The following is an 88,150-nucleotide window of genomic DNA, read 5'->3' as shown; positions in this document are numbered from 1 at the left end:
GAAAAAAGATTCAAATAAACAAGTAAAACAAGCTTTAGCTGAAGGGTCAGTCGAAGCACTTGAAGCACGTATTCAACAGCTTGAAATGGAAAATGAGTACTTAAAAAAGTTAAATGCCTTAGTTCAAAACAAGGAAAAATCACAAAACAAGACAAAGCGCAAGTAGTCTATGAATTAAGGCATAAATATTCGGTGAAGGCACTTGTGGAGCTAGCTACTATTCCTCGAAGCACGTATTATGATTTAGTAAAGAAAATGAATCGTCCAGATGTAGATGCCGATTTGAAAGCTGAGATTAAAGCGATTTATGAGGAAAATGAAGGTCGTTATGGTTATACCGTCGCATTCGTGATGAATTAACGAATCGTGGCCAGAAAGTGAACCACAAGAAGGTTCAACGCATTATGAAAGAGCTTGGGTTAAAGTGTGTTGTGCGTATGAAGAAATATAAATCCTATAAAGGAAAAGTCGGTAGAATTGCACCTAATATTTTAGAGCGTAATTTTCATACAGATGCACCGAATCAAAAGTGGGTAACAGACATTACAGAGTTTAAATTGTTTGGAGAAAAACTGTATGTATCACCTGTATTAGATTTGTATAATGGTGAAATTATTACCTATACAATTGGTTCTAGACCGACGTATTCGCTTGTTTCAGACATGTTAGAGAAAGCATTGGAACGTTTACCTGAAACCCACCAGCTACTGATGCATTCGGATCAAGGATGGCATTATCAAATGAGACAGTACGTCCGGACACTTGAATCAAGGGGGATCGTACAGAGTATGTCTCGAAAAGGAAACTGTTACGACAACGCAGTAATAGAAAATTTCTTTGGGATTATGAAGTCGGAGTTCCTCTACATAAAAGAATTTGAAAATGTAGAGCACTTTAAAATAGAATTAGAAAAATATATAGATTATTATAATACGAAACGGATTAAGGCAAAATTAAAAATGAGCCCGGTACAATACCGGACTCACTTTTATCAAGCTGCCTAATGAAATAACTGTGTCTAACTTTTAGGGGTCACTTCAGAGTGATGCTCTACTTTTTCACATCACTGATCAAACCAATTCCAAACCTCAATATCTCCAAGAGTCGCATAACGTACGTGAGGTGAGTTTTGTAATTTTAACAATTCTTTCGACGGCCCAGTAATGACAATGCCATATACTTTTACGCCGTTATCTTTTACATACTCATAACGTTTATCTAAGTTCAGCTCTTTTTCAGAAGTTTGAGTAGTTTTACTTACAGTTTCTTTATGTGTAGAAAGAATACGCATCATTTCGATTACTTCATCTTCTTTTGTCTTTGGTCGTTTTGCTTCATTATCAGGGAGATTTATATGTTCTGAAAATCCGATAACCTCTCCGCCATGTAGGATGAAATCTTCTTCATCTATTCTTTCTTGCCCTGTGTCTAAAGCGTACCATATAGGAGTGGGCGGCATTTCTTGTGCTTCAAATGTGCTATATAGAATGGATGCTAATTCTTGTAAAGTGTAAGGTTTGTCAAAAGATATCGCTACTTCTGCAACGGTGCCCTCATGTATCTTTCCGAGTGTACTCCAAACTTTTTTAGAGATTTCTTTCAAATGATCATCTTGCTTTATTTTTGGGTGAACAAAGGAAAGTTTGTTGGAATAGGGTTTATTTGCCCATGATTGATTTGTGTCAGTTACAGATGATAAGAAGCTACGCGTTGTTACTGTACCAATTGGCATTTCTTTTTTACCGACCGTTTTAACTAAATTCATTTCAATTTCTGTACGGAAAAAGGGTTTAATCTTTGTACTGCCTCCAGTGGAACGACTATTTGGAATTGTTGCTTCTAGTGCGAGTGCTGGAATCTCATTTACTTCAACTAATTTTTTTATATTATAGAAGTAAAAAGAAGATGAGAAATGACCAACAAAATAGATTGCAATACAAACGGCAAGGACAAAGCTAACGGTTTGCCAACGTTGTTTCCATTTTATTTTCCAAAACGGAACTTTCAGGTTTTGTGGTGGTAGTTTTTTCTTTATTGTTTCACTTTTTGAAAGCAATTGATCTAAGTAAGCCTCGCATTCTTCACATGTCTCAATATGACTTTCTAACAGTTTCTGTTCATCATGCGTGAGCGTTCCGTTTGCGTACTTCTCCCATAGTTTTTTAAATTCTGTACAACCCATCCGTATCACTCCTTTATGCTTTTCATTTCTTTTCGACCACGGTGTAATTCAATTTTCACTTTCGCTTGTGAGAGACCGGTCATCTCTGCTATTTCTTTATATGAGAATCCGTAGTAATCTCGTAGTAACAGAACATTTCGTCTTTTAAGCGGAAGAGAAGATAAACCTTCTAACCAACTAGCAATCTCATGTTTTATGAAATAAGAGTGCTCTGTACTTGGCACGTTTGGTAAATGGAATTCTGTAATTGTCGTCGTTTTATATCTTTTTTCTTTTCGATACCAATCGATAAAGGCGTTGTAGGCAATTGTAAATAACCACGGTCTAATTTCTTCGCCTTTGTAATAGTCAATATGGACGAGCATGCGGTAAAAGGTTTCTTGCATGAGATCTTCAGCAAAATGGGAATCTCCGGTTAGGGAGAGAAGATAGCGAAATAAATCTTGCATATGTTCTGAATAAATTTCTTCTAATGATTGTTTACGTTTCACTACATTTCCCTCCCTTCACACATAACAACGAAAAACATATAAAAAAGTTACAATTTTTTATGGAATTATAGTAAAAAACGTCAAGAATTGGATAAGATTCTCTTTTATCATAATACATATAAGGCGGGTGAACAGAGATGGAAAGCTATGAAACACAAATTCAAAGGTCCATTGATTATATCGAGGAAGATGTAATGGAAAAACAGACGCTGCGTAAGTTAGCTCGCATTGCAGGTTTTTCTGAGTCGCATTTTCATCGTGTATTCCAGGCGTTAGTAGGTGATACGGTAATGGAGTATGTTCGGAAGAGGAGGTTAGCCCGGGCAGCTTATCAACTTTCTCATACGGATGAAAAAATTATTGATATCGCATTTGAACATGGCTTTCAATCTCACGAAACGTTCACGAGAGCCTTTAAAAAATTGTTTCAAATGACACCGAGTGAATATCGAAAGCAGGAAATAGAAACACCGATGTATTACAGCGTGAATGTAAAGCAAAGAAAATTAAATCCGTATTTAGGAGGCATACAAATGGAATATCGTATTGTAAATAAACCGGAATTTTTAGTGGCGGGTTATGAACTGAAGACGACAAGTAAAGAAGGGAAGAACCATCAAGACATTCCAGCATTTTGGCAAGAATATTTACAAAAAGATCTTGGAACGACAATTCCGAATCGTAAAGATACGAGCCAATGGGTAGAGCTTGGATTATGTACTGATTTTAATTTAGAAACAGGGGACTTCACTTATATTATCGGAATGGAAGTCACAGACTTTGAAAATGTACCAAATGAAATTGCAAAGCGTACGTTCCCAGCAGCAACATATGCGGTATTTACAACGCCGAAAGTTCCTCATGAAGAAATGGTATCGTCTATTCACCAAACGTGGAATGCAGTATTCTCAGAGTGGTTCCCGCATTCAGGATACGAACATTGCGGCGTTACAGAGTTTGAATTATACGATGAGCGTTGTCACGAAGATAAAAGTGAGTTCGCTCAAGTAGAGCTTTGGATACCGGTGAAGAAGAAGTAATAGAGTAAGGGCGAATCATTGGGAGGTGGTTCGCTTTTTTATTTCGTGAAATTTCAATTGGTCTGGAATCGTTGTTTTTCAGGAGCTTTGCATATAAGATGGGGTGCTATAGTTGTTGATTTTTGTCGGTAAGTCGATATATTTAGAAAATCGCTGATATATTTTGATTTGCGCCGATATATTTAGAAAATCGCTGATATATTTTGATTTGCGCCGATATATTTGAAAAATCGCCGATATATTCGCAAAATCGCCGATATAATTTCATATACTGCTAAAACAACTCAGAAAGATGGTCTATATCATTTCATATACCGCTAAACTCTCCCGAAAAAGAAAAGACGCCACATAGCGCCTTTTCTACGAACGAAACGGAAACACAAGTATAATCGTCGTTCCTTTTCCTAGTTCACTATCAATAGAAATCGCTCCGTTATGAGCATGAACGAGTTGCTTTGTAATAGCGAGACCAAGTCCAGTTCCAATGTTGCTTTCTTCTGTATTTGTTCCTCTGTAATATCGCTCAAATAGAAGCTCTTTCGTTTTATCATCCATTCCTTTTCCGTTATCTGAAATAGAGAGTGTGAATGAAGTAGCATTTTGTGAAAGCTTTACAATTACATTAGTCGTTTCATTATTATGTTTTACAGCGTTTACGAGTAAGTTTTCAATAATACGCTGGAACCATTTTTCTTCAATGAAATATTGAATTTTATTTGAGCTTGGTACGAATTCAATATTTTGATTTTGAAGTGTCGGATTATTAATGAATTGTAATAATACTTTTTGGACGAATTGATTCATTTCAATGTTTACATGCTGTGCAGGGAGACTATTATTTTTTAATTGATACGTTAAGCTTAAGTCATCAATTAGTGTGGTCATATATTGAGATTTTTCTTTCATAACGCTGCCGAATTGCTGAATGTCACGATCAGTCCAGTTATACTGTTTTGATTCTAGTAATAATGCGTAGCCGTATATAGAACTTAGTGGTGTTTTTAAATCGTGCGTTAGACCAGTAATCCATTCTTCACGTGTTTGCTGCAGTACTTGCCTCATCGCATCATTTTTTTTGAGTGTAATAGAAAGGTGCTCTAGTGAATTTGTAACATCACTAAATAAGCGGAATGACCATTTTTCTTTACCAGATTTCCTGAACCTGATAGGTTTTCCTTTTTTACTAACAGGCTCTTCGTACTTTCCACCAGCTATGTTTTTAAGCCAGCGCATCGCATGTAATAACGGTTTTCCAAATTTATTACCGTACCAAATAGAAAGAATGACTAAATAAACAAATACGATAAGAAGGATTAATCCGCATCCGATTAGAAACTTTTTAGCAAATACATCGTCTATTTCATCATCAGGGTAGTAGTACTCATTTTTGGCAGTTATAACGAGAAGATGATTGCTATTTGTGTCATAAAAGCTAGACGTGTTTTCCTTATGATTCCACGGCTCTTTTTCGCTAAGAGCGGCTTGTATAACAGAAAACGTTTTTTTCTTTCCGTTTGGATAGGAGAATACTTCTTCGCCAACGCTATTAAAGATTTGAAGTGTTGCTTTTTCTTTAGAAAGTAACTGTTTTTCTTCTTCTGTTAATGTGAACGAATCTGTAGATACAGAAGGGTGCGTTTTCCGGATTGTTTTTAGTAATGCATTGCTTTTTAACATACCACCGTAAATAACAAGTACGTTTTTTTCTTCTAATTCAATTTCCCAATATGTAAATGTATAAGGACTTTCTATGTGATTCTGTATATACGAGAATAAAGATGTTTTCGTATAAGATGTCGGTACGTCACTAGGTGTATTAAAGTGATAGAGAACTTTTCCGTTTTCCTCTACAACTTGAATCCAATCATTTTTCTCTTTAATTAAGTCTTTTACTTCAGCTTTTAACGAAATATCGCCATCTTCTGAAGAAATGTATCTTGCAATCATAAAATTTTCAGCATCTGGAATGTTCGGTTCGTATGAAGTACTCGTAACAAGAAAAATTAAATACGTGAATGCAGCTACTACAGCAATTAGTAATGTAACTAAAACAAATACGTGTTGCATGATAAACTGGATAATAAGTCGTTTATTAAAGTTCATATCGTCACCCTACTTTGTAATGAACTTATAGCCAAGTCCGCGAACGGTTTTTATATATTCTGGTTTACTTGGGTCTTGTTCGATTTTTTCACGTAGTTTTCGAATGTGGACCATAACGGTATTGTCATCGCCATTGTAGGCAGGTGCTCCCCAAACTTTCTCGTATATTTCTTCTTTTGAAAATACGTAGTTCGGATTCTCGCAAAAGAAGAGTAATAGCTGAAATAGCTGGGCGGAACATTCGACAACACGCCCATTTACTGTAAGCTCTGCGGAATATCGATCAATTTCAAATCTACCAAATGAACTGGATTGTGCTTTTTGTTCGTGTGGCATAACTTGCTTCATATGTCTTCGGAGTTGTGCTTTCATACGAGCTACCACTTCAAGTGGATTAAATGGCTTCGTAATATAATCATCTGCACCGTGTGAAAATCCAGATATTTTATCTAAATCAGATGTTTTAGCTGTGAGGAAGAAGATAGGACAATCTGTTTTTTGACGAATGATTGGACAAATATCAAAACCAGATTGTCCAGGAAGCATGACATCTAAAATAATTAAATCGTAATCGTTTTGCTGAGTGAGAGATAAAGCTATTTCAGCGGATGTTGCAGTTGTAATATGAGAAAAACCTTCTTTTTCAAGAATGGTAGTTAGTAATTGTAAAATTGCTGTTTCATCATCAACGAGCAAAATATTTGCTTCATACATAAAAATCCCTCCTAATTTCCTCGAATATCATATCATCTTTCTGTAACTTATGGAATTTTTAAGGAAATTTTAAGGTTTTCTTTCTCAAAAAATTAAGAATCAAATGATATGATAAAAGTAACATAGGGGAGGAGATGAGTGTGAATCCGTTTCAAACGATGCGAGCTAGATATTTTTTAATTGTATTTGCACTATTAACTGTAGTTGCAAGAGCCAGTAATGAATTGATAGAAAATACATTTCATATGCAAAATTCTACTTTTATAAATATTCTTATATTCTATATTTTGCCGATTACGTGGATTTATTTTGAGTATAAAAAACACCGTGTTGCATTTTCATTATTTATTAATAGAAATGAAACATTTAACCTGGTGCAAGTTTTATACATTACGATCATGTTATGCGTGTTTAGTTATGGATATCTTATTTTGTACATGTATAGCTTTGCATGGATTACACCGACATTTATTATGAACGCATTACGCGAACCGATTATGGATAGCACTGGAGGATACGTTTATCAAGTTATTATGGTCGTATTCATCGCACCAATTATTGGGGAATTTGTTTTTCGCGGATTTTTACTGCAACGCTTCGCAGCAAAATGGGGAACGAGTATAGCGATCATTGCTGTAGCAATATTGTTTGCATTGTTACATGTTGATTTCCTAGGTGCAATTGTATTTAGCGTTGTACTATCAATCGTATATATTCGTACGAATAGTTTACTCATGCCAATCGCTATTCACATGTTAAACAATGCATTTGTAATCGGTGCTTCTTTTTTAATAAATAAAGAAGAGATAATGAGTTTTACAGATTTCTCAAATTATACGACGTTCTTTCCAGGACTTATTATTTTTATAACAGGATTAAACTTAGTACTCATCTTTTTATTTGTTAACCGCAAATATTGGAGTAAAGAAATGCCCGCTATATATGTAGAGCAGGAAAAAAGCTTTTCAGACGTAGTGGGGAGTAAATGAGATGAAGAAGACGATTGAAAAAATATTGAAAGAATATTGAAAGACATTATAGATGCTACGTCTATTACAGATATGTGTGATAAAAGCGTTTGTCATTGGCTGCAACCTGTAGTAGATACGATTGTGTTTCCGGAGTATTACTTATTTTCTAGTACTCATGTAAAAGAAAATATTATTTCTCTTCTCATTGTGTTAGGAATTTTACTACTATTTGGTCTAATTGTAGAAGAAATGATGAAGCGCATCTTCAGAAAAAATGAAGAGAAGTATATGTGGGTTCATAACGTATTCGAGAAAGTAATAGTGGCTTTCCTTTTGTTTTATAGTATGAAAACAATCATTTACTTTATAGCTTTGAAACATCATTCATTCTAAATTTGAAAGGGATGTATAAAATTATATGAATGAAACAATATCATCAAATAAGTTTTTTTATTTGATTGTGCTTAGTATAGTGCTAATAACGACAGTCAACGTTATTCTTCGCTGGGAGGAAGCTTATTTCTTTATGTATTTAGCGCTTCATTTGTTAGGAATTCTCTGTATCAGTGGCGGTGTAGTTGCTGAAAAAAAGAGTGAAGAAAGCGTTAATTATATGTGCGTGACCGGTCTTATTTTACTTTTAGCTGTACAAGGGATTATGAAATATAGTTCTTTTTCTCTGCAAGATTTTAGCTTATTAATGGATGTACTTCCTTAAGGAGGCACGTTATGTTATCTAAGAAGCAAATAGGATATGTACTAGTTTTAATTGGATTTTTTACGCTTATTGTAACGACTTTATTTTTTCAAGACTATGAATATATACGCTATATAAAAGGCGCTGGTTTAATATGCTGGGTTGTAAGTACGTTTCTTATCCCAGAGTATGAACCGAAGAAAGCGTCTAAAGGTAGGTAAAACTCTTCTATTTGTAGAAGAGTTTTTTTATGTAAATAAAAGGATCTCGAGCAATTCGCGTAATAAGCTTGTTCTAATTTAGCACGTACGAACTTACAATAATAATAGACAGGCAGCATAGAGGAGGGAATAGCGTGAGGAAGGTTATCGGGTGGTCGCTTTTTTTGTACGTTGGGTTTGCGTTATTTATATATTGGTATTTATTTGGATGGAATCATGAACTAATTCCTGACATGTACAAAGGAACGAGTGCAGATCCAGAAACGTTTATGAATGCAAGAGAGCTTACGCTAAGCCAAGATTATTCGCGCGTGAAAAATTTACTGTATTTTTTAGCGACGCCTCTTGAATGGATTATTTTATTATTTGTACTTGTGCTCGGTATTTCAAAAAAGTTTGAGAAATGGTCGAAGGAAACGACGAAAATAAGTGTCCTGCAAGTTGCGATTTATTTCTTTTATTTATCACTACTTACAACAGTTCTTGCCCTGCCGATGCAATGGATTAGCCGAAAAGTTTCTGTTGATTACGGTATTTCCACGCAAAGTACACAAAGCTGGATAAAAGATCATGTTATCGGTTTTTGGGAGAGCTATGCGACGATGTTAATTGTAGTTACGGTTCTTCTATGGCTTATTCGCAAATTCCCGAAGAGATGGTGGTTAGCAGGGTGGGCACTCTCTGTTCCGTTTACAATCTTTTTAACATTTATACAGCCTGTCGTGATTGATCCACTTTATAACGACTTCTCGACGCTGAAAAATAAAGAATTAGAAACGAAAATTTTAGCGATAGCAGACAAAGCCGATATTCCAGCAAAACACGTATATGAAGTAAATATGTCGGAAAAAACGAATGCGTTAAATGCATATGTAACAGGAATTGGCCCTAACGCTCGTATTGTAATGTGGGATACGACGCTTAAGCAATTAAAAGATAAAGAGATTTTATTTATAATGGCCCATGAAATGGGGCATTATGTTATGAAACATATATATTGGGGCGTTGCGAGTTATATGTTGCTATCGTTTATAGGGATGTACCTCATTAGTCGTATTATCAATATGTGTATTCGAAAATGGGGGGATACGCTGCAAATGTCAAAAGCAGCATGTTTCTCAATTTTACCTTTATTTTTCTTAATTTCTTCTGTCCTCTCTTTTGCATCACAGCCAGCAACAAACTATGTTTCTCGTATAGAAGAACGAGCGGCAGATCAATACGCTCTAGATATGACGAAGGACGGGAAATCTGGTGTAAAAACGTTTCAATATTTATCAAAAACGAGCTTAAGCCAAGTAAATCCGCCTGCGTTAGTAAAGTTTTTCTTATATACACACCCACCAATTTTTGAAAGAATTCATACGTTTGAACAATATGAAAAGGAAAAGAAGCGGTAGTATACTGCTTCTTTTTTTATGCGTTATTCGAGTTTTGGAAAATTATAGTGTATAATATATGGAATATTCAGTGAAATGTTTAGGAGGTTAATATTTTGTTTCATTCAAAATCAATGCCGGCTATAAAAATGATCCTTTCGATGTCTATTTTCGGATCAATTGGATTTTTCTCTGTTCAAACAGGTTTACCGTCTTTTGAATTAGTATTCGTTCGTTGTATTTGTGCGACTATATTTTTAGCATTATGTTGGCTCGTAACAGGACAATATAAAAGTGAGCAATGGAATAAAAAAGAAGTCATGCAAATATTAGCATGCGGTGTATTTCTCGTTTTTAACTGGGTATTTCTATTTAAAGCATTTGAAGTTATGTCGATTACAATTGCGATTTCAGTTTATCATCTAGCACCCATTATCGTATTAATGATTGGTAGTATTGTATTTAAAGAGAGACTTACAATGTTTGCTGTTTTGTCCATTGTCATTTGTTTTATCGGTACAGTGTTAGTGGCTGGAGTAGATGGAAGTCTATCACTTGAAAAACTGATGTCATCTGGCATGGTATGGGCACTACTTGCGGCACTATTTTATGCTTTTACCACTTTATTAGGAAAAGGAATTCAGCATACGAGCGCATATGCGATGACATTTTTACAAACATTTTTAGGTATATTTTTATTGCTACCATTCGTAGACTTTGGCAAGTTTCAAGGGTTAACAGAGATGAATTGGATGATGATTACAGCGACAGGTCTTATACATACGGGATTTGTATATTACTTATTTTTTGACAGTTTAAGAGATTTATCGACGAGATTAATTTCTGTATTAGTGTTCTTAGATCCTGCGGTTGCAATACTATTAGATACAGTCTTTACCGGGTTTAGACCGACTAGTATGCAAATAGTAGGAATTGTTCTTATATTTGTAGGAATGGCATTTACTTTTCGAAAAACAAAGGGTGAAAAAATAGTAGTAGAAGAAAAATTATATTCTTAATTGTAAATAATTAGTTCGAAATAAATTTATAATTTTCAGATTTATTGTATAATATAATTTGCAGGGAAATAAAGGAAAAGGTAGATGAGAGAGATGAAAAAGCTAGTAAAGATAGCGACATCGTTAACACTAATGGGAGGAATATTTGTAGGTGCAAATGGTGTGTCTGCAAATACAGAGATTATCCAAAAATCTAGTCCTAATATTATGATAAAGTTTGATGATGTAACAACAGATCATTGGGCATATGATGAAATTACAAATTTAGTACATCATCGCATTATGTATGGCTATGGAAATGGTAAGTTTGGGACGGAAGATCATATAACACGTGAACAAGCGGCAGCAGTATTGTACCGCGCACTTCATGTAAAAAGAAGTGCGACTATTGGAAATCCATATGGAGATATTAGTGCGAAATCAACCATGTTCCCTTACGAAATTTTACGCTTAACAAAGATTGGCATTTTTAAAGGAGACGAAAATGGGAATTTCCGTCCGAAAGATACATTGACTCGTGCAGAATTAGCACAAATTTTAACGAAAGCATATGAGTTGAAAACAAAGAGTCCACATACATTTACAGATATACCAGAAAATCATTGGGCAAGGGATGCAATTAGCGCATTGCAGTCTAATAAAGTAGCGGTAGGAACAGGAGATGGCAAGTTCCAGCCTGAAATGCTCGTTACACGTGGGCAATTTGCAAAGTTTTTACAACGATCAATTGATAATTCTCCAGGGAAAATGGAATAGATAAAGAGAAAGCTCATAATTTGTGGAAGAGGTATCTTTCGCTCATTATGAGCTTTTGTTAATAGAGAGGCTACTATTGTCGTATGTTGTAGTTAAGTCGATATAATTGCATTTTTTGTCTAGAAAATGAACTCTTAAAACGTGAAGGATTTCTTTTGAAAAAAGTAGAATATTTATATTATAGAAACACCTTTACATGAATACAGGCAAGAAAATTAGTTTGCGTACAATTCGGTATAAAAATTGAAATTGAGAGCGAATTGGCTTTCCTTTAGTAGTGATTTTCACAATAATAGATTTTTTAAATGTAATATATTGCATAAATGGTGCAAAGGCAACATATGTAATATTGGAAAGGATTTCAGTCTATTATTTTCCGTTTTTTAAAATGGAGGTAAAGGGGAGAGGGCAATGAAGAAGAACATGTTACGTATAATGGCAACGATGACTATTATGGGCGGCTTGTTTGTAAGTATGAATGTTCCTAACGTAAAAGCAGAAGAATATCCAGAAATGATTGTGTTTGATGATGTTCCAGTAAACTACTGGGCATATGACGATATAATGGATGTAGTATACAATAAAGTAATGTTAGGGTATGGAAATGGTAAGTTTGGTGTAGGTGATAATGTAACGAGAGAACAAGTAGCAGCAGTGCTGTATCGTACGTTGAATTTGAAAAGGGAAGGACCTTTAAAAAATCCATACAAAGATATTTCTGAGAGAGCAACAATGTTTTTAGATGAAATTTTAGTATTAACAGAGCATGGTATTTTTAAAGGTGATGAAAAAGGAAACTTTAGACCAACTGCACCAGTAACACGCGCAGAAATGGCACAAATTCTTACGAAAGCATTTACATTTGAGGTGAAGAAGAACCATACATTTAAAGATGTACCAAATAATCATTGGGCAAAAAATGCGATTAGTGCACTGCAGTCTAATCATGTCATAGTAGGAACAGGGAATGGGAAATTTGAACCGAATAAAGTTGTAACACGTGAGCAATATGCAACGTTTTTAAATAAAGCTGTTTTTTATTTTCCAGTAAAAGATGAGAATTATGAATAAAAGTTAAAATATAAGGATGTTTAAATTATATTAATATAATTTATATCAAGAAAAAAGTGTGGGAATTCCACACTTTTTTCTTATTTAAAATTATTTGTAATTATATTGATTTTCTATTCGTAATTTAATTTTTCGATTTTAGTGGATAAGAAGAGATTGAATAAAGTGACTTTTTATTGTTTAAATATACGTTTTAGTAACTTTATTTTTAATAAAGTGTAAATAAAAGTATATGAAATATAGTTCATAAATTAGACAAAAATCACATGGAAATTATATTGTTACGCTTCCATTAATTCTTTATATTAGAAAAAAATATGTTTTTAGGGAGAGAATACTGTGAAGAAAAAGTTTTTAAAAGTAGCAACAGCTTTAACAATTATGGGTGGAGTGGCATTTAGTGCTGAAGGGACAACAGCAAAAGCTGAATTAGCTGCAAAGCCGCAACACGCAAGTCAGGCATTCTTTAAAGATGTACCAGCAGGACATTGGTCTTATGAAGCAATTCAAACTTTAGCAGAACAAGAAATTATGCTTGGTTATGGAAATGGTGTGTTCGGTTTTGGACATAATGTAACACGTGAACAAGTAGCTGCTTTAATTTATCGCACAATGGATTTCAGTGAAGTATTCGAGGAAGGCGATATTCTTGAAAATCCATATAAAGATATTAATGAAAGATCAACAATGTTCTTAGAAGAAATTTTAGTATTAACAGAATTAGGTATCTTTAATGGTGATGGAACTGGAAACTTTAGACCGAAAGATACATTAACACGTGCAGAAATGGCACAAGTGCTTACAGTAGCATATGAGTTAGAAGTAAAAGAAACAAAAGGATTTAAAGATGTACCAAAAGGACATTGGGCAGAAAATGCGATTAATGCAGTAGGTTCAAATGGTATTTCGGTAGGAGATGGAAAGGGTAACTTTGCTCCAAACATGAAAGTAACACGTGAACAATATGCGCAATTCTTATTTAAAACAATTTTTGAATAAATAATAGAACAAGAAGCTGGTATTGTATAACACCGGCTTCTTTTTTATGTGTAATACCGGTGGAAGAATACAGTTTTACAAAAAAACGATTAAATTTTCAAAAAAAACTTCCTTTTCTGAAGATTTGTTATATAATATAAAACATAAAATCAAATCTGTTATAAAACAGTTTAAAAAGGGGATGCTAATATGTCGACGCAAACTTCACGGGTTACATTGCCCGGAGAAATGTTGCCAGCGTACAACGAAATATTGACACCTGAGGCGCTTAGTTTTTTGAAGGAACTACATGGAAATTTCAATGAGCGCCGCATAGAACTTTTACAAAAGCGTGCGGAGAAACAAAAGAGAATTGATGCAGGGGAGTTTCCAAAGTTTTTAGAAGAAACGAAGCACATACGTGAAGCTGATTGGACAATTGCTAAATTGCCAAAAGATTTAGAGGATCGCCGCGTAGAGATTACTGGCCCAGTAGATAGAAAGATGGTTATTAACGCTTTAAATTCAGGAGCACATCTTTTTATGGCGGATTTTGAAGATTCGAATTCACCAACTTGGGAAAATGCGATTGAAGGTCAAATAAACTTACGAGATGCAGTAAAGGGAACGATTTCACATAAAAATGAAAACGGAAAAGAATATCGTTTAAATAGTAAAACAGCAGTATTAATTGTGCGTCCAAGAGGATGGCATTTAGAAGAAAAACATATGCAAGTTGACGGAAAGAATATGTCTGGTAGCTTAGTAGATTTTGGACTTTATTTTTTCCATAATGCGAAAGCTCTTTTAGCAAAAGGAAGCGGTCCATACTTTTACTTACCGAAAATGGAAAGCCATTTAGAAGCAAGGTTATGGAATGATGTTTTCGTATTTGCTCAAAAATATATCGGTATTCCAAACGGAACGATCAAAGCCACGGTGTTACTGGAAACGATACATGCTTCGTTTGAAATGGATGAAATTTTGTATGAGCTTAAAGATCATTCTGCTGGATTAAATTGCGGAAGATGGGATTATATTTTTAGTTTTCTAAAGGGTTTCCGTAATCATAATGAATTTTTACTTCCAGATAGAGCGCAAGTCACGATGACGGCGCCGTTTATGCGCGCGTATTCTTTGAAAGTCATTCAAACGTGTCACCGTCGTAATGCACCAGCTATTGGAGGAATGGCAGCACAAATTCCAATTAAAAACAACCCAAAAGCGAATGAAGCAGCTTTTGAAAAAGTACGTGCGGATAAGGAGCGCGAAGCTTTAGACGGTCATGACGGGACTTGGGTTGCCCACCCGGGACTTGTACCAGTCGCGATGGAAGTATTTAATCACATTATGAAAACGCCGAATCAAATTTTTAGAAAACGTGAAGAAATACATGTTACAGAAAAGGATTTATTAGAAGTACCAGTGGGAACGATTACAGAAGAGGGTCTTCGTATGAATATTAGCGTAGGTATTCAATATATCGCATCTTGGTTAAGCGGACGGGGAGCAGCACCAATTTATAACTTAATGGAAGATGCGGCAACAGCGGAAATTTCTAGGGCACAAGTATGGCAATGGATTCGCCATGAAGGTGGAAAATTAAATGATGGCCGTAATATTACACTTGAATTAATGGAAGAGCTAAAAGAAGAAGAGTTAGCAAAAATAGAAAGAGAGATTGGTAAAGAAGCCTTTAAGAAAGGGAGATTCCAAGAGGCGACAACGTTATTTACAAATCTCGTTCGGAATGATGAATTCGTACCATTTTTAACATTACCGGGTTATGAAATTTTATAAAAAGTGAAAAGGGGATGGAACAAATGAAAAACGAAAGAATCGAGAAATTACAAGAGAGCTGGGAGTTAGATACGCGCTGGAAAGGGATCACACGTCCATATTCGGCAGAAGATGTAATTCGCTTGCGCGGGTCAATTGATATTGAACATACGTTAGCGCGCCGCGGTGCTGAAAAGCTGTGGGCATCGCTTCATACGGAAGATTACATTCATGCACTTGGCGCATTAACAGGAAACCAAGCGATGCAGCAAGTAAAAGCTGGGTTAAAAGCAATTTATTTAAGTGGATGGCAAGTAGCAGCAGATGCAAACCTTTCTGGACATATGTATCCAGACCAAAGTTTATATCCAGCAAACAGCGTACCTGCTGTCGTAAAACGAATTAATCAAACGCTTCAACGTGCGGATCAAATTCAGCATATGGAAGGAAGCGGTGATACAGATTATTTCGTACCAATTGTAGCAGATGCAGAAGCTGGATTTGGCGGACAATTAAACGTATTTGAATTGATGAAAGGTATGATTGAAGCAGGTGCATCTGGCGTGCACTTTGAAGATCAATTATCTTCAGAGAAAAAATGCGGTCATTTAGGCGGAAAAGTATTACTACCAACGCAAACAGCGGTACGTAATTTAATTTCGGCACGCCTTGCTGCAGATGTAATGGGAGTACCGACAATTATCGTTGCAAGAACTGATGCGGATGCAGCTGATTTAATTACGAGCGATATTGATCCGGTTGATAAGGCGTTTATTACAGGAGAAAGGACACCAGAAGGATTTTACCGTACGAAAGCAGGTCTTGACCAAGCGATTGCACGTGGTTTAGCATACGCTCCTTATGCAGACCTCGTTTGGTGTGAAACATCTGAACCAAATTTAGAAGATGCAAAACGATTTGCGGACGCAATTCATAAAGAGCATCCAGGGAAATTGCTTGCATACAATTGTTCCCCTTCATTTAACTGGAAACAAAAACTAGATGAGAAAACAATTGCGAGCTTCCAAAAAGAAATCGCATCTTACGGTTATAAGTTCCAGTTTGTAACACTTGCTGGATTCCACTCATTAAACTACGGCATGTTCGAATTAGCACGCGGCTATAAAGAGCGCGGCATGGCAGCGTACTCTGAACTACAACAAGCAGAATTCGCAGCAGAAAAACACGGCTACTCTGCAACTCGCCATCAACGAGAAGTAGGAACAGGTTACTTTGATGAAGTAGCACAAGTGATTACAGGTGGTACTTCATCAACGACAGCATTAAAAGGATCTACAGAAGAAGCACAATTTACGAAATAAAAGGAAGGGGCACCTTTTTGAAGGGTGCCCCTTATTATTTTTCGCACGATTCGAGAGTAAATAAAAATATATCGACGATTTTTTCGATATATCTATCATAACTTAAAATATATCAACGATTTTTCAAATATATCGACGATTCGACAAAGGATATCGACTTACCGACAAAAAAAGACAATATAATCAAATCCACTCAGCTCCATGATCACGAATAAACTTCATATCTTTTTCATAATGCTCTAAATGTCCTTCATCAATCATTCTTTGGAAATTTACGTCGCCTTCGTTTGCTTTTCTTTTCATATAAATGTTGTCAGATTACATTTTAACACGTAGAAAAAGGAATAAAGTGGCATTCGAAAGATTTGTTTATTTTTATTCAAATAAGATATTGATAATTGCATACGTGATTTAATTTGTCAGTTATTTTCAAAAAAGATTGTACATTTTATTTTAATGTGCTATGATAATATCAGTTGAATAGTTAAATTAAGCAATCCATATATTATCAAGTGCTGAAAACGAACGAGAAAAAGTATGTGAGAACTAGTTTATGTTTCGTATTTGATAATGTGTGGATTCTTTTTTTAGATAGGAAAACTAAAAATTTAAAAAAATGTATTTTCTTAGGAGGAAATAATTATGGCAGTAACAGGACAAGTAAAATGGTTTAACAACGAAAAAGGCTTCGGTTTCATCGAAGTTCCAGGCGAAAACGACGTATTCGTACACTTCTCTGCAATCGAAACTGAAGGTTTCAAATCTTTAGAAGAAGGTCAAAAAGTTAGCTTCGAAATCGAAGAAGGTAACCGTGGACCTCAAGCTAAAAACGTAATCAAACTATAATTTTATAGTTGATGATGGAAAAAAGGGTGGCTAATGCCATCCTTTTTTTAGGTTGTGGAGAAAGTTTCCCCAGAGCCTGTTTTTTATATCTAAATCTCTTTTTCTATGTTACAACGGGTGAAAAATTATCTGGAATGCGTATTAGTTTCTGTAGAAGAATTAGTTCAGCAAGAGCATTTGCTGCGTATGATAGTAAATAACTATAAATTTGTATTCTCTGTTGAAATAGGGAAAACTTTTCCAGATAGACCTTGAGTATCATCTTTTTTGTTAGCATTGTTGTTAGAATTTTGTTCGTCTTGAGATGATGTTTCTAACATTTCTTCTTGCTCCTTACTAGGGGTATTCAGAGCATCTGATGGGACGCTATTAATCTGTTGGCTTAATAGATTTTTTTTCTCCATATTATACAGCTCCTTTTTGGAATTAGATAAAAAACGAATGTAATCATAAATAATCACTTACATATTTTGTGTTTTGAAGTGGAATTATATACAAAACTTATATTGCAGATTTAACGAGTTAAAAAGTTGCTAGTGATTTATAAAGGTGAAGTTCTTAATAAAAATGGGTAACACGTACAAGTACTTTTTAACGTAGTGGATAATTTTTTATATGTAATAATATTAGAAAATAAAGGGGATACAGGGACACTCGGAAGAAAATATGAAAAAGAGTAAAAGGCTTTCCAAAATAGAAAGCCTTTTACTCTTCTTTTTCAACTTTTTTCTTCGCGCTTTTCTTACATTCAGAGCATTTCGATTTACGAAAAGGCTTTGCAAAAAATAATAGAATGAAAAATAAAGCGAATATAATGCTAGCTGAGTTGTTCACGATCACAATGCTGCTATTTTTCATGTGAATCGTTGGTTGCATTTCTTTTTCTTTCATAGTGGACCTCCATATATTGGATTTTTATTTTAATTATAGCAAAGTTAATTGTCTTAATGATGCGGAATGAGGAAGTAGTTGTAAATATTTATAGGTAGTATAAATAGATTTTGTATAGGTTTATTATTATAAAAATAATATATTTTTATTTTATAATTTAAAAGGTATTTGACAAATAATAAAGTATTGTAAAAAAGCGGAATCTGTAAGCCATTTCCTTTTCATAGATGCTAAAATTATACATGCAGCTGCTAATATAAATAGAAAAAAGGAGATAGTGGAATATGGAAAGTAAAGTAGAACGCTACGTCGAAAACTATGTTGTAAATAAAAATACAATGGCCTTACTTCCTGTAATTCTCAGTGAAAAGAAAATTGTTACGCGAGTTGTTGAAGTGCAAGACTCTTTTTTCGTATTTCAAAAACCTCTAGATATTATAGAAAGAAGTTGTCGCAAGCATGGTTCTAGTTTTTTAGGCAGAAAAGAAGGAACGAAAGAGTTAACTCACATTACACATAAAGCACCAATTGCAATTAGTCCGACCGATCAACTTTATTTTTTCCCTACCTATTCGTATTCTAGAAAAGAGTGCGCGTGGTTATCTCATTTTTATATTGAAAGCAATAAAGAATTAAAAGATGGAAACCTTATTATCCGATTTATAAATGGCTTTGCTGTGAAGTTAGAGATATCGAAAACTAGTTTTGAAAATCAACAAAATCGTACTGCGAAATTGCGAACGGAGTATGAAGATCGTAGAAAAAAACAAGGGAATCCTTGCTTTAAAGAGGTTGATCAAAGGGATGAATCAACATTAAGACCAGCTTATGAGAGAGTGTATGTTGTTAGAGAAGAGGATGTATGAGAGGAAAAGGATGAGGTGACTCATCCTTTTTGATTTCATTATATATACAGTTTACGCTGTAAGATTTATAAACAAAATGAGAGAATGTAAAAGCTTTTGTTCTCGAAGGGTTCAAGATAATATATAATTACAATATAATGGGAAAATTATACATATTCACTATAGTGTGAACATACAGTATATTTTTTCATCCTGTATAAAAAGGAGATGGTATGTTGAAAAGGAACCTGTTATTTTGGGCGCAATATATTCTTGCTTTGCCTATATTTTTTCTTACATTTGTGTTTACTAGTTTCACTGGTAGTCAGTTGATGATAGGCGCTGATAAACGATATTTTGTTTTCACACCTCAAAATACGACAGATTATAGTCAAATTAGTGAAATTGATAAATTGCTATTTGCTTTTTCAATTCAACCGTTTGTCACTATAGTATGTTTTCTGTCAATCGTGTATGTACTGACACTTATTGTCTTTCAAATTATTGAATGTAAGAAGAAAAGAAAGATATTACATAGCCTGCAATATATGATTCTTATACCAATTTTTCTTTATTTGTGGTTAGGAACGATGGAATTTTCCGCAGTTAATTTAACGTGGATAGATAACTGGAAAGATTATCTTATCTTCACTCCTGCAACTATAACGAATGAAGAAGATATATATATGATTGATAAATTTTTATACAAATTTCGAATGGTACCTATTCGGAGTACATTATTAATACTATCTTTCTTACATATGTTAATACTTATCGTGATTGACAGTGTACGCTTGCTAAAAAAATTGCTTGTAAGAACTAGCCATTAGAGGATTGTTTGAGGGTAAAATAATCATCCGTCGCTACCTATATGAAAAAGACTAATTATTACTTTTTGCATTTTCTTCTTTCTCATAAAATGTAACCATTAAGCTATAATCGGCGCGTGTTATTTAAAATAACTTCACGTCCTGTCGAATATTGATAGATTATCATAGCATAATAATGAAGGAATTCTCATGAAAGATATGGAAACTTAATAATTACATCTCCATATGTCGTATCTACCATTTCCTCTTTCATATAGGCAATGATACAGTAGAGGTAGTACTTAGAGTAAAGGGGTAAAGTGTAGAATGGATTTTCAGACGATCAAAGAGTATTTTTCACCAGAAAATATGGATCATATTGTTGAAAGCTATAAAGCGTTCGGACCACTTCTTGGTATTGGGTTACCGATGATAGAGGCGTTAATTCCAGCATTGCCACTTATCGTATTTGTACTGGCGAATGCTGTTGCATTTGGATTTTGGCTCGGTTTTCTTTATTCTTGGCTTGGATCAGTAATGGGTGCCTTACTTGTCTTTTTCATAATCCGCCATTTTGGCCGAAGTCGTTTCTTTTCTTTTGTAAATAAGCATGAGAAAGTACGAAAGGCAATGGGGTGGATTGAAAGGAAAGGGTTCGCACCGATTTTCGTCATATTTTGTTTTCCGTTTACACCATCTGCGCTTATAAATGTTGTTGCTGGTCTATCTCGCATTAGTGTAAAACAGTTTGGCCTTGCGCTCGCGTTCGGAAAGCTTGTGATGATTTTTATTTTAACGTATATCGGTCATGATTTAATGTCATTTATTCATAATCCGGTGAAATCAGTCATTGTAGCAATTGGTATTTTTATTTTATGGTATGTCGGTAAGAAAATCGAAGTAAAGTTAGAACTACATTAAGAATAGTCTTCTTTGTAAAGGAAAGCTTCATTATTAAAGGATAAGGGGAGAAGCGGATGAAGAAAACTTTGAAAAAAGAAGGCATAGAGTGGATACGAACAATTTTAATTGGTGTATTATTAGCTGTATTTTTTCGAACGTTTTTCTTTTCAACGTACGTTGTAGAGGGGAAATCAATGATGCCGACATTGCAAGATGGCAATATGCTCGTTGTAAATAAGGTGAGTTATCAAGTGGGGGACTTGAATAGGTTTGATGTTGTTGTATTTCATGCGAACAAAAAAGAGGACTACGTAAAACGAATTATCGGTTTACCTGGGGATCATATTGAATATAAGCATGATAAACTATATATAAACGGACAATTCGTGGATGAACCTTATCTAGAGAAATATAAGAAAGAGATAAATGGACGACAACTAACAGGTGACTTTACGCTAGAAGAGTTAACGAAGGAAAAAACGGTGCCACCTGGATATATTTTTGTAGTAGGTGATAACCGCCTCGGGAGCTGGGATAGTAGACATTTTGGTTTTGTAAAAGCTAATACAGTTGTCGGTAAAGTTGATTTACGATATTGGCCAATTCAAGAGGTGCAAACGAATTTTTCAAAAGGTTGATATAATAGGTAGAAGTATAGAAAAAGACAAACTACTCCGTTTGTCTTTTTTCGTGTCCTATAATACAATTATAGTAGCAAACTAACGTTCGTTATGTAAGTGAAAGGTGGGGTTACATGTCACTTCGATTTGTGATTGGTAGAGCGGGAAGTGGAAAAAGTACACTTTGTTTACACGAAGTGCAAGAAGAGTTAAAGCAGCGTCCAAGAGGGGAAACAATATTATATCTTGTGCCAGAACAGATGACATTCCAAACGCAGCAGGCGTTAATTGGTAGTGAGGATGTTAGAGGTTCTATTCGGGCACAAGTTTTTAGTTTTTCACGATTAGCGTGGAAAGTATTGCAAGAAGTTGGCGGAGCGAGTCGTCTTCACATTGATGAAGCGGGCGTACATATGTTACTTCGTAAAATTGTAGAGTCTCGTAAAGATGGATTATCGGTATTCCAAAAAGCAGCGGAGCAAAATGGTTTCTTTGAACATCTTGGCAGTATGATTGCGGAGTTTAAACGATATAACGTGACGCCATCAAACGTATATGAAATGTGGCAACAATTAGATGCACATAGTAGCAGTGCTGAACAAAAGCTATTAGCGAATAAAGTGTATGACTTACAGTTATTATATGATGATTTTGAACGTGCTTTAATCGGAAAGTACTTAGATTCAGAAGACTATCTGCAATTGCTAGTGGAAAAGCTTCCGCAGTCTGAATATGTAAAGGGAGCTGAAATTTATATAGATGGCTTCCATTCGTTTTCACCGCAAGAACTAGAAATTGTAAGACAGCTTATGATTTGCGGTGCGAGAGTGACAATTACATTAACGATAGATGAAAAAACGTTAGCGCAGCCAGTAAATGAACTAGATTTATTTTATGAAACGATGTTAACGTATGAAAAAATAAAACAAGTAGCGCGTGAAGAGAAAATAGAAATTGAAAAAACGATTCCGCTTATGGAACAACCGCGTTTTCATTCTCCAGCATTAGCGCATTTAGAAGCTCATTATGAAGCGCGTCCGAATGAGAAATTTAACGGGGAAGCAAGTGTAACGATTCATACAGCCGCGAATTTACGAGCTGAAGTAGAGGGCGTTGCTCGTGAAATTCGTAGACTTGTGGCAGATGAAAACTATCGTTACCGAGATATTGCGGTTCTTCTTCGTAACGGGGAAAGTTATTACGATGTAATGCGGACTCTATTTACAGATTATAATATCCCGCACTTTATCGATGAAAAACGCCCGATGTCACACCATCCGTTAGTAGAATGCATTCGTTCTGCACTCGAGATTATTAGCGGGAATTGGCGTTATGATGCAGTGTTTCGCTGCGTGAAAACAGAGCTTTTATATCCACTAGACGTAAGAAAAGAAACGATGCGCGAAGAGATGGATGAGTTTGAAAACTACTGTTTAGCGTACGGTGTACAAGGAAAGAGATGGACTTCTGAAGATCCATGGATGTATCGTCGCTATCGTTCTCTTGACGATACGGACGGGATGATTACAGACAGTGAACGTGAAATGGAAGGGAAAATAAACAGGCTGCGTGACGTTGTAAGAACGCCAGTTATTCGTATGCAAAAAAGACTGAAGCGCGCGGGAACGGTTATGCAAATGTGCGAAGCTGTTTACTTATTTTTAGAAGAGCTTGACGTTCCGAAAAAATTAGAAGCATTACGTATTCGTGCAGAAGAGAGCGGAGATTTCTTATTTGCGACAGATCATGAACAAGTATGGGAAGAAGTAATGAGTCTTCTTGATACGTTCGTTGAGATGCTTGGCGAAGAAAAAATGTCACTTTCTATGTTCACAGACGTTATGTCGACAGGTCTTGAGGCGCTTCAATTCGCAAACATTCCGCCGTCATTAGACCAAGTGTTAATTGCGAATATTGATCGTTCTAGATTATCAAATGTGAAAGCAACATTTGTCATTGGCGTGAATGAAGGTGTGATTCCAGCAGCACCTATGGATGAAGGTATGCTTTCTGATGAGGAAAGAGATGTTCTTAGCGCTGCAGGTATTGAACTCGCACCAACGACGAGACAAACTTTATTAGAAGAACAGTTCGTTATGTACCAAATGGTAACGAGAGCAACTGAAAAATTGTATATTTCGTGTCCGCTTGCAGATGAAGAAGGAAAGACGTTACTTGCATCTAGCTTTATTAAGAAAATAAAAAGAATGTTCCCTGATGTGAAAGATACATTTATTACGAATGATGTAAATGATTTATCACGTTCGGAACAAATTTCATACGTAGCAACGCCAGAAGTAACATTGTCATATGTTATGCAGCAACTTCAAACGTGGAAGCGATATGGATTTGAAGGCAACTTAGACTTTTGGTGGGATGTATATAATTTCTACGTTACTTCAGATGAATGGAAGCAAAAAAGTAGCCGCGTATTATCAAGCTTATTCTACCGAAATCGTGCGCAAAAGCTAAGTACAGCTGTAAGTAGAGATTTATACGGAGATAAAATAAAAGGAAGCGTTTCTCGTATGGAATTATTTAACCGTTGTGCGTACGCTCATTTTGCGCAGCACGGTTTATCGTTAAGAGAGCGTGATATTTTCAAACTGGATGCGCCAGATATCGGAGAGCTCTTCCATGCAGCGCTGAAGAGAATTGCAGATAGGCTATTACGTGAAAATCGTACTTGGGCGGATTTATCAATAAAAGAGTGTGAGCATCTTTCTGCTGTAGTAATAGAAGAGATTGCACCGTTATTACAAAGACAAATTTTATTAAGTTCAAACCGTCACTTCTATTTAAAACAAAAACTACAACAAATCATTTTCCGTACGTCAATCATTCTTCGTGAACATGCGAAGTCTAGCGGTTTCGTACCAGTTGATCTAGAAGTGCCATTTGGTATGGGCGGTACAGGATCACTTCCGCCAATGGAATTCTCCTTACCTAATGGTGTGAAGATGGAAGTAGTTGGCCGTATTGACCGTGTTGATAAGGCAGAAGATGAAAAGGGAACATTCCTACGTATTATTGACTATAAATCAAGCTCAAAAGCGTTAGACTTAACGGAAGTGTATTACGGATTAGCACTTCAAATGTTAACGTATTTAGATGTTGTTACTTCAAATGCGCATACGTGGATGAAAAAAGGCGGCACGGCATCACCAGCGGGTGTATTGTATTTCCACATTCATAACCCAATTGTGGAGGTAAAAGGTGACGCATCTGAAGCAGAAATTGAAAAGGAAATTTTAAAGAAATTCAAAATGAAAGGTCTCGTACTAGGAGATGCTGACGTTGTTCGTTTAATGGATAACAAACTTTCAACAGGAAGCTCTGATATTATTTCTGCTGGTCTGAAAAAAGACGGTAGTTTTAGTGCGCGTTCAAGTATTGCCAGTGAACAAGAGTTTAACGTCCTGCAAAAATACGTACACCATACGTTTGAAAATATCGGGAAAGACATTACAGAAGGCGTTATTGATATTGCTCCTTACAAAAAGGGGAATAAAGCGGCATGTACGTTCTGTAACTTCAAATCTGTTTGTCAGTTTGATGAATCACTTGAAGATAACCAATTCCGTACGCTAAAAGATATGAAAGATAGCGAAGCGATGGAGAAAATTAGAGAGGAGGTTGGCGGAGAATGATAGAAAATTGGCCTAAAAAACCAGAAGGTAGTCAGTGGACAGATGACCAGTGGAAAGCGGTTGTAGCGAACGGACGTGATATTTTAGTCGCGGCAGCAGCAGGATCAGGGAAAACAGCAGTATTAGTTGAACGTATTATTAAAAAGATTATTAATGAAGAAAACCCAGTCGATGTCGACCGCCTGCTCGTTGTAACATTTACGAATGCAGCGGCGCAAGAGATGAAAAACAGAATTGGGGAAGCGTTAGAAAAAGTATTAATTGATGAGCCGGGCTCTCAGCACATTAGAAAGCAGCTGAGCTTATTAAATAAAGCTTCCATTTCAACGATCCATTCATTTTGTTTACAAGTTATTAGAGGATACTATTACATGCTTGATGTTGATCCTCGTTTCCGCATTGCCAATCAAACAGAAAATGAACTATTAAAAGAAGAAGTGTTAGATGACATATTAGAAGAAGAGTATGGGATAGAAGATAATACGATATTCTTTGAACTCGTTGATCGTTATACGAGTGACCGCAGTGACGATGATTTACAACGTATGATTTTAGCGCTTCATACAGAATCAAGAGCGCATCCAAATCCGGAAAAATGGCTCGATAAATTAGTAGAAGCATATGACGTCGAAGGAAAGACAATTGAAGATTTAGTGTACGCTTCTTACTTATTAGAAGATGTGAAATTTCAACTTGAAACAGCGGAACAGCATATTCGTAAAGCGACAGAGCTCGCAATGCTTCCTGACGGTCCAGCGCCTCGCGTTGAAACGCTGCAAGCAGATTTAGTTTTACTTGGAACGTTATCATCAGCTGCTCGTGAATCGTGGACAAGCGTGTATGAAGCGATGCAAAACGTATCGTGGCAAACGTTAAAGCGTATTAAGAAAAGTGATTACAACGAGGATGTTGTAAAACAAGTAGACTCTCTTCGTAATAAAGCGAAAGATGAAGTGAAAAAATTACAAGAAGAGCTATTTAGCCGTAAGCCTGAAAGTTTCTTACGAGATTTTCAAGATATGCATCCTGTATTAGAAAAGCTTGTTCAGCTCGTAAAAGTATTTACAGAACGTTTCCAAACGATGAAGCGAGATAAAGGAATGGTCGATTTCACAGATTTAGAGCATTTCTGTTTACAAATTTTAAGTGAACAAAGTGAAAATGGTGAAATGAAGCCATCAGCAGTAGCGCTTCAATATCGCAATAAATTTGCTGAAGTATTAGTCGATGAATATCAAGATACGAACTTCGTACAAGAATCGATTATTAAATTCGTAACGAAAGATTCTGAGAGTGAAGGAAACTTGTTCATGGTTGGTGACGTGAAGCAGTCAATTTATCGTTTCCGACTAGCAGAACCAGGATTATTCTTAGGGAAGTATAAACGTTTCACGCAAGAAGGATTAGGCGGCGGAATGAAGATTGACTTAGCGAAAAACTTCCGTAGTCGTCATGAAGTGTTAGCAGGTACAAACTTTATTTTCAAACAAATTATGGGCGAAGAAGTTGGGGAAATCGATTACGATGCTGACGCTGAATTAAAGCTAGGTGCTAGTTATCCAGAAGGTGAAGATGTAGCAGCTGAACTATTGTGCATTCAGCAAACAGAAGAAGAAGTAATAGACGGTGAAGAAGGTGCGGAAGTAGAAAAAGCACAGCTTGAAGCACGTCTTATGGCGCAGCGCATTAAAGCGATGGTTGATTCAGGTTATGAAGTGTATGATCGTAAAACGGATAGTATGCGTCCTGTACAATACCGCGACTTCGTTATTTTACTTCGCTCCATGCCGTGGGCACCGCAAATTATGGAAGAGTTAAAATTGCAAGGAATTCCAGTATACGCTGATCTTGCGACTGGTTACTTTGAAGCGACAGAAGTAAATATTATGATGAACGTATTCCGCGTTATTGATAATCCGATGCAAGATATTCCGCTTGCAGCAGTACTTCGTTCCCCAATCGTTGGATTAAATGATGAAGAACTTGCAACGCTTCGTGCTCATGGGAAGAAAGGATCGTTTTATGAAGTAATGAGCTCATTCTTAAAAGGGGCACCGCTTGAAGAAGAAAAAGAACTACATGATAAATTAGAGTGGTTCTATAACTTATTACAAGGATGGCGTGAATTTGCGCGCCAACAGTCTCTTTCTGATTTAATTTGGAAAGTGTACGGTGAGACAGGTTATTATGACTTTGTCGGTGGTTTACCAGCTGGAAAGCAAAGGCAAGCAAACTTGCGTGTACTATATGACCGCGCAAGACAATATGAAGCAACATCGTTTAGAGGACTATTCCGCTTCTTACGCTTTATTGAGCGTATTTTAGAACGCGGTGATGATATGGGTACGGCGAGAGCTTTAGGTGAACAAGAAGATGTCGTTCGCATTATGACAATTCATAAAAGTAAAGGACTTGAGTTTCCAGTCGTATTTGTCGCTGGACTTGGTCGTCGCTTTAATACACAAGACTTAATGAAGCGTTTCTTACTGCATAAAGACTTCGGTTTTGGTTCGCAATTTATCGATCCTCGTAAACGAATTAAATATACGACATTATCACAACTTGCAATTAAGCGTAAAATGAAAATGGAATTAATTGCGGAAGAAATGCGCGTCTTATACGTAGCGTTAACACGTGCAAAAGAGAAGTTAATTTTAATTGGAACGGTTAAGGATGCAACTAAGGAAATGGAAAAATGGCTGGATGCGAGAGAGCATAGTGAATGGTTATTACCAGATCATATACGTGCCGGAGCGTCTTGCTACTTAGACTGGATTGCACCTTCCTTATATAGGCACCGTGATAGTGAAATACTTCTTGAATTAGGACAAGGAAGTGTTCCAGATGAAATTTATGGGTATGACACTAGCTGGAAAGTAGAAGTTGTTGACGGTAACACGTTACTCGCGCCAGAACCGGTTCAAGAAGAGAAACAAGAATTGTTAGAAGCACTTCGTGAGAAAAAGGCCGTTCCCCTGCAAAGTGAACGGAAAGAAGAGGTGTACGATAGATTAATGTGGAAGTACGGATATGAGGAAGCGACATCTCATCGTGCGAAGCAATCTGTTACAGAAATAAAGAGAAATTATCAATCTGAAGAAGGTAGCGATAATGCCTTTATTAAAAAATTACGTGCACCAATTAGGACACGTCCTCGTTTTATGGAGAAAAAGGGATTAACATATGCAGAGCGCGGAACAGCAGTACATGCCGTTATGCAGCATGTTGATTTGAAGAAGCCGATTACGATTGAAGTTCTTCAAGAGCAAATTGCTGGAATGGTAAATAAGGAATTATTAACATTTGAACAAGCAGAAGAAATAGCGATTGAAAAAGTAATTTCATTCTTTGATAGTGACCTAGGTAAAAGGGTATTAGCGGCGAAAAGTGTTGAGCGTGAAGTACCATTTACGATGATGCTTGCAGCAGAAGAAGCATATCAAGATTGGCAAGGGAAGAGCGGGGAATCCATTCTTGTCCAAGGGGTTATCGACTGCATGATTGAAGAGGAAGATGGCATTACGTTAATCGACTTCAAAACGGATACGATTGAAGGGAAATTCCCAGGTGGATTCGAACAAGCGAAACCAATTTTAGAAGAGCGATATAAAGTCCAGCTTTCGTTATATGCAAAAGCGCTTGAGAAAAGCTTACAACACCCTGTGAAAGAGAAATGTTTATACTTCTTTGATGGTAATCATGTTATAAAAGTTGAGGAATAGAGGGGCTTGCAAATGGTAACGGAAAAAACGTTAAGAACGTGTGAAAAAGGACATGAGTACTATAAAAGTAGCGATTGTCCAACTTGCCCAACCTGTGAGAAAGAGAGAACGCCAAAAGAAGGGTTTCTTTCCCTTCTTTCAGCGCCAGCAAGAAGGGCGCTAGAGCATCATGGAATTCACACTGTAGAAGAACTCTCAAAGTATAGTGAGAAAGAAGTTTTAAAACTGCATGGTATGGGACCTGCGTCGATGCCGAAGCTTAGAAAGGCTTTGGAGGAACAAGGATTATCATTTAAATAAAAAGAGTGCTATGCTCTTCTAGAAGAAATAGAAAAGAGTCCATCACGTTAGATGGACTCTTTTACTATCTACCTATAAAGAGTAATTACAGGGCAACTGTTTGATTAAGCTGTTCCAATCTGGTCTTGATCCGCCACATCAGAATCAAACGTATTTGTTGCACTAACACCGTTAAAAGTATTTACGACAAATCCAACATTGGAAGCTCCGGATCCATTATAAGCTTTCGTATTTTCTTTCGGAGACACGTTATAAAAATCCCCTAAATTAAAAGAACCATTACTGTTTTGAACGACGAGATTTCCAACAACAGAAGGCATACCATCCACCTACTTTACTAAGCTTTTTAATTACTATATGAATTATTGAGCGGAAGGTTCATCCGTAATATATTGACGGATTTGCATAATACGAGAGTTATTAAAAACATAATCAACATTTCCGATTTGAAAGCAACCAGAATTTAAAAGTGTTCGCAATTCAACATTATTTACTTCAATAAAAGGACATTCATTTACAATGTTTAAATTTACATCTGTCGTTCGTTTTGGGATTGTGATGTGTTCATCTGTAAAGATTTCAAATGCGTCTAAGCGACCTTCGTCTTTTATATAACAAGGAAATTCCCGGTGAACGGCAAGAGCTCTACTTTTTAATTCCATTTGATTTGCATCCCCAACTTGAAATACGGCAGCGATCCCTAACGAAACAATAGAAACATTTTGGACAATAGACACGTGATGTAACATAATTTCTCAGTCTCCTTAACCTGGAGTAGGAGGGACATCTGTTACTAATGGCACAAATGGACCCTCTGTAACAGTTTCAAACGGCGTATCAAGAATAGAAGATAGAATGAGGAAATTTGCATCCCCAATTAAAAAGAGTGCGGACGACGATACACCGTTCATTTTAATCTGTCCGACTTTGAACTCGCGGTTTACAACGTTAAGGTTCATACATACTTACTCCTTTCGGAAATTGCCCGGTATGTGTTGAATAAAAGAGAGGAAGGCTTTGTCGATATCGTGTTTCATAGCTTGAATAATGATATCTCGTAAATAATCTGGATCTGTTGAAATCCCTTCATGTGATTGTGCTTGTGATAAATAATAAGGAAGTCTATGCTCCATCTGTTTTTTTATGTCATCAACCATCATTTGTCGATACATTTCATCGAGTGGCGTTCTCTCTTCCTGTTCAAAATGGAGAATTCGATTATATGCTTCTTCATCTAAGTAGCGATGCATTTCCTGAAGAATGCCTTGGTAAAAATCTGGATTTGTGTCAGTTTCAGGATTGACCTTCAAAGTTTCCGTATCAACTTGAAAATCCTCAATTTGCTGTCCTTTTGTTGAAAAGGGATTTAATCCAATATTTAAAGTGCCATTTAAATTTTCTACTTTTAATTGATCGAATTTATATTCCACTTTTCCTATAGAAGAGGAGGGGCGACTTTTTAATTCATTAAGCTCTTCTTGTAATTGACGAACTTGATCTTCTAAGTTAAGAATGGTCGCTTGTTGTGCTTGAAGAGCTTGTTGAAGTTGGTGTAAGTAAGTATATATATCTTGATTCATTTGTGAAACCTCCTTTTCAATAGGGAGGGTAAATATATTCCTACTATATATTTATGACAAGGATGTCTTAAGAAGAACTAGTTGATGGTTTGATAGAAATAATTTGTCCTTTCGCCTGTAATGGGCGAAGGGGCTCTGTAAATCCGCCAGTATTTGAGAATTTAGATAGTGCTTTAATACTTCCAGCAGTACCAATTTGGAATACAGAAGAGGTTGTAATGCTATCAATTTTAATACTGTTAATGATGATGCTTTGGTTTACATAAAAATTCAATACAATCGCCCCCTTTAAGTTGAACCAATTATCGCTTGATCAACGACATCTGAATCATTGACAGTCGTTGCGCTTTGATAATTGTAGACAGAAACGTTATCTCCAACATTAAAAGAGCCGGCCCCAGCGAAAGCGCGTGAATAACTAATAGGCCTAATCGCAAATACATCTCCAATATGAAAAATACCACTTGATCCAATATTAACGATACGAATATGTCCGACCATAGCTGGCATACAAAACACCTTTCGTTTTTAAAATTTTCTTTTCTACTATTGTATGGGCGTTTTTAATAAAATGTGTGTTTTTTTGAAATAAAAGAAACACACACGTTATTGCGTGTGTGTATCGAGTGTTTGATTAGGGTGAAAATCCGTATGTACATGCCAAATTGCATTTAAGAGCCTGTCCAGTTCTTGGCTACAATCCACTGTTTTTTGAGAAGTCATTCCGTAGCGTTCAGCAAAATAAATCATTTTTTCACGTTTTTTTTCAATCGCTTGCTCAAACATTGAAATCGGCTCCATCTCTAAATGAAATTTTTAGTATATATGTAGTACATATTATACAAAAAAAACATAAAAAAGAAATGCATTCGCTAAAAAAAGTAAAATTTCTACATTTTATGCCAAATGATAAAGGAGTAACGAATCGGATATGAGAAGAATATTGTAAAAATTAGCGTGTATGAGAAGGTTTTTTTCTTACAGATGCGAATACAATTAAAAGGTATGAGTTTTAGGATGGAGAGTGGAAATGTTGCGTTTGGTAACGGCGAAAAAAGAAGAAAAGGTATTTGTAGGTATTGTGGATGAAGAGGAAGAACAGGTATTGCACTTAAGAGAAGCGCAAAGGCAAAAGGGAGAAAAGGTTACAATCCCTATTACAATGTTAGAATGTATTGAAAGAGGAACCGAATGTGTTGAAAAAATGTGTGAAATTGTCAATTGGGCGAAGGAAAATGAAGGAACGGCGTATTACCCGTTAACTGAGGTGAAAATATTAGCACCAATTCCAAGGCCAAGAAAGAATATTCTTTGCGTTGGAAAAAATTATCGTGAGCATGCGATGGAAATGGGCGGCGTAGAGTCAATTCCAGAAAATATAATGATCTTTACGAAAGCACCAACGACAGTGATTGGAATGGATGAAAAAATTAATAGTCATCCCCACGCAACAAATGAATTAGACTATGAAGGAGAACTAGCTATCGTCATTGGTAAGCGAGGGAAACAAATAAAAAAAGAAAAAGCGCTTGAGCATGTTTTTGGTTATACCATTATAAATGATATAACTGCTCGCGATATTCAAAGGAAGCATAAGCAATTTTTCCTTGGAAAAAGTTTCGATACATTTTGTCCGATGGGACCGTATTTAATTCATAAATCGATGGTTAGTGCGCCAAATGCGTTACACATTGAAACGGTAGTAAATGGAGAAGTAAGACAAACTTCAAATACAAATAAAATGATTTTTTCAATAGAAGAAATCATTTCAACGATAAGTAAAGGAATGACATTAGAACCAGGAGATATTATCGCAACAGGAACCCCGGCTGGTGTTGGAAAAGGTTTCACACCACCGAAGTTTTTGCATGCCGGTGATGAAGTAGTTATTACAGTAGAAGGAATTGGTACTTTGCGAAATGTAGTGAAGTGAAGAAAAGAGCTATCTTATTAATAGATAGCTCTTTTCTATGGTCTTGGGTGATAGAGGTAATCGATAACGGAAAAAGTGTAAAGACCAATGACTGCAAGTGTACAAATGCCAAATAGTATAACCGTAAGTGCGCTTTTTTCGCGTCCAAAACCAATGATAGTAAGAATAACAGTAGTCCAAAATGATGCTTTCAGTAGTGTGAATGTAGTGGGAGTTGAGTAGTGACTAAGCGATGTTACGGAAAGTAGGAAGCCAAAGAATGTAACTAAAAGAAAAGTTGTAGCTAAATAGTTAATATGTTTGCCGTATCTTAATAACATATCGCACCTCCTTTATGAATTTAAAATACAGAAAATTACAATTTTATTTTAGTATAAATCAATATAAAATGAAAGAGGTTGTCCCAACATGTAGGACAACCTCTCTATTATTACGATAATACAGCTTTAATTTTTTGGAATGCCCACTCTAAATCTTCTTCAGAGATTACTAGAGGTGGTGCGATACGAATTACGTTTTCGTGTGTTTCTTTACATAACAGTCCAGCTGCTTTTAGTTGTTCACAGTAAGGGCGAGCTGGCTCGTTTAATTCGATACCGATAAATAAACCTTTACCGCGAACTTCAGTAATCATTGGGTTATCAATTTCTTTTAATTGTCCAACTAATTTTTCACCTAATTGAAGAGAACGCTCTGTTAATTTTTCTTCTTCTAACACTTCAAGAGCTGCGATAGAAACAGCGCATGCAAGTGGATTACCACCGAATGTAGAACCGTGAGAACCTGGCTCAAATACCCCTAAAATGTCGCGGTTTGCTGCAACGCAAGAGATTGGGAATACGCCGCCGCCAAGCGCTTTACCAAGTATGTACATGTCAGGAGTTACACCGTCCCAGTCACAAGCAAATACTTTACCAGTACGGCCTAAGCCAGTTTGGATTTCATCTGCTACGAATAAAACGTTTTCTTTTTTACATACTTCAAGAGCTTCTTTTAAGAAACCAGCTGGGGGGATGTTAATCCCTGCTTCACCTTGGATTGGCTCTAAAATGAATGCAGCTGTGTTTGGTGTAATAGCAGCTTTTAACGCTTCTAAATCACCGTAAGGAATTACAACGATGCCAGGAAGCATCGGACCGAATCCGCGCTTGTACTCTTCGTTTGAAGACATAGAAACAGCACCCATCGTACGTCCGTGGAAGTTATCTTCACAAACGATAATTTCAGCACGGTTTGCTTCTACTTTCTTCACATCATAAGCCCAGCGGCGAGCTGTTTTAATTGCAGTTTCAACAGCTTCTGCACCTGTATTCATTGGAAGTACCATTTCTTTATTAGTTAGTTTCGCAACTTTTTCGTACCAAGGACCTAATTGATCGCTATGGAAAGCACGAGAAGTTAACGTAACACGATTAGCTTGGTCAATTAAAGCGTTAATAATTTTTGGGTGACGATGACCTTGGTTTACTGCCGAATATGCACTTAATAAGTCCATATAGCGGTTTCCTTCAGGATCTTCTACCCAAACGCCTTCTGCTTTAGAAATAACGATTGGAAGTGGGTGATAGTTATTTGCCCCGTATGTGTCTGTAAGTTCGATAATATCCTTAGTTTGAATCATGATTGTTCCCCCTTTTGTTATTACAAGAAGTTTGTAAATACTCTAAATATTATATCATTTAAATGTAAAAAAGCGAAACATTTCCTGAAAATAAATGAACATGTTATCATATAGAATGAAAAAGTGTGAAAAGAGGAGGTAAGGGATACGATGGTACATATGCATATTACAGCATGGGCGTTAGGTTTAATTTTATTCTTTGTTGCGTATTCACTTTATTCAGCAGGAAGAAAAGGGAAAGGTGTACATATGGGGCTTCGTCTTATGTACATTATCATTATTGTGACAGGTTTCATGTTGTACATGGGTATTATGAAGACTGCAACAAGTAACATGCACATGTGGTATGGTTTAAAAATGCTAGCTGGTATTTTAGTTATCGCTGGAATGGAAATGGTTCTTGTGAAAATGAGCAAGAACAAGGCAACGAGGGCATTCTGGGGATTATTTATTATCGCGCTTGTAGCGGTATTTTACCTTGGACTGAAATTACCGATTGGTTGGCAAGTATTCTAATAAAGAAAATAAAACCACCTTATAATCTCAAATGTTTGGGAGATAAGGTGGTTTTTTATTTTATGTTGCATCGATATGCAACTCTTCTCCGTTTACTTTCGTAAAGCGAAACATATTTTTATTTGACGTAGCGTGACGAACGAAATGGTGCTGCAGTGAACAAATCATTTCTTCGTTATCGAATAAAAGAATATTTACTCCTTCACATGTTTCCTCTTTCGGTAAGAAGGATAAATAATTATGACAATACATGCAATCATATAAAGAGTAATGAAGTGATTGCAATGATTCTGTTAATAAGGTAAAAACAGAATCAGGTAACTCCTCAAGCCATTCCTTATAGCTAAGAAGTAATTTTTTTCGAATTCGTATCATTTCCCCGTTTTGCAGGTGATGCTGTTCGTCGGCGATTTGTAATACATCTTGTTCATAGAAACGCGCTGGTAGCCAGTTGTTGTTATATAAAATCTCAAAGCCATCTTCGGCAATCTCTTCTAATAAAAATGCTTCCTCATTTTCGTCATCAAAGAATATCCATTCATTGTTTATATATTCTACATTACCGACTGTATGAGCGCGGGGCTGGTTATATAAAATATGTTTACGTTGTATCATACACGATTTCTCCTTTATGAAAAGTAGTTATCTCTGTTATAGACAGTTCGTGCATTCTTTATAACTAGACACATCCGGACATAGGTGGGCATACAATAAAACACGTTTTACTGAGTGAAAATGCTATTCCATATGTGGATAGTAGGTTATCGTCAAGTTTGTCATTTTTTTGATCCGCACTTTTAGAGTGGGGTTACTGTACGTTCAAGAAAAGAAATAAGATGGAAGGATGATTTATATGTGCGGGATTACAGGATGGGTGGATTATAAACGCTCATTAGAAGGAGAACGGGACGTCGTTACGAAGATGGCTGAGACGTTAGCGAAGCGTGGTCCAGATGATAATAAAGTTTGGATTAAAGGCAATGTTGCATTTGGACATAAACGGTTAATCGTTGTTGATCCTGAAGGCGGGAAACAACCGATGACTTGTTTAAAAGGTGAAACGAATTATGCAATTTGCTATAACGGTGAACTGTATAATACGGAAGATATTCGAAAGGAACTATTAAGAAGAGGATATACGTTCAAAGGTCACTCTGATACGGAAGTATTGTTAGCTTCTTATATCGAATGGAAAGAAGAATGTGTCGATCATTTAAACGGTATATATGCGTTTGCTGTATGGGATGAACAGAAAGAACAAGTGTTTATTGCGCGCGATCGATTAGGGGTAAAACCACTATTTTATAAATATGACAGTGGGCGATTACTATTTGGCTCAGAGTTAAAAGCGATATTGGCGCATCCAGATGTGAAGGCGGAAGTGACGTTAGAAGGATTATCTGAAATATTTGGCCTTGGACCATCTAGAACGCCTGGTCACGGTATATATGCTGGTATAAAAGAATTACGTCCAGGTCATGCGATGACATTTTCGAAGAACGGTTTATGTATATGGAGATATTGGAATGTAGAAAGTAAAAAGCATGAAGATTCCTTTGAAGAAACAGTAGAAAAAACACGCTTTTTATTACAAGATTCGATTACAAGGCAGCTCGTTTCTGATGTACCATTATGCACTTTTTTATCAGGCGGTGTAGATTCAAGCGCTATAACAGCAATTGCTGCGAAAGAATACGAAAGATCGGGAAAAGGGCAATTACACACGTATTCGATTGATTACGAAGATAATGACAAATACTTTAAAGCAAATGCGTTTCAGCCAAATTCAGATGCACCATTTATTCATTTGATGACTGAAACGTTTCAAACAATCCATCATCGCTGCGTCATTTCAAATGAACAATTAGCGCAGTATTTAACAGAAGCAGTGCTCGTTCGCGATTTACCTGGTATGGCAGATATCGATTCGTCATTATTATGGTTTTGTCGTGAGATTAAACAAGATTTTGTCGTCGGTTTATCTGGGGAATGTGCAGATGAAATATTTGGTGGTTATCCGTGGTTTTATAGAGAAGATGATTTACAATCGAGCGCATTTCCGTGGATGCGTTCTACAGAAGCGCGTGAACAATTGCTAAAGAAAGAATGGAGAAATAAATTAAATTTACAACAATATGTACAGCAGCGCTATGAAGAGTCCATTCAAGAAGTTCCTATTTTAGATGGGGAAAGTCCGCTAGAAGCGAAAAGACGCCAATTATTTTATTTAAATATGGTATGGTTTATGACAACATTATTAGACAGAAAAGACCGTATGAGTATGGGGGCGAGCTTAGAAGTACGCGTTCCATTTGCAGATCATCGTCTTGTCGAATATGCGTGGAATATTCCTTGGGAAATGAAAATGTATAAAAACCGCGAAAAAGGTCTATTGCGTAAAGCGTTAGAAGGATTACTTCCAAATGAAATCTTATATAGAAAGAAGAGCCCGTATCCGAAAACACATAATCCGCACTATACGAAAGCAGTGACAGTATGGCTACAAGATTTATTAACAGATAAAGGCTCGATTTTACACGAGCTATTTGATAAAGAACAGCTGAGCGGATTAATTGAGTCAGGCGGCAGTGCATTCCAAACGCCATGGTATGGTCAATTAATGACTGGGCCACAACTTTTAGCTCATTTAGCACAAATTCACGTTTGGTTTAAAGAATATGGAGTAAATATTAAAGAATAGGAGAAAAGCGACTTACTTTATAAGTAAGTCGCTTTTTATTAAATAAATTGTCATATAAAATTCAAAATCATATTAGAAAAAATACTTATTTAGAATAATTATCTTTACGTACTTATTATTAGTTGTTATAATTGGAAACAAATGTTCTTGAAAAAGATTCTCATTTATAAAATTGAGGTGTTATATAGATGAAAAAGAAAAAAATAGGTTTACTCGTAATGGCGTATGGAACGCCGGATTCATTAGATGAAGTAGAGGCATATTATACACATATTCGTCATGGGCGTAAGCCATCAGAAGAAGCACTCCAAGATTTAATTGGACGCTATAAAGCGATTGGTGGAATTTCACCGCTTGCAAAAATTACGAAAGAGCAAGCGCATAAATTAACAGACTCAATGAATAATATGTTTACAGAGTATGAATTTAATTGTTACTTAGGCTTAAAACATACTGCTCCGTTTATAGAAGATGCAGTAGAAGAGATGAAGCGCGATGGAATTGAGCAAGCAATTAGTATCGTATTAGCGCCGCATTATTCTACCTTTAGCATTAAGGCATATAACGAGCGTGCAATTCGTCTCTCGGAGGAAATAGGTGGTCCTGTTATTGAGCCGATTGACCAATGGTACGATGAACCGAAATTTATTTCGTATTGGGCAGATCAAATAAAAGAAACATTTACAAAGATTGAAGATAAAGAGAAAGCAGTTGTAATTTTTTCAGCGCATAGTTTACCAGAGAAAATTATTGCAGCGGGTGATCCTTATGTGAAGCAATTGCAGCATACGGCGGATTTAATCGCAGCAGCTGCAAACATTCAAAATTATACAATAGGTTGGCAAAGTGCCGGAAATACATCTGATCCATGGATTGGACCGGATGTACAAGATTTAACGAGAGATTTATTTGAAGAGCATAGATATAAATCTTTCATATATTGCCCAGTTGGTTTTGTGGCAGAGCATTTAGAAGTTTTATATGACAACGATTACGAGTGTAAAGTTGTGACGGATGAATTAAATGCTGCGTATTTTAGACCAAATATGCCGAATGCACAATCTACATTTATTGATTGTTTAGCTACAATTGTTTCCAGAAAAATGAAAGAAATAGTTGACAAAGAACTAATTTTGAATAATAATTAATTTATAATAATTTTAAATAAATAATAATTACTATGAAAGAAAGAGGAGGATCCCCCTAGATGAATCCAAATAATCGCTTAACAACAAACCAAGGTGCTCCGGTCGGAGATAACCAAAATTCTCGTACAGCTGGTCGCCGTGGACCGGTATTATTAGAAGACTATCATTTAGTAGAAAAATTGGCTCACTTTGATCGTGAACGTATTCCAGAGCGTGTTGTGCACGCACGTGGTGCAGGTGCTCACGGTGTATTCGTTACGAAAAATAGCATGAAGCAATATACGAAAGCAGCATTTTTACAAAATGAAGGAACTGAAACGCCTGTATTTGTTCGTTTTTCAACGGTTATTCATGGTCAAGGTTCTCCTGAAACAGCACGTGATCCACGCGGTTTCGCTGTTAAATTTTATACAGAAGAAGGAAATTACGATATTGTAGGTAACCATTTACCAGTCTTCTTCATTCGTGATGCAATTAAATTCCCTGATATGGTGCATTCTTTAAAACCTGCACCTGATACAAATATTCAAACACCAGATCGTTACTGGGATTTCATGACGTTAAGTCCAGAATCTACACATATGATGACATGGGTATTTTCTGATTACGGTACACCAGCAAGCTATCGTGAAATGGAAGGTTTCGGTGTACATTCATTCAAATGGATTAATGCAGAAGGTAAAATCGTCTACATTAAATATCATTGGAAGCCACAGCAAGGTGTACGTAACTTAAGTGCAAAAGAAGTGCAAGAAGTACAAGGAAAAGACTTCAACCATGCAACTCGTGACTTATTCGATGCAATCGAAAAAGGAAATTACCCGAAATGGGATTTACACGTACAAGTGATGCAACTAGATGAAATGGATTCTTTAGACTTTGATCCACTGGACCCAACGAAAGTATGGCCAGAAGATCGTTTCCCGTTAATGGAAGTAGGGACAATGACGTTAAATCGTAACCCGAAAAACTTCTTTGCGGAAGTAGAACAAGTGGCGTTCTCTCCAAGTGCAACTGTAAATGGTATTGAACCATCTGAAGATAAATTATTACAAGGTCGTTTATTCTCTTATCCAGATACACAGCGTTATCGCCTTGGTGCAAACTACTTACAAATTCCTGTAAACTGCCCATATGCAGCTGTTCATAACCAACAACGTGATGGTGCGATGCAAATCAATCAAAACCCATCTACAATTAACTATGAACCGAGCCGTCATGCTGAAAATCCAGTTGAAGACCCAGCTTACCGCGATTCAACTATGAAAGTAGAAGGCTATGTATCTCGTGAGAAAATTGACAAACCAAATGATTTCAAACAAGCGGGTGAGCGTTACCGTTCATTCTCTAAAGAAGAGCAAGACAACTTAATTGCAAACTTAACAAATGACTTAAAAGACGTAAATGAACGTACGAAATTATTAGCTATTTGTAACTTCTTCCGTGCAGATCAAGAGTACGGTATGCGTTTAGCGCAAGCATTAAACGTTGATATTACGCAATATGTAGGAAATGCTCCGAAATAAATTGGAAAAGACGACTGTTATGAAACGGTCGTCTTTTTTGTTTATGTAAAGTTACACGCGGGTATTCTTCAGTTTCATTATGTCGGAATTTGTTGGTAAATCGATATATCGTGTCGAAACGTCGATATATTGAAATAATCGCTGATATATTTGAAAAATCGTCGATATATCCGAAGAATCGTTGATATATTTACAGGAATACTAGCTGGGGTATGCAGTGCCGATAAATGCAAAAAGAGATGCAATCTACTATCAATAGATTGCATCTCTTTTTTAGTTCACTCGCTCAGTATATTCATAAGCTTTCTCTCCATGCATTGAAATATCAAGTCCCATATATTCCTCGTGCTCATCTACCCGGACAGGGAGGAAGAAGTTAATTGCTTTAATAATCGCGTACGTCATTATAATTGTGAACGCATATGTTGCGCCGATTGCTACAAGTTGTTTCAACAGCAGCGCGGCGTTCCCGTAAAATAATCCGTTAGCGCCATCGCCGTTTACTGCAGTAGTTGCAAATAGTCCTGTCGCAATGCCGCCCCAAGTTCCGCCGATGCCGTGACATCCAAATGCATCGAGTGTATCGTCGTATCCGAATTTTGTTTTTAAGAAAAAGACCGCTCCGAAGCATAATACGCCGCCAATTGCTCCGATAAGAAGAGCTGAGAAAGGTGTAACGAACCCGCAAGCTGGTGTAATAGCGACTAGACCGGAAACAACGCCGCAAGCAGCTCCCATCGCGGTCGGTTTTGATTGGAAGAACCACTCTGAAAGCATCCAAGTTAATGCGGAGGCAGCGGCAGCTATATTTGTATTAATAAATGCAGTTAAAGCTACATCATTTAAAGATAATGCGCTTCCGACGTTAAAACCGAACCAGCCGAACCATAGCAGCCCAGCGCCTAACATCGTAAATGGTAAATGATGAGGAGACGAACCGTTTATGTTTTTGCGTTTTCCAAGGAAAATAGCTAATACGAGGCCAGCCACGCCAGATGTAATATGAACGACATTACCGCCAGCGAAGTCTAATGCGCCAAGTTCTCTTAGCCATCCACCAACGCCCCATACCCAATGAGCGACAGGATTGTAAACGATTGTTGTCCATAGAAGGATGAAAATAAGGAAAGCTGAAAATCGCATTCTTTCGGCAAATGCTCCTGAAATTAGAGCGGGGGTTAGAATAGCAAACATGAGTTGAAACATCATAAATAAATTGTGAGGAATAGTAGATGAGTAGTCTGGATTTGGTGCGTAGCTAACTCCGTTTAAACCGAACCAATCGAATGTGCCGATAAGTCCGTGCCAATCTGGTCCGAATGATAAAGAATAACCAATTACAATCCATTGAATCGAAACGATAGCCATTGCGCTATAACTATGCATTGTCGTACTGAGTACGTTTTTACTGCGAACCATACCTCCATAAAAAAGTGCTAATCCTGGTGTCATTAACATGACCATTACTGTCGCTACAAACATAAAAACCGTATCTCCTGTATTCATTCTCTCTCCTCCTGTAATGTTAGAAAAAATAACATCGATTTGTTATGTTTCATATCATATTCGAAATAAAAAGAAAAATCAACTAAAAATTCAGAAAATTTTATGTGTATGTTAGAAAACCTAACATGTATTAATTTGATAAGAATGAAATCAACGTATGCGATTCGTTTGGATAATTGGTATAATATTCTTACAATTAAAATACATGGGGGATGCGTGTGGGGAAAATACATACTAGGAAACTATTCATTTGTTTTTGTTTAGCTGTCGTTTTGTTTGTACCAATACATACATTTGCAGACGAAAAAAGAGAGTGGCGAGACGAAGTTATATATTCCATTATGATTGATCGTTTTAATAATGGGGAACCGAAAAATGACAAACAGTTAGAAGTTGGCAATTTAGAAGGATATCAGGGCGGAGATATAAGAGGTATTATAAAAAGAATGGATTACATAAAAAAAATGGGATTTACTACTGTTATGCTTTCGCCGCTTTTTGAAAGTGTAAAATACGATGGGTTAGACGTGCGCAATTTTCAGAAGGTAAATGAACATTTCGGAACAGAAAATGATGTGAAAGAACTTTTGCAAGAAGCTCATGCAAAAGGAATGAAAGTTGTATTTCAATTTCCACTTGGTGAAAACGAACAACAAGTAATCGATTCGATGAAATGGTGGATCAAAGAAGTTGATTTAGATGCAAGTTATGTAATACATAGTGAAAAAAAATCACCTGCTTTTTGGGATGATGTGCAAAAAGATATGCAAGTGATAAAGAAAGATTTTCGAGTTATGACAAAAGAAGATAGTGAATACAACGAAAAAATAGTAGATGCGTTTTCCAAAGCGGACGTATCGGTGAAACCTTTATATGATGTAAGTAAAAAAGACGGAGCAGCCGCTACATTTTTAGATAATCAAGATACAAAAAGATTTGCTCGTATTGCAAAAGAGAATATGAATTATCCACCATCTCGTTTGAAACTAGCTCTTACATATTTATTAACAACACCAGGTATTCCGAATTTTTATTACGGAACTGAAATTGCATTGGATGGAGGAGGTACGCCAGATAATAGACGATTAATGGACTTCAAATCAGATGAAAAGTTTATGCAACATATAACGAAACTCGGTGAGCTTAGACAAGCGAGGCCATCTTTACGCCGCGGTACGTTTGAGCTTCTATACGATAAAGATGGAATGAGTGTACTAAAGAGAAAGTATAAAGATGAAGTGACAGTAGTAGCGATTAATAATACGAAAGAAACACAAAAAGTTGCTTTACCTGCAAGTGCGATTGGTGAAAAACAAGAGCTAAGGGGATTGTTAGAAGATGAAATTATAAGAGAAGAAAACGGAAAATTTTATCTCGTTTTAAAGCGTGAGGAATCGAATGTGTATAAAGTTAACGGGGAAACAGGTGTGAATTGGCTATTTATTTCTTTAATCGTCGGTGTGAACGTATTGTTTATTGCTTTTTTAATTGTGGTTAAAAAGAGGCGGAAATAAGGGGATATTCTCTTTTGTGTTCAATTAAAAGTGCGTGATGAGGTGAGATGTTTAAGTCTTCTTATCGTATTCGTAATTCTGTATTTTGGGGATAACAGTGACGATGGGGAATTTGTTTGGTGGGACAGGCTAAGGAGAAAACTTTCTCTCTAGTCTGTTTTTCTTTGAAGTAAGACTCTCACCTCGAAATGCAACTGAGCAAAGAAGTAAAAAAAAATCGATAGAAGAAACAATAATTGAAAATATACTAATTTTACATTACATTAAAGGGTGAAAAGTATTTTGTTACTCATTGAGGGCTATATTTGAGGAGGAAAAATGGAATTTTACGATTTGGGTATTACCATTAAAGAACTTAGAATGAAAAAGAATATATCACAATCTGAATTGTGTCATGGAATATGTTCGCAAAGTCAAATTAGCAAAATAGAAAAAGGTATGATTTATCCATCTAGCATATTGTTATATCAATTATCTGAAAGACTTGGTATTGATCCAAATCATATTTTCGCACTAACTCAAAACAAAAAACTAAAATATGTAGAAAATGTAAAATGTGTAATGAGAGATTGTACAAAACAAAAACAATATAATGAACTTTATGAAATAGTGAAACAAGAGAAAACCGAAAATAATTTCCAGTTAAAAGAAGATAAACAATTTCTAATATGGCATGAAGCGATTGCTATATTTTATGTGAATAAATCAATAAAAACTGCTTTAAATCTTTTAAATAATGCACTAAAACTAACTGTAACGAATGGTGATTTTTTATCGGAAAGAGAAATAGATATTATGCAGTCGATGGCTATATTTCATTGGGCAAATAAAGAATATGAAAAGAGTATTACTATATTAAGAAGATGTTTAACTAATTTTAATAAGTTAGATTTCCCTAGAGATAAAGAGGTTAAATTAAAAATCATTTTTAATTTAGGGAAAATGTTAGGTCATGCAAATCAACATGAAGAGGCAATAAAATACAATGATATGGGTATTAAATTAGCTATTAATCTAAATACTTTATATTTATTAGGCGAATTATACTATGGGAAAGCTTGGAACATGCTACAGCTGAAACAATGTAATGAAGAAGATGTAGCTGATAATATGAAAAAAGCATTATTTATCTTTGAACTAACAGAAAAAGAAGATCTGATAAAAATAGTTAAAGAAAAATATTTTGAACAACAAAATAAAAAAATCACTCATAATTTCTGATGAACATCTTATTATTCTCTATAAAAAAAGCACCTTATGGTGTCTTTTTTATGACTTATATCATCGATTATTACAGTTCGTAGGTTTCTTATACCAAGCTTTGTTGATGTATTTACAATTCGCAGGTGTTGAAGTTTTAGATGTATCCCCAGGTGTAGTTATATTATTAGAACACCCTGCAATATATAGACAGAATGTAGTTAATAAAAAACATAGTATTAATTTCTTCAAATAACCACTTCTAACTCTTTTTAATTAACATTTTTCATAAAATAAATTCCTTACTAATTTTACATTACAGGAAAGGGTGGAAAATATTCTTATACTCATAATTTGTTACATTTGATTGGGGAGGGAGGTTTTTGTTCGGATTTTTAAAAGGGTCTTCTTCATTTATGCATAAAATTTATCCGATTTCCCGTAAGCTTAGACTTTTACAAGCTAAAAAGAAAAACATCCTCTACATAGAGGATGTTTTTCTTTTTAGCGGTAGTTAATAAATTGTACGTCAATTGGTAAATCAGCGCTACGAACTGCTGCGATAACTGCTTGTAAGTCATCACGGCTTTTCGCTGTAACACGTACTTGATCATCTTGTACTTGTGTTTTTACTTTTAATTTCATTTCTTTAATGATGTTGTTAATTTTTTTCGCGTTATCTTTATCGATACCTTGTTGAAGTGTTGCACGTTGGCGAACAGTGTTACCAGCTGCCGCTTCAACTTTTCCGTAATCTAAGTTCTTAATTGGAACGTTACGTTTTACGAGTTTAGAAATAAGAACGTCTTTTACTTGCTCTAATTTGAACTCGTCGTCAGAAGTTAAAACAAGTACTTCTTTTTCAAGTTTAATATCACTTTTACTTCCTTTAAAGTCATATCGATTTTGGATTTCTTTTAATGCAGTGTTAATTGCGTTTGTTACTTCAGGTAATTCTACTTTCGAAACGATGTCAAAAGAACTATCTTTTGCCATAGTTAGCACCTCCAAATAAATTTCTAATCTTGTTATGTACTGTACATACTAAAGTATAGCTGAAAACGAGTCTAGACTTAAGTGTTTTCGTACTTATATTCATGTAACCTTATTTTATTATAGTGAATTTTGGGCAGTTGGACAAATACAGGAAAAATCATGTTATAATTAACTTTTGTTTGGAATGATAAAAAAGATAATTTTATATATATAGAAGGGAATTAAAAAATATGTATTTACAAATAGGATCGATTGAACAGGTAACTGTTTTACGCGAAACGGAAATTGGATATATGGTTGGAAATGAAGAAGAAGAAATTTTCCTACATAAAAATGAAGTAGCTGGAGAAATTGAAGAAGGCGATACGATTGACGTATTCTTATACCTTGACCACCAAAATCGTATTTCGGCAACAATGAAGGAGCCAATTATTACAACATATGATTGGAACTGGGTAAAGGTTGTAGAAGTTATTCCGAGTTTAGGTGTGTTTGTTGATATTGGTGTATCAAAAGATATACTAATTCCAGCTGATGAATTCCCAATTTATATGCCAGTATGGCCAGAAGTTGGAGACGAATTATATTGTACGTTAAAATTAACGAATCGTGATCGTTTAATTGCTCTTCCGGCAAGAGATAGTGATATGCAAGAAATCGTTGTAGAGGCGACGCCATCTATGCGTAATAAAAATGTAAATGGGCGTGTGTATCGTTCACTTCAAGTTGGTTCATTCGTATTAACAGATGAGCATTTCCGTGCATTTTTACATCATACAGAAAGAAAAGAACAAGTTCGCATCGGTCAGCGCGTAACAGGACGTATTATTGATGTAAAAGATGACGGCACAATTAACATTTCACTTCTTCCTCGTAAAGAAGAAGGAATGGAAGATGATGCTGCAGTGATTTATGCATATATGGAAGAACGAGGCGGAGCAATGCCGTTTTGGGATAAGAGCTACCCAGAAGACATTAAAGAACGTTTCAATATGAGTAAAGCTGCATTTAAACGTGCACTTGGTAAGTTGATGAAAGAAGAAAAGGTTTACCAAGAAGAAGGTTGGACTTACTTTAAGAAATAAAGTGGATGGAAAAGAACTACCTTTTCTCTAAGTTTATTAGAGGAAAGATAGTTCTTTTTGCGTTCAGTATAAAATGAAGGAAGGAATAGAGAATTATGGGGAGAGGGAAATTTAAAAGAATATAGAAAGGATAGATGAAATCTATAAATAACGTTATAAGTATAGAATTAAGGAGGTATGAAGGTGCAATACAATGTGTTAGAACAATTAATAAAGAGCCTCTCAGCATTATCCCCTGAAAAAGAACGCGAAATAGTAGCAGTTGATTTACATGATATATATGAGAGCGCTGAAAGGTTTGAAAAAATACTTGAAAATATTATGGACTCGCAACACTCTAAAGAAGACTTAATAGATGCGCTGATTGAAGTGGAGATAGAATTAGATCACATCAATTGGCATTATAAAAGCTTGAAGAAAAAGTTGAAAATATTGATGAAAGATTAAAAAACACAACCTTATCTGAAAAAATAAGGTTGTGTTTTTTAATTTCCTTGCGGGGAAACAATAGTAAATGTATCTTCCAACTCACTATCATTTATTTTAATATTTGCTTTTTTTAATTCATTTTGCAATAGTTTTTTGCCGAATATAGGGTCAGAGATACGTTCTTCTTCTAAGTTTTTGCGAATAGAGTCTTTCACTTCATCATAGGGCTTTAATTCTTTTTTATCAGTTAATTTAATAATATGATAACCGTTTGGTGATGTAACGGGATTGCTAATTTGTCCGACCTTTAGTTTATAGGCAGCAGTTTCAAATTCAGGTGCCATTCTACCTGAATTGAAATATCCGAGGTCTCCGCCTTTTTCTTTTGATAGTAGGTCTTGCGATTCTTGTTTTGCTAGTTCTTCAAATGAAGCACCAGCATCTAATTTTTTCTTTATTTCTTTCGCTTCATTTTCGTCACTTACTAAAATATGGCTTGCTTTAATTTCTGGTTTATAGTGGTCTTTCACGTCTTTTTCTGTAATACTTTTCTTAATCGCTTCATTCATAGCAAGTTTGAACTTAATTTGATTTTTGAAATCAGCTTCATCTTTTAAACCATTGTTTTTCAATACGTTTTTAAATTGGTCTCCGTATTGATTTTTTGCTTTTTGTAATTCTTTATCTACATCATCGTCAGATACTTTATATTTTTTCGTGATAACGTCTTGCGCCATCATTTCGTACAGCATGTCTTTTCCGTAACGATCTTTCAACTGTTTTTCGAAGTCGCTCTTCGTAATGGTTGAGTCGGTTGCTGTAGCGACTGTATCTGAGTCGTTTTTTTGTCCACAAGCAGATAGCATTAATATACTTAGTAGTGCAGTAATAATGAAAATGTGTTTTCCTCTCATGCTAACACCTCATCCGAATATGTTATCGCTATTGTAGAATATAGAAGTGAACATGAAGTGAATTTTTAATGTTTTTTCCTGTGAAATGTAAAAAAAGTACATCAACAATATTGTTGATGTACGATGGGATCAAAGGTGATCGGTCTTTTTGGAATAAGCACGCTTACCTTGCTCTATATTCTTTTGTTCTTGCTCATTTTTTTGCGCGCGTTTTGCATTATTATCGCGTGCTTTTTTGTCGTTATCACTCGTATGTGGCATATGTATCAACTCCATTTCTAAACGTTGTACGTTTATCATTTCCTTTTTCGTAAAGACTATGTATAGCAGTGTATTCATGAATAATGAGGGTGGATTGGAAATGGATTTGAAGTTGAATTATGCCGAACTTATAAAGAAGTTAATCGTTGTAATCATCGCAGGTTTGTTAAATGCGATTGGAATGAATTTATTTTTAACACCAGCGAAAGTGTACGCGAGTGGCTTTGCTGGATTGTCTCAATTGCTATCACAAATATTAGGTGATTTTTTATCTATTCACATATCAACCGGGGTATTATTTAGCTTGTTTAACATTCCAGTCGTTATTTTAGCATGGAAAAAGGTTGGAAAGGCCTTTACTTTCTTTAGTTTTCTTTGCGTTATCTTTATGACTATGTTTTTAGAAATTATTCCAGTTAGAGCAGTTTCAAACGACATCATATTAAATGCGATTTTTGGTGGGCTTATTTCAGCAATCGGGGTAGGGATTGCGTTGAAGTGGGGGGCTTCTACAGGTGGTTTAGATATAATCGCCATGATTTTATCAAAGATTAAAGACAAGCCTGTCGGTACGTATTTTTTCTTCTTTAATGCACTGATCATTATCGCTGCCGGCTATGTGTATGGATGGGAAAAAGCATTATATACTTTAGTGACTTTGTATGTGTCAACGCGAATCATCGATGCAATTCATACGCGTCATGTGAAGATTACGGCATTAATCGTTACGAAGAATGGGGCGGATGTACGAAAGGCGATTTACTCACGCTTAGTGAGGGGGATTACAACTATACCAGCAACTGGTGCTTATACGAATGAAAATAAGGAAATGTTAATGATTGTTATTACCCGTTACGAACTGTACGAATTGGAGAGGGTTATTAAACAAGTGGACCCAGGTGCATTTACAAACGTACTGCAAACAGTTGGGGTGTTCGGATTGTTTCGAAAAGATTAAAGAGGACCAAAGCTGGTCCTCTTTTTTAATGTGCATTCGTAATGTTTTGCAACTGCTCTTGCATTTCACGTAGCTGAACTTTTTCAGCAGTTGAAGAATTTGCGTAAGCGGATTGCAAAGCATTTTTTGCTCTATATACGAGATCTTGTTGCTCGACGCCGCTTGAACAAGATACAGCATTTGCAACAGCATCTCTAGCTTGTTGAAATAGTAAGTTCCCCATTTAGACCCCTCCAAAAGAAGAGTTACTTCTCGCTTTTTCTGCCTCAGCTAATGTACCTCGGTACGGGAATCTTGCATCATGCTTCATAACAGCATCGGCTCCTTGTTGGATAAAACGTTTTGATTTGTTCTTTTTACCCATTCGAAAAACCCCCTTTATTTAGCTGAAAACAATCGACGCGCTAACTTGTGCGTCTAATGATAGTATGAGCGTTTGGCGAGAAACTATAAGCAGGGAATTTTTAGATTACAACCCAAGAACCTCTTCTAAATATAGTGCAATACCATCTTCTTCGTTCGTTAGCGTCGTATGGTTTGCGAGTGATTTTAATTCAGGGATGGCATTTCCCATTGCGATGCCGTGACCAGCAAATTCAATCATTTCAAAGTCGTTATCTTCATCACCGAAAGCGATGATTCGCTCTTGTGGAATGTTATAATGACTAGAAATTTTTTGTAGTCCAACAGCTTTATTTAATCCGCTTTTTACAATTTCAATAATCGGCCAAGGTGCGCCCCACTTTCTATGGTCGATTACTTCAGCGTGCATATCAGTTAAATGTTGACGAATTGCACTGGAATGCTCGTCATGTGCGTCAATTAATAAGCAAGTTGGATGATCATTTAAAATATTTAATAAGTCTCCTGTAAAAATGTTTGGAGAACCGAATTCGAAAATATGTTTTTTATCTTCATCAATTTCACGTACATACACATCGTCCATTACTTCAGCGTATATGTTTTTTACGCCAAAATCAAAGCAAGCCCGGACAATTTCTTGCGCTGTTGCTAGCTCAAGAGGAGAGTGATGTGTGCCCCACTTTGAATCAAGAGGGTGATGTACGTAAGCGCCATTAAAGTTTACGATTGGTGTATTTAGACCAAGTTCTTTATAGTAATCATAACTAGCGCGGAATGGACGTCCTGTTGAGATAACAACAATATGTCCTTGTTCCTTTGCTTTTGCAATTGTATGTTTCGTTCGAGTGGAAATTATTTTGTTGTCTGTTAATAAAGTGCCGTCTAAGTCTAGTGCGATTAAATGTTGTTTGTTCATAATTTCACCTCTTATAATATTTTTTTGTTTTTATCTGTATTTCCGTTTTTAATCTGCAGAAATAAGAGGTTAGACTGGGTGAGACCACCAAAGATGGAAAGTTCACTATATATCCATCTTACGTCGCAAAGTGCTGCGGTGTCTACTATTTCTCGTTGGAAATTAAGAAAAGTCAACATCTTTTTAGAAAGTTCAAACAATGTTTCTTTCATTATGGACAAATTGTGAAAAGGGTTACATTTCTCGTATGATGAGGCTTATAATGAACATGTAATCTTCTCGTATATGTTTGACTCTCCTTTGAAACTGGCCTATAGTAGGTTGGTTTCTTTTTTTTCTACAAATAGGAAAGAAATCCCTGCTTTAAGCTTGTGTCATTCATGTATATGTACAAGAACGAAATGTAGTACTTGTTTCCTAAACATGACAGAAAAGCTTTCTTTTAAAATGGATATACTAATGAGGCAAAGACGTCATGGAAGGAGAATGGAAATGGGACAAAATCGCAGGTTTCGTTCGGGACAAAAAGCCCCGAATGATGGCATTTACGTAGAAATTGGTGAAACGGGAAGTATGGTAAAAGACCCGCAAATGGTGAAACTAACTGCTGGTGAAAAGTTTCCAGATAACACAAATCATAACCGCCAGTGGACATATAAAAGAAAACCGTAACAGAAGCCGCAATCATTATTGCGGCTTTTTTGTCGTTACACATTTTAATTTCATTTACCGTATATTTTTCAGTTGTATCATGCATGCTCCTTTTTTCTTTTTCAAATAATAAGTTTGAAAATACATAAGCAAAATTATTGTATAAAAAAGTCAGTTGGCGTATAATCAAATCAAAGGTCAAAGAAAGTCAAACATTTGGGGGACTGTAAAGATGGACTTAAATCAAATGACAACAAAAACACAAGAGGCGATTATGAGTGCCCAATCTTTAGCGGTATCTCATCATCATCAAGAGGTAGATACTGTTCATCTCTTGTTTACATTATTAGAAGAGCAAGATGGGTTAGCAGTACGTATTTTTCAAAAAATGAATGTCGATATAGAAGCGTTAAAACAAGGCGCAGAAAATTTAATTAAGAAAAAGCCTTCCGTAACGGGAAGCGGTGCAGAAGCGGGTAAATTATATATAACAGGTGCCCTGCAACAACTACTTGTAAGAGCAGGAAAAGAAGCAGAGAAATTGCAAGATGATTACATTTCAATTGAACATGTATTGCTTGCTTTTACTGAAGAAAAAGGCGATATAAATCAATTATTTACAAGATTTCATATTACGAAAGATAACTTATTACAGTCTTTAATGACAGTTCGGGGGAATCAAAGAGTGACTAGTCAAAATCCAGAAGCAACTTATGAAGCGTTAGAAAAATATGGTCGTGATTTAGTAGCGGAAGTAAGAGCGGGGAAAATTGACCCTGTTATCGGCCGCGATAGTGAAATTCGCCGCGTAATCCGCATTCTTTCACGTAAAACGAAAAACAACCCAGTTTTAATTGGTGAACCAGGTGTTGGTAAAACAGCAATTGTTGAAGGGTTAGCACAGCGTATTGTGAAAAAGGATGTACCTGAAGGATTAAAAGATAGAACAATCTTTGCATTAGATATGAGTGCGCTTGTAGCTGGAGCGAAATTCCGCGGTGAATTTGAAGAGCGTCTCCAAGCTGTATTAAATGAAATTAAAAAGAGTGAAGGACGCATTTTATTATTCATTGATGAACTTCATACAATTGTCGGCGCTGGTAAAACAGAGGGCGCAATGGATGCAGGAAATATGTTGAAACCGATGCTTGCGCGTGGTGAACTGCATTGTATCGGGGCGACGACACTAGATGAATATCGCAAATATATTGAGAAAGATCCAGCTCTAGAAAGACGTTTCCAACAAGTATTAGCAGAAGAACCAACCGTTGAAGATACAATTTCCATTTTACGTGGTTTAAAAGAGCGTTTTGAAATTTATCATGGTGTAAATATTCATGACCGCGCGATTGTAGCAGCATCAGTTTTATCAGATCGATATATTTCGGACCGTTTCTTACCGGATAAAGCAATTGATCTTGTCGATGAGGCTTGTGCAACAATTCGTACAGAAATCGATTCTATGCCGACAGAATTAGATGAAGTAACGCGCCGCATTATGCAGCTGGAAATTGAAGAAGCGGCTCTTGGAAAAGAAAAGGACTTTGGTAGCCAAGAACGTCTAAAAACGTTGCAACGTGAATTATCGGATTTAAAAGAAGTGGCAAGTGGTATGAGAGCGAAATGGGAGAAAGAAAAAGAAGATATTCACAAAGTTCGTGACTTACGTGAACATTTAGAGCGTCTGCGCCGTGAATTAGAAGAAGCAGAAGGTAATTACGACTTAAATAGAGCAGCGGAACTTCGCCACGGAAAAATTCCTGCAATTGAAAAAGAGTTAAAAGAAGCAGAAGAAATGGGCGCGAATAATAAACAAGAAAATCGTTTATTACGTGAGGAAGTAAGTGAAGAAGAAATTGCTGATATTGTTTCACGCTGGACTGGTATTCCTGTCGCAAAACTCGTTGAAGGTGAACGTGAGAAATTATTACGATTAGAGCAAATTTTATCAGAGCGTGTTATCGGACAAGAAGAAGCGGTAAGCCTAGTATCAGACGCAGTTCTTCGCGCTCGTGCTGGTATTAAAGACCCGAACCGTCCAATTGGTTCCTTCATCTTCTTAGGACCGACTGGCGTTGGTAAAACAGAACTTGCAAAAACGTTAGCACAGTCTTTATTCGATAGTGAAGAGCAAATGATTCGTATTGATATGTCTGAGTACATGGAGAAACACGCTGTGTCACGCTTAATTGGTGCACCTCCTGGATATGTTGGATATGAAGAGGGTGGTCAATTAACAGAAGCAGTAAGACGTAAACCATATTCTGTTATTTTGTTAGACGAAATCGAAAAAGCACATCCAGAAGTATTCAATATTTTATTACAAATGTTAGATGACGGACGCATTACAGATTCCCAAGGACGTACAGTAGACTTTAAAAACACAGTTATTATTATGACATCAAATATTGGATCTGCTCATTTATTAGATGGATTAGAAGAAGATGGCTCCATTAAAGAAGAATCAAGAGAACTTGTCATGGGGCAATTAAGAGGACACTTCCGACCAGAGTTTTTAAATCGTGTCGACGAAATTATTTTATTCAAACCTCTTACAACGAATGAAATTAAAGGCATTGTTGATAAAATTGTAAAAGAATTACAAGGCCGCTTAGCTGACCGTCATATTACGGTACAATTAACAGACGCAGCGAAAGAGTTTGTTGTCGAAGCTGGCTTCGATCCGATGTATGGAGCTCGTCCGTTAAAACGATATGTACAGCGTCAAGTTGAGACGAAATTAGCGAGAGAATTAATTGCAGGTACGATTACTGACAATAGTCATGTAGTGGTTGATGTAGAAAATAACGAATTAGTTGTGCATGTGAAGTAAAATAAAAAAGAGTTCGGATAAAATCCGGACTCTTTTTTTAGTGTTGTTCTACTGGCTCGTTTGGAATTGCAGCTGAAATTGCTAGTACTAATACCGCAAGAACAACTGAGAAAATAGACGCTTGGTTAAAATCGTATGTACCGCCAGTCATAGAGCCGATTACGTAGCTCATCATATGTACAAGCAAGAACGACCAAATTAATGCCCAAATGAAACGCATATTTTACACCTCTATTCGTTCAATCTGTCCTTATTGTAACACAATTGAAAAAAGAATATAGAAAAATATTTGTAGATTTTTCAACGCAAATTTGCATTCCGTTCATACATTATAAAAGAGTACTTTTATACGTTTAGAAAATAAGGCGGGGGAAAAATGAGTATTACGGAACGTTTTTTTTACTTAGAAAAAGAACCATGTGTCATTTATTTACCGGAGAAGCCAAATGGATTTTCTGTCATGCTTCTAGGTGATTACAACTACTTTATTGAGAATGGTACAAGTTTATGGACACAGCATGCGGGTAGATCTTATTTTTTACATGGCCTTATTGAGGAAGGCTATACGGTCTTTTCTTCTAATTTATACGGAAGACATTGGGGAAACGATCAATCTGTTCGTCTAGCAAAACGCCTATATGACGTTGTTCTGAGAAAAGAGACATTGAATGCGAAAATGCACATTATGGCAGATGGTATGGGGGCACTTGTAGCACTTGAAATGATGAACAAATACCCTGAATGTATACGCTCTGTCATTATGTTAAATCCGTGTTTAGATTTACCAGAATATGTCGAGTTTGAGAAAGAGCATAAGTTTTTTTACAAGAGACTCGTGAAGGAATTATGTTTAGCGTATGATTCCAAAGAAGAAGAATTAGAATCCAAAATAAATAAGAAATCATTTACGCTTCTTCCGTCTTGTGTACCTGTTAAAGTTTTCGTATCAACACAAGAAAAAAGAGGAAGAAAACAGTTGTTACGTAAATATGAGAAAATGAGGCAATTCAATCAATGTGATACTTCTGTCTTATTCCATCTGCAAGATGTGAAATATAAAATGGTTAGGCAAACGACTGATTTCTTTAAAAAATATGAAGAAGAATTGTGAAGCTCCCATATACATAAATGAGGAGCTATTTGTTTCAAGGAGAAAGGGTTGGTGGTATGGAACGCGTGCTAATTATAGGTGCACTTACGTTTGTAGGTTATCACCTTGTGAATAAAATGATTGCAGAAGAAGTAGAAGTATATGGCCTTGATTTTGATGAATTCGATAGTATGACAAAAATTAATGAAGAGAAGTTATTGTTAATTGGGCGAAATGCGTTATTTACGTATTATTCGATAAGAGATGAAGACGGATGGAGATCCGTAGAGGAAGAGAAATTTGATGCCGTTTACTTTTGTCTGTATGAGCCTAACCAACAAAGTGGCTTTCGAAATGAAAGAGTTATATTACAGTATTTAAAGCGAATGATAAGACTGTGTGAAGAACATAAAGTGAAGTTAAATCTAATTTCTTCTATTGAAGTAGGAAACGTAGATGAGTCCGAAAATAAACGTCTATTTGCGAAAGTGGAAGAAGGATTGAAAAAAGGAGAGGTACAATATAGTGTATTTCGAGTTCCTACATTATATGGGCCATGGCAACCATCTTTTATGATGTATCATCAGCTCATTTTATCAGAACTGGGTGAGAAAGAGTGCCATTATACGAGTGAGGAAAACGCCAGTGATCTACTGTACGTTGAAGATGTATGTGAATACTTATGGGAAAATGGAATGAACGAGGAGTATCTCGGTATATATAATTTACTTAGTGGTAAAAAATCATTATGGAAAAAAGGTATGAACCTTTTACGTGCAGAGGATAAAGTGAAAAAAGAGAATGTGGAAGAAAGAGATGGAACTGTAGAGGTTATTTCGATAAAAAGAAATACTCCGTTAGAATACGGTTTAAATAAACAATTGGCACATATGAAAAAATATAAAGAGTTATACGAAGGATAGCGAGCGTGTTACACTATGTATGTGAAAGTTTTAATGGAGAGGAAGAACATAATATGAATGAGAAAAGCATGCAATTTTTACAAATCGCAATGAAGCATTTACCAGAAGCAAAGGCCATTTTAGATGATAATGGAATTGCGCTTGATATGGAGAAAGCTCAACCAGTATTAGAGTTATTGATGAAAGTTATGAGCGAAGCATATGAGCTTGGGAAAGCAGATCAAGAATAAAAAGAATAAAAAGCATCTTTTGAGATGGAAGAGAGGCCCGAACCGTGGATAGAAGCGGTCAGGGCCTTTTTTTATTCTCGCCTGGGGGAAAACCAGATATATGAAGAGGCTAAAGGAAAAGTAGTGAGGAAAACTCTCTAGTTTAGAAGGAAAGCAGATCAAGAATAAAAATTTAGATGGAAGGGAGGCCTGAACTGTAAGTAGAAACGGTTCGGGCCTTTTTATATTTCGAAAGAACAGGGAAAGGTATGTTTCCGTTCCTTTTCATAAACAATAAGGTGAATAATGCGTTCGCTTTATGTTTTAGCAGAAATATATTCTAGACAAAAATACATTTATGTTTTAAAATTAGTACCAAGTCATAATAATTGATATAAAACGGAGGGCTGCGATGTGAACGTGGGCATTTTAGGGATCGGAAGATATGTGCCGGAAAAAGTAGTCACAAATCACGATTTAGAGAAAATAATGGATACATCCGATGAATGGATTCGTACGAGAACAGGGATTGCGGAAAGACGCATTGCCGATGATACAATAGATACTTCATATATGGCCGTAGAGGCTTCTAAAAAAGCGCTTGAAGATGCAGGGGTTAGCGGAGAGGATATCGATCTTATTTTAGTAGCAACAGTAACGCCGGATCGTGCTTTTCCAGCAGTGGCTTGTGTCATTCAAGAAGCAATTGGCGCAAAACATGCAGCTGCAATGGATTTAAGTGCAGCGTGTGCTGGTTTTATGTACGGAATGATTACAGCGCAGCAATTTATTCAAACGGGAACTTATAAAAATATACTAGTAGTTGGTAGTGATAAACTATCTAAAATTGTAGATTGGAACGATCGAAATACAGCAGTACTATTTGGAGACGGAGCCGGTGCGATCGTAATGGGAGCTGTTTCAGAAGGTAAAGGCGTTCTATCTTTCGAATTAGGAGCGGACGGAAGTGGCGGTAAGCATCTTTATCAAGATGAGTATGTTATGATGAATGGCAGAGAAGTCTTTAAATTTGCTGTTCGTCAACTTGGGGATTCTTGTCTTCGCGTTCTAGATAAAGCTGGTCTTACGAAAGAAGATGTGGATTTCTTAGTACCGCATCAAGCGAATATTCGTATTATGGAATCTGCAAGAGAGAGATTAAATTTACCACAAGAAAAAATGAGTATGACAATTGAGAAGTTCGGTAATACATCAGCTTCTTCCATTCCGATTGCAATGGTAGAGGAATTGCAAAACGGACGTATTCAAGATGGTGATTTAATTATACTTGTTGGTTTTGGCGGCGGATTAACATGGGGAGCAGTCGCTCTTCGTTGGGGTAAATAAGGACTGAGAGAAAAAAGGAGTGTATTTTGTATGGAAAAAAAGAGGGTCGTAATTACAGGACTAGGAGCTGTTACACCGGTCGGTACAGATGTTGAAACAGCGTGGGAAAACATTAAAAAGGGTGTATCTGGAATCGGACGACTTACAAGAATTGATCCGGAACTATTTCCAGCAAAAGTAGCAGCAGAAATTAACGACTTTGAAGTCGAGAAATATATTGATAAAAAAGAAGCGCGTCGTATGGATCGCTTTACACAATATGCAGTAGCAGCAGCGAAAATGGCAGTTGCAGATGCAAAGCTTGAGATTACAGAAGAAAATGGACCTCGAATTGGTGTATGGATTGGTTCTGGTATTGGTGGTATGGAAACATACGAAGAACAATTTAAGATTTTTACTGAGAAAGGCCCGCGCCGCGTGAGCCCATTCTTCGTACCGATGATGATTCCAGATATGGCAGCAGGCCAAGTATCAATCGCAACAGGAGCAAAAGGAATTAACACTTGTTCTGTAACGGCTTGTGCATCTGGTGCAAACTCAATTGGTGATGCGTTTAAAGCAATTCAGCGTGGTGATGCTGATGCAATGATTACGGGCGGAGCAGAGGCGCCGTTAACAAGTATGGCATTCGCAGGATTTAGCTCAGCGAAAGCATTAACATTCAATGAAGATCCAGCAACAGCTTGCCGTCCATTCGATAAAAACCGTAGTGGTTTCGTAATGGGTGAAGGTTCAGGTATTTTAATTCTTGAAGAATTAGAGCACGCATTAGCTCGTGGTGCTCACATTTATGCGGAAATCGCTGGTTACGGTGCAACTGGTGATGCATTCCATATTACAATGCCAGCTCCTGGCGGTGAAGGCGGCGTGCGCGCAATGCGTCAAGCTTTAGCGGATGCAGGTCTACAGCCAGAAGATATTGATTATATTAATGCGCATGGTACAAGTACGGATGCGAATGAAAAGTATGAAACGATGGCAATTAAAGAAACGTTCGGTGAGCATGCGTATAAAGTAGCAATCAGCTCAACGAAATCAATGACAGGTCACTTATTAGGGGCAGCTGGTGCTGTTGAAGCAATCTTCTCTATTAAATCAATTACAGACGGAGTAATTCCTCCAACAATTAACTATGAAACACCAGATCCAGAATGTGACTTAGATTACGTACCGAATAATGCGAGACATCAAGAAGTAAACGCGGTGTTAAGTAATTCATTAGGATTCGGTGGTCATAACGCAGTATTAGTATTTAAATCGTATAAATAATAGATAAAATAAGGAGTTTTTTCGCAATATATTGCGAAAAAACTCCTTATTTATTTTTACGTCTTTTTCTCCTTTTGCATATACATAAGAAAAAGGAGGGATAAAGATGGGGATTGTTGAAACTGCTGAGTGGTTACATCTATATTATGGACGGCCAGAAAAGCTGTGTGAGAAGTTTACGAAGTATATCCCGCTGCCAAAAGAAAGGTTGTATCGCTTTTTAATTTCTAAAGGTATGTATCGCCCTGTTATGCGAGGAGAACGAGAAATTAAAGAGTTAGAGAAAAAGGAAGTTTGGAAAGAGTTACGTGCGGAGTATGAGAAACTGAAAAATTGGTTAAAAGGTCCAGATGTCCCTGTCTTTATTCTATTATCAGATTCCTATAATCGAACTATACAAGAAGAGTATAACGGCAGGGCTGGATTATCTATGCGTCACGTTATTTTCTTATTCGTATGTGGGCGGAATTCGGTGGAAGAATTAAAAGTGCTATTGGCGCATGAATATCATCATATATGCAGGTTGCATCAAATTGAGACGAAAGAAACGGAATATACATTACTTGATACGATGATTATGGAAGGGTTAGCTGAGCAAGCGGTAACGGAAAGATATTCAGAAAAAAACAATGCACCGTGGACGACGTATCTTTCAAAAGAAGAGGCTATATATTATTGGAAAAACGTTGTACATGAAAGAATAAGTATAAAGCGAGGAACAAGGGAGCACGACATCTTATTAAATGGTTTTCACTCTTATCCGAAGATGCTTGGCTATGCGCTTGGATTTCATATTGTCAAAGATTGTGTAACTTTGGAAGGAGAAGATACACTTTCTTTATTACCTATAGATGCAAAAGAAATATTGAATAAAGCAAATACATTTCATATATAAAAAACAGGAGCTCTCTTTCCTGTTTTTTTTAGTATTAATAGAAGAAAAAATAATAATTAGAATATATTTCCTTAGGTGGAATAAAGTTAAGAAAAATTGAACATAATGATGGATACAAACAGTAGTGAAGTGAGGGGTAGTGAATGTTATATCTACATGATGTATGGGTAAATTGGTTTGAAGGTGAAGAGAATGGGTATAACGTTTGTCATTTTTACGAATGGCGGAAAGATGATACGATTGAGCTATTAGATCAAGTGCCATTATTAAAAGTAGATTCCACATTATATCATTACATCGAGAACGAATTGTTAGAGCTTCCGCAAAAAATGTTGGAAGACGTACATCATAAGGCTTATATTCGTAAAAATCATGAACGTTTGCAGCAAGAGTATTGCTTTGTAGTTACAGATGGAAAAGGAATTATTGCGATCGACACAATTGGTTACAACGTACCGATTCGAAAAAGTAGACTTATACCGCGCCAAGAGCAGATGGTATATGAGATGGTAGAAAACGTACAAGCAGAAAAGTATGAGTTCCAAGTAGAAGAAATGGAAAAAGAACATCATATTTTATCACCATCGCCTTTCATTATGAATGGCTTAACTCGTAAAGAAAGACAGCTTAAACAATTATTATTTATGGCGTTAGATCAATTACATACAACGAAAAACACAGCAGAAATTCGCTATTGGTTCACAGAGTGGGATCCATCAGCATACGGAATGGTTCAGCATATGGAATTTGAAGATATTTGGGCTAAGCTGTATGATGAAGCGAAATCAGGTTGGTCTGAGAAGCACGAACAATTATGCGAGCGTCTCGTAAAAGGACAGCCATTTTTTGAAAAGTTATGGGAAATGGAAAACGAGCAAAAGGTAAATTAAAAAAACCGCCGATTGGCGGTTTTTTTAATTTTTTACTAAATATTAATTAATAATATTATCCTCGTTACGAAGATTTTTGAGAGAATCTTTATTATTAGAATTCTTTTTAGGTTTTCTGCTTAGTCCCATTGCGTTTTCTACTTTGCGTAGTTGTTTGAATGCGACGCGGTTTGCTTTTGCGGCACCTTTGTCTAGAATTTCGTCTAGTTCTGGTGAGTTGATTAGTTCGTTATATTTGTCTTGGATTGGACGAATCGCTTCTACGACTACTTGTGCTAGGTCGCCTTTGAAGTCGCCATATCCTTTTCCTTCGTACATTGCTTCGATTTCTTCAACTGTTTTTTCAGAGAATGAAGAGTAAATTGTTAATAAGTTAGAGATGCCAGGTTTGTTTTCTTTATCGAATTTCACGATACCTTCAGAGTCAGTTACAGCACTCTTAATTTTCTTTTCAATTGTTTTTGGTTCATCAAGCATGCTGATCATTGATTTTGGATTCGGATCAGATTTACTCATTTTTTTCGTAGGCTCTGTTAGTGACATAACGCGAGCTCCTACTTTTGGAATGCGAATTTCAGGAATTGTGAATACTTCACGGAAGCGTTTGTTGAAACGCTCTGCTAGGTCACGTGTTAATTCCATATGTTGCTTTTGGTCATCACCAACAGGCACGATTTCAGTGTTGTAAAGTAAAATATCAGCAGCCATTAATGGTGGGTACGTTAGTAATCCAGCTGGAACTGAATCTCTACCTGATGCTTTATCTTTATATTGCGTCATACGCTCTAATTCTCCAACGTAAGCAACTGATTGCATAATCCATCCTAGTTGAGCGTGTGCCGGTACTTCTGACTGTACAAATAACGTAGCTTTTTCAGGATCGATACCGCATGCTACATAAAGTGCAGCAAGACTGCGGATGTTTTTACGAAGCCCGACGGGATCTTGAGGCACTGTAATCGCATGTTGATTTACAATACAGAAATAACAGTCGTGTTCATTTTGAAGCTCTGTAAATTGCTTCATAGCTCCTAAATAGTTTCCAAGTGTGATCGTTCCACTCGGCTGAATACCAGAAAAGATAACTGACATAAGTAATTCCTCCTAAATTTGAATGCGTGATAGAGAAGGCAAACAAAAAAGCCCATTCATCCCAAAAAACTATAGGGACGAATGGACCGCGGTACCACCCTAATTATTTCACTACTGTGAAATCTCTCTAATCCATAATAACGTTTGGATATAACGCCAAAGCCTACTACTTTCGGTTCGGTTTGGAGCTCAAAAGCCCATTCCATACTGTACAATTACTTGTTCACACCAGCCACAAGCTCTCTGAAATTGCCTCAATATGTACTCTTCTTTATCATCGCATACATATAAATTTATTTATTGTTACCTGAGCTCTTTAAATATGAAAGAACTAAAGTTTTATAACAAAATGTTTTGCTGATTATTATATCATATGGGATAGTGTTTGCAAACTACATCAAAATAGTAAAGCTAATGAAGGTCGAGAACAACCCAAGAACGATACCGGTAATGCAAATTGGATACGTCCATTTGAATGAATATGTTTTATAAATACGTTCTTTCTTATCGACAGGTTCCTCTACTTCTTCAATTAAAGAGTCAATTTTTTTGTTCGTACCAAAGACTCTTTGGAAGGCGTAAATTGTTACGTTAAAAAATCCATTTTGAAATATGAATAAAAAACCGCCTATAAGAATAAAAAATAGTGCAATATAAAACGAGATGTTGACAAAATTCAACAAAAAATGCGATGAAACGAGGAATGCGCCAATACTAGAAGCGATTATCGCTATGAAAATTAGTATACAAGTATGAAAAAAAACTTTATTCAAAATGTTCCCCTCCGTCAAAATATTACTAGAATTATTATACTATAAAAGCTATAATATGTACTAGGATTAATTTTTTGAAAATTATACGCAATTAAAGGTCTGATTTCAAGATGATGGTAGCAATGTTAACGTATCCCTTTACAAAAAAATAAAAAAATAAACATTTTATTAAAAATTTTAACAAAAAAACAAAAAACTATATTCACAATTGTTATATTATATGTATAATGAAAATTGTAGAAACTTGGAGATTATTCTTTCAATTCTACTTTTTTACAAGTGAGGGTACAGGAAGTGCAATTAGGGGAGGCAACACAACATGAAGAAAAAGATACCGTTATTACTTGCATCGACGTTGACTGTCAGTATGTTAGGAGCTTGTAGTTACCAAAAAGAGGATAATAAAGCAGGCGCGAAAGAAAAATCCTCAAACAAGCAAGTGTTAAATCTAACTGAGACAGCTGAAATCCCAACTATGGATACGACGTTATCAACAGATGCAACATCTTCTAACATCATGAATAACACAATGGAAGGGTTATATCGTCTGGGGAAAGATGATAAACTTGTTCCGGGTGTCGCTAAATCTTATGAGAAATCAGAGGATGGCAAAAAGTATGTGTTTAAGTTACGTGAAGATGCGAAATGGTCTAATGGTGAACCTGTAACAGCGAAGGACTTCGTTTATTCTTGGCGAAGAGCTGTAGATTCAAACACGGGTGCCAAGTTTGCTTACATACTATTTGATGTTAAAAATGCGGAGAAAGTTAACAAAAAAGAGTTACCAGTTGAAGAACTTGGTGTAAAGGCAATTGATGATCATACACTTGAAGTGGAATTAGATAACCCTGTTCCTTATTTTGTAAGTTTAACAGTTTATCCAACATTGTATCCTTTGAATGAGAAGTTTGTAACAGAACAAGGAGCAAAATTCGGATTAGAATCCAATACGACACTTTATAATGGTCCATTCGTATTAAATGAATGGAAGCATGAACAAAGTTTCCAACTTAAGAAGAATCCAACGTATTGGGAAAATAAAGAAGTAAAACTTGAGGAAATAAACTTCAATATTGTTAAGGATCGTTCAACTGCTATAAATTTATATGAAACGAAAGCAATTGATCGTGTAGTCTTAACATCAGAGTTTGTAGATAAATACAAATCAGATGCTGACTTTAAAACGATTAAGAGACCATCTACACAATTTATTCGCTTAAATGAAAAGAATAAATTTTTAGCAAATAAAAATATCCGAAAAGCAATTGCAATGTCCTTTGAACGTGAAAACATCGGAAAAGTGATCTTAAACGATGGTTCAGAGGGTATATATGGTTTTGTTCCGAAAGGCTTAGCAAAAGGTCCGAATGGAAAAGACTTCCGTGAAGAAAACGGAAAGCTTATAAAAGAGGATATGAAAGAAGCACAAAAATACTGGGAAGCTGGTAAAAAAGAACTTGGTGTAGACAAAGTAGAGTTAGAGCTATTAAACTTTGATACTGATGATGCTAAAAAAATCGGAGAGTATTTAAAAGGCCAATTTGAAAAGAACTTACCAGGTTTAACAGTTCCAACAAAAATGCAGCCATTTGCACAAAAATTAAAACTTGAAGCAAGTGGAGATTATGCAATGTCATATGCGGGATGGAGTCCGGATTATATGGACCCAATGTCATTCCTTGAAATGTATACGACAGGTAATGCGCAAAACAAAGTACATTACGCAAACCCAGCGTATGATGATTTAATTAAAAAGGCAAAAACAGAAGTTGATGTACAAGCTCGCTGGGATGCATTATTACAAGCGGAAAAACAACTGCTTGAAGATGCGGCGATTGCTCCAGTATATCAACCTGGAAAAGCATATTTACAACGTGGCTCAATTACTGGCCTATTAGAACATAAATATGGCGGGGAATTTAGCTATAAGTGGGTTGAACTAAAAAACTAAAAATGGTTTCCATCATGAATAAGGGTATATGCCTATGATGGGCATATGCTCTTATTTTAAAAAAATAAAAGTAAGAATATTTTAAACTGTCTTATTGCTTTTGAGAAAAACGGGGAGGTGCTTGACTATGGGACGTTATGTATTAAAACGTTTCGTGTACATGGCTTTGACATTATTTTTAATTACTACACTGACTTTCTTTTTAATGAAATTACTTCCGGGTTCTCCGCTTAAAAACCAGGAGAAGCTATCACCGGCACAAAAAGAAATCATTCTTGAAAAATATGGTTTAAATGATCCAGTACCAGTTCAATATGCACGTTACTTAGGTAACTTAGCAAAAGGTGATTTAGGGGTATCATTCCAATATGATAACCGTCCAGTAACAGACATGATTGTGGATCGCATTGGACCATCAGCACAACTTGGTATGCAAGCGATTATATTAGGAACATTTATCGGTTTAATTTTAGGAATCATTGCGGCACTTCGTAACAATACGTGGGTCGATTATGGGGCGACAATTATTTCCGTACTTGGGATGTCGGTACCATCATTCGTATTCGCCGCATTACTACAATATTTCGTAGGGGTAAAACTTGGTTGGTTCCCAGTAGCATTCTGGAAAGGACCGGAGTTTACAGTAATGCCTACAATTGCCTTATCGATGGCAGTTATCGCAACAATCGCACGTTTCGCTCGTGCAGAGTTAATTGAAGTTATGCAAGCTGACTATATTTTAACAGCGAAAGCGAAAGGAATTAGCCAAGGCGTTATCATTATCAAACACGCACTTCGTAACGCATTAATTCCAGTTGTAACAATTTTAGGACCAATGGTTGCAGGATTAATTACAGGTACATTAGTTATTGAGCAAATTTATGCTGTACCAGGACTAGGGGAACAGTTCGTTAAATCTATTACAGTGAATGACTATACAATTATTATGGGAACTACAATTTTCTATAGTGCGATCTTTATCTTAGTTATCTTCATTGTCGATATTTTATACGGAATTATTGATCCTCGTATTCGTTTAGCGGGAGGGAAAAAATGATGAAAGATGTACAAAAATTATCTCCAGATTTATTTCAACAAGCCAATCAAAATAATGTTGATAATGAAGTCATTGCCCGTCCAAGCTTAACGTTTTGGCAAGATGTAAGAAGACGATTGTTCCAACATAAAGGAGCAATGTTTGGTTTCATTTTATTAGCGCTTATTATATTACTAGCAATTTTCGGACCGATGGTAAGTAAGCACTCGTATAAAGAGCAAGATTTAGGTCGTTCGAAATTACCACCGAAAATTCCTGTTATTGAAAATGTTCATTGGTTACCATTTGACGGTACAGATCAATATGGTGTTGACCAATATGAAAAACGTGATATTAAAGAGTATTTCTGGTTCGGTACGGATGATCTTGGCCGCGATTTATGGACAAGAACATGGGAAGGTACACGCGTATCATTATATATCGCTCTTTTAGCAGCAGCAATTGACTTAGTAATTGGGGTTGCATATGGAGGTATTTCAGCGTTCTATGGCGGTAGAGTAGATAATATTATGCAACGTATCATGGAGATTATTAACGGTATTCCATACTTAATCATCGTTATTTTAATGGTAATCATTATGGGATCTGGTATATGGTCAATTACACTCGCAATGGCAATTACAGGTTGGATAGGAATGTCGCGTATCGTTCGTGGACAAATCCTAAAATTAAAAAACCAAGAATATGTATTAGCATCTCGCACATTAGGTGCAACAAATACACAATTAATTGTGAAACATTTAATTCCAAACGTAATGGGACCTATCATCGTAATGACAATGTTTACAATTCCATCAGCGGTGTTTGGTGAAGCGTTCTTAAGTTTCATCGGTTTAGGAATTCAGCCACCATTTGCGTCACTTGGTTCTCTTGTAAATGATGGTTATAAATCAATTCAAACGTATCCACACATGATGTTCATCCCTGCGGTTGTCATCAGTATGTTAATTCTAGCATTCAACTTAATGGCAGACGGATTGCGCGATGCGTTAGATCCAAAAATGCGTAAGTAAACGAGGAGGGAGAAGTAAAAATGAAAACATTGTTAGAGGTAAAAGATTTACAAGTCTCCTTTGATACACATGCAGGTGAAGTACAAGCAGTGCGCGGAGTTACTTTTGATTTGAAAAAAGGGGAAACATTAGCGATTGTAGGAGAGTCTGGTTCTGGGAAATCAGTTACTTCTAAGGCGCTAATGGGGTTAATCCCAAATCCTCCAGGCCGTATTAAAAATGGAGAGATTGTATTTGACGGTCGTGATTTAACGAAATTAACGGAAAAAGAAATGCAACAAGTGCGCGGTAAAGATATCGCGATGATTTTCCAAGATCCAATGACATCATTAAACCCAACGATGACAATTGGAAATCAAATTATGGAAGGCCTTATTAAACACCAAGGGATGAGTAAAGCAGACGCACGTAAAGTTGCGTTGGAATTAATCGACCTTGTAGGTATTCCAAATCCAGAAGCTCGGTTAAAACAATATCCGCACCAATTCTCTGGTGGTATGAGACAGCGTGTAGTTATTGCGATGGCGTTAGCTTGTAACCCGAAATTATTGATTGCCGATGAGCCGACAACAGCGCTAGACGTTACAATTCAGGCGCAAATTTTAGAGCTTATGAAGGACATTCAGCAAAAAACAGAAGCAGCAATCATTTTCATTACGCATGACTTAGGTGTAGTGGCAAACGTTGCGGACCGCGTAGCAGTTATGTACGCTGGTAAAGTTGTTGAAATCGGAACTGTAGATGAAATTTTCTACAATCCAAAACATCCATATACTTGGGGCTTAATCGCATCTATGCCAAGTTTAGATGGCTCAGAGGAAGAGTTATACGCAATTCCTGGAACGCCTCCAGATTTATTGAAGCCGCCAAAGGGAGATGCTTTTGCACCACGTAACCCACAGGCATTAAAAATTGATTTTGAAATGGACCCACCTTTATTTAAAGTAAGTGATACACACTATGCGGCAACTTGGTTACTTCATGAGCAAGCTCCAGAAGTAAAACCGCCGGCAGTCGTTGAAAAACGCATTCTTCAAATGAAAGCAGGTGAACAGCATGACTAAACAACGTGAGAAATTAATTGAAGTAAAAAATGTAAAGCAGCACTTCGACGTGAGTGGTGGTGTTGTCAAAGCGGTTAATGATATTTCATTTGATATTTATCGCGGAGAAACATTTGGTCTTGTAGGAGAATCAGGTTGTGGTAAATCAACAACTGGAAGAACGATTATTCGTTTATATGATGCAACTGCTGGTGAAGTATTGTTCGACGGTGAAAATGTACATGGTAAAAAATCACGTGCAGAGCTGAAGAAATTCAACCGTAAAATGCAAATGATTTTCCAAGATCCATATGCATCATTAAACCCTCGTATGACAGTAGGGGATATTATTGCAGAAGGTATTGATATTCACGGATTAGCGAAAAACAAAAAAGAGCGTATGGACCGTGTTCATGAATTATTAAACACAGTTGGTTTAAATAAAGAGCACGCAAACCGTTTCCCTCATGAATTCTCAGGTGGACAACGTCAACGTATCGGTATCGCTCGTGCACTTGCTGTAGAACCTGAATTTATCATTGCCGATGAGCCAATCTCAGCACTTGACGTATCAATCCAGGCGCAAGTTGTAAACTTACTGAAAAAGTTACAAAAAGAAAAAGGTTTAACATACTTATTCATTGCCCACGATTTATCAATGGTAAAATACATTAGTGACCGCATCGGCGTAATGTATCGTGGTCAAATCGTTGAATTAACAACAAGTGATGAGTTATATGCGAATCCAATTCATCCATATACGAAATCACTATTATCAGCAATTCCGCTTCCAGATCCAGATTATGAGCGCAATCGTAAACGTATTGTATATGATCCATCTCAGCATAATTATGGTAGTGAAGAACCAACAATGCGTGAAATTCGCCCAGGACATTTTGTACTATGTTCTGAAGCGGAGTATAAGAAATATAAAGAGATTTATCAATAATAAAAAATCCATTCTTCTATCACAGAAGAATGGATTTTTTTACTATATAAAAGAGTTGTCAATATTTCTCGGTAAGTCGATATATGTAAAGAATCACAGATATAAGTTTCCTTTACTAAAGACTACACCTTAATTAAACGAGTATTATTGCACCTGAACAGAAACAATCTCCTCTTGTTCTTCAGGTTTAACAAGTGCATAACGCTCCCACGCTCTACTTTTCCAGCGGAAGAACATAATAATGGCACGTGTCCATTCATCAATAGCTATTGCTAGCCAAATACCAACGAGTCCCATATCTAAATGGAAGGCGAAAAAGTAACCGAGTGGCAAACTCATTAACACCATAGAGAATGCGCCGATTAAAACTGGGTATTTTGCATCACCAGCTGCACGAAGTGAATTGATGATGACGATATTCATCGTACGCCCTGTTTCAAGTAGTACACTTAGTAAAAGAACGCTTGCACCTAACGCAATAATGTGCGGATTATCTGTAAATAGTCCCATTAATTGTGTGCGGAATGTAATAACGAGAGCAACCATACATAAAGTGACACCAATCGCCCACTTTACACTTTTCCATACACGTTCATACGCTGCATCTTTTTCACCACCGCCAACGAGCCGTCCGATAATAATTGCAGTTCCCATACCGATTGCAATAGCGAATAAATAAGTGAACATAGAAATGTTCGTAGCGTATTGTCTAGCAGCTAACGATTCCGTTCCTAAATATGTTGCATAGTATAAGAAGACAATTTGGCAAGCTTGATACATAACCTGCTCAAACGCAGATGGAATTCCGATTTTTAAAATTTTCCCGATATATTCTTTTGATAAGGTGAAGTAGTATTGTAATTTTACACGGTACTCCATAACGCGGTATAGTAACCAGAAGAAAACGATAAGCGCTATAAGTCGGCTGACAGCAGAAGAAATGGCAGCCCCTTGTACACCAAGCTCTGGAAAACCAAATTTCCCGAAAATGAGTACGTAGTTTCCAGCGATATGAATAATATTCATTCCAAGTGAAATAAACATCGCTTGCTTTGTGAAGCCATGTACGCGGATAATTGCAGCTAATGAATTAATAATAGCTTGAAGGAAAATAGCTCCTCCGACGATGGATAAATAGCTCTGTGCATACATAAGTACATCGTCTTGTAAGTTCATCGCCATCATCATATGTTTTGAAAATAAAAGAAAACCAGCGCTTATTACGAGTCCGACCACTAAATTTAATGTGACGGCTAAAGCTGATATTTTAGATGCTTCCATAAAACGTTTGGAACCAAGGTATTGAGATACGACGATCGCTGCGCCGTTCCCGATGACTTCTAGTATCAAAATAGCGATATGGAGATATTGATTTGCTGCACCAACCCCAGATACAGCATCGTCTGATAATGCACTTAACATGAAAGTATCAGCGATCCCCATTAACATAAATAGAAAAACTTCTAGAAAAATAGGCCATGTTAATAAGAATAAACTTAATTTCTCAGTAGGCCCGTTTTTTGCCTGAATTGCTGTCATGTCCGTCCCCTCTTTACCGATATCTATTTTTAGCAAAGTGTATCGTAACATACTTTCTTAACCTTTGCACTCATTTTAACCTACATATCTTTATTATGAAGGGGGCGCTATTTTATGATAAAAAGAGAAGAATAATTATGCGGAAAGTATTATAAAATATAAAATTCATTTTTATCTAATAATTTAGAAAAATATAAAAATAATTATTTTTAACACTTTAGCAAGGAAAATTGGCAATATGAAACGTTTACAAAGGCTTATTTTTAACAGAAAATTTTAATAAAATAGAAATATAAATATACAAAAAATATATTTGTGTGTATAATATGAATTATTAGAACATATATATATTTCATTTTGTTTGAAAATGAAAGGGCTAACATTTTTGTGGAGGGTGGAAATATGAAAAAAAAGATGCCAGTTTTTGTAGTATCAACAGTAGCAATGAGCATGATGTTAGGGGCATGTAGCTACCAAAAAGATGAGCCGCAAGCGAACGCAAAAGGGGATAGCGGGAAAAGCGGTGCGAAGCAAGTTATTAATCTAACGGAAGTGTCTGAAATTCCGACAATGGATACGACACTTGCCTCGGATGCTGCTTCTTCAAAAGTTATGAATAATACAATGGAAGGGCTATATCGACTTGGGAAAGGCGATAAGTTAGTTCCAGGTGTAGCGAAATCTCATACGAAATCTGAAGATGGTAAAAAATATACATTTAAATTGCGTGAAGACGCTAAATGGTCGAATGGTGATCCTGTAACAGCAAAAGATTTTGTATATGCATGGCAAAGAGCTGTTAACCCTGATACGGCAGCGAAATCAGGATATATTATGCTTGATGTGAAAAATGCAGAGAAAATTAATAAAAGGGAGCTATCACCGGATCAATTAGGTGTAAAAGCGATAGATGATTATACATTTGAAGTTGAATTGGATAATCCAGTTCCATATTTTCTTGATTTAACGGTGTACCCACTATTTTTCCCATTAAATGAGAAGTATATGAAAGAACAGGGAGAAAAATTTGGTTTAGAAGCAAATACAACTTTGTATAACGGTCCATTTGTATTAAATGAATGGAAACATGAACAAAGTTTCCAATTAAAGAAAAACCCAAGCTATTGGGATCAAAAAGAAGTAAAATTAGAAGAAGTTAATTTTAATGTTGTAAAAGATACAGGAGCAGCTGTTAATTTGTATAATACGAGTGCGATTGACAGAGTCGGTTTATCAGCTGAGTTAGTTGATAAGTATAAAGGACAACAAGACTTTAAAACAATTAATGATCCAACTGTATTCTTCTTACGTTTTAATCAAAAAAATCCAGCTTTAGCTAACAAAAATATTCGTAAGGCTATTTCTAGTGCATACGATCGAGATGGTATTGGTGAGGTTATTTTAAACAACGGTTCTAAGGGAGCTTACGGTTTAGTACCATCTGATTTTGTTAAGGGACCAGATAAGCAAGATTTCAGAAAAGAAAATGGGAAACTTTCGAAAGTCGATGTGAAGGAAGCTAAAAAATTCTGGGAAGCTGGAAAGAAAGAATTAGGTAAAGATAAAATAGAAATAGAATTTTTAAACTTTGATAATGAAGAATCTAAGAAAATTGGTGAGTATGTAAAGGGAGAATTAGAAAAGAATTTACCAGGTCTAACAGTAACAATTAAGATGCAACCATTTGCCCAAAAATTAAAACTTGAAGATAGTGGACAGTTTGATATTTCATTTACTGGATGGGGACCTGATTTCCCTGATGCAATCACATTCCTTGATATGTTTATAACAGATGGTTCACAAAATAAAATGGGTTATTCTAATGCTGAGTATGATAGCCTTATTAAAAAGGCAAAGCAAGAAGGTTCAGATGTAAAAGGACGTTGGAATGACCTGTTAAAAGCGGAAAAAATCTTATTTGAGGATGCAGCAATTGCGCCGGTATTCCAACGCGGCAGATCTATATTAGAAAGAGAAACTATTAAAGATGTTTATATCCACAAATATGGCGGTGAATTAAGCTTTAAGTGGGCATCAGTAGGAAAATAAAAAAAGCAGGCTAACCACCTGCTTTTTTTAATACGTACGTTTCTTATAAATACCTTTCCCACCAACTTGGTTCCAGCCGGATTGTACATCCAAACTTTTATTAACAAACTTCATCTTTTCTTTTCCGCCAAAGAGTTTTTCACCAATACTATTTGTAATGACGCCAATCAATGCTGTTATTCCGATGATGAGGGCAGCAACAGTGACAAAATCAATAAAAAAAGCAATCATTTGCAAATTCCCCCTTTGCCTGTCTGTATTTTTATTGTATGAGATAAAAGATGAAAAAGAAAGAAATGTCAGAAAAATTTTGATTTATTTTAGAAATCGTATGGACATGAATGAGAATGTTTGTTAAAATGAGAACAAACGTTCTTTTGATTCTCACTTGTATAGTCTTACATTTCTTAATTGATTTATCAAAAAAAGGTAAGAAAACGTTCTCTTTTTCATAGGAAAGATTATGAGAGAATAACTATAAATCATATGAAAAATCTATGAAAAGCAAGCGTTAAGAGGGTTGAAGATTATTGTTAAAGAACAGCTGAAGTAAGTGTGATTATGTTACATAGCAGTGAAATGCACGGAAGAGTTTTCTCAATTAGAAGGAAATTTACTGTATATTTCTTGCAAAATCTATTGTATAATGATTATAGAAGTTACTTATTAAAAGTAATTGTTGTTTACTAAAAGTTGTTGCTTACATGAAAAGCAATTTTTGCACTTTGTTTTAAGACAAGGTATCGCGAAAAATTGCTGAATTTAGAAATTTAAACTGTAATTAGTACAGAATTTGTACTCTTTAAGGAGAGTGAGCTTTGTATGGTAACATTATATAGTTCTCCAAGCTGTACGTCTTGTAGAAAGGCGAAATTATGGCTAGAGGAAAATCATATTCCTTATACAGAACGTAATATTTTCTCAGATCCATTAACGATTGAGGAAATTAAAGAGATTTTACGTATGACAGAAAGCGGAACGGATGAGATTATTTCTACTCGTTCGAAAGTTTTCCAAGAATTAAATGTAAACTTAGAGTCTTTACCACTTCAAGATTTATATAAGATGATTCGTGACTATCCAGGGATTTTACGTCGTCCAATTATGATTGACGAGAAACGCCTTCAAGTAGGTTACAATGAAGACGAAATCCGCCGTTTCTTACCACGTACAGTAAGAACGTTCCAATTACGTGAAGCACAGCGTCTTGTAAATTAATTATAATAATATGAAAACCTTCTACCTATTATATAGTAGAAGGTTTTTTTTAATGTTTCAAATTTCGTAATCGAACTCGTTGAACGATAAAGCCGATGCATAAGATGGTGAAAATAAATAAGTAAGGAATGCCTGCAGTGAAACTTGGGTTGTTATGAAAAAAGGTTGCAAGTCTGTCTTCATGTGTGACCATTTTTCCTGCTGTATAAGCGAGAATTGCTGCCCCGCAATAAATGAGGAGTGGAAAGCGTTCCATAAGTATTAAAATGAGTTTGCTGCCCCAAATAATAATCGGGATAGAAATGAGTAAACCGATTATTACGAGTAAAAATCTTCCGTGAGCTGCCCCTGCAATGGCGATAACGTTGTCAAATCCCATAACAAGGTCCGCGAATACAATTGTACGCACAGCTTGAAATAAAGTTGTTTTTCCTTGAATAGAAGAAAGATCGTTGCTATTATCAGTTAGTAAATTTACTGCAATGAATGTAAGTAAAATGCCCCCGATAAGCTGCAGAAATGGAATGTCGAGCAAATAGACAGCTAGTATAGTAAGGATAATTCTTAGTACGATTGCTAAAAGAGTACCGATCAAAATAGCTTTATTTCGTTTCGATTCAGGTAAATTTCGGCTAGCTAGTGCGATGACAATTGCGTTGTCACCACCTAATACAACATCGATACCGACAATCATTAGTACAGATGTTAAAAACTCTAAGTCCATTCGTCTGCCTCCATTTATGATGTTTTAATAAGCGAACTATATGTATGTGGTGAAAAGGACTAAAGCATCTTCTCTAATAAAAGTTTCACTTTATTACAGTGTACGGGGGAAGGTGGAAATGTATGTCCAAATTTTTTATAAGTGAGGCATCGCGACAATGATATATTTGTGTATACCATTGAATGAAGATAGGTATATAACTATTTTTGTAAAATAAATCGATTTTATTTCCATTCTGGAGAATCTTATCATAAAATGAGAGTACAAGAATCTATTGATTTGTCATATGAGTGGGGAATCCCTTCATAACAATTCTAAGCAGGAAGGGAGAGTTGTATTTTGGATATTGAAAGAATTAATGATCATACGATGAAATTTTTTATTACGTACATTGATATAGAGGACAGAGGCTTTAATCGTGAGGAAATTTGGTATGACCGCGAAAGAAGCGAAGAGCTCTTTTGGGAAATGATGGACGAAGCTCGTGATCATGACGATTTCTTTATTGATGGGCCGTTATGGATTCAAGTGCAAGCAGTCGATAAAGGGATTGAAGTACTTGTAACGAAAGCAGAACTTTCAAAGGATGGACAAAAGCTAGAACTACCAATAGGTGTAGATAAAATTATAGACATTCCTCTAGATGAAGGTATTGAATCATTATTCCAGCAAGAATTAGTGGAAGAGGTAGAGGAACAAGCAGGTACAAACTTTAACGAAGATGGTACGTTTGGCTTTTTAATTAAGTTTAATGATTTTGAAGATGTCATTTCATTAAGTCATCGTCTTATCTTTGAAGATATAAAAGATGAGCTGTATTCATTTGAGGACCGCTATTATGTATATGTGGAGTTCGATGAAGTGCTACATGATGAAGAAGAAATTGATCGCATTTTAAGCATTGTTTTAGAATACGGGGAAGAATCAACTTTAACAATTCATCGTGTAAGTGAGTATGGGAAACAAATTGTGAAAGAGCATGCGCTTGAAACAATTCGCAATAATTTTCCTGCTAAAACGTAGGCCGATTTCTGTAGTATGAAATCGGCTTTTTATATGAAGAATAGGAAAGCTTTCTTAGTAAGGAGGTAAGAGATGAAAAATACGTTAAAGTTGATTTTCTTTGTTTTACTATTGTTCGCATTATTTGTGTCATTACGTATGTTTATTGATGTAGCGTTTTATTCGGATGTAATTGGGATAAAAGATGTTTCGATTTTAGGTATTATTAGTATTTTATTTACGGTATCTGCATTTTTAATTGGTTGCGTTATTTTCTTAGAGAACCGTCATCCGTCAAAAACACTTACATGGCTCATTGTGTTAGGGATTTTTCCGGTATTTGGATTCTTCGCTTATTTATTATTCGGGCAGAACTTTCGGAGGAAGAGAATGTTCCAAAAGAAGGCGTTGCTCGATGAACAAGCGTTTTTACAATATAAGGGGCATGAAGATTACGAAGAACGGATTTTGCGCAATCATAAGCATCAAGAGCTGTTATTTCGTTTAGCGGATCGCTTAGGCGCTTTAAATATTTCATTTCAAACTGAAACGAGAACATTAACAAATGGAGATGAAACGTTTCAGGCTATTTTAGATGGATTAAAACGAGCGAAACATCACATTCATATGGAATATTACATTGTGCGTGATGATAAACTTGGAACAGAAATTAAAGATATTTTAATACAAAAATCAAAAGAAGGCGTAGTCGTTCGTTTTTTATATGATGCGGTTGGAAGTTTTAAATTATCAAAATCATATATTGAAGAATTAAACGACGCAGGTGTCGAAATGATTCCGTTCTTCCCTGTACGTTTTCCGATTTTAAACGATAAGATTAATTATCGAAATCACCGAAAAATCGTTATTATTGATGGGAATGAAGGATTTGTAGGTGGATTAAATATTGGTGATGAATATTTAGGAAAGGATAAGTACTTCGGCTTTTGGCGAGACACGCATTTATATTTGCGTGGGGAAGCTGTGCAAAGTTTGCAGCTTATTTTCCTTCAAGATTGGTTTTATATGACTGGTGAGGCTGTGCTAGCCCCTGAATATTTACAAGCGAAAGCAGTTGAGGGGGAGCATTGGGGCGGCGTGCAGCTCGTTGCAGGTGGGCCGGATAATAAATGGGAAACAATTAAACATTTATATTTTGCCATGATTGCTTCTGCGCGGAAATCTATTTGGATTGCAACGCCGTATTTCATTCCGGATGATGATATTTTATCCGCATTAAAAGTAGCGGCACTTGCTGGTATTGATGTTCGGTTGTTAATGCCGAGTAAGCCTGATAAGCGAACTGTCTTTTACGCATCGAGATCGTACTTCCCAGAGCTTTTAGATGCAGGGGTAAAGATATATGAATACGAAAAAGGTTTTCTCCATAGTAAAGTTGTCATTGTCGATTCTGATTTAGCTTCAATTGGGACAGCAAATATGGATATGAGAAGTTTTCATTTGAACTTTGAAGTAAATGCCTTTTTATATGATACAGATAGCATTCGAAAACTTGTTCAAGACTTTAAAGACGATTTAGAAGAATCAAGTGAAATTCATGTCGATCGTTTTCATAAAAGGCGTCTTCATAGACGAATCGTTGAATCAACGTACCGGTTATTATCGCCTTTATTATAAAAAGAGATGTCCAAAATTGGGACATCTCTTTTTTAAAAGGAATTTGTAATAAATTGTAGAATATAAGGAGCTGAAAGGGTGTGATTCCAATATTTATCGCAAAAAGAGAAAACGGAGAAAAAATTCATTTACTCGATCATCATGATGAAGAGCTTTTACACCATATGCGTAAAAGGGAAAGTTTCTTTTGCATAGCTTGCGGGAAGGAAGTACTAATGAGATTAGGAAAACAAAAAAGGTGGCATTTTGCTCATAAGAAAGTAGATTCATGTTTAGCCTTTTATGAAGCAGAATCTACATATCATATGTACGGTAAAGAATTGTTATATCGGTGGTTCAAACGTCAAAATGTTCATGTAGAGATAGAGCATTATCTACCAGAGATTCAGCAACGACCAGATATTTTTATAGAGAGAGCAGGGAGAAAAATTGCGATTGAATATCAATGTGCCAATCTTTCTATAGAGCAGCTCTGCAAACGAACCTATTCGTATTGGAAAGCTGGTATACAAGTCATTTGGATTATTGGTGGAAATCAATTGAAAAAGCACTCTGCATACTGGATGAAATTCTCCTCAATTATGGCTTTCTCCTTACAATCTTATCCTCAGCCACTTCTTATTTTCTTCTGTTCGAAACAAAAATCATTTATGAAATGCACGTTTATTACATCATTTTCTACAAGCATTGCTTTTTCACATATTATATATTTACCAATTGAAACGACTACTTTTGAAATGCTCTTTTCTCCTGTTCCTTTCCAAAGGGAAGTATTAAACCGAGAATGGAAGAAGCGAAAGGATTATTTTCGTCAAAACGCTTTGCCCATCTTGAATTATAATGATAAGTCACTATTACGCCTCTTATATCAATGTAAATGTATCCCAGCAAATTTCCCTTCTGAAATTGGTGTGCCACTCCCGTCCTCATTTGCTTTTCAAACAAATTCATTTATATGGCAAGCTTTTTTATATATGAAGTGTATAGGTGAGCTTGCGGTAGGGGATTGTATTTCCCTCAAGTACGTGTGTAGTTATATAAAAAAGTATACGAAAAGGCGTATGCTCCCGTACTTTTCACAGCATATATGGAAAGTGGCAGTTACTGAATATATGACATTTTTATGTTATGCAGGTGTCTTGCAGAGAGTAGGGGCTTATAAGTACCGGAAAATACGGGGGATATCCATGTTAAAAACAGAGGAGGAAGTTATGAAATATGATGAAAGGAGTTTAGCGTATGCCTTATCTTTATTTGAGGCAAAGTACAACATGAGAGAAGGAAAAGCGGATATAATAAAGACTGATCGTGAAGGAATTACATAAGAAAAATCGAATTGTATGTAAGTAGAGATATTTAAAGGAGGGCTTAAAGCATGTCTGAACAAAACACAGCAAAAACATTACCGGATCGTAACGAAATTGAAGAATCAAGTACGTGGCGATTAGAAGATATTTTCCAAACAGATGCAGAATGGGAACAAGAATTCCAAGCTATTAAAGAGCTATTACCGAAGTTAACTGAATTTAAAGGGAAACTTGGTGACTCTGCGAACAATTTACTTGAAGCATTGCAATATGAAGATGAAATTTCAATGCGATTAGGTAAGTTATATACATATGCACATATGCGTTACGATCAAGATACAACAAACTCTGTGTATCAAGCGTTAAATGACCGCGCGACAAATTTATATTCACAAGTATCTAGTAGCACAGCATATATTGTGCCTGAAATTTTATCGATTTCAGAAGATACATTGCAAACATTCTTGAAAGAAAATAGAGACTTAAGTGTATATGAACATGCGTTAGAAGAAATTACGCGTCAACGCCCTCACGTATTATCTGAAGCGGAAGAGGCTTTATTAGCAGAAGCATCTGAAGTAATGAGTGCGTCAAGTAATACATTTGGTATGTTGAATAATGCGGATTTGAAATTCCCATCTATTAAAGGTGAGGATGGAGAAGAAGTAGAAATTACACATGGCCGTTACATTCAGTTTTTAGAAAGTGATGATCGTCGTGTGCGTGAAGATGCATTCAAAGCTGTATATGAAACGTACGGGAAATATAAGAACACATTTGCAAGTACGTTAAGCGGAGCTGTGAAGCGTAATAACTTTAATGCACGCGTTCGTAAATATGACTCTGCACGTCAAGCAGCATTAAGTAATAATAATATTCCTGAAGCGGTGTATGATCAACTTGTTCAATCTGTAAATGACAATTTACACTTGCTACATCGTTACATTGATATTCGTAAGCGAGCACTAGGGCTTGATGAGCTTCATATGTATGATTTATATACACCACTTGTACCAGAAGTGAAAATGAATGTGAAGTATGAAGAAGCGCAAGACATGTTATTAAAGTCTTTACATGTACTTGGTGATGAGTATGTTGATATTTTGAAAGAAGCATATGAAAATCGCTGGGTAGATGTGTATGAGAATAAAGGAAAACGAAGCGGAGCATATTCATCTGGTGCCTATGGAACAAATCCTTATATTTTAATGAACTGGCATGATAATGTAAATAATTTATTTACACTTGCTCATGAATTTGGCCATTCTGTCCATAGTTACTACACAAGAAAAACGCAGCCGCACGTATACGGGGATTATTCAATCTTTGTTGCGGAAGTAGCATCAACTTGTAATGAGGCGCTTCTAAACGATTATTTATTAAAAACGACAGAAGATAAGAAAGAGCGTCTATACTTATTAAATCATTATTTAGAAGGATTCCGTGGTACTGTATTCCGTCAAACGATGTTCGCAGAGTTTGAGCATATTATTCATAAGAAAGTACAAGAGGGGCATGCGGTAACACCAGACATGCTAACGGAGATCTACTATGATTTAAATAAGAAATATTTCGGTGATGCTTTAGTAATTGATGAAGAAATTGGTTTAGAGTGGTCTCGTATTCCGCACTTCTACTACAATTATTACGTATACCAATACGCAACAGGATTTAGTGCAGCAACGGCTCTATCTAAACAAATTTTAGAAGAAGGGCAACCAGCAGTAGAACGTTACATTAATGAGTTCTTAAAAGCAGGAAGCTCAGATTACCCAATTGAAGTGCTGAAAAAAGCTGGAGTAGATATGGCATCTCCAGAACCGGTAAAAGAAGCATTGCAAGTATTTGAAGAGAAATTAAATGAATTAGAAGCATTATTATTTGAAGAGAGGTAATAGAAAAGACGAGGAATTTGCCTCGTCTTTTTCTTAATGTCATTTTGTCGATATTTGTCGAGAAAATAAATCGAATTGTCTTCTTTTTTCTAAACTAGAAGGCAGTTTTACAGTTCATTAAAACCCTTTAAATCGTTTTTTATGGTTGAAATAAGAGAGAGCGATGACAATGACTCCAAATAAAAGAGGAAAGGCAATCATTTTAGGAAAAGCTTGTAGTAGGGAGAGGATGTACAAGAAAAAAGAAACAATGATAGCTAGAATGATAAGTAAAATATACGTTTTTTTCATACAAAACACCTCCAAAATAGCTTTTTTATAGCTTATTCAAAAATGAAAACGTTTAGAATGTGACAAAAGTGTGAAATTCGACAAAAGGGGTTGTCATCTGACGTCGAATCTTGTAATATAATAAGCGTGAACGAATTCACATACAAACATATACCCCTTTGTTTGAACGTGAAAATTTCTCCCATCCCCTTTAATATTTTTATAAGCCGTAAAGAAAAAGACCTGGTGTTTACACCAGGTCTTTTTCTTTTGCTATCCATTTCCAATAACGCTCACATTTTACGTCAATCATTTGTACTTTTCGTTTCAGTTGTAATTTTTTTAGTTCACGTTCAATTTCTTGCTTCGAGCAGTCATATATAAATGCTACTTCTTTTGAAGAGATAAATTGTGTCGCTTCCAGTAATACTTCTAAAGGTGGTAATGGCTCTGGCTCGATTTCACATTTTACAAGTTCTTTCAATAATTGTACGTAGACGTCGTAGGAATACGTTCCAGCGATTTTAATACCTTCTTCATCTGAATTTGCATGAAAGAATACGAGAGAAGGTATTTCTGTAATATGCATCTCATTTGTGAATTTTAAGTCACATTGGAAAGCCTTTTTTGCGCTAGCGGAATATAGGTCTTTTTTGAATTCTTCTACATCAATATTGCTATCTTTTGCGCATGCAAGTAATAATTCGCAGTCAGGATTTGATACATTTTCAAGGAAAATGTATTCTTGGAGTTTTCGCAAAAACTTCGAACCTGCTTTTCGGCCCTGCAACTCCGCTGCTTTAATTGCCATCGAAACTAAATATGGTGTTGACGATGCTTCTTGCATATGTACCTTTCCATCACATGAAAAACCTTGTAAACTTGTTGTCTTTTCCCACACAAATCGAATATTAGCAGGTTTATTCCATTTGTGTGAGGAAGCGTTCGTTCCGTCCACTTTTCCTGTTACGATATGACGAATAGAGAAGTATTTCCCGTATTCAAGCCATAGTTTAATAATAAAGGGCTCAATTTCCCAGCAATCTTTACAAAGTGGATCAATAAATAAATATGCTTCTACAGACTTATGCTCACATGCGGAAGGAGATGGCATATTGATATGCTTTGCTTCCTGTTTATCCATTATATTTCACCTGTTTCGTCTGGAGTATTAACCATATGCTGAGCAGTTAATGCTAAACGTTCAAAAACGAACTCTCTTATATGACCGTGCACTCCTGTGTCATCCATTGCTTGCTCCATGCACGATAGCCAAGCCTCTGCTCGTTTTGGAGTAATCTCAAACGGGAGATGGCGTGCTCTTAACATAGGATGACCATGTTCTTCCGTGTACAAATTAGGACCACCTAAATATTGTGTTAAAAATTGCTTCTGCTTCCTAGCTGTTTCTGTTAAATCATCCGGGAAGATGGGAGATAGGTCAGGGTGTTTACTGACATAGGAATAAAATGTGTCTACTAATATTGCAATGCATTGTTCACCGCCAATTGCTTCAAATGGTGTCATCGGTTGCTTGCTCATCCTTTTAAACTCCTTTTTCCATGAAATGTATATCTATTGTAGCAATGGAATGTTAGGGAGGGCAAATAAACCGCCTTCATAACGTTCTTTGCTTATTCTACAGATGTAAAAGAATCTTTTCTTTTTCAAAAAGTGAGATGTATCCACTAGTAGAACGTATTCACTAGTGGAATTTTCACTTTAGCGTGCTTTGTTTTGTTTGGCAAGGAAAAAGCGTTTTACTTTATTATTTGTATGACGGATTGGTATGTCGTGTTGCTTTAACAAATGAATAAAGGCAGCTTTGCCTGCTTCTTCATCTTGCACTTCAAATTCAATTTCATAATCATCGTGATTGTAATAGAAACTATGATCAAAGACAAGCGTTCCGCCTTCAAATAGTGTTTCGGCTCTTTCAGTTGTTAAACTACCCATATAAGTTAAAGCAGAAACAGGAATTTGTAATGTGTGTAGTTGATCTACTACAGCGCCTTGAATAATTGTATTTGTTTCCATCATCAATCTTGCTTCATCTGCTGTTATAACTTGATGCGTTTCTAACAAGCCGACTTCTGCAGGTTGTTTTAATGTTAATGTATAAGTTTCTCCTTTATGACGAATACGAAGTGCAGAGCCAGCTTCTTTTAATGAGAAGCTCGGTGTTTCAAAGTAGTGATTCACCTGTTTCGTAAATCCTTCAATAGAGAATGATTTACATAATGTATTGAATTCTTCTTCTGTAACAATATTTTTAAATTCAATTTCAATTTCTTGTGTCATTGTATGCGCGCTCCTTTTGAAAAATAATTCTTTACACATTATCGCTTTTTCACAAATTTGGTTCAATGTTTTATTTGTTTGCGTCCATGTTATGATACAATAATACTGTTAAGTAAGACAGGAAGTTGAGATGGAGGAGTTAGAGCATGCAAAATAAAATCCAAGTTAAGAGCGTAGAAAAGAGAGAGAATGCTCTTATTTTTTGTGCGGAAAATAGTGAAATAGAGGTAAAGGAGTTAAGTGCGCGTAATCACGTACTTGTAGACTCAGATAATTTATCATTTTTATATATTTTAGAAAACGAATCATCTTTCATTTATGTAAGCATTCCGCATACATGCTGGGAAGCAATGCATGAAGCGATGAATAACGACGTGGTTATGTTCGTTCGCGTGAATGACATTGAAATGGAATTAGAAGGTTTAAAAGAAGAAGTAGAATATTTAGTTGAAAATATTGAAGGTAATGCAAATTACGGAGAAGAACTAGTAACTGCTGTAGAAAAAGTATTTCTATAAGCAAATGGATTGATTTTGGTGGTGGTTGAAATGAATCGAAATTGGGAAGAATTTTTAGCACCTTACCACCAAGCGGTGGCAGAGCTGAAAGTGAAACTAAAAGGAATGCGTACTCAATTTGCAATGTTAACAGAGCATTCTCCAATTGAGTTTGTAACAGGAAGGGTAAAGTCGGTTGCAAGTATTATTGATAAAGCGGAGAAGAGAAATGTACCGTTAGACAGGCTAAGAGAAGATATGCAAGATATCGCGGGCCTTCGAATGATGTGTCAATTTGTTGATGAGATTAAGCCTGTTGTAGAATATCTTCGAAAACGAAATGACTTTGAAATCGTGGAAGAACGTGATTACGTCACGCAGAAGAAAGATAGCGGTTATCGTTCTTATCACGTTGTCATTAGTTACCCAGTTCAAACGATTCAAGGTGAACAAAAAGTATTGGTAGAAATCCAAATACGTACGCTAGCAATGAACTTTTGGGCAACAATTGAGCATTCTTTAAATTATAAATATAGTGGACGTTTTCCTGAAGATATTAAAATACGCTTGCAACGTGCAGCGGAAGCAGCATTTTTATTAGATGAAGAAATGTCTTCTATCCGTCTTGAAATTCAAGAAGCGCAGAAAGCTTTTTCAAGAAAGCAAGAAACGAAAGATTCCGAATCATAAACTAAAGGGTGTTGGGCGATGAAATTTACAATTATGTCAAAGGGAGATCAATCATCAGATGCACTGGCAAGCACGATGAAAGAATACTTGCTAGATTTTGGATTTATAATGGATGAAAAGGAACCCGATATTGTAATTTCTGTTGGGGGAGATGGAACGCTTTTATATGCGTTTCATCGTTATTATAATCGATTGGATGAAACAGCATTTGTTGGTGTACATACAGGGCATTTAGGTTTCTATGCAGATTGGTTACCGACAGAAGTAGAGAAATTAGTAATTGCAATTGCTAAAACACCATTCCAAGTGGTGGAATATCCGCTTTTAGAAGTGATTATTCGCTATGTGAATGGGAGTAAAGAGTCGCAGTATTTAGCGATGAATGAAGCAACTGTAAAAAGTGCAGAAGGTACATTAGTAACAGAAGTGGAAATACGCGGAGAGTACTTTGAAACGTTCCGCGGGGATGGCCTTTGTATTTCTACTCCTTCGGGAAGTACTGCGTATAATAAGGCGCTTGGCGGAGCAATTATTCACCCTTCTATTGAAGCGATTCAAATTGCGGAAATGGCATCTATTAATAACCGGGTGTTTCGTACGGTAGGTTCGCCGCTCGTATTGCCGAAACATCATACATGCGTGCTGAAGCCGACTGCAGGAATGAACTTACAAATTACGGTGGACCATTTAACGATGGTTCATCAAGATGTGAAATCAATTCAGTATCGCGTGGCAAATGAGAAAGTACGATTCGTTCGTTTCCGTCCATTTCCGTTCTGGAAACGAGTTCGTGACTCGTTTGTTGCAGATAAATAGAAAGGGTTTATATATTTGAACAGATTTACATTGAAATGGGATATAGACTCGGCTGAGGAAGGAACTTTAGTTAGAGAATTTTTAAAAACAAAAGGAATCTCCAAAGCCGCATTAACGGATATAAAGTTTCATGGCGGATCTATAGAAGTAAATGGTCAACATGCGAGCGTTCGTCATCAGTTGCAAGCTGGTGAAGAATTACGTGTCTTTTTTCCAGTAGAGGAAAGAAGTGAAGGGATGATTGCTGAAGATATTCCTTTATGTATCGTATATGAAGATGATGCAGTTCTTGTCATAAACAAAGAGGCAAACATGTCAACGATCCCGTCTAGAGAACATCCGGCAGGAAGTGTTGCGAATGCGCTCTTATCTCATTATGATAAGCGACATCTTACAAGTACGGTGCACATCGTAACGAGGTTAGATCGTGATACTTCAGGGCTTATGCTTATTGCAAAAAATCGTTTCGTACATCATCTTTTATCGAAACAGCATCAACAAAAAGCTGTGAAAAGAACGTATGAAGCGATTGTTCACGGTGAGATGGTAGAAAGAGAAGGAACGATTGACGCACCGATTGGACGAAAATCGGATAGCATTATTGAGCGAACCGTTTGTGAGGAGGGGCAAAGAGCCATTACTCATTTTAGAGTGATCGATAGCGTCAATCATAAGACGCACGTATCACTTGAGCTCGATACAGGGAGAACGCATCAAATTCGTGTGCATATGGCGTACATAGGACATCCGTTACTTGGCGATAATTTATATGGTGGAAAAAGAGATGAAATGAAACGACAAGCGCTTCACAGTACATCCTTGACGTTTTATCATCCTATTTTAGAGAAAGAAATGTCTTTCACTACACCGATTCCAAGCGATATGCAAGCGATATTAAGACATATTTAAAAAGGGAACAAAATTCTTATGTAATGAAGAGTTTTGTTCCCTTTTTCTTAGCGGAATAATATTAAAATTTGATTGTCGCCCGTGCGCTTTATAACGAAAAAGCCACTTTCAGATTTTGTAGCAATGCCATCGTTATTTGGACGACAATATCCATGCGTTTCGCAAGTACCATCATCACGTACTAACATTTGTCCAATTAATCCGACAGGAAGCCACTCGTTACGGTCTTTTCTTGCTATATATTTGCAAGCTGGATCCCATTCTGTATTTAAAAGAGGTTGTATGTCTTGCGATTCCGTACGTACATATTGACGTTTTCCGAAGCTATCTGTTTTATAGCGTTTTTGCCAACTTAAAGCACCGCTATTTCCTATAAGAGCGGGGGTGGCACTAGATATTCCTAAGATGAATGAATCGTTTGAAGTAGCGATTCGAATTTTTTCTTCGCTACTAAATGTAACGAAATAACCTACATCAATAAAAGTATTGTCTACTGTTTCAAACATTTGCGCAAAATCGGTTCCGCTTGCATTGTAAGAAGCGCCCTCAATGTACATTTCTCCATTATGAGCAAGCCACTTTGCACCGATATTATGATCGGTTTCATTTGTGCCGTTTGCAATAAACCAAGAATAAGATTCATCTGCTGTGCCGAAGCGCCCCATAATATGGCTACCTGCAAAATGAGCTGTTGATGTATGATTACCTTCCGCATGAGAAGAGAATCCGTTAGCGATAGTCGCGGTTCCTTCTGCATGTGCTGCTTCGCCTAAAGCGATTGTATGTTTACCTTCCGCATGAGAATAGGAGCCACCTGCTGTCGTTTCACTCCCTTCACTATGGGAACTATGTCCAGTTGCTGTCGTTTTTGATCCTTCTGCATGAGAGAAAGAACCTTTTGCATGTGTCAGAAGTCCTTCTGCATGTGAAGCTGTACCCTCTGCATGAGAGTGAAGACCCTCTGCATATGCATACCGCCCATCTTTTTTTACTTTTTTATTTTCAGATGTAGGGGTCTGAATGATAATCGTTTTTTCTGTTTGTATATCACCTGATGGTACTAATGCTTCTTTAATTTTTTTTACTTGATTTATAATAGCAGCTGGAATTTCTGCTTCCGCTTTTTTATTTATTGCTACAGGGCTGTTTTCTTCTATATTCTTCTCTACTTGCTCAGAAGGCACAATCTGTTCAATATGAGTAGAGAGAGGTTTATTTTTTTGCTGCATCTTTGCTTTTCTATTATCAATTATGCGGCTCATTACAGCATTCTGTAATGAGACATATTTTGGTCTATCTTTGTTTTTTGTGGAAGCCTCTTGTTCTTCCAGTTCTTCTACAGCTGCAGCTCGAATGCTGCACCAGTTGTTAATTCCGTACATGGGCAGATAAAAAGGCGGGCATTTTCTTTTTTGTTTAGAAGATTTTTTCTTCATTCTGTCACCTCCTGCGACAGTATATGCCGTGTCATTAAAAAAAGATGCACTTTATTGCATCTTTTTTTAATGACTTTACCCAATTTTTATCTCACTTTAATGGGCGGGCTGCCCATTAAAGTGGGATTGGTGAGGGCTGATTAAAGTTTCACTTTATATGAGAGACGCCTAAAAGATACGGTAATCCTTACATATGAGTTATGAAATTGGGCGGAATTTCTCAGGGACAAAAGGCAGGGAGGAAGGAACGGAAACAATCTCCATTTCAGGATAACGTAGTCCAGTTAGTTTGCCACCAAATACAGCACCAGTGTCAATATTGACTGTATGATTTACAAAGCGAGGTTCTTTTACGGGTGTATGTCCATATACAACCCAAGATGTTCCTTTATACTCCTTCGCCCAGTCGCGACGGACAGGTGAACCGTCAGCATGTTTTTCTCCTGTAATATCGCCGTATAATACAAAGGTTTGTACTTTTTTATCTTTTCTTCCTATGTAATCTTGCCGAATGCCGGCGTGACACACAATTAACCTTTTTTCATCGAGTACATGATATAAAGGGGATTGCTCGTAAAGTGTGATGAATTTTTCTTTTATCATGTTTTGTTGATGAGAAGGTAGTGTTTCATATTCGGCAACAGTTGTTTCGAGTCCATGAGCGATTGTCACATTACGTCCAAGGAAAAATCGGTATAGTTTATTGCAGTGATTTCCCGGAGCGTAATACGCTACTTTTTTATTTATGACAAGTTCCCATACAATTTCAATCATACGTAATGAATGAGGACCGCGATCTGTGATATCGCCAACAAAAGCAAGCTTGCGTTGATCAGGGTGAATCGGTAAGTCACTATTCCAGTTATATCCGAGTTTTTTCGTTAAATCTTGAAATTCTTGGAAGCATCCATGAATATCCCCTATAATGTCATATTTCATATTTAAACCTCCATCATATTTTTCATTAGTATATCTAAAAAAGGATAGAGATAAAAATATACCGTTTTTGTGCTTCAGTTGAACATAAAGATTTTCGTTCTTGAGCGGACGTTTAAAACAAATCCAATCGCTATCATGTATGTGAGTAAGGAGCTTCCTCCGTAGCTCATAAGGGGTAGTGTGATGCCTGTAATAGGTAGTAATCCGATTGTCATCCCGATATTTTGAAATACTTGAAAAGTAAACATTCCGATTGTACCAGCGCAGATGTAACTGCCGAAAGGGTCATTACTTTCTATAGCGATATGAATCATGCGGAAAATAAGTAGGAAAAAAAGCGCAATAATGACGCTTGCGCCTAAAAATCCGAATTGCTCAGCGACATTAGTGAAAATAAAATCTGTATGTGGTTCTGGAAAGTATACTTGTCCATTTTCCCAACCTTTTCCTTGCATTTCT

General features: G+C 36.2%; 89 protein-coding genes, 3 pseudogenes and 1 other annotated feature (1 of these 93 cut by a window edge). Of the genes and pseudogenes, 55 read left to right on the top strand and 37 right to left on the bottom strand.

Going from position 1 to position 88,150, the window contains the following annotated elements; all coding sequences use genetic code 11:
* Positions 1-1,004: pseudogene (locus ACTFNE_RS17475) on the top strand (IS3 family transposase); the annotation flags it as partial.
* Between the two features lie 59 nt (positions 1,005-1,063).
* Here ACTFNE_RS17475 and ACTFNE_RS17470 read toward each other — a convergent pair.
* On the bottom strand, positions 1,064-2,182 hold the full coding sequence (locus ACTFNE_RS17470; RefSeq protein ID WP_270706004.1) for an anti-sigma factor: 1,119 nt from the start codon (positions 2,180-2,182) through the stop codon (positions 1,064-1,066).
* Positions 2,183-2,187: 5 nt separating this feature from the next.
* On the bottom strand, positions 2,188-2,673 hold the full coding sequence (locus ACTFNE_RS17465) for an RNA polymerase sigma factor (RefSeq protein ID WP_046198626.1): 486 nt from the start codon (positions 2,671-2,673) through the stop codon (positions 2,188-2,190).
* A gap of 137 nt (positions 2,674-2,810) precedes the next feature.
* Here ACTFNE_RS17465 and ACTFNE_RS17460 point away from each other — a divergent pair, with 137 nt between their 5' ends.
* Complete coding sequence (locus ACTFNE_RS17460; protein WP_000446822.1) at positions 2,811-3,713, top strand: AraC family transcriptional regulator; 903 nt, start codon at positions 2,811-2,813, stop codon at positions 3,711-3,713.
* 360 nt (positions 3,714-4,073) lie between these two features.
* Here the strand turns inward: ACTFNE_RS17460 and ACTFNE_RS17455 are convergent, their stop codons facing one another.
* Together ACTFNE_RS17455 and ACTFNE_RS17450 are read right to left on the bottom strand one after the other, a co-directional pair.
* Entirely contained in the window at positions 4,074-5,816 is a 1,743-nt protein-coding gene (locus ACTFNE_RS17455; RefSeq protein WP_046198625.1) for a sensor histidine kinase, read from the bottom strand.
* A 9-nt stretch (positions 5,817-5,825) separates the two neighbouring features.
* Positions 5,826-6,530 (bottom strand): response regulator transcription factor, encoded by a 705-nt coding sequence (locus ACTFNE_RS17450; protein WP_000272687.1) that lies wholly within the window; start codon positions 6,528-6,530, stop codon positions 5,826-5,828.
* A 140-nt stretch (positions 6,531-6,670) separates the two neighbouring features.
* On the opposite strand from ACTFNE_RS17450, the gene ACTFNE_RS17445 reads away from it, so the two are divergent.
* The 11 genes from ACTFNE_RS17445 (at position 6,671) to aceA (ending at position 16,723) form a co-directional block, all read left to right on the top strand.
* Complete coding sequence (locus tag ACTFNE_RS17445; RefSeq protein WP_270706005.1) at positions 6,671-7,519, top strand: CPBP family intramembrane glutamic endopeptidase; 849 nt, start codon at positions 6,671-6,673, stop codon at positions 7,517-7,519.
* Positions 7,520-7,591: 72 nt separating this feature from the next.
* A complete protein-coding gene (locus ACTFNE_RS17440) occupies positions 7,592-7,894 on the top strand; it encodes a hypothetical protein (RefSeq protein WP_270706029.1) in 303 nt (100 codons plus the stop codon).
* Between the two features lie 25 nt (positions 7,895-7,919).
* Complete coding sequence (locus ACTFNE_RS17435; protein ID WP_001006054.1) at positions 7,920-8,219, top strand: hypothetical protein; 300 nt, start codon at positions 7,920-7,922, stop codon at positions 8,217-8,219.
* Between the two features lie 11 nt (positions 8,220-8,230).
* Positions 8,231-8,419, top strand: a complete 189-nt coding sequence (locus ACTFNE_RS17430; protein ID WP_000949420.1) for a hypothetical protein — start codon at positions 8,231-8,233, stop codon at positions 8,417-8,419.
* 134 nt (positions 8,420-8,553) lie between these two features.
* Complete coding sequence (locus ACTFNE_RS17425; RefSeq protein ID WP_270706006.1) at positions 8,554-9,819, top strand: M48 family metallopeptidase; 1,266 nt, start codon at positions 8,554-8,556, stop codon at positions 9,817-9,819.
* Positions 9,820-9,914: 95 nt separating this feature from the next.
* On the top strand, positions 9,915-10,817 hold the full coding sequence (locus tag ACTFNE_RS17420) for a DMT family transporter (protein ID WP_000469094.1): 903 nt from the start codon (positions 9,915-9,917) through the stop codon (positions 10,815-10,817).
* An 84-nt stretch (positions 10,818-10,901) separates the two neighbouring features.
* Positions 10,902-11,573 carry an S-layer homology domain-containing protein gene (locus ACTFNE_RS17415; protein WP_270706007.1) on the top strand — a complete coding sequence of 224 codons (672 nt, stop codon included), beginning with the start codon at positions 10,902-10,904 and terminating at the stop codon, positions 11,571-11,573.
* 411 nt (positions 11,574-11,984) lie between these two features.
* A complete protein-coding gene (locus tag ACTFNE_RS17410) occupies positions 11,985-12,644 on the top strand; it encodes an S-layer homology domain-containing protein (protein WP_270706008.1) in 660 nt (219 codons plus the stop codon).
* 339 nt (positions 12,645-12,983) lie between these two features.
* Positions 12,984-13,643, top strand: a complete 660-nt coding sequence (locus ACTFNE_RS17405) for an S-layer homology domain-containing protein (RefSeq protein WP_270706009.1) — start codon at positions 12,984-12,986, stop codon at positions 13,641-13,643.
* Positions 13,644-13,832: 189 nt separating this feature from the next.
* On the top strand, positions 13,833-15,422 hold the full coding sequence (gene aceB / locus ACTFNE_RS17400; RefSeq protein ID WP_000107307.1) for a malate synthase A: 1,590 nt from the start codon (positions 13,833-13,835) through the stop codon (positions 15,420-15,422).
* 23 nt (positions 15,423-15,445) lie between these two features.
* On the top strand, positions 15,446-16,723 hold the full coding sequence (aceA, locus tag ACTFNE_RS17395; RefSeq protein WP_000787352.1) for an isocitrate lyase: 1,278 nt from the start codon (positions 15,446-15,448) through the stop codon (positions 16,721-16,723).
* 183 nt (positions 16,724-16,906) lie between these two features.
* On the opposite strand, the pseudogene ACTFNE_RS17390 reads toward aceA, so the two are convergent.
* A pseudogene (locus tag ACTFNE_RS17390) lies at positions 16,907-17,029 on the bottom strand (aminoglycoside phosphotransferase); the annotation flags it as partial.
* 336 nt (positions 17,030-17,365) lie between these two features.
* On the opposite strand from ACTFNE_RS17390, the gene cspA reads away from it, so the two are divergent.
* Positions 17,366-17,569 carry an RNA chaperone/antiterminator CspA gene (gene cspA, locus ACTFNE_RS17385; protein WP_000301522.1) on the top strand — a complete coding sequence of 68 codons (204 nt, stop codon included), beginning with the start codon at positions 17,366-17,368 and terminating at the stop codon, positions 17,567-17,569.
* A 200-nt stretch (positions 17,570-17,769) separates the two neighbouring features.
* Here cspA and ACTFNE_RS17380 read toward each other — a convergent pair whose 3' ends face one another.
* The gene (locus tag ACTFNE_RS17380; RefSeq protein ID WP_270706010.1) at positions 17,770-17,973 is read right to left on the bottom strand and encodes a hypothetical protein; all 204 of its coding nucleotides are present in this window, start codon (positions 17,971-17,973) and stop codon (positions 17,770-17,772) included.
* Positions 17,974-18,274: 301 nt separating this feature from the next.
* Complete coding sequence (locus ACTFNE_RS17375) at positions 18,275-18,460, bottom strand: hypothetical protein (protein ID WP_000659565.1); 186 nt, start codon at positions 18,458-18,460, stop codon at positions 18,275-18,277.
* A gap of 284 nt (positions 18,461-18,744) precedes the next feature.
* Here ACTFNE_RS17375 and ACTFNE_RS17370 point away from each other — a divergent pair, with 284 nt between their 5' ends.
* The 7 genes from ACTFNE_RS17370 to ACTFNE_RS17340 all read left to right on the top strand — a co-directional run bounded on the left by ACTFNE_RS17370 (position 18,745) and on the right by ACTFNE_RS17340 (position 29,309).
* The gene (locus ACTFNE_RS17370; protein ID WP_000444431.1) at positions 18,745-19,326 is read left to right on the top strand and encodes a competence protein ComK; all 582 of its coding nucleotides are present in this window, start codon (positions 18,745-18,747) and stop codon (positions 19,324-19,326) included.
* 212 nt (positions 19,327-19,538) lie between these two features.
* Positions 19,539-20,135 carry a DUF4306 domain-containing protein gene (locus ACTFNE_RS17365; RefSeq protein WP_046198617.1) on the top strand — a complete coding sequence of 199 codons (597 nt, stop codon included), beginning with the start codon at positions 19,539-19,541 and terminating at the stop codon, positions 20,133-20,135.
* A gap of 306 nt (positions 20,136-20,441) precedes the next feature.
* Positions 20,442-21,035 (top strand): TVP38/TMEM64 family protein, encoded by a 594-nt coding sequence (locus ACTFNE_RS17360; RefSeq protein WP_000347516.1) that lies wholly within the window; start codon positions 20,442-20,444, stop codon positions 21,033-21,035.
* Positions 21,036-21,091: 56 nt separating this feature from the next.
* Positions 21,092-21,655 carry a signal peptidase I gene (gene lepB, locus ACTFNE_RS17355; RefSeq protein ID WP_000751901.1) on the top strand — a complete coding sequence of 188 codons (564 nt, stop codon included), beginning with the start codon at positions 21,092-21,094 and terminating at the stop codon, positions 21,653-21,655.
* A 116-nt stretch (positions 21,656-21,771) separates the two neighbouring features.
* Complete coding sequence (gene addB, locus ACTFNE_RS17350) at positions 21,772-25,287, top strand: helicase-exonuclease AddAB subunit AddB (RefSeq protein ID WP_270706011.1); 3,516 nt, start codon at positions 21,772-21,774, stop codon at positions 25,285-25,287.
* Positions 25,284-29,009, top strand: coding sequence for a helicase-exonuclease AddAB subunit AddA (gene addA / locus ACTFNE_RS17345; RefSeq protein WP_270706012.1), 3,726 nt, complete (start codon positions 25,284-25,286; stop codon positions 29,007-29,009). The genes addB and addA overlap by 4 nt, the downstream gene beginning before the upstream one ends.
* Positions 29,010-29,021: 12 nt before the next feature.
* Positions 29,022-29,309 (top strand): RNA polymerase alpha subunit C-terminal domain-containing protein, encoded by a 288-nt coding sequence (locus ACTFNE_RS17340; protein WP_000255720.1) that lies wholly within the window; start codon positions 29,022-29,024, stop codon positions 29,307-29,309.
* Positions 29,310-29,413: 104 nt separating this feature from the next.
* Here the strand turns inward: ACTFNE_RS17340 and gerPF are convergent, their stop codons facing one another.
* The 7 genes from gerPF to ACTFNE_RS17305 form a co-directional block, all read right to left on the bottom strand.
* Entirely contained in the window at positions 29,414-29,629 is a 216-nt protein-coding gene (gene gerPF, locus ACTFNE_RS17335; protein WP_001141566.1) for a spore germination protein GerPF, read from the bottom strand.
* A 42-nt stretch (positions 29,630-29,671) separates the two neighbouring features.
* A complete protein-coding gene (locus ACTFNE_RS17330) occupies positions 29,672-30,058 on the bottom strand; it encodes a spore germination protein GerPE (protein WP_270706013.1) in 387 nt (128 codons plus the stop codon).
* Positions 30,059-30,073: 15 nt separating this feature from the next.
* A complete protein-coding gene (gerPD, locus tag ACTFNE_RS17325) occupies positions 30,074-30,268 on the bottom strand; it encodes a spore germination protein GerPD (protein WP_001052802.1) in 195 nt (64 codons plus the stop codon).
* Between the two features lie 6 nt (positions 30,269-30,274).
* Entirely contained in the window at positions 30,275-30,889 is a 615-nt protein-coding gene (gene gerPC, locus ACTFNE_RS17320) for a spore germination protein GerPC (protein WP_001070747.1), read from the bottom strand.
* Positions 30,890-30,956: 67 nt separating this feature from the next.
* Positions 30,957-31,163, bottom strand: a complete 207-nt coding sequence (gene gerPB / locus ACTFNE_RS17315) for a spore germination protein GerPB (RefSeq protein ID WP_001012508.1) — start codon at positions 31,161-31,163, stop codon at positions 30,957-30,959.
* A gap of 14 nt (positions 31,164-31,177) precedes the next feature.
* A complete protein-coding gene (gerPA, locus tag ACTFNE_RS17310) occupies positions 31,178-31,399 on the bottom strand; it encodes a spore germination protein GerPA (protein ID WP_001111188.1) in 222 nt (73 codons plus the stop codon).
* Positions 31,400-31,495: 96 nt separating this feature from the next.
* Positions 31,496-31,675: an aspartyl-phosphate phosphatase Spo0E family protein gene (locus tag ACTFNE_RS17305; protein WP_000462840.1), complete on the bottom strand. Its 180-nt coding sequence runs from the start codon at positions 31,673-31,675 to the stop codon at positions 31,496-31,498.
* A 244-nt stretch (positions 31,676-31,919) separates the two neighbouring features.
* On the opposite strand from ACTFNE_RS17305, the gene ACTFNE_RS17300 reads away from it, so the two are divergent.
* On the top strand, positions 31,920-32,822 hold the full coding sequence (locus ACTFNE_RS17300; RefSeq protein ID WP_270706014.1) for a fumarylacetoacetate hydrolase family protein: 903 nt from the start codon (positions 31,920-31,922) through the stop codon (positions 32,820-32,822).
* Positions 32,823-32,857: 35 nt separating this feature from the next.
* On the opposite strand, the gene ACTFNE_RS17295 is transcribed toward ACTFNE_RS17300, so the two are convergent.
* Positions 32,858-33,142, bottom strand: coding sequence for a hypothetical protein (locus ACTFNE_RS17295; RefSeq protein ID WP_000926868.1), 285 nt, complete (start codon positions 33,140-33,142; stop codon positions 32,858-32,860).
* 110 nt (positions 33,143-33,252) lie between these two features.
* Positions 33,253-34,443: an ornithine aminotransferase gene (gene rocD / locus ACTFNE_RS17290; protein WP_000616655.1), complete on the bottom strand. Its 1,191-nt coding sequence runs from the start codon at positions 34,441-34,443 to the stop codon at positions 33,253-33,255.
* A 150-nt stretch (positions 34,444-34,593) separates the two neighbouring features.
* Between rocD and ACTFNE_RS17285 the strand changes: the two genes are divergently transcribed.
* Entirely contained in the window at positions 34,594-34,959 is a 366-nt protein-coding gene (locus tag ACTFNE_RS17285) for a YisL family protein (protein WP_270706015.1), read from the top strand.
* A gap of 60 nt (positions 34,960-35,019) precedes the next feature.
* On the opposite strand, the gene ACTFNE_RS17280 is transcribed toward ACTFNE_RS17285, so the two are convergent.
* Positions 35,020-35,574: a DUF2777 domain-containing protein gene (locus ACTFNE_RS17280; RefSeq protein ID WP_000616042.1), complete on the bottom strand. Its 555-nt coding sequence runs from the start codon at positions 35,572-35,574 to the stop codon at positions 35,020-35,022.
* Positions 35,575-35,812: 238 nt separating this feature from the next.
* Here ACTFNE_RS17280 and asnB point away from each other — a divergent pair, with 238 nt between their 5' ends.
* The 3 genes from asnB to katB all read left to right on the top strand — a co-directional run bounded on the left by asnB (position 35,813) and on the right by katB (position 40,334).
* The gene (gene asnB, locus ACTFNE_RS17275; protein ID WP_270706016.1) at positions 35,813-37,660 is read left to right on the top strand and encodes an asparagine synthase (glutamine-hydrolyzing); all 1,848 of its coding nucleotides are present in this window, start codon (positions 35,813-35,815) and stop codon (positions 37,658-37,660) included.
* 188 nt (positions 37,661-37,848) lie between these two features.
* Positions 37,849-38,808, top strand: a complete 960-nt coding sequence (gene hemH, locus ACTFNE_RS17270) for a ferrochelatase (protein WP_046198611.1) — start codon at positions 37,849-37,851, stop codon at positions 38,806-38,808.
* A 59-nt stretch (positions 38,809-38,867) separates the two neighbouring features.
* Complete coding sequence (gene katB / locus ACTFNE_RS17265) at positions 38,868-40,334, top strand: catalase KatB (protein WP_046198610.1); 1,467 nt, start codon at positions 38,868-38,870, stop codon at positions 40,332-40,334.
* A 273-nt stretch (positions 40,335-40,607) separates the two neighbouring features.
* Here katB and ACTFNE_RS17260 read toward each other — a convergent pair whose 3' ends face one another.
* Positions 40,608-41,840: an ammonium transporter gene (locus tag ACTFNE_RS17260; RefSeq protein ID WP_046198609.1), complete on the bottom strand. Its 1,233-nt coding sequence runs from the start codon at positions 41,838-41,840 to the stop codon at positions 40,608-40,610.
* A 212-nt stretch (positions 41,841-42,052) separates the two neighbouring features.
* On the opposite strand from ACTFNE_RS17260, the gene ACTFNE_RS17255 reads away from it, so the two are divergent.
* Both ACTFNE_RS17255 and ACTFNE_RS17250 read left to right on the top strand, forming a co-directional pair.
* Entirely contained in the window at positions 42,053-43,354 is a 1,302-nt protein-coding gene (locus tag ACTFNE_RS17255) for an alpha-amylase family glycosyl hydrolase (RefSeq protein ID WP_052737346.1), read from the top strand.
* A gap of 318 nt (positions 43,355-43,672) precedes the next feature.
* Positions 43,673-44,575: a helix-turn-helix domain-containing protein gene (locus tag ACTFNE_RS17250; RefSeq protein ID WP_270706017.1), complete on the top strand. Its 903-nt coding sequence runs from the start codon at positions 43,673-43,675 to the stop codon at positions 44,573-44,575.
* 483 nt (positions 44,576-45,058) lie between these two features.
* Here the strand turns inward: ACTFNE_RS17250 and ACTFNE_RS17245 are convergent, their stop codons facing one another.
* Positions 45,059-45,550 carry a YajQ family cyclic di-GMP-binding protein gene (locus ACTFNE_RS17245; RefSeq protein WP_001040153.1) on the bottom strand — a complete coding sequence of 164 codons (492 nt, stop codon included), beginning with the start codon at positions 45,548-45,550 and terminating at the stop codon, positions 45,059-45,061.
* Between the two features lie 230 nt (positions 45,551-45,780).
* Between ACTFNE_RS17245 and ACTFNE_RS17240 the strand changes: the two genes are divergently transcribed.
* Both ACTFNE_RS17240 and ACTFNE_RS17235 read left to right on the top strand, forming a co-directional pair.
* Entirely contained in the window at positions 45,781-46,635 is an 855-nt protein-coding gene (locus ACTFNE_RS17240; protein ID WP_000281269.1) for a CvfB family protein, read from the top strand.
* A gap of 183 nt (positions 46,636-46,818) precedes the next feature.
* On the top strand, positions 46,819-47,082 hold the full coding sequence (locus tag ACTFNE_RS17235; RefSeq protein ID WP_001199904.1) for a hypothetical protein: 264 nt from the start codon (positions 46,819-46,821) through the stop codon (positions 47,080-47,082).
* Positions 47,083-47,120: 38 nt separating this feature from the next.
* Here ACTFNE_RS17235 and prsA read toward each other — a convergent pair whose 3' ends face one another.
* Entirely contained in the window at positions 47,121-47,978 is an 858-nt protein-coding gene (prsA, locus tag ACTFNE_RS17230; RefSeq protein WP_046198607.1) for a peptidylprolyl isomerase PrsA, read from the bottom strand.
* Positions 47,979-48,107: 129 nt separating this feature from the next.
* Entirely contained in the window at positions 48,108-48,239 is a 132-nt protein-coding gene (locus ACTFNE_RS17225; protein WP_001120845.1) for a DUF3941 domain-containing protein, read from the bottom strand.
* Positions 48,240-48,339: 100 nt separating this feature from the next.
* Here ACTFNE_RS17225 and ACTFNE_RS17220 point away from each other — a divergent pair, with 100 nt between their 5' ends.
* On the top strand, positions 48,340-49,197 hold the full coding sequence (locus ACTFNE_RS17220) for a YitT family protein (RefSeq protein ID WP_270706018.1): 858 nt from the start codon (positions 48,340-48,342) through the stop codon (positions 49,195-49,197).
* A 25-nt stretch (positions 49,198-49,222) separates the two neighbouring features.
* Here the strand turns inward: ACTFNE_RS17220 and ACTFNE_RS17215 are convergent, their stop codons facing one another.
* The 3 genes from ACTFNE_RS17215 to ACTFNE_RS17205 all read right to left on the bottom strand — a co-directional run bounded on the left by ACTFNE_RS17215 (position 49,223) and on the right by ACTFNE_RS17205 (position 50,476).
* Positions 49,223-49,420: a DUF3813 domain-containing protein gene (locus ACTFNE_RS17215; protein WP_000527400.1), complete on the bottom strand. Its 198-nt coding sequence runs from the start codon at positions 49,418-49,420 to the stop codon at positions 49,223-49,225.
* Complete coding sequence (locus ACTFNE_RS17210) at positions 49,421-49,561, bottom strand: hypothetical protein (protein ID WP_000516816.1); 141 nt, start codon at positions 49,559-49,561, stop codon at positions 49,421-49,423.
* Positions 49,562-49,666: 105 nt separating this feature from the next.
* Complete coding sequence (locus tag ACTFNE_RS17205; protein ID WP_001041235.1) at positions 49,667-50,476, bottom strand: Cof-type HAD-IIB family hydrolase; 810 nt, start codon at positions 50,474-50,476, stop codon at positions 49,667-49,669.
* 492 nt (positions 50,477-50,968) lie between these two features.
* Here ACTFNE_RS17205 and ACTFNE_RS17200 point away from each other — a divergent pair, with 492 nt between their 5' ends.
* Together ACTFNE_RS17200 and clpB are read left to right on the top strand one after the other, a co-directional pair.
* Complete coding sequence (locus tag ACTFNE_RS17200; RefSeq protein WP_000531421.1) at positions 50,969-51,148, top strand: YjzC family protein; 180 nt, start codon at positions 50,969-50,971, stop codon at positions 51,146-51,148.
* A 211-nt stretch (positions 51,149-51,359) separates the two neighbouring features.
* A complete protein-coding gene (clpB, locus tag ACTFNE_RS17195; RefSeq protein ID WP_000365371.1) occupies positions 51,360-53,960 on the top strand; it encodes an ATP-dependent chaperone ClpB in 2,601 nt (866 codons plus the stop codon).
* A 37-nt stretch (positions 53,961-53,997) separates the two neighbouring features.
* Here the strand turns inward: clpB and ACTFNE_RS17190 are convergent, their stop codons facing one another.
* Positions 53,998-54,180, bottom strand: coding sequence for a YjzD family protein (locus ACTFNE_RS17190; protein ID WP_001211116.1), 183 nt, complete (start codon positions 54,178-54,180; stop codon positions 53,998-54,000).
* Between the two features lie 156 nt (positions 54,181-54,336).
* Between ACTFNE_RS17190 and ACTFNE_RS17185 the strand changes: the two genes are divergently transcribed.
* From ACTFNE_RS17185 to ACTFNE_RS17155, 7 genes are all read left to right on the top strand, one after another.
* Entirely contained in the window at positions 54,337-55,071 is a 735-nt protein-coding gene (locus ACTFNE_RS17185) for a hypothetical protein (RefSeq protein WP_000028705.1), read from the top strand.
* Positions 55,072-55,100: 29 nt separating this feature from the next.
* Entirely contained in the window at positions 55,101-55,973 is an 873-nt protein-coding gene (locus ACTFNE_RS17180) for an NAD-dependent epimerase/dehydratase family protein (protein ID WP_000486163.1), read from the top strand.
* Positions 55,974-56,026: 53 nt separating this feature from the next.
* On the top strand, positions 56,027-56,203 hold the full coding sequence (locus ACTFNE_RS17175; protein WP_087965781.1) for a ComZ family protein: 177 nt from the start codon (positions 56,027-56,029) through the stop codon (positions 56,201-56,203).
* Between the two features lie 393 nt (positions 56,204-56,596).
* Positions 56,597-57,529, top strand: coding sequence for a beta-ketoacyl-ACP synthase III (gene fabH / locus ACTFNE_RS17170; protein WP_001100541.1), 933 nt, complete (start codon positions 56,597-56,599; stop codon positions 57,527-57,529).
* Between the two features lie 30 nt (positions 57,530-57,559).
* On the top strand, positions 57,560-58,798 hold the full coding sequence (fabF, locus tag ACTFNE_RS17165) for a beta-ketoacyl-ACP synthase II (protein WP_000412652.1): 1,239 nt from the start codon (positions 57,560-57,562) through the stop codon (positions 58,796-58,798).
* Between the two features lie 106 nt (positions 58,799-58,904).
* A complete protein-coding gene (locus tag ACTFNE_RS17160) occupies positions 58,905-59,693 on the top strand; it encodes a DUF2268 domain-containing protein (protein ID WP_270706019.1) in 789 nt (262 codons plus the stop codon).
* A 143-nt stretch (positions 59,694-59,836) separates the two neighbouring features.
* The gene (locus ACTFNE_RS17155) at positions 59,837-60,583 is read left to right on the top strand and encodes a YjbA family protein (RefSeq protein WP_029437838.1); all 747 of its coding nucleotides are present in this window, start codon (positions 59,837-59,839) and stop codon (positions 60,581-60,583) included.
* Between the two features lie 111 nt (positions 60,584-60,694).
* Here the strand turns inward: ACTFNE_RS17155 and trpS are convergent.
* Both trpS and ACTFNE_RS17145 read right to left on the bottom strand, forming a co-directional pair.
* Positions 60,695-61,675, bottom strand: a pseudogene (gene trpS / locus ACTFNE_RS17150) (tryptophan--tRNA ligase); the annotation flags it as partial.
* 70 nt (positions 61,676-61,745) lie between these two features.
* Positions 61,746-61,962 (bottom strand) — a binding site (T-box leader).
* Positions 61,963-62,067: 105 nt separating this feature from the next.
* Positions 62,068-62,448: a DUF3899 domain-containing protein gene (locus ACTFNE_RS17145; RefSeq protein WP_071727854.1), complete on the bottom strand. Its 381-nt coding sequence runs from the start codon at positions 62,446-62,448 to the stop codon at positions 62,068-62,070.
* Positions 62,449-62,767: 319 nt separating this feature from the next.
* Here ACTFNE_RS17145 and ACTFNE_RS17140 point away from each other — a divergent pair, with 319 nt between their 5' ends.
* From ACTFNE_RS17140 to ACTFNE_RS17120, 5 genes are all read left to right on the top strand, one after another.
* Positions 62,768-64,399, top strand: coding sequence for a peptide ABC transporter substrate-binding protein (locus ACTFNE_RS17140; RefSeq protein WP_042515569.1), 1,632 nt, complete (start codon positions 62,768-62,770; stop codon positions 64,397-64,399).
* 127 nt (positions 64,400-64,526) lie between these two features.
* Positions 64,527-65,456, top strand: a complete 930-nt coding sequence (opp3b, locus tag ACTFNE_RS17135; RefSeq protein WP_046198602.1) for an oligopeptide ABC transporter permease — start codon at positions 64,527-64,529, stop codon at positions 65,454-65,456.
* Positions 65,453-66,469 (top strand): oligopeptide ABC transporter permease, encoded by a 1,017-nt coding sequence (gene opp3C / locus ACTFNE_RS17130; RefSeq protein ID WP_046198601.1) that lies wholly within the window; start codon positions 65,453-65,455, stop codon positions 66,467-66,469. Before opp3b ends, opp3C begins: the two co-directional genes overlap by 4 nt.
* A 20-nt stretch (positions 66,470-66,489) precedes the next feature.
* Positions 66,490-67,533 (top strand): ABC transporter ATP-binding protein, encoded by a 1,044-nt coding sequence (locus ACTFNE_RS17125; RefSeq protein ID WP_046198600.1) that lies wholly within the window; start codon positions 66,490-66,492, stop codon positions 67,531-67,533.
* Complete coding sequence (locus ACTFNE_RS17120; RefSeq protein ID WP_000166346.1) at positions 67,526-68,461, top strand: ABC transporter ATP-binding protein; 936 nt, start codon at positions 67,526-67,528, stop codon at positions 68,459-68,461. The genes ACTFNE_RS17125 and ACTFNE_RS17120 overlap by 8 nt, the downstream gene beginning before the upstream one ends.
* A gap of 144 nt (positions 68,462-68,605) precedes the next feature.
* On the opposite strand, the gene ACTFNE_RS17115 is transcribed toward ACTFNE_RS17120, so the two are convergent.
* Positions 68,606-70,051 (bottom strand): MATE family efflux transporter, encoded by a 1,446-nt coding sequence (locus tag ACTFNE_RS17115; protein ID WP_270706020.1) that lies wholly within the window; start codon positions 70,049-70,051, stop codon positions 68,606-68,608.
* Positions 70,052-70,402: 351 nt separating this feature from the next.
* On the opposite strand from ACTFNE_RS17115, the gene ACTFNE_RS17110 reads away from it, so the two are divergent.
* Entirely contained in the window at positions 70,403-72,049 is a 1,647-nt protein-coding gene (locus ACTFNE_RS17110; protein ID WP_270706021.1) for a peptide ABC transporter substrate-binding protein, read from the top strand.
* 27 nt (positions 72,050-72,076) lie between these two features.
* On the opposite strand, the gene ACTFNE_RS17105 is transcribed toward ACTFNE_RS17110, so the two are convergent.
* Positions 72,077-72,280 carry a hypothetical protein gene (locus ACTFNE_RS17105; protein ID WP_000559978.1) on the bottom strand — a complete coding sequence of 68 codons (204 nt, stop codon included), beginning with the start codon at positions 72,278-72,280 and terminating at the stop codon, positions 72,077-72,079.
* A gap of 591 nt (positions 72,281-72,871) precedes the next feature.
* Here ACTFNE_RS17105 and spx point away from each other — a divergent pair.
* A complete protein-coding gene (gene spx, locus ACTFNE_RS17100; protein WP_000258267.1) occupies positions 72,872-73,267 on the top strand; it encodes a transcriptional regulator Spx in 396 nt (131 codons plus the stop codon).
* A 49-nt stretch (positions 73,268-73,316) separates the two neighbouring features.
* On the opposite strand, the gene ACTFNE_RS17095 is transcribed toward spx, so the two are convergent.
* Positions 73,317-73,991 (bottom strand): TerC family protein, encoded by a 675-nt coding sequence (locus ACTFNE_RS17095; RefSeq protein WP_000362603.1) that lies wholly within the window; start codon positions 73,989-73,991, stop codon positions 73,317-73,319.
* Between the two features lie 339 nt (positions 73,992-74,330).
* On the opposite strand from ACTFNE_RS17095, the gene mecA reads away from it, so the two are divergent.
* The 4 genes from mecA (at position 74,331) to pepF (ending at position 79,833) form a co-directional block, all read left to right on the top strand.
* Positions 74,331-75,014, top strand: a complete 684-nt coding sequence (gene mecA / locus ACTFNE_RS17090; protein ID WP_000350710.1) for an adaptor protein MecA — start codon at positions 74,331-74,333, stop codon at positions 75,012-75,014.
* Between the two features lie 72 nt (positions 75,015-75,086).
* Complete coding sequence (locus tag ACTFNE_RS17085; RefSeq protein ID WP_000799204.1) at positions 75,087-76,631, top strand: cardiolipin synthase; 1,545 nt, start codon at positions 75,087-75,089, stop codon at positions 76,629-76,631.
* Between the two features lie 80 nt (positions 76,632-76,711).
* On the top strand, positions 76,712-77,956 hold the full coding sequence (locus ACTFNE_RS17080; protein ID WP_046198597.1) for a competence protein CoiA: 1,245 nt from the start codon (positions 76,712-76,714) through the stop codon (positions 77,954-77,956).
* A gap of 50 nt (positions 77,957-78,006) precedes the next feature.
* Positions 78,007-79,833: an oligoendopeptidase F gene (gene pepF, locus ACTFNE_RS17075; protein ID WP_270706022.1), complete on the top strand. Its 1,827-nt coding sequence runs from the start codon at positions 78,007-78,009 to the stop codon at positions 79,831-79,833.
* 117 nt (positions 79,834-79,950) lie between these two features.
* Here the strand turns inward: pepF and ACTFNE_RS17070 are convergent, their stop codons facing one another.
* The 4 genes from ACTFNE_RS17070 to ACTFNE_RS17055 all read right to left on the bottom strand — a co-directional run bounded on the left by ACTFNE_RS17070 (position 79,951) and on the right by ACTFNE_RS17055 (position 82,404).
* Positions 79,951-80,124, bottom strand: a complete 174-nt coding sequence (locus ACTFNE_RS17070) for a hypothetical protein (protein ID WP_000754592.1) — start codon at positions 80,122-80,124, stop codon at positions 79,951-79,953.
* A 229-nt stretch (positions 80,125-80,353) separates the two neighbouring features.
* Positions 80,354-81,247, bottom strand: a complete 894-nt coding sequence (locus ACTFNE_RS17065) for a ClpXP adapter SpxH family protein (protein ID WP_000360652.1) — start codon at positions 81,245-81,247, stop codon at positions 80,354-80,356.
* Positions 81,247-81,645: a globin domain-containing protein gene (locus ACTFNE_RS17060; RefSeq protein ID WP_000043380.1), complete on the bottom strand. Its 399-nt coding sequence runs from the start codon at positions 81,643-81,645 to the stop codon at positions 81,247-81,249. Before ACTFNE_RS17060 ends, ACTFNE_RS17065 begins: the two co-directional genes overlap by 1 nt.
* Before the next feature lie 180 nt (positions 81,646-81,825).
* Positions 81,826-82,404 carry a CYTH domain-containing protein gene (locus ACTFNE_RS17055; protein ID WP_000191110.1) on the bottom strand — a complete coding sequence of 193 codons (579 nt, stop codon included), beginning with the start codon at positions 82,402-82,404 and terminating at the stop codon, positions 81,826-81,828.
* Positions 82,405-82,550: 146 nt separating this feature from the next.
* Between ACTFNE_RS17055 and ACTFNE_RS17050 the strand changes: the two genes are divergently transcribed.
* From ACTFNE_RS17050 to ACTFNE_RS17035, 4 genes are read left to right on the top strand one after another with little or no spacing between them, the layout of a single operon-like run.
* Positions 82,551-82,922 (top strand): hypothetical protein, encoded by a 372-nt coding sequence (locus ACTFNE_RS17050; protein WP_001180003.1) that lies wholly within the window; start codon positions 82,551-82,553, stop codon positions 82,920-82,922.
* Positions 82,923-82,952: 30 nt separating this feature from the next.
* Positions 82,953-83,591, top strand: coding sequence for a GTP pyrophosphokinase (locus tag ACTFNE_RS17045; RefSeq protein WP_001081482.1), 639 nt, complete (start codon positions 82,953-82,955; stop codon positions 83,589-83,591).
* Between the two features lie 18 nt (positions 83,592-83,609).
* On the top strand, positions 83,610-84,407 hold the full coding sequence (locus ACTFNE_RS17040) for an NAD kinase (RefSeq protein ID WP_000673184.1): 798 nt from the start codon (positions 83,610-83,612) through the stop codon (positions 84,405-84,407).
* A 15-nt stretch (positions 84,408-84,422) separates the two neighbouring features.
* Complete coding sequence (locus ACTFNE_RS17035; RefSeq protein WP_046198594.1) at positions 84,423-85,316, top strand: RluA family pseudouridine synthase; 894 nt, start codon at positions 84,423-84,425, stop codon at positions 85,314-85,316.
* Positions 85,317-85,363: 47 nt separating this feature from the next.
* Here ACTFNE_RS17035 and ACTFNE_RS17030 read toward each other — a convergent pair whose 3' ends face one another.
* The 3 genes from ACTFNE_RS17030 to ACTFNE_RS17020 all read right to left on the bottom strand — a co-directional run.
* Entirely contained in the window at positions 85,364-86,752 is a 1,389-nt protein-coding gene (locus ACTFNE_RS17030) for a peptidase G2 autoproteolytic cleavage domain-containing protein (RefSeq protein WP_270706023.1), read from the bottom strand.
* A 198-nt stretch (positions 86,753-86,950) separates the two neighbouring features.
* Positions 86,951-87,691, bottom strand: coding sequence for a bis(5'-nucleosyl)-tetraphosphatase PrpE (gene prpE / locus ACTFNE_RS17025; RefSeq protein WP_270706024.1), 741 nt, complete (start codon positions 87,689-87,691; stop codon positions 86,951-86,953).
* A 74-nt stretch (positions 87,692-87,765) separates the two neighbouring features.
* On the bottom strand, positions 87,766-88,150 hold the end of the coding sequence (locus ACTFNE_RS17020) for an FtsW/RodA/SpoVE family cell cycle protein (protein ID WP_046198591.1). It continues 776 nt past the right edge of the window; only the last 385 of its 1,161 coding nucleotides appear in the window; its start codon lies beyond the right edge, outside the window — the gene reads right to left on this strand; its stop codon occupies positions 87,766-87,768.

The organism is Bacillus cereus group sp. MYBKT111-2, assembly GCF_051915205.1.
GTDB lineage: Bacteria > Bacillota > Bacilli > Bacillales > Bacillaceae_G > Bacillus_A > Bacillus_A paranthracis.
The sequence above is the reverse complement of the archived record's forward strand: the minus strand, read 5'-3'. Positions and strand labels throughout refer to the sequence as shown.

What these genes read in the sequence shown, in the direction of transcription:
- ACTFNE_RS17470 (WP_270706004.1), bottom strand. Translation starts at nt 2,182, where the DNA reads ATGGGTTGTACAGAATTTAAAAAACTATGGGAGAAGTACGCAAACGGA.
- ACTFNE_RS17460 (WP_000446822.1), top strand. Translation starts at nt 2,811, where the DNA reads ATGGAAAGCTATGAAACACAAATTCAAAGGTCCATTGATTATATCGAG.
- ACTFNE_RS17455 (WP_046198625.1), bottom strand. Translation starts at nt 5,816, where the DNA reads ATGAACTTTAATAAACGACTTATTATCCAGTTTATCATGCAACACGTA.
- ACTFNE_RS17450 (WP_000272687.1), bottom strand. Translation starts at nt 6,530, where the DNA reads ATGTATGAAGCAAATATTTTGCTCGTTGATGATGAAACAGCAATTTTA.
- ACTFNE_RS17440 (WP_270706029.1), top strand. Translation starts at nt 7,592, where the DNA reads ATGTGTGATAAAAGCGTTTGTCATTGGCTGCAACCTGTAGTAGATACG.
- ACTFNE_RS17435 (WP_001006054.1), top strand. Translation starts at nt 7,920, where the DNA reads ATGAATGAAACAATATCATCAAATAAGTTTTTTTATTTGATTGTGCTT.
- ACTFNE_RS17430 (WP_000949420.1), top strand. Translation starts at nt 8,231, where the DNA reads ATGTTATCTAAGAAGCAAATAGGATATGTACTAGTTTTAATTGGATTT.
- ACTFNE_RS17415 (WP_270706007.1), top strand. Translation starts at nt 10,902, where the DNA reads ATGAGAGAGATGAAAAAGCTAGTAAAGATAGCGACATCGTTAACACTA.
- ACTFNE_RS17410 (WP_270706008.1), top strand. Translation starts at nt 11,985, where the DNA reads ATGAAGAAGAACATGTTACGTATAATGGCAACGATGACTATTATGGGC.
- aceB (WP_000107307.1), top strand. Translation starts at nt 13,833, where the DNA reads ATGTCGACGCAAACTTCACGGGTTACATTGCCCGGAGAAATGTTGCCA.
- aceA (WP_000787352.1), top strand. Translation starts at nt 15,446, where the DNA reads ATGAAAAACGAAAGAATCGAGAAATTACAAGAGAGCTGGGAGTTAGAT.
- cspA (WP_000301522.1), top strand. Translation starts at nt 17,366, where the DNA reads ATGGCAGTAACAGGACAAGTAAAATGGTTTAACAACGAAAAAGGCTTC.
- ACTFNE_RS17380 (WP_270706010.1), bottom strand. Translation starts at nt 17,973, where the DNA reads ATGGAGAAAAAAAATCTATTAAGCCAACAGATTAATAGCGTCCCATCA.
- ACTFNE_RS17375 (WP_000659565.1), bottom strand. Translation starts at nt 18,460, where the DNA reads ATGAAAGAAAAAGAAATGCAACCAACGATTCACATGAAAAATAGCAGC.
- ACTFNE_RS17370 (WP_000444431.1), top strand. Translation starts at nt 18,745, where the DNA reads ATGGAAAGTAAAGTAGAACGCTACGTCGAAAACTATGTTGTAAATAAA.
- ACTFNE_RS17365 (WP_046198617.1), top strand. Translation starts at nt 19,539, where the DNA reads ATGTTGAAAAGGAACCTGTTATTTTGGGCGCAATATATTCTTGCTTTG.
- ACTFNE_RS17360 (WP_000347516.1), top strand. Translation starts at nt 20,442, where the DNA reads ATGGATTTTCAGACGATCAAAGAGTATTTTTCACCAGAAAATATGGAT.
- lepB (WP_000751901.1), top strand. Translation starts at nt 21,092, where the DNA reads ATGAAGAAAACTTTGAAAAAAGAAGGCATAGAGTGGATACGAACAATT.
- addB (WP_270706011.1), top strand. Translation starts at nt 21,772, where the DNA reads ATGTCACTTCGATTTGTGATTGGTAGAGCGGGAAGTGGAAAAAGTACA.
- addA (WP_270706012.1), top strand. Translation starts at nt 25,284, where the DNA reads ATGATAGAAAATTGGCCTAAAAAACCAGAAGGTAGTCAGTGGACAGAT.
- ACTFNE_RS17340 (WP_000255720.1), top strand. Translation starts at nt 29,022, where the DNA reads ATGGTAACGGAAAAAACGTTAAGAACGTGTGAAAAAGGACATGAGTAC.
- gerPF (WP_001141566.1), bottom strand. Translation starts at nt 29,629, where the DNA reads ATGCCTTCTGTTGTTGGAAATCTCGTCGTTCAAAACAGTAATGGTTCT.
- ACTFNE_RS17330 (WP_270706013.1), bottom strand. Translation starts at nt 30,058, where the DNA reads ATGTTACATCACGTGTCTATTGTCCAAAATGTTTCTATTGTTTCGTTA.
- gerPD (WP_001052802.1), bottom strand. Translation starts at nt 30,268, where the DNA reads ATGAACCTTAACGTTGTAAACCGCGAGTTCAAAGTCGGACAGATTAAA.
- gerPC (WP_001070747.1), bottom strand. Translation starts at nt 30,889, where the DNA reads ATGAATCAAGATATATATACTTACTTACACCAACTTCAACAAGCTCTT.
- gerPA (WP_001111188.1), bottom strand. Translation starts at nt 31,399, where the DNA reads ATGCCAGCTATGGTCGGACATATTCGTATCGTTAATATTGGATCAAGT.
- ACTFNE_RS17305 (WP_000462840.1), bottom strand. Translation starts at nt 31,675, where the DNA reads ATGTTTGAGCAAGCGATTGAAAAAAAACGTGAAAAAATGATTTATTTT.
- ACTFNE_RS17300 (WP_270706014.1), top strand. Translation starts at nt 31,920, where the DNA reads ATGTTGCGTTTGGTAACGGCGAAAAAAGAAGAAAAGGTATTTGTAGGT.
- ACTFNE_RS17295 (WP_000926868.1), bottom strand. Translation starts at nt 33,142, where the DNA reads ATGTTATTAAGATACGGCAAACATATTAACTATTTAGCTACAACTTTT.
- rocD (WP_000616655.1), bottom strand. Translation starts at nt 34,443, where the DNA reads ATGATTCAAACTAAGGATATTATCGAACTTACAGACACATACGGGGCA.
- ACTFNE_RS17285 (WP_270706015.1), top strand. Translation starts at nt 34,594, where the DNA reads ATGGTACATATGCATATTACAGCATGGGCGTTAGGTTTAATTTTATTC.
- ACTFNE_RS17280 (WP_000616042.1), bottom strand. Translation starts at nt 35,574, where the DNA reads ATGATACAACGTAAACATATTTTATATAACCAGCCCCGCGCTCATACA.
- asnB (WP_270706016.1), top strand. Translation starts at nt 35,813, where the DNA reads ATGTGCGGGATTACAGGATGGGTGGATTATAAACGCTCATTAGAAGGA.
- hemH (WP_046198611.1), top strand. Translation starts at nt 37,849, where the DNA reads ATGAAAAAGAAAAAAATAGGTTTACTCGTAATGGCGTATGGAACGCCG.
- katB (WP_046198610.1), top strand. Translation starts at nt 38,868, where the DNA reads ATGAATCCAAATAATCGCTTAACAACAAACCAAGGTGCTCCGGTCGGA.
- ACTFNE_RS17260 (WP_046198609.1), bottom strand. Translation starts at nt 41,840, where the DNA reads ATGAATACAGGAGATACGGTTTTTATGTTTGTAGCGACAGTAATGGTC.
- ACTFNE_RS17255 (WP_052737346.1), top strand. Translation starts at nt 42,053, where the DNA reads ATGCGTGTGGGGAAAATACATACTAGGAAACTATTCATTTGTTTTTGT.
- ACTFNE_RS17250 (WP_270706017.1), top strand. Translation starts at nt 43,673, where the DNA reads ATGGAATTTTACGATTTGGGTATTACCATTAAAGAACTTAGAATGAAA.
- ACTFNE_RS17245 (WP_001040153.1), bottom strand. Translation starts at nt 45,550, where the DNA reads ATGGCAAAAGATAGTTCTTTTGACATCGTTTCGAAAGTAGAATTACCT.
- ACTFNE_RS17240 (WP_000281269.1), top strand. Translation starts at nt 45,781, where the DNA reads ATGTATTTACAAATAGGATCGATTGAACAGGTAACTGTTTTACGCGAA.
- prsA (WP_046198607.1), bottom strand. Translation starts at nt 47,978, where the DNA reads ATGAGAGGAAAACACATTTTCATTATTACTGCACTACTAAGTATATTA.
- ACTFNE_RS17225 (WP_001120845.1), bottom strand. Translation starts at nt 48,239, where the DNA reads ATGCCACATACGAGTGATAACGACAAAAAAGCACGCGATAATAATGCA.
- ACTFNE_RS17220 (WP_270706018.1), top strand. Translation starts at nt 48,340, where the DNA reads ATGGATTTGAAGTTGAATTATGCCGAACTTATAAAGAAGTTAATCGTT.
- ACTFNE_RS17215 (WP_000527400.1), bottom strand. Translation starts at nt 49,420, where the DNA reads ATGGGGAACTTACTATTTCAACAAGCTAGAGATGCTGTTGCAAATGCT.
- ACTFNE_RS17210 (WP_000516816.1), bottom strand. Translation starts at nt 49,561, where the DNA reads ATGGGTAAAAAGAACAAATCAAAACGTTTTATCCAACAAGGAGCCGAT.
- ACTFNE_RS17205 (WP_001041235.1), bottom strand. Translation starts at nt 50,476, where the DNA reads ATGAACAAACAACATTTAATCGCACTAGACTTAGACGGCACTTTATTA.
- ACTFNE_RS17200 (WP_000531421.1), top strand. Translation starts at nt 50,969, where the DNA reads ATGGGACAAAATCGCAGGTTTCGTTCGGGACAAAAAGCCCCGAATGAT.
- clpB (WP_000365371.1), top strand. Translation starts at nt 51,360, where the DNA reads ATGGACTTAAATCAAATGACAACAAAAACACAAGAGGCGATTATGAGT.
- ACTFNE_RS17190 (WP_001211116.1), bottom strand. Translation starts at nt 54,180, where the DNA reads ATGCGTTTCATTTGGGCATTAATTTGGTCGTTCTTGCTTGTACATATG.
- ACTFNE_RS17185 (WP_000028705.1), top strand. Translation starts at nt 54,337, where the DNA reads ATGAGTATTACGGAACGTTTTTTTTACTTAGAAAAAGAACCATGTGTC.
- ACTFNE_RS17175 (WP_087965781.1), top strand. Translation starts at nt 56,027, where the DNA reads ATGAATGAGAAAAGCATGCAATTTTTACAAATCGCAATGAAGCATTTA.
- fabF (WP_000412652.1), top strand. Translation starts at nt 57,560, where the DNA reads ATGGAAAAAAAGAGGGTCGTAATTACAGGACTAGGAGCTGTTACACCG.
- ACTFNE_RS17160 (WP_270706019.1), top strand. Translation starts at nt 58,905, where the DNA reads ATGGGGATTGTTGAAACTGCTGAGTGGTTACATCTATATTATGGACGG.
- ACTFNE_RS17155 (WP_029437838.1), top strand. Translation starts at nt 59,837, where the DNA reads ATGTTATATCTACATGATGTATGGGTAAATTGGTTTGAAGGTGAAGAG.
- ACTFNE_RS17140 (WP_042515569.1), top strand. Translation starts at nt 62,768, where the DNA reads ATGAAGAAAAAGATACCGTTATTACTTGCATCGACGTTGACTGTCAGT.
- opp3b (WP_046198602.1), top strand. Translation starts at nt 64,527, where the DNA reads ATGGGACGTTATGTATTAAAACGTTTCGTGTACATGGCTTTGACATTA.
- opp3C (WP_046198601.1), top strand. Translation starts at nt 65,453, where the DNA reads ATGATGAAAGATGTACAAAAATTATCTCCAGATTTATTTCAACAAGCC.
- ACTFNE_RS17125 (WP_046198600.1), top strand. Translation starts at nt 66,490, where the DNA reads ATGAAAACATTGTTAGAGGTAAAAGATTTACAAGTCTCCTTTGATACA.
- ACTFNE_RS17120 (WP_000166346.1), top strand. Translation starts at nt 67,526, where the DNA reads ATGACTAAACAACGTGAGAAATTAATTGAAGTAAAAAATGTAAAGCAG.
- ACTFNE_RS17115 (WP_270706020.1), bottom strand. Translation starts at nt 70,051, where the DNA reads ATGTTACGATACACTTTGCTAAAAATAGATATCGGTAAAGAGGGGACG.
- ACTFNE_RS17110 (WP_270706021.1), top strand. Translation starts at nt 70,403, where the DNA reads ATGAAAAAAAAGATGCCAGTTTTTGTAGTATCAACAGTAGCAATGAGC.
- ACTFNE_RS17105 (WP_000559978.1), bottom strand. Translation starts at nt 72,280, where the DNA reads ATGATTGCTTTTTTTATTGATTTTGTCACTGTTGCTGCCCTCATCATC.
- spx (WP_000258267.1), top strand. Translation starts at nt 72,872, where the DNA reads ATGGTAACATTATATAGTTCTCCAAGCTGTACGTCTTGTAGAAAGGCG.
- ACTFNE_RS17095 (WP_000362603.1), bottom strand. Translation starts at nt 73,991, where the DNA reads ATGGACTTAGAGTTTTTAACATCTGTACTAATGATTGTCGGTATCGAT.
- ACTFNE_RS17085 (WP_000799204.1), top strand. Translation starts at nt 75,087, where the DNA reads ATGAAAAATACGTTAAAGTTGATTTTCTTTGTTTTACTATTGTTCGCA.
- pepF (WP_270706022.1), top strand. Translation starts at nt 78,007, where the DNA reads ATGTCTGAACAAAACACAGCAAAAACATTACCGGATCGTAACGAAATT.
- ACTFNE_RS17070 (WP_000754592.1), bottom strand. Translation starts at nt 80,124, where the DNA reads ATGAAAAAAACGTATATTTTACTTATCATTCTAGCTATCATTGTTTCT.
- ACTFNE_RS17065 (WP_000360652.1), bottom strand. Translation starts at nt 81,247, where the DNA reads ATGGATAAACAGGAAGCAAAGCATATCAATATGCCATCTCCTTCCGCA.
- ACTFNE_RS17060 (WP_000043380.1), bottom strand. Translation starts at nt 81,645, where the DNA reads ATGAGCAAGCAACCGATGACACCATTTGAAGCAATTGGCGGTGAACAA.
- ACTFNE_RS17055 (WP_000191110.1), bottom strand. Translation starts at nt 82,404, where the DNA reads ATGACACAAGAAATTGAAATTGAATTTAAAAATATTGTTACAGAAGAA.
- ACTFNE_RS17050 (WP_001180003.1), top strand. Translation starts at nt 82,551, where the DNA reads ATGCAAAATAAAATCCAAGTTAAGAGCGTAGAAAAGAGAGAGAATGCT.
- ACTFNE_RS17045 (WP_001081482.1), top strand. Translation starts at nt 82,953, where the DNA reads ATGAATCGAAATTGGGAAGAATTTTTAGCACCTTACCACCAAGCGGTG.
- ACTFNE_RS17040 (WP_000673184.1), top strand. Translation starts at nt 83,610, where the DNA reads ATGAAATTTACAATTATGTCAAAGGGAGATCAATCATCAGATGCACTG.
- ACTFNE_RS17030 (WP_270706023.1), bottom strand. Translation starts at nt 86,752, where the DNA reads ATGAAGAAAAAATCTTCTAAACAAAAAAGAAAATGCCCGCCTTTTTAT.
- prpE (WP_270706024.1), bottom strand. Translation starts at nt 87,691, where the DNA reads ATGAAATATGACATTATAGGGGATATTCATGGATGCTTCCAAGAATTT.